We start from the raw sequence: 110,467 nt of genomic DNA on the forward strand, positions 1-110,467 counted from the left end.
GCCTCGGAGAGGACGGCCTCGACATGGGCGGCGACATCCTGCGACACGTCCGTGTCCAGCAGGCCTTCCATCCGGACACTGGGTGCGAAGCCCAGCACCGGCGCCGCCTCGCCGACCACACGCACCACCCGGGCCCGCAGCCCGGTTCCGGCGCCGCCCTCACGCGCCCGCAGACCGAAGATCGTCGACCTGATGATCTTGATCGTCTCGTCCAGGTCGTCGACCGCCCGCGCCACGCGTTCGGCGGCCTCCTGATGCTCGATGAAGCGGCCCGCGCTCTGCAGGGTCATACCGGTGGCGAACAGCCGCTGGATCGCAAGGTCGTGCAGGTCCCGGGCGATCCGGTCACGGTCCTTGAGCACCGCGATCTGCTCGGCGTCCTGGCGGCGCTCGGCCAGTTCCATCGCGATGGCGGCCTGCGCGGCAAAGGCCTGCAGAGGCACGGTCTCCGTCTCCGCGAACATCGGCTGTCCGGTTTTGCGCGCCAGCAGGACCACGCCCCGGGCACCCGTCTCAACCGTGCCGATGGGCACGGCCACCGCGGGGCCCAGTCCCTCGAAGCGCACGGGCTCCCGCGAGATCCGTTCGTCGTGAGCGGCATCCTCGCTGGTCACCGGAGCGGCCTCGGAGAACGCCAGTCCCATGAGGCTCCGGTCAAGGGGCAGCACGAGGCCGCGGTGCGCGTCGGCGTCCATCCCGACGGCGATCTCCACGGCGAGCGAGGCGGTGTCCTCCATGGGCAGTGCGACGGCCGCGAGGGCCGATCCGGTGATCTCCCCGGCCCGCTCGGCGATGAGGCGGAGGACGTCGGTGCGCGCCCGGCCGGACATCAGGTCGTGGGTGATCTCCGCGTTCGCCTGCAGCCAGCGCTCGCGCAGCCGGGACTCCTCGTACAGGCGGGCGTTGTCGATGGCGACACCGGCCGCCACCGCCAGCGTCGCCAGGACCGACTCGTCCTCCTCGTCGAACTGCACCCCGCCGCGCTTCTCGGTCAGGTACAGGTTGCCGAAGACCTGGTCGCGCACCCGGATGGGAACCCCGACGAAGGTGTTCATCGGCGGGTGGTGGGCCGGGAAGCCGTAGGACGCAGGATGCTGGCAGATCTTGGCCAGCCGCAGGGGCTCTGGGTGGCGGATGAGCTCCCCGAGGATGCCGTGGCCGTCGGGGAACGGGCCGATCCTGGCGATCTGCTCCTCGGTGACCCCGATCGTATGGAAGGCCGACAAGCGCTTTCCGTCCGGGCCGATCACGCCGAGGGCGGCGTACTCCGCGTCGACCAGCGCCGCCGCGGCCTCCACGATACTGCGCAGCGCCTGCTCCAGGTCGAGCTCCCGGCCCACCGAGAGCACGGCCTCCAGGAGGCTGTGCACCCGGTCGCGGGTTCCGCGCGCCGCGTCCAGGCGGGCCTGCAGCTCCCCCAGGAGTTCGTCCAGCCTCAGCTGCGGCAGCCGTACACGCGGCTCATGGGACTCCTCAGGGCTTCCCACCGGCGTTCCTCCAGCTCCCCATGCCATACCAACGGCCGACCACATCGGTCATGTGCCACGGTAACGGTCCAGGGCAGGGGGCGGTACGGAACGGGCCAGGTTGGCCCGGGCCCCGCCGCCGGTCAGGGGCGCGGCAGGCGGGCGGCGACGTACTCGGTCAGGTCGAGGAGCCGGTTGGTGTAACCCCACTCGTTGTCGTACCAGCCGAAGACCTTGACCAGCTCGCCGTTCGCCTGGGTCAGCGGGGCGTCCAGGACGCACGAGGCGGGGTCGCCGACGACGTCACGGGAGACGATCGGTGCGTCGGAGACCCGCAGGACGCCCTTCAGCGGGCCGTCCGCGGCCTCCCGGTATGCCGCGTTGATCTCGGCCGCGGTCACCGCCCGTTCGAGGACCATGCTCAGGTCGGTCAGCGAGCCGTCCTCCACGGGCACGCGTACGGCGATGCCGTCGAGCGTGCCGGCCAGCTCCGGCAGGACGAGGCCGACGGCCCGTGCGGCCCCGGTGCTGGTGGGGATGATGTTGACGGCGGCGCTTCGGCCGCGGCGCAGGTCCTTGTGCGGGCCGTCCAGGACCACCTGGTCGTTGGTGTAGCCGTGGATGGTGGTCATCAGGCCCTTGACGATGCCGAAGTGCTCGTCGAGCACCTTCACCATGGGGGCCACGCAGTTGGTGGTGCAGGAGGCGTTGGAGACGACGTGGTCGCTGTCGGGGTCGTAGGTGCCTTCGTTGACGCCCATCACGAGGGTGGCGTCGACGCCCTTGCCCGGCACGGACAGCAGCACCTTGCGGGCGCCCGCCCTCAGGTGCGCTCCGGCCTGCTCGCGGGTGCGGAAGCGGCCGGTGGACTCGATGACGACGTCCACGCCGTGCTCGCCCCAGGCGAGGGCGGCCGGGTCGCGTTCGGCGGTCACGGCGATGCGGTGACCGTCGACCGTGAGGGAGCTGTCGTCGTGCTCGACGGTGCGGTGCAGTCGGCCGTACGTGGAGTCGTACTCCAGGAGATGGGCCAGCGCAGCCGGTGAGGTGATGTCGTTGACCGCCACGACCTCGACCGGTGTGCCGGTGCCGCTGTCGGCCCGCTCCAGTACACAGCGCAGGTAGTTGCGTCCGATACGGCCGAAGCCGTTGATGCCCACGCGTACGCTCATGTCCGTCGCCCCTCCCGATCGTCGCCCGGCTCTGTCCGGGGTCTGCCGCCAGCCTGCTGACGGCGGGCCGGGCGGGGCTTGAGCCGGACGGTGGCGAGCGGGGGACGTTCGGCCCTGGGTTTCAGTGGCCTTGCTGCCGGAGCCGGTCCTCGGCCTGGGTGGCGATGACGGCGGCCTGGATACGCCGTTCCACGCCCAGCTTGGCCAGCAGGCGGGAGATGTGGTTCTTCACCGTCTTCTCGGCGAGGAACAGCCGCTGGCCGATCTGCCGGTTGGTGAGCCCCTCGCCGATGAGGGAGAGGATCTGCCGTTCCCGGTCGGTCAGGCCCGGTAGCGGGCCGGGTTCCTCCTCCTGCTGCTGAGCGCCGCGCAGACGGGCCATCAGCCTGGTGGTGGCGCTCGGATCGAGCAGCGACTGGCCGGCGGCGACCGTGCGCACGGCGGACACCAGGTCGGAGCCCTGGATCTGCTTGAGGACGTACCCGGACGCGCCCGCCATGATCGAGTCGAGCAGGGCCTCCTCGTCGTCGAACGAGGTCAGCATGAGGCAGGCCAGCTCCGGCAGGCGTGAGCGCAGCTCCCGGCAGACCGTCACGCCGTCGCCGTCGGGCAGCCGCACGTCGAGCACCGCCACCTGCGGGCGGAGCGCCGGAACACGGACCATGGCCTGCTCGACGGTGGAGCCCTCACCGACCACGGTGATGTCCGGCTCGTCGTCGAGGAGGTCGCGCACCCCGCGGCGTACCACTTCGTGGTCGTCCAGCAGGAAGACCCGGATGGGGCCGTCGGGGCCCGACCGCTCACCGTCCGCCATCGAATGCTCCTCGTCCTGCGCTCCGCGCCGGATCACCTGCGCCGGTTTCCGGGATATTCGCCCCTGACCACCCGAAGGACCAGGGTCGGTCGGCCCCGATCCTGCGCCGGTCCCCCTCCCCCGGTACCCGTCCGGCCCACCGTCAGACCCGCCCGCGAGGCCCCGGGGCCGACCGGACGCGGAAGCGGGGCCGAAGGGCCCTTACCCCTGGTGCGGCAGGACGGTTCCATGGACGGTCAGCAATGAGCCGCCGACCCGTACGGAAACCCGCCATGCGCCTCGACAACACCCAGCCGGTCCCCGTCGGGCCGCGCCTGAGCATCGAGCTGGACAGCGATGAAGCGCTGCGGCTGCTGGGCAGCGTGTCCGTGGGAAGGATCGTCTTCACGCGGCACGCGCTGCCGACCATCCGTCCGGTCAACCACGTCCTGGATCACGGTGACATCGTCATCCGCACCCATGAGGGCGCGGCCCTGACCTCCCGGGCGCGCGAGTCCGCCCCGTCGGGGGTGGTCGTGGCCTACGAGGCCGACACCATCGACCCGGCCACGCACCTCGGGTGGAGCGTGGTCGCCACCGGCTACGCCCAGCTGGTGACCGATCCTGAGGAGCTGGCCCGCTATCGGCGGTTGCTGCATCCGTGGGTGCATCAGACCATGGACTACGCGGTCCGTATCCGGCCCGACCTGGTCACCGGCATCCGTCTCACGGACACCTGGGCGAGCCGGCCGGACGGCGGCTGAGGCGGGCCCCGCGACCGGGACCGACGGCCCCGCCGCAGACCCCAACGGCCCTCGCCCGTGCCGCGGCTTCGCGGCCACGATGGACTAGGGCCCAGGTCGCCGCGGCGGCGCCGCGGGCCGAAGGAGCTGATCGCCATGACGACCCTGGCGGGAACACCTGACCGTCCTGTGCGGGTGAACGCGGTGCTCGACACGCCGCTGTCCCGGTGGCTGTGGCTGGTGAAGTGGATCCTGGTGATTCCGCACTACGTGGTGCTGTTCTTCCTCTGGATCGCCTTCACCCTGGTGAGCGTGGTCGCGTTCTTCAGCATCCTGTTCACCGAGCGCTATCCACGGTCCCTTTTCGACTTCAACGTGGGTGTGCTGCGCTGGAGCTGGCGGGTGGCGTACTACTCGTACGGCGCCCTGGGCACCGACCGGTATCCGCCGTTCAGCCTGGGCGAGGAACCCGGCTACCCCGCGCGTCTGGACATCGCCTACCCGGAGCGACTCTCCCGGGGCCTGGTGCTGGTGAAGTGGTGGCTGCTGGCCATCCCGCACTACATCGTCATCGGGTTCTTCCTCGGCGGCTACCACCTCGGCTGGTGGGACGGCGGACTGGTGGCCGTGCTGGCGGTGATCGCCGCTGTGACCCTGGCCTTCACCGAGAAGTACCCACGGGCCCTGTTCGACCTGATCCTCGGGCTCGACCGGTGGGTGCTGCGGGTGGCCGCCTATGCCGCCCTGATGACGGACACCTACCCGCCCTTCCGACTCGACATGGGCGGCACCGAGCCCCACGAACCCTTCGCGTCCGAGGACCTGTCGTGACCACTCTGCTGGTGGGGCGTTCCTGATCGTGCACGGGCTGTTGCACCCCGGCGTGTGGACGGCGCCGCAACAGCCCGGCACGGCGGCCCCGTTCGCGCCCGGGCACTCGTGGGTGCAGGCAGCCGCAGGCGTCCGCCGCGGCCCAGGCCTGGGCCGCGGCGCTCGTACTGGCCTGGTACGCGGCGGTGGTGTACGCCGTCGCCGGCGCCGGAGTGCTGGCGGGCACCGGTTGGTGGCCCGCGGCCGCCCTTGTCGCCGCGTCGAGCGGACTGGTGCTCAAGGCGGTCTGGTTCGACCCGCGGCTGAGCGTCGGTGTGCTGCTGGACGTGGGCGTGATCACCGCTGTGGCATGCTCGTGGCCCGCCTCGGTCCACTGACGGCCTCGGCACGCGGGCCCGGGGCGGATTCCGCGGGGGATCAGTCGTGCGGCACCACCGCGACCGGTGCGGTGGCATGCTGCAGCACCGCGTGGGCGACGGGACCGATGTGACCGCCGATCGAGGTGTGGCGTTCACTGCGGCCCACGACGACCAGGCTCGCATCGCGCGAGGCGTGTACGAGATGACGGCCGGCGCCGCCGATCGCGGCCTGGGCATGCACCTCGACGCCGGGGAACTTGTCCCGCCACGGTCGCAGCGTGTCGGTCAGCGCGTGCCGCACCTGCTCGGCCAGTTCCTCGTTGAGTCCGACGTCCATGGCCGTGCCGTAGCCGTAGGAGGTCGGCAGGCTCCAACCGTGGATGACCCGCAGGCCGCCTGCACGGCGCTGGGCCGCGTCGAACGCGAAGCCGATGAGCTCGTCGCCGGGGTTGTCCAGGTCCAGCCCAAGCAGCACATCGCGGTACCGGGTGGTGGTGGACGTGCCGCCCGAGGCGTCCGGCAGATGCTCGTCCTGGGCGCGCTCGCCGGCCCGGACGAGAACGACGGGCCGCGCGGCACGGGCCACGACGGCGAGTGAGACGGCCCCGACAAGGAACCCGGCGACCGTGCCGAGGCCCCGGGATCCGAGGGCAAGCAGGTCAGCCTCCTCTGCGGCAGCCAGGAGGGCGGCGACCGGCCGGCCCCCGGTCTGCTGAATGCCGATGTCCAGCCCGGGGTGGCGGTGTGCGAGCCGGGACCGCGCGTCGTGCAGCAGGGTCTTGGCCCACGCGTGCTGCGCGTCGATCAGGCCCGGGGCGGGAACTCCGGCGAGGGTCGGGAGCAGGCGGGACTCCTGTTCCCAGGCGTGCACCAGAGACAGCGCCGCCCCGCGTTGAACTGCCTCGCGGGCGGCCCAGTCGGCGGCGGCGAGGCTCTGCGGTGAGCCGTCGAGGCCGACGGTGATGGTGGGCATGTGCGGACCTCCTTCGGGGTTGCCCTGCCAGTTTCCGGGCGGCGCGAGTGAGGCAGGAGGGGCCTCAGGTCCCTGCCGGGGGCCGGTCGGCCCACACCCTGCGGATGCCTGACGTCCGCTCAGGAGCCGACGCTTCTCAGGCCGGGGCAGGGCGGGCCGGACCAGAGTGCCGGAGCGGCCGTGCACGATCTCGTACGCCGCGTCCAGGGCGCCGATCGCGGCCAGGCCCCCGGTACGTTCGACGAACCGGGCGTCCGCCGCGGCCCTGGGCCCCATCGAGCCGGTGCGCGAGCCGGGAAGCCGGCCCGGCGCAGCTCGGCGGGAGCGGCGTCAAGGACGGGCCGCTGCTTCGGTGTGCCGAAGTCGGCGTAGACGTTCGGCACGTCCGTGAGGATGAGCAGGAAGTCGGCCTTGAGGTCCTCGGCGAGCAGGGCGGCTGCCAGGTCCTTGTCGACGACGGCCTCGGCGCCGCTGAGGGCGCCGGTGTCCTGGTCGGCGGCGACAAGGACGCCTCTGCCGCCGGCGCAGATCACCAATGTCCCCGTCCCCGCCGGAAACGGCGTGCGCGCCAGGGGGACGGCTCTGCGAGAGCCCGTGGCCGCACGTGGGTCGTCGGCTGCGTGCCTGCGCGACGCGCAGCCGCGCGGCACGTCCCCCGTCCCGATGCGCCTGCCGCGTACCTCGCGGCGGCGGACAGGGCCGCAGGGGAGACTCCACGGCGCCGCACGGCCCCACGGTCCGGGCGGGCCATGGGGCCGGAGTTCCCCGACCCACGGGGCCATGTGGCCCCTCTTCCGCCCAACGCCCCGAAACGGCACGGAAACACGGGGGGACGACTGCTACACAGAAGGTCGCCGCCCATTCGACGCGGCGGTCTTCGCACCCCATTCCCCCGCCCGGGAGGCTCCATGCTGTCCGCAGAATCCGCCGCTGTGGTACGTGCCACCCTGCCCGCCGTGGCCGGAGCGCTCGACGAGATCACGACGCGCTTCTACGGGGCGATGTTCCGGGACCGGCCGGAACTGCTCGACGGAACGTTCAACCGCGGCAACCAGGCCAGCGGCGGCCAGCGGCGCGCACTGGCAGGCTCCATAGCCGGGTTCGCAACCGCTCTGCTGGCGGACCCGGACGCCCGGCCCGACGCCCTGCCGGCCCGGATCGCGCACAAGCACGCGGCCGTCGGGGTCACCGACGACCAGTACACGATCGTGCACAAGTACCTGTTCGCCGCCATAGCCGAGACCCTGGGCGACGCCGTCACCCCGGAGGTGGCGGCCGCCTGGGACGAGGTGTACTGGCTGATGGCCGGCGCCCTGATCGGCCGGGAGGCGCGCCTCTACCAGGACGCGGGCGTCGAGCCGGGCCGGACCTGGCGGCAGTGGACGGTCGTCGAGCGCCGCACCGAAACCGCCGACGTGGTGTCCTTCCTGCTCCGCCCGGCCGACGGCCGACCGGCGCCGCGGGCACGGGCGGGCCAGTACGTGAGCGTGCGGGTGCTCATGCCGGACGGGGTCCACCAACTGCGTCAGTACAGCCTGTCCTCGGACCCGGACAGGGAGCTGCGGCGCATCACCGTCAAGCGGGTCGCCGGCACTTCCGGCACCCCGGACGGCGAGGTCTCCCACCTGCTCCACGACCACATGCGCGAGGGAGCCGAACTGACCCTCTCCGCACCCTTCGGAGACGTGTTCCTCGACGGCCCCGCCGTCGGCACCGACCCGCTGGTGCTGGTCTCGGCGGGCATCGGCTGCACCCCCATGACTGGCATCCTGGCCCATCTCGAAGCGGGCGGCTCCACCCGCCAGGTGCTCGTCCTGCACGCCGACCGCTCCCCCGCCGACCACGCCCTGCGCACCGAGACCCGCGAGCTCGTCGAGCAACTCCCGGACGCCCGTGCGCTGTTCTGGTACGAGCGTCCCGGCGCCGAGGAGCCCGACGCCCGCGAAGGCCTCATGGACCTCTCCGGAGTCGAACTGCCCGACGGTGCCACGGTGTTCCTGTGCGGCCCGGTGCCCTTCATGCGCGACGTCCGCGCCCAGCTGCTCGGCGCCGGGATTCCGGCACGGCGCATCCGGTACGAGGTCTTCGGCCCCGACCTGTGGCTGCCCGCCGGCGCGGCCTGAACCGCACTGCGAACTTCCAGGAAAGGATCCACGATGACGAGCGACAACTCCCAGGCCGCACCCGCGGTGCGGCTGCGTTTCGACGGCCCGGTGGACCAGGAGACCCTCAGCTACGCCCGCACGAAGATCGACGCCGTCGTCGGCCGTTCCGGCCTGCCCGCGATCACCGGTGAGGTACGGATCGTGCGGGCGGCCATCCGTCATGCCGACCGCCCCTGGCTGGCCACGGCCGACCTGCACGTCGGCGGGCGGCAGGTGGTGGTCCTCGCCGAGGAGTCCACCGGCCGGGAGGTCGTGGACCTGCTCCAGGACCGGCTGCGCCGCCAGACCGACAAGGCCGCCCATGCCTGGGACGACGGCCACCGGACCGAGGCGCCACCGTGGCGCGGCGGCGGTCAGCAGTCGGCGTAGGGCCTCAGTGGGCGGTGTGCATCGTGAAGTTGCTGGTCGCGCATCTGGTGTGCGTGGGCTTCGGGTTGTTCTGGCTGCTTGCGGGCAGATGACCCCCGTCAAGATCACCGGTCAGCGGTGATCTTGACGGTTCGCCAGGACCAGCAGGGCCCTCCCGGGCGGTGGCACCAGGGATCGGCTAGGCCCCCAGCCCTGTCCGCTCGGCCCATTCGATGCGGTGGGCGAACATCCAGTCGAGGGAGTCGACGCCGTCCTTGGCCGCCTTGCGCAGGAAGCAGGGGGTGAGCAGCCGGACGACCAGCCGGGTCAGGCCACCCGCCGCCTTGTCGCTGCTCGTCTTCGCACCGTACTCGACGACCCGTTCGACGCGCTGGCGCCGCCGGTCGTGGAAGGCGGCGAGTGCGCGGTCGGTGTCCGGGATGTTGCGCAGGCAGACGGCCAGTGTGGCGGCGTCCTCGACGGCCATGGACACGCCCTGACCGGACGAGGACGCCACCGCGTGTGCCGCGTCTCCGATGATCACCATGCTGTCCCGGTGCCAGCGCGGCACGGACGGCATGTCGTACTGGTTGAACACGGGCACCAGGCCGGCGTCGGCGGTCGCGGCGACGATCCGCGCGGCCGGTGTACGGTCCGCGGCGAGCAGGGACACGAGGCGGTCGCGGGAGTGCGCAGCGAGATCGGTCCTGGTCGCCTCGTTCCGCTGCGGAACGTTTGCGAACCACCAGATCTCCCCGTCCGGCGCGACAGATATCCGAAGAACGCATGCTTCCCGAAGATCATGTTGTATGTGCCCGGCCGGACGTTCAGCTCGGCCGACAGCGCCTGGTTGGTCACGAACCCGCCCAGCCCCACGATGCCCAGGTAGCGGGCCTTCGGTGCACCCGGGTCGATGATCTGCCGGGTCCGCGAGTGGATCCCGTCGGCGCCGACCAGCACGTCCGCGTCGAGCACCGTCCCGTCCGCGAACTTTGCGCGTACCCGGCCGTCCTGGGTCATACTCGCGTCAGCCAGGCGCTTTCCATACTCGTAGGGCACACCCCTGCGCACCGCTTCGGCATTCAGGACGCGGTACAGGTCGCGCCGCTTGATGCTGTGCGTCACGGTGCCGTCGGGCAGCGCGCCACCGATCGGCATCGCGGCGATGTGCTTGTTCGTGCTGGTGGCGAACGACAGCGTGGGAGTGGGGTGGCCCGTGCCGGTCACCAGGTTGTGCGCCCCCACCAGCGAGAGCGCGGACAGCCCATTCACCGCCACGGTCAGGTAGGCGCCGATCTGCTCGGCCGCCGCTTCCGTGTGCCTTTCGCACACGATCGGCTCCATGCCGGCATTCTGCAATGCCATCGCCGTCACCGGACCGGCAATGCCGCCCCCGATGACCAGGATTCTCTTCACCATGGCGACCTCCTACGGCGCGACCAGTCGGACTGGACCGATCCCACGAATCTCAAGTATCTTGACAGTCGAGACATATTTAGCTTGATGGTCGAGGTACTTGAATGTCAAGAGAATCGCTGGAGGAACTGCGCACCCGTCTCGGGGAGGAGTCGCAGGCGTACCAGGCCGCGGTGGACGCCGTCGACGCGACCGCTGCCGCCCGCCTTGGCGTCAACCGGACCGATCTGCGCTGCCTGGAGATCCTCCTCGGGCAGGAGAGCGTGCCCCCCAGCCGGCTCAGCGCCGCACTCGGCCTCACCACCGGCAGCGTGACCGCGATGCTCGACCGCCTTGAACGCCTCGGATACCTGACCCGCACCCCCGACCCGGACGACCGTCGCAGGACACAGGTCCGCATCACCCCCTCCGCGGCACACCTGGCCCGGGAGATCTACGAGCCCATCGCCGAGGACGGCGCCACCGAAGTCGCCGCCTACACCGCCGACGAACTCGCCGCGATCCTGGACTTCCTGCACCGCGCCCGAGTCCTCCAGGAACGCCACCGCGCCCGCATCGAAGCCATGCCACCGGTTCACCACCACGGTTGACCGGGCTCACGGCGTCGGCGCCTGTCAGGAAGCCCCAGTCATCTACCTGTCTGACTGGCCGTTCAGTCCTTCCCATGTGATCAACTACGTCGCGGGCCTGGTGTGCGCGGGTTTCATGATGCTCAGGCTGGTCGCGTGGCGCATGGCTCCGGTGGAGATCGTCGAGCGGCCGTATCGGGTTCCACCTGATGGGGGGACGGTTCGGCGACTACCGCGACTGGGACGCCATCGACAGCTGGGGGTCCGGCATTGCCGACGAGCTGGCTCGCGGTTGAGGGAACTCCCGAGCCGGAGGTGCTCCACGCAGACGGAAGACATCGGCAGCCGAAGGCGAGCGGGGCGGAACGCGAATGATGAGGCCGCTGCGGATGCTGTCCTGCAGAGCGGCCCGCCCGGGGCAGTTGGCGTGTCATGACTCCGGCTCGGTGTCGATCCCGGGTGGCTCGTGGAGGGCGTTGTGCACCGTGCGGTGCGAGGCCACGGCCGGCAGAGCAGCCCTGCGCTGCGCGGAGAGCCCGGGCGGCGGCACGACCACACGTGCAGGGAGGCGACTCGGGCCGGGCGGTCGGTGGCCATGGTGAACTCTGTGCGGACGCGTAGTCCGGTCCGGGGCAGGCCGTACCGGTGGAGACAACGACCCGCGCAGAAAGCGACGCGGGTGGCCAGGGAGGCCGCGAAGAGTTCGGTGGGGATGGGAGCGGTGTCCGTACCGCCCGCCTCGACGGGCTGGTCGACCTTGAGCCGGTGTCCGCGGATGTCCAGGGTGCAGACGTCGTGGTCGTTGTGCGTGACCTCGAAACGGTGCACGTCCGCGTTGTCGTTGTGCGGCTGGTTCGTACTCGGGGACTGCGGTGCGCCGGTCCCGGCCTGGCCCTTCTCGCTGATGCACACGGTTGTCACCTTCCAGTCGACCTCGGAGGGTGCGGTGCATCCAGGGGCCGAGAGGGTGCGGCGAGGGCCGTTCGCCCCTCCTCCGGAACACCTCGGCGGTATACCCTGCCGGGTATTCATCGCGGGCTCTGACGTATGGGCCGGCCCCGGCGGTTGTGCCGAAAAACGGGACGAACGGCCCTGCCCCCGGGGCCGGACAAGGACGCAGGCTGGGAGGCGAGACGACGTAGTCGATCCCCTCGTCAGGGAGACGGGTGCCGGGCGTGAACCCCGAGGCCACAGGCGCGACCGAGGAGACGCGGGTGCTGGTCGTGGAAGACGACCGGGGCATCGCGGAGTCCCTGGTGCGTGGTCTGCGGCAGGCCGGCTACGCGGTCGACGACGTGCGGACCGGGCGGGCCGCGCTGACGGCTCCCTCCCCCGATGTGGTGCTGCTCGATCTGGGGCTGCCGGACATCGACGGGGTCGAGGTGTGCCGGCGGCTGCGGGCCCGGTCCAATGCGGCGATCATCGCCGTGACCGCCCGGGGTGAGGAGGCGGACCGTGTGGTCGCCCTGGACGAGGGGGCCGACGACTATCTGGTCAAGCCGTTCGGGCTGGCCGAACTGCTGGCGCGGATCCGGGCGGTGCTGCGCCGTCGGCGCCCGGCGCAGCCGGAGATCCTGCGGCACGGGCCGCTCACGCTCGACCTGCGCACCCGCCAGGTCTCCGTCGACGGCCGTGCGGTCGCTCTGACGCTGAAGGAGTTCTCCGTTCTGGAGTGCCTGGCCGCCGACCCCGGCCGGGTGGTGAGCCGGCGGCAGATCCTGGAGCGGGCGTGGGACGCCCACTGGTACGGGCCCACGAAGGTGCTCGACGTGCATGTCGCGGCGCTGCGCCGCAAGCTCGGGGTACCGGGGCTGATCGAGACGGTGTACGGGCACGGCTTCCGGCTCGGAGTGGCGCAGGAGTCCCAGGAGCAGCCGTGACCCGCCGGATCGCCTGGACGCTGCTGGCTCTGACCTCCGTGCTGCTGGTGCTGGCGGTCGTACCGCTGGCGGTCTCGATGACGGCGCGCGAGCGAGTCGCCTACCGCGACAACCAGCGGGCGGCCACCCGCGTGATCGCCGCGGCCTCCGAGGAACGTCTCTCGGACCACAAGCCGGCGACCGCCATGCGTCAGGAACTGGACACCGCGGCCCGGGCCGGGGACTGCGCCGCGGTGTACGACGCCTCCGCGCACCTGGTGGCCAGTACGCCCTGCACGGCGGCGCAGGGCGAGGAGGCGGCGGAGCTGGTGGGAAGGGTGCTGTCCGGGCACGAGCCGGAGCCGCCGGAAAACGAGGGCCGGCTGCTGGCCGCGGAACCGGCCGGTGAGGTGCGCCGGCCCGCGGGAGCGGTCGTCCTGGCCCGCTCCGCGGCCCCGCTGGACACCCGGATCGCCACGATCTGGGGCTGGTCCGCCGCGATCGGTGCCGCGGGACTGGCCGCCTCCGTGCTGCTCTCCTTCCGCCTCGCCCGCTGGGTCGGCCGTCCCCTCTCGACACTCGACGCAAGCGCCCGGCGGCTGGGCGAGGGCGAACTCGACGAACGGGCCGACGTCGGCGGCGGACCGCCGGAGGTAGGCCGGCTGGCCGCCACCTTCAACACCATGGCGGCCCGCACGGAAGCCCTGGTGCACGGCCACCGTGCCGTGATCGCCGATGTGTCCCACCAGCTGCGCACCCCACTGGCCGCGCTGCGGCTGCGTCTGGACGTCCTCGCCGCCGGCGCCGACGACAGCACCGCCGCCGAAGTGGCAGCCGCCCAGGAGGAGATCGCCCGGCTGTCCCGGCTGGTCGACGGGCTCCTGGCGGTCGCGCGCGCCGAACAGGCGACACCCCGCCCGACCGCCGTGCGGGTCGCCGAGGTCATGGCCGAGCGGGTGGCCGCCTGGTCGCCCGTGGCGGAGGAGCGCGGGGTGCAGCTGAGCACCGTGTCCGCGGGACCGGCACTGATCGTCGCGCTGGGCGCGGGCCACCTGGAGCAGATCCTCGACAACCTGATCGCCAACGCGGTGGAGGCCGTGCCCGCCGGCGGGAGCATCACCCTCGACCACCGCGCGGCGGGCAACGCGGCCCGGGTGCTCGTGCGGGACGACGGGCCGGGGATGACGGCCGAGGCGAAGGCGGTCGCCTTCCGCCGGTTCGGCAACCCCGAGGCCAGGGGCAGCGGCCTGGGGCTGGCCATCGTCCACCGGCTGGTCACCGCCAACGGCGGCACGGCACACCTCGAGGACACCCCGGGGGGCGGGCTGACCGTCGTACTGGATCTGCCACTGTGGCCGGAGCGCGGGCACGAGCGGGGGGTCTCGTCCAGATCCTCACCGGTGGAACGGACGGCGGATCAGGACCGGTAGATCTTTACGGGTTCTGAAGAAGACGTGAGTGAGTTCCTGAGTGCCGCCAGCACAGCCTGGAGAACACGCACCCGACGCGGGCCAGCGATTCACCAGGAGCGCTGCCATGGCACCCTCGCCCGACGACCTCCACCGGCCCCCCTTCCCGGCCGGTTCCCCGCGCTCCCGCGATCACGGCCTGCGGCGCAGCCGTCGCGTCACCCGGTGGACCGCCGTCACCGCAGTGGCCGGCGCTGTGGCTCTGGGCACCATCTTCACGCATCTGCTGCCCGGCACCTCGGCCTCCCCCGCGCCGCCGGGCCCAGCCGTGCAGCACTCCGCCGCTTCCACCGTCACCACCACGGGAAGAGGGGACGACCAGCAGCAGGGCGAGGACGGGGGCGCGGCCCCGGCAGCGCAGCCCCCCGCCCAGCCGCCGACCGCCTCCCAGGCACAGCCGCACACCACGACGGGGGCGTCATGACCACGCGCGCCCCGGCACCGGCCCAGACCGTCTTCCCCGCACTGGGCACCACGGCCGCCCTGCTCGTGACCGACCCGAGTGCCCTGCTCGTCGCGACGGCGGCCCTGCGCGCCGAGTTGACCGCCGTCGACCTCACGTGCAGCCGTTTCCGGCCCGACTCCGAACTCAGCCGCGTGAACCTGGGCGCGGGTAGCTCCATGACCGTCAGCGGATATTTCGCCGAAGCCCTCCGGGCCGCCCTGCGTGCCGCCCGGATCACCGACGGCGCCGTGGACCCGACCGTGGGCGGTGCGGTGATCGCGCTCGGCTACGACTGCACCTTCGCCTCCGTGCGCCCGGACAACGCCCCCCGGACGAGCCCGGCGCCACGCTCGTCACCGTCTCCGGCGCCGTCGGCGACCCAGGTGTCCTGGAAGTCCCGCTCGGCACCCCCCCTCACCACGGTCCTCGACCGTGCCGGAGGTCCGACGGAGCCCGTGCAGGCGATCCTGCTGGGGGGTTCGCCGGCACCTGGCTCCCGGCGGAGTATCTGCACACGACCCTCACCCGCCGCGATCTGGCCCCGCTGGGCGCCGCGCCCGGTGCGGGCGTGCTCGTCGCGCTCGCCCACCCGGCCTGCGGACTGAGCGGAACGGCGCGGATGCTCGCCTATCCGGCCGCCCACGGCGCCCGCCAGTGCGGTCCCTGCCGTTTCGGGCCTGCCCGCCGTGGCCGAGGACTTCACCGCCCTGGCCGCCGGCCGGGCCGACGCGGATCTGCTGTCCCGTCCGCACCGCCGGACCGCTCTGCTGCCGGACCGGGACGCCTGCCGCCACCCGGACGGTGCCGCCCGCCTCGCGGCCTCCGCGCTGTCCACCTTCGCCGAGGACGTCGAGCGGCACCTCACCCACGACGCCTGCCAAGCGGCCCGTCGGCCGCCCCTGATGCCCGTACCGCCTGCCACACCCCCGGAGGGATGGCGATGACCCGCACCCGGAGCCTGCGCATCGACCGCATCGCCTGTACGGGCCAGGGCCTGTGCGCGGAACTGCTGCCCGAACTGATCGACCTCGACGAATGGGGCTATCCCGTGGTCAAGGACCGGGCTGTCCCGGACCGGTTGCACACCCACGCCCGCCGGGCCGTCGGCGCCTGCCCGCTGCTGGCCCTCCGGATCGAGAACACCGAGCCGTGACACGACCGCGCAGGCACCACCCGAAGGTAGGTCAGGTCAGGGGCGATGGCTCCGGCATGGCCCTGCCGACCCGGGCGCGTACCGCCTCGGCCGTCTCCCACTGCTCGGTGTCCAGAAGGGCCAGGGCGGCGGGGAAGACTCCGTCCTGTTCCTTGAGGATGTGCTCGCGCAGCAGGTCGAGGGTCTCGATCAGCCGGTCCGGCCAGGTCGGGTCGGCCAGGTACGGTCCGTTCGCTTCGGCCAGGGCCGCCTCGATACGTCGGTGCTCGTTCTCCAGCGCGGCGATCTTCTCGGGGAAGTCGGCAGCCATCCCGGGGAACAGTCCGTGCTCCTCGACCTGGGTGTGCGGACCGAGTACGGCGGAGATCTCGCGGGCCATCTCCGCCATGTACGCGATCTTGCCGTCGCGGTGGGCGTCGCGCACCCGGCTGATGAGCGTCACGACCTTCTCGTGTTCCTGGGTCAGCTCGTCGATGGTCTCCAGCGCCTGGCAGCCGCAGTACTCACACATGCCCGTCTCCCTTTCTCGGTGGTTCCGTGTGGGTGTCAGTGCTGCGGTGCGGGCCGGCGGCGCGAGACGGCGTGGCGCACTCCGGTCTGGGTGAAGGTGAGCGCCGCGGCGGCGACCAGGGCGAGCAGGACCAGACCCGCCGCATAGGAGCCGTACGCGCCGTACAACGAGCCCATCAGCAGCGGCGGAACGAAGCCGCCCAGGCCACCTGCGGCGCCGACGACGCCAGTCACTGAACCCACCTTGTTCGCAGGGGCGAGCTGCGCGACCAGGGCGAAGACAGCGCCGCTGGCCGCGCCGAGCGCGGCGGCCATCGCCAGGAACGCGATCGTGCCGACCGGCGCCAGGGACGGCGTGAAGGACTGGACGCAGGCTCCGACGAACACCACGGTCAGCGCTGCGACCAGCACCCGCACGGGGCCGAGGCGGTCCGACAGCCAGCCGCCGATCGGGCGCATCGCCACCGCGAACAGGACGAACCCTGCCATGCGGTTCGCCGCGTCGGCCTGGGTGAGGCTGTAGCCGGTCTTGAGGTACGTGGGCAGGTAGACGGAGAAGGCGACGTAGCCGCCGAAGGCCACGGCATACAGGGCGGATGCCTGCCAGGTGATGCCGAGCCTCAGGGTGGCGGCCAGGCGCTGTGTCAGCGGCTCGGTGGGCACGGCGCGGCCGGGTGCGTCCCGCAGGACCAGAGCGGCCAGCGCGCCGTAAGCAGCAAGCACACCTGCGGTGATCAGGAACGGGTTGGCCATGCCGTGCGCGCCGACCAGCTTCACCGTGGTGAGCGCACTGATCGCGGTGCCGCCCATGCCGGCTCCGAAGATCCCGAGGGCCAGTCCGCGCCGCTCGGGCGGGAACCAGGCGCTGACGAACGGCACACCGACGGCGAACGCGGTTCCGCCGATGCCGAGGAAGAAGCCGCCGGCCACGAGGGCGGCCAGCGAGTCGTGTCCGACCAGGCCGAGGTAGAGCACGGGGGCCATGGTGGCGGCCGACACCAGCGGGAACATCACCCGCCCGCCGAACCGGTCGGTCAGGGCACCGACGGGGATCCTGCCCAGTGAACCGACCACGACCGGCACCGCCACCAGCACCGACTGCTGGAAGGAGGTCAGGGCCAGGCTGTCCTTGAGCCGGGGGCCGAGCGGGCTGAGCAGCGCCCACGCCCAGAAGTTGACGGCGAAGCCCGTGGTGGCGAGCGCCAGCATCAACCACGCCCGGCGGGTGACGGCCGCGTCTCGCGGCGGTGCCTCGTTGTGCTCCCTCGATGGCTGCAGCATGCCGCCGGTTCCTTCCGCTCGCGGTGGTGCGGCCCCGATGATCATCTCGGGGCCGCAGGCCCCTCCGACCGCACGACGCGTGCCGGTGGGCCGCTGTCACTATCCGCCGCGGTGCGCCGTGGGAACGTGGGCCAAGAGTCCTCACCGCCGGGCCCGGGGGTCCTCGTACAGGGAGTGCGGATGGGGCGGACGGCCCTGTCGGGTTCCTGCCTCGCCGACATCGGGCGCGGCGGCGCTCAGGGCGACAGATGCACCCCGTACAGGCTGCGTCCGCCCACGAGTTCGCGGCCGGTGACCAGTTCTGGCTCGATGCGGACGAAGACCTCCTCGGGCGAGGGCGCCCAGGAGCGTGGACCGGTCCGGGTCAGGCGTTCGTGCTCTTCGGGGTCGCGCACCACGGCGGCCGCCCCGGTGACGACGACACTCCAGCCGGAGTGCGCCACCGCATCGACCTCGTCGGCCTCGAAGGCGACCACCGTGCCGTCGACGGCACGGGCCAGTTCGGAGGCCGCCGAGGTGCACAGCAGCACCGCGCCGTCACCGTCGAGAGAGAAGTTGACGGGCAGCACCGCGGGCAGGGCCTGCCGGGTGTGGACGATGCGGCCGACGGGCACCTTCGCCAGGAGGCGCAGGCACTCCTGCCGTTCGAGTTCGCGGAAACCGTCGTTCGGATACATGAGCCAACCCGTCTCTCACCTGGGTGCGACGCTGGAGCGTCCGGTCCATCGTCCGTCGGGGCGGGGCGGCGGGTGAGGGTCCATCGGTCCCCGCCCGGCCGCAGAACGTCCCGCCTCACACCGTGATGCGTCGCCCGGTGATGATCAGAGGATCGATGCGCACCCACTGATCGCGCTGCCCGCCGGCCCAGGGTTCACTGCGGGCGCCCTCGGCGAGCCGACGTACCTCGTCGGGGTCCGTCACGGTCCGGGCGTGGCCCCGCACCAGCACGCTCCAGCCCCTGCTGAACGCGTCGTCGATGCGGTCGACCTCGAAGGCGACCTGACAGCCGGAAGCCTGCGACGGTGTGCTGCCGGGTGCGGTGCGGAAGACGATCGCACCCTCTATGACGCTGTAGTTCACGGGCACGACGACGGGCCCGGACACCGTGGGCACCGCGATCCGCCCCACCCCGTGCGCGGAGAGCAGGGCCCGGCACTCAGGGACGCTCAGCGACGTGAAGTCGGGGCTGCGGGAGGCCTGCCCCAGGCCGCTCGGCAGTTCGGTGTCGCCGCCGGTGAGGTCCCGCACGGTGGTCTGAAGGACCTGGGACAGCCGGAGCAGGATGCCAGGGCCCGGTGCGGCACCCGGGTGCTCCTCGAGGTACTGGAGGTAGCCCGGCGCCATCCCGGCGCGGGTGGCCGTCTCCCCCCGGCTCAGTCCGAGTTCCGCGCGCCGTGCGGCGAGACGACGCCCGAGATCGCCCAGCGCATGTCCCTCGGCCGTCCGAGACGGTGCCTTTTCCGCCATGGCCCCTCACTCCCTCTCGCCCCGCCGAACCACACCCGACGCCCGAATTGATCCGTAGATCCAGCATGTCCGGATCGAGTGGGGCGCACTTGGGCCGGTCGGCCCTGACCGCCGGGCCGGACGGGACCGCCTCCGAGGCGGCGGTCAGGTGTAGACGATCCGGCCGCCGGCCATGTGATCGCAGAACTCGCCGACGGTGACGACGCCCTGGACCTGCCCGGTGCAGGGAGGCGTCGAGAGTGCGTACGCCGTCGGCTTCGGGATGGTCGGGGAGCCCCTCGGATACCAGACCCCTCACCGACCGGACACTCGCCGGTCCCGCTCCATGGCCTGGTCGCGGTAGTACGTGCGCCAGATCAACCGGTGCACCCTCGTCCAGCGCGGTACGGATCGCACGCCGGGGATGAAGGGCGCGAGCATCAGGCACAGGCTGAGCAGGGCCATCAGACCCCAGATCAGGGCGTCGGCGTTGCCCGAGGACTTGAAGGGGTCGATCTGGTACCAGAAGGTGTACAGCCACAGCCACGCCTGGCCCGGGAAGTTCCCGGTCTCGTTCATCATCCCCCACTGGTCGCCGCCGAGGTGCTCGGCACGAGCCAGGGACTCCAGGTAGGAACCGTCGGAGAGGAAGAGCAGCGGACGGGTGTAGTCGGTCTGGTAGAACCTGCCCTCCGCCTGAAGTTCCCCGTCCAGCGCACCGCTACGGGCCAGACCGAGCAGGCGCGAGGCAAGGACGGGTACCGGACCGTAGTCACCCTTCGCGGGGGCGCCGCGGCCGGCCTTGGCCAGGGCGTCGGAATAGGCCCTGGTCCACGCCTGCTGCCGGGCGGCCGGGGCGGCGGCCCAGGTGGCGAGGGCCGCGGTGACGGCGGGCGGTTCCGGGGCATCGCGCAGCGGGCGGAGCACGAAGTCGTTCGTGGTGTCCACCGGGATGCGAACCCCCGCGGCACTCTGCAGGCCGACCGGGCCGAGCTTCTGCGCCGCGCCCGGCGTGTGGTTGTACGGCGGCCCGTACCCGGCCGTTCCGCTGGTGCCACCGAGTTCGGACACCGCGGTCGCCGTGAAGTCGGCGCCGTCTGCCCGCGACCAGGAGGCCAGCGTCACCGGCTTGACGTCGGGCGACGAGAAGACGGCTGCCAGGCCCACGGTGAGCAGCACGACCACGACCAGCGCGATCGTGAACTCCTTGACCAGGTCATATGACCTGGTGGGGAAGGCGGCCGGGTCCGGCACGGCGGTCTTCCGGGGGCGTCGGCTCACCGCGCTGCCTCCCGCGTGGTCGCGTCCGCGGGATCGATGGTGGCGGCGTCGATCGGCGGTACGATCCCCCGCCACCGGACCAGCAGGATGTGCCAGATCGCCAGCAAGCCGAGGACCAAAGGCAGCAGGACGATGTGCCACATCAGCATCTGGCCGAAGTCCAGCACGTTGAAGAACGCGCCGATTCCGACCGAGTTGAGCCCGTCCTTGGCCTGCCCGGCGATCCACTGCGAATCGAAGTTCTGCTGGACCAGGTAGCCGGTGAAGGCAGCACCGATCGAGGTGAAGAAGCACACGGCGCCGGTGACCCAGGTCAGCGCCCGCCGACCGCGCCAGGCAGCCATGAAGAACTTGCCCCACAGGTGGATGACCATGAAGAACATGAACAGCTCGACACTCCACAGGTGCAGGCCGTTCACGTACTTGCCGGCCCCCGAGACGTGCCACCACGCAGGACCTTTCAGGGCCAGCACCCCGCCCGTGAGCAGGACGACGATCAGCGCGGCCACGGTGAGCACGCCGAAGACGTAGATCCATGAGGCCATGTACGCCGGCTGGGTGTCCGGCAGCAGTTTTTCCGGTGGCAGCGCCCGCACCACCCGCCGCCGGACTGCTCCTGTCCAGCCTCCGCCGGCCCCGCCCATCCCGCTCATCGCCGGCCCCGCCCCCGGGGGAAGGGCAGGAGCAGGGCCGCCATGAAGACGACCAGCATCAGCCCGATGATCACGAGGTTGGCGACGGACAGCTGCACCACACCCCAGTGCACATAGCGCCCGGCGCCATTGAGATCGATGGGCGCGGCGAACAGACGTGCGCCAGGGTAGAAGTAGGGGAGTGCTGTCATGGCGTGACCCCTCTCAAAGTCCGGGAGCAACTTGACCCCCTGTAAGACCCTCGGTCTCCCGGCCCGCCCGGTCCATCGGCCGAACGAGTCAATCCGCACCGAAGGTCCAAGAGCTTGAAGTCGCTGGTCGACCGGCCGGTGGCCCGCAACCCGTGCCTCCGGGCGGACCCGATCCCCGGGCATCCGCAGCCGACGCTCACCCCGAAGCTGTTCACCCAGCGGCCGAATGGAATACCGAACGACTCGGTTCTGTTTTATCGCTCGGAAACCGGGCGCATCTCCGTCGCACGGCTCCGTCCCGGAAGGACTGATCCTCATGCGTTACGCCGTCCTCGGCACCGGCATCGTCGGCCGGACCATCGCCGCCAAGCTCGCCTCCCTCGGGCACGAGGTCGTCGTCGGCACCCGCGACCCGCAGTCGACCCTCGCCCGCACGCACCCGGACTCCATGGGCAACCCGCCGTTCTCCACCTGGCACGCCGACCATCCCGGCGTAGCGCTCGAAACCTTCGCCGAGGCCGCCGCCTTCGGCGAGGCCGTGGTCAACACCACCGCCGGCGTCGCCGCCCTCGACGCCCTTCAGGCGGCGGGCGGTGCCAACCTGGCGGGCAAGGTGCTCATCGACGTCGCCAACCCGCTGGACTTCTCCGCCGGGATGCCTCCCATCCTGAACCCGGTCAACACCGACAGCCTCGGCGAACAGATCCAGCGCGCCTTCCCCGGGGCCAAGGTCGTCAAGACCCTCAACACCATGAACTGCTTCGTCATGGTCGATCCCGGCCGCGTTGCCGGAGCGCACAACGTCTTCGTCTCCGGCGCGGACAGCGGCGCCAAGAAGCAGGTCACCGAACTGCTCGTGTCCTTCGGCTGGTCCGAGCAGAACGTCATCGACCTCGGCGGCATCGACACCGCCCGGGGTACCGAGATGCTGCTGCCGATCTGGCTGCGCCTGATGGGCACACTCGGGCACGCCGACTTCAACTTCCACATCCAGGGCGCCCGCTAGTGAGTCCACCCCAGCACGGGCGAAGACGGATCGGCGAACCGAACGGGGCGGTTCGCTTCGCCTACGCTGCGGGCATGCGCGCGCCGAAGACCAGCAAAACGGCCGGACGACCCCGCTCGGCCGAGAAGGACGAGGCGATCCTGGCCGCGGCCCTGGAACTGCTGGCCACACAGGGCTACGTCCGCATGACGCTGGACCAGGTGGCGACCGCGGCGAACGTCAGCAAGTCCACCATCCATCTGCGATGGAAGACCAAGGCGGACCTGCTGACCGCGGCGCTCGCCGCGCTGCGGATGGCCGACGCCCCGCCGCCGTCGGGTGACGTGCGCAGCGATCTGGTGGCCATCCTGAAGGACTTCGCCGCCACCGTCGAGCGCGTCAACGGCATGGCACTGATCGGCACCTGCCTGGCCGAGCAGGCTCACACCCCCGACCTGCTCGCTCTGCTGCGTGAGCGCACGGTCCTGCCCCGCCGGGCGTTGTTGCGCGAGGCGCTCGAGAGCGCGCAGCAGGCCGGTCAGGTGCGTGCCGATGCCGACGTGGAGGCGGCGGTCTCGGCGCTCCTCGGCCCCTTCTACGCGGACTACATGGCCGGCCGCGGCGGCCACCCCGAGTGGGCGGAGCAGGCCGTGGGCCTGGTCCTGACCGCGCTCACCCCCGTGCGGCAGTGACCCATCGAGTGACGCGGAGGCCCTGCCGAGCACCTCGCGGCTCTTGACTGGGCACAAAAAGGCGCCGTGGCCTTCTCCCCCGGCCGGGGCGGCGAGCGCTTCGCCTCCTCCGGCAGGAGCCTGACCCCGGTGGCCACGCCCTGAACGCCGTACGCCACTCCAGCCGCCGACGGCGACGGGCGCGCCCCGCATTTCTGATCGAATCGGCTGGGTGCAGCGGAGGCCTCGCTTGCAGCCGCTCCGGCCTGGGGAGACGATCGGAGAGCGGGTGTCCTCCCGCTCCCATACCACTGAGGCATGTGATGGGTCCCACATCACACTCCGGTGAAGGCGGTCGCCCGGATCCCACCATGGGGGCGGTGACCCCCACCGGTGATCCGGTACTCGCCGCACGGTTCAGTGTACCGGCGGTCCCGAAGACGTTCGTGCGCAGATCCCGGCTCTCGGAGCAGCTGGACGTGGGGGTCCGGGGCCCGCTGACCCTGGTCGACGGGCCTGCCGGAGCGGGCAAGACCCTGCTGGTCGCCGACTGGGTCACGGCAGGGGATCTGCCGGGGCCCGCCGCCTGGCTGACGGTGGAGCCGGAGGACAGCGGTCCCGGCGTCTTCTGGACGTATGTGCTGCAGGCTCTGCTGCACCACGGGATCGCTCTGCCCGACCACATCGGAAGCCCGGCACGCCCCGGCAAGGTGGACCACTCGCTGCTGACGCGCCTGGCGGCCTGGATGGACGGGCGGGATGTGCCGGTGATCATCGTCCTGGACGACTTCGACGGGGCGTCCGCTTCCGCCGAGGTCGCCGATGAGCTGCAGTTCGTGCTCCGCCATGCGGGCGACGGCCTGCGCCTGGTGATCATCTGCCGTGCGGAACCGCTGCTGCCGCTGCACCGCTATCGGGCCGCCGGCGAGCTGGTCGACATCCGCAGCGCCGATCTGGCGTTCCGTTCCGAGGAGACCGCGGCCCTGGTCGATCGCCACGGGCTGCCCTTGTCGGCCGACGTCGCGCGTCTGCTGACCGAGCGCATGGGCGGCTGGGCGGCCGGAGTGCGGCTGTCCGCCTTGGCGGCCGAACGTGCCGATGATCCGGAGGACTTCCTGAGGGACTTCGAGGCCGGTCAGAGCACTCTCGCCGACTTCCTGCTGGCCGAAGTGCTCCGCGCCCACCCGGCGGAGACCCAGGACCTGCTGCTGCGCACCAGTATCGTCGAGGAGACCCATCCGGAATTGGCCAATGCACTGACCGGGCGGAACGACGCGGAAGCCATTCTGGCGGAGCTCCAGCGCTCGAACGCGTTCGTCGAGCCCATCGGGCATTCCTGGTACCGGCTGCACCCGCTCTTCGCCGAGATCCTGCGGGCACACCTGCGCGTCCGGCACCCCGGCCTCGAGCCGGAGCTGCACCGCAGGGCAGCGAAGTGGCTGAGCGGGGCGGGCCTGCTCGGCGAGGCCCTGCCGCACGCAGCGGACGCGGGCGACTGGGACCTGGCCGCCACCGAGTTCATCGACGATCTGGCGATCGGCCGGATGCTCACCGGCCTGGACGCCGAGCGCCTGGACGGTCTCTTCGCCGCGATGACACCGGATGCCTCCGGGCCCGCCACCGATCTGGTGCGGGCCGCGCGCGAACTGACCCGCCACGACGTCGAGCGCGGTTTCGCGTATCTGCATGACGCGGAGCAGAAGCTGCCCGACGACCCGCGCGATGCAGCGGCGGCGCAATTCAGCTGTGCCGTCCTGCGGGTGCTCGCCGCCCGGGTGGCGGGCTCTGCGGACATGGCCGAGACGGCGGCCGAGACGGCGGCGGAAGCCGCGCGGGCGCTGCCCGCCGACCGGCTGGAGCAGCGTCCGGAGCTGACGGCCCTCATGCTCACCGACCTCGGGTCGGCCCAGCTGTGGGCGGGCCGCTTCGATGCCGCTCGTTCGACGCTGTCCGCTGCCGCCCGGGCCGCCGAGGGGCCGGCGACGGCCTTCCCCCGGCATGAAGCGCTCGGCCGGCTGGGACTGATCGACTATCTGCACGGCTGGCCCGGGCACGCCGAGTCGCACGCCAGGGCGGCGATCTCCGAGGCTGAGCACTCCGGTCTGCCCACGTCCGCGCGAACGGGGGTGGCCCAGCTCGTACTGGCGGCCGTCGCCATCGACCGGGGCGACCTCGTGGCGGCGCGCGACCACCTCGACCAGGCCGCCGCCTCGTCCGCCGCGTCCCGCGACCCGATCGTCGCCGTCGAACTCGTACTCCTGCGTTCCCGGATGCGGCTGATGGAGGGGGATCCTCAGGGGGCGCTCCAAGACCTCGACGCGATGGCGGAAAAGCCGCTGGCCTCTGCGGCCCCTTCCCCGTGGGTGAGCGACCGCATCGCGATGGCCCGGGCCGCCGTACGGCTGGCCGAGGACGACCCCCGGGCCGCGGCACAGGTCTTCGAGGACCAGCCGCCGAACACCCCGGAGGGCCTGGTGGCCGAGGCCCGGGCGCACCTGGCCGCAGGTTCCGGCGAACGGGCACTGGGCATCCTCGACGCGCTCTCCGACGACCCGGGCCGCGGACCGGCCGTCACGGCCTGGGCATTGCTGGCCAGGGCACAGGCCGTCGACGCGCTGGGCGATGCCGCCACCGCGGAGAGCCTGGTCGGGCGGGCCCTCGCGGTCTCCCGCCCGCATCAGCTGAGGCGGCCTTTCCTGGAGGCCGGGCCGTGGCTCGGGCGTCTGCTGAGCCGCCGGCCCGCGCTCACGCGGGGACATGACTGGCTGGTCGACGCACCGGAGGGGCGCTCCCCCGCCCAGCGTCCGAAGCAGAAGTCCGTGGTCCCTTCCCGGGAGCCCCTCAGCGAGCGCGAGCTGGATGTGCTGGAGCGGGTGGCACAGTTGATGTCCACGGAGGAGGTCGCTGCTGATCTGCATCTGTCGGTCAACACGGTCAAGACGCACCTGAAGAGCATCTACCGCAAGCTTGCCGTGAGCCGCCGCGGTGAGGCGGTCCGGCAGGCCCGGGAACTGGGTCTGCTGTGAGACCTGGACCCGCCGACCGGACATCACCCGTTCACCTGCCCGGGGTGATGTCCCGCCTTCCCCGCAGCCGCAGCATGGGGGCATAGAGACACGAAGGACCGGACGACGTCGAGAGAAGCCTGCTCATGCGTTATGAGATCCGCGTCGAGGGGCAGATGTCGGACACGCTGACTGCGGCGTTCCCCGAGTTGGACTGCACCGTCGCAACTCGCCAGACAGTGCTTTTCGGCGAGGTCACCGACGAGGCCCATCTGTACGGCCTGTTGGCGCGGTTCCAGTCGCTCGGTCTGCACGTGGTGGAGATGCGCCGGCTCCCGGCGTGAGGGACCGGCACAGCGGCAGCAGCACCCCGTACGCACGGCCCAAGGGCCGGCCCCTCTCCGAGTTCCGTCGGAACTCGGAGAGGGGCCGGCCCTTGGGCCGTCACGTGCTTGGGCTGTCACGTGCCGAGCAGCCGCGCCTTGGCAGCGGCGAACTCCGCGTCCGTCAGCACTCCATGGTCACGCAGCTCTCCGAGCCGCGCGAGTTCGTCGAGCAGCGCGCTACCCGCGGACGGCTGGGGGGCAGTGGGCGCGGTCGGTGCAACAGGTGCGGCGGTCTGCTGCGCCTGGAGCTGGTCGATGGCGGCCTGCTGGTCCGCTTCGTGCTGCTGGGCGTGCGCCGCCCGGCGCCCCGCGGCGTATGCGGTGCCGCCGACCAGAGCGCCGCGCAGCAAGGGGCGGCGTCGTCCGAGAGGCATGGTCCTGTCCTTTCTGTTCCGCTGTTGTACCGGTCCGCGATGGAACCGTCACGTCGGTGTCTGCGCGATGGCCGTGCCGCTCAGTTCGGCCTCCACCTCGGCGATCTGCTCATGGGGGATGCGCACCGTGGCCAGCAGGCGGCCGTTGTGACGGCGGACCTCCTCGGCGGCCTCGCGTGCCCATACGTTCTCCACCAGCAGGGCGAGGACTGAGGTGTCGGGATCCATCACCATGGCGATCTCGTTGACATCGTCGAGGCCGACCATCCCGAGGGTGCGGCGCGCGGCGATGTCGGCGGCCACGTCGCCCAGGTTCGCGATGTCCGACAACTCGGTCCTGCCGATGCGCCCGTCCGGACCCTTCGTCACCACCAGCGCATCGAGGATGCGGACGTCCTCGCGGCGTTCGACCTCCTGCAGCGCTGCCAGGAAGGAGTCGGGAGGCTGGCCGGCCGGGAACGAAAGAATGATCAGGTCGATCGGTCCGAGAATGCTCATGCCGGGGCTCCGTTCTTCCTCGGGCTCGGTGCTGTGTGCGGTCAGTGCGAGGCGAGGATCTTCGCCTTGGCCTGCGCGTACTCGGTGTCGGTGATGTCGCCGTGGTCGTGCAGTCCGGCGAGCCTGGCCAACTCGTCCGTGCTGGTCCGCGCGGCCGTGGGGGTCTCGGCGGCGGCTTCCCGGACGTAGGAGCGGAAGGCCTGGTCCTGCCTCTGCATCTGGCGCCGGTCGCGTTCGCCCATGCTGCGCCCGCGGGCGATCAGGTAGACGAAGACGCCGAGGTACGGCAGCACGCAGACGAACAGCGTCCAGCCCGCCTTGCCCCACCCGCTCATGCTGTCGTCCCGGAAGATGTCCCCGATGACCCGGAAGAGCAGGACGAACCACAGGATCCACAGGAAGAACCAGAGCATGGTCATGAACGCGTTGAGGAGGGGGTAGTCCACGCTTGCCAGGGGGTAGTCCACAGTTGCCTCCACGGGTCGGCCGCCGTGCTGCCGCGGCGGTACCAGGGCCTTACCTGCTCCACGCTGCGCCCGCCGGCCTGCGGGCACATCACCCGGCGCGGGTGGGGTGCGGCGGGCGTCCGTGGCAGCGCGCCCATTTGCGCCCGCCTCCGCAGGGGCAGGGGGCGTTGTGGGGCCGCCGGTCGTCGGCGGCCGCGTACTGCCGCATGATCAGAGCGGGCGGCAGGTTCTCGCGGAGAAGTGCCGCCATGGTGCGCATCGGCAGGTCGACGTGGTGGAAGAACTCCTTGAACCCGGGGCACAGATGGTTGAGGCCCGGCTCCCCGTCCGGCGTCACGTCGAAGCGGTCCTTGGGGCAGCCGCCGTGACAGGCGAACCGCACGCCGCACTCGCGGCAGTAGCGCGGCAGGCCGTCCCGTTTGTGCCGGCCGAACTCCTGCTGCTCCGGCGAGTCCACCAGCTCCAGCAGATGCCGCTGCCCGATGTTGCCGAGCAGGTGGCGCGGTTCGACGAAGTGGTCGCAGGAGTAGACGTCCCCGTTGTGCTCCAGGGCGAGCGCGCGGCCGCAGGTCTCGGAGTGCACGCACAACGACGGTGGAGCGCCGTACCAGTTGGCCAGCGCCACGTCGAACATCTGGACGTAGACGGTGCCGACGTCGCGCCGCACCCAGTCCTCGAAGACGTCGATGAGGAAGCGGCCGTACTGCTCCCCCGTGACGGAGCGCCGGGTGACCTGGTCGCCCTCCTGCAGGTACAGAGGCCGGTCCTTAGAGCGGGCTCCCCAGCCCGCGTCGGCGGCCGGGAGGTCCTGCGCGGTGGTGCGCTCCACGATCGGGATGAACTGGATGTGGGCGGCACCGCATTCGTCGCGCAGGAAGGCGTACACGTCGCGGCCGTGGCCGGCGTTGGCGTCGTGGAGTGTCGTGAGGGCGTTCCACTCGACGCCTTCGTCGCGCAGACGGGCCAGGCCGCGCATCACCCGGTCGAAGGTCGGCTTGCCCCCCTTGTCGACGCGGTACGCGTCGTGCATCGCGCGCGGCCCGTCGATGGACAACCCGACAAGGAAGCCGTTGTCGCGGAAGAAGCGCGCCCACTCGGCGTCGATCAGCGTGCCGTTGGTCTGGACGGTGTTGACGATGCGCTGCCCCGGGCGGGCGTAGCGGCGTTCGTACTCCAGCGAGCGGCGGAAGAAGTCGAGCCCCATGAGCGTGGGTTCGCCGCCCTGCCAGGCCACCGTGACCTCCGGTGCCGGGCCGTGCGCCTCGATCAGCTGGCGGATGTACTCCTGCAGCAGTTCGTCGGCCATCCGGAACCTGCTGCCCTCGTAGAGCAGCTCCTTGGACAGGAAGAAGCAGTACGTGCAGTCCAGATTGCAGATCGCCCCCGCCGGTTTGGCCAGCAGGTGAAACGGCGGGCGCCGCGGCGCGGGGTCGCGGCGCCGCACGGTGGGTTCGGGCAGCCATACCGTGCTCATGGCCCCAGGCTGGTGCCGCGGCGCGGCAGCGGGGTCACCCGTGGCGGGTGAGGTTGCCGCTCAGCCCGTGAGGACCTTCTTCTTGGCATGCTCGTACTCTGCGTCCGTGATGGCACCCCTGTCGTGCAACGCCGCCAGCGTGCCCAGCTGGTCCGCCTTGGCGCCCTGGGGCTTCGGCCCGGCGGCGGTTTCCTGGACGTAGGAGCGGAACGCCTGTTCCTGGGCCCGGGCCCGGCGCATCTCGCGTTCGCCCATCCCGCGCCCGCGGGCGATCAGATAGACGAGGACGCCGAGGTACGGCAGCGCACACACCAGCAGCGTCCAGCCGGCCTTGCCCCAGCCGCTGAGCGTGTCGTCGCGGAACACGTCGCCGATCACGCGGAACAGCAGCATGAACCAGAGGATCCACAGGAAGAACCAGAGCATGGTCAGGAACACGTCGAGCAGGGGATAGTCCATGGTTGCCTCCGCACGCCGATGGCCGCGACGACGACTGCACGACCCGTGAGGGCTTGCGCATCACACGGTGCGCCGGGCCTCTCCCCTGCGGCATCACCCCGGACGGGTGGGCCACGGGCCTCGGCGAAGTCTCAGGAGGCATCGTGCGGTTGGGGTGGAGGCGTGCGCTCCGCGGCCTGGGTGGCGCGGCCGCCGGCCGCGAGGAGGGCGAGGAGTGCCAGCACGGCGAGCAGGACGAGGCAGAGCAGCACGATCGTGAGCGCTGTGGGGTGGTTCCAGAGCGCGAAGACCAGGGCCACGATCAGCAGCGCGGCCAGTGCGATCCACCGGCGGTACGTCTGCGCCCACACGCCCACCTTTCCGGTGCGGACCTCGTGCGCGTACGCCCAGGTGGCAGCGGAATCCGCGGTGCGTTCGGAGGTGCTGCGGATCGCCATCGGTAGCCGTCCGGGGCCGATCAGATAGGCGCCGAGCGCGATCACGACGCCGAGCACGATCGCCGTGCGCAGGCTGACCCGCAGGAAGTGCAGCAGGGTGTCGAAGACGGCGGCCGCGGCCGATTTCGACTGCACCTGGTGCGGCAGGTGGTCGAGGTAGTAGTGGCGCGCGACGACGAGGACGATGGCCACCACCAGGCAGGCGAAGGCCGCACCCAGTGCCGTTCGGGCCAGGGCGCGCCTTCTCCGGCGGGCCAGGAACACCCCGGCGGCGCCGATCAGGACGACGAGGACGGGAAACCAGTTGCCGATCACATCCAGCGCATGTGCGCCCTTGCGCATCTTGGCGAGCTGGTCGGACTGGAACAGCACCAGCTGCTTGTTGACGTCGGGGATCTTCGCCGCCGGGGACAGACCCGCGGCGACCAACTGCTGTTTCAACTGGTCGACGGCGGTTCCGACGTCCAGGGTGACCGTGCCGTCGCTGACGCCCACGGCGCCGCGGCCCTGCCCGGTGAGCGCGTGCACCACGGCGTTGTGGGCCCTTCGGTTGGCGTTCGTCCACACTGTGGCGAAGGCGTCGCTGTGGACGATACGCGTGGCGATCTTCGTCACCGCGCTGTTGGCGGCGGAGTCGATCTGCGGCCCCAGCCCCCGTACTGCGGCTGTGGCCCGTGGCGGCAGGCCCTGGGAGTGCAGCCAGCCGGCGAGTTCGGCGGCGGCCTTGTTGCCGTCGACTCGAACGTCCGCCGCCTTGGAGATCCGGTTGACGGCCGCGTCCTGGATCGCCGGGTCGGTGGCCAGCGGGGAGACCGTGGACACATAGCGGTCGGTGTCGAGGACAAGGTCGTGAACCCACACCGTGAGCAGTGCGACGGGGACGAGGATGCAGGTCAGCACGATCAGTACGGCGGAGGCCGTCGCGCGGACAATCCTCCCGGGCGGCGGGCTCATGCGGACTCCAGGTTCTCCGGCGGCGTTCTTCTCGCTCCTCTCCATTGCCGCCGTACACACGGCACACCGCACATCTGGCAGGCCCGTACGGGTGAGTGTCCGCACAGATGGCCCGTCTCCGGACCAGTGCGTCGGTATCGATCACGTCCGTGCCGTGTCCGCGGCATGACGGGCGCGTCGGCCGGCTGAGCGCAACGCCAACGCCACGGCGACCTCCGCGACACCGAGCAGCACCAGCCAGAGGCCGAGCAGCCGGGCGAGCGCTACGGCCGACTCGGCCGGGTAGCCGAGCACGACGACGCCGGCGACGACACCGAGGATTCCGACGCCGAACGTGAGGCCGCGGTGTGCCCGGCCATGGTCCGCGATCGCGATGTACACGGTCACCAGCCCCGACAGCAGCCAGAACACCCCGACGACCAGGGACAGCGCGGCGATGGTCTGCAGCGGATGGCGCAGGCACACCACCCCGACCAGTACGGAACCGAAGGCCAGCAGGACCCGCATCAGCCGGCTGCCGCTCTCCCGGTAGGAACGGGAAAAGGCGGACACGAACGAGAAGACGCCCCCGAGCAGGAAGTGCAGGCCGATCACGACGCCCAGCACATGCAGGGTCTCCTGCGGCCAGACGAGCACGATGACGCCCGGGACCAGGGTCGCCAAAGCCCAGCCGAGAGCCCACAGCCATGCGTCTGAGATGTCCGCCAGGATGTCCTGGGCGTCGGCCGGTGCGGGTGTGGGCGTTGGTGTCGAGGTCATGGTGTCGCCTCCGCCGTCGAGTGTGGGACGGCCGCCGGGCCCCGTGATCACCCGCGCCGGGTGAGGGCGCCTCACATTCGCTGATCGGTGACGTCGTCGCGCCGCACCACGCACAGTGCCCAGATGATGAACCCGAACATCGCGATCAGCGTCAGCGACCACATCGGGTAGTACGGGACGGACAGGAAGTTGGCGATGATCAGCAGCGAGGCTATGGCCACACCCCCGACCCTGGCCCAGGTCGCCGTCGTGAACAGGCCGAGGCTCACGATCACCGAGACCGCGCCGAGGGCCACGTGGATCCAGCCCCAGCTGGTCAGGTCGAACTTGAAGACGTAGTTGGGGGTGTTGACGAAGACGTCGTCCTTGGCGATCGCCATGATGCCGCGGAAGATGTCGAGGACACCGGCGATCATCAGCATCACCGCGGCGAACACGGTAAGGCCGGCAGCCGCGGCCATCGTGCGGGGCGCATGGCGATGAGGAGTAACGGTGCTGGCCATGGCCGGCCTCCATTCCTCACGGGGGCTGCTGCTCGCAGCCGTTCACCACGAGCCTCCACCTGGGCGGACCGCTGCGTGATCACCCGGGGAGGGTGAGGTCGGCCCGCCTCCTCCCTGCTGTGCTGGGCGTGCACGCCCAGCACGAGGAGGCCGAGATGGCTGCTGAGTTCCGCGGGAGGATCGCCCAGGACATCCGGGACTCGGTGCCCGACTGGGAGCCGTACCGGGAGCCGCAGGCACCGGACGGCACACCCAATGTCCTCTACATCGTCTGGGACGACGTGGGCTTCGGGACCTTCGACTTCTTCGGCGGCCTGGTGAGGGCTCCGGCGATGCGCCGCGTCGCGGACGCGGGGGTGCGCTTCACGAACTTCCACACCACCGCCCTGTGCTCGCCGACGCGGTCCTGCCTGATGACCGGCCGCAACGCCACCAGCAACGGCATGGCCTGCGTCACCGAGGTCACCAACGGCTTCCCCAACAGCAACGGGCGCATCCCGATGGAGAACGCCAACCTCGCCGAGGTGCTGGTGGAGCGCGGCTGGAACACCTACTGCGTCGGCAAGTGGCACCTGTGCCCGTCGGAGGAGGCGAACATGGCCTCCTCGAAGCGCCACTGGCCGCTCTCCCGCGGCTTCGAGAGGTTCTACGGCTTCCTCGGCGGCGAAAGCGACCAGTACTACCCGGACCTGGTGTACGACAACCACCCGTATGAGGTGAAGCAGACCCCGGACCAGGGCTACCACCTGTCGAAGGACCTGGCCGACCGGGCGATCGAGTTCATCCGCGACGCGAAGGTCATCGCGCCGGACAAACCGTGGTTCACCTATCTGTGCCCCGGCGCCGGGCACGCCCCGCACCATGTACCGCGCGAGTGGGCCGACAGGTACCGGGGCGTGTTCGACGACGGCTACGAGGTCTACCGCGAACTGACCCTGCGGCGGGAGATCGAACTGGGGGTCATGCCCGAGGGCACCGAGCTCACCCCGATCAACCCGCACGGCGAGCCGTATGCGCTCGGGCCCGGCGGGACGCCGTGGCCGGCCGGCGAGTTCGTCCGCCCCTGGCAGACCCTGAACGAGGACGAGCAGCGCCTGTTCGCCCGCATGGCCGAGGTCTTCGCCGGTTTCATCTCCTACACCGACGCCCAACTCGGCCGTGTACTGGACTACTTGGCGGAGTCGGGGCAGCTCGACAACACCATCACGGTGGTGGTGTCGGACAACGGAGCAAGCGGTGAGGGCGGCCCGAACGGCTCCCTGAACGAGAACAACTTCTTCAACGGCGTGCCCGACGACATGGCGCACAACCTGCGGCACCTGGACGACCTGGGCAGCCCCAGGACCTACAACCACTACCCGACCGGGTGGGCCTGGGCCTTCGACACGCCCTTCAAGTACTGGAAGCGGTGGGCCTCCTACGAGGGCGGCGTCGCGGACCCGATGTTCCTGTCCTGGCCGGCCGGTATCCGGGCCGCGGGCGGCATACGGCACCAGTACGCGCATGCCATCGACATCGTGCCGACCCTGTACGACCTGCTGGGCGTCGAGCCGCCCGAGACGGTCAAGGGCTTCCGGCAGTCCCCGCTGCACGGCGCGAGTCTGCGCGGCGTCCTGGAGGACCCCGGGGCACCCGACCCCCGGGACACCCAGTTCTACGTCATGCTGGGCACCCGCGGCGTCTGGCACGACGGCTGGCACGCCTCGGCCCTGCATCCGCCGGCGCCGTCCGGCTGGAGCAGCTTCGACGACGACGTGTGGGAGCTGTACCACCTGCGGGAGGACCGCTCCGAGGCCCGCGACCTCGCCGCAGAACAACCGCAGAAGGTGGAGGAACTCAAGCGGCTGTGGACGCAGGAGGCCGAACGCCACAACGGGCTGCCGCTCGACGACCGGACGGCGATCGAGATCTTCAGCACGCCACGGCCGCAGCTCTCCCAGCCCCGCGACCAGTACGTGTACTACCCCGACTGCGCCGACGTGCCCGAGTCGGTGGCGGTCAACATCCGCGGCCGGTCCTACACCCTTGCCGCCCACGTCCGTCTCGACACCCCTGAGGCCCGCGGTGTGCTGTTCGCGCAGGGCGGCAGGTTCGGCGGACACAGCATGTATCTCCTCGACGGACGGCTGCACTACGTCTACCACTGGCTGGGCCGGATGGAGCAGAAGGTCGCCTCACCCGGCCGGGTGCCGGTGGGCGACCACGTTCTGTCCGCCGCCTTCCGCGCCGACGACCGCAAGGACAACGGCCTCACGGTCGGGACCCTGACCCTGCACGTCGACGACCGTGAGGCGGGGGCGATCCGGATCAGGACCCAGCCCGGCATGTTCGCCTGCGACGGCGAGGGTCTGTGCGTGGGCCGCGACAGCGGCCAGGCCGTCTCCGCCGACTACGACCCGCCCTTCCACTTCCTGGGCGGCACGATCCGCCACGTGCTGGTCGACGTCAGCGGTCAGCCCTTCGCCGACCTGGAGAAGGAGGCCACCGGCGCGTTCATGCGCGACTAGCGGGCAGGGGCGGTGCGACTGCCGGAAGGAGGGCCGCACGATGAGCAGCGGCGCCTGGACCGTGGTGGCGGTGGCGGGCGTCACCGCCACCTACGCCCTCGGCTCGCGTCGGCTGTCGGCCACGCCGGTCTCCTCGGCGATCGTGTTCACCGGATGCGGCATCCTCATCGGTCCCGCCGTCCTCGACATCGTCGGCCTCGAACACCACGCGGCGCCCCTGACGGCCCTGCTGGAAGCCGCCCTGACCCTGGTGCTGTTCACGGACGCCATGACCGTCCGGCGGCGCGATCTGGCTACGGGCGGCTTCCTGCCCGGTCGGCTGCTGGGCATCGGCCTCCCGCTGAGCATCGCCGCGGGCTGGCTGCTGGCCTGGCCGCTGTTGCCGGGGCTGACCGCAGGGGAGCTGGCCCTGGTGGGCGCGATCCTCGCCCCCACCGATGCCGCGCTGGGCAAGAGCGCCATGTCCGATCGCCGGGTGCCTGCGCTGGTCCGCGAGGGTCTCAATGTGGAGAGCGGCCTCAACGACGGAATGGTACTCCCGTTCTTCGTCGTCTTTCTCGCGGCCATCCCCGGCACGTCCTACGCGCACGAGGGCGTGGCGGGCGCCTTCTGGCGGGCCCTGCTCCTCAGCAGCACCCTGGGCCTGCTGGTCGGCGGCTGCGGCGGGTGGCTGCTGCAGGCGGCCCGGGCCCGCGGCTGGGTCACCCGGGAGTGGCGGCAGATCCTCGTCCTCGCCGTCGCCGCGGTCTCCTACGGGCTGGCTGTGATCACCGACGGCAGCGGCTTCATCGCCGCCTGGGTGGCCGGGTTCGCCTTCGGATACGCCCTTCGGCGCTTCCCCGCCGCCGCGGACGACGAGCGGGAGAGCCCGGACCGCACATCCGAGTTCGCCGAGTATCTCGGGGGGCTGCTGGCGTCGGTCAGCCTGATGCTCTTCGGCGCTGTGCTGCTGGGACCGGCGCTGCAGCACCTGACCTGGAAGATCGTGCTCTATGCCGTGCTCAGCCTGACCGTCGTGCGAATGCTCCCCGTGCTCCTGTCGTTGATCGGCAGCGGACTGCGGCCGCCGACGGTCGGCTACATCGGGTGGTTCGGGCCGCGGGGTCTTGCCTCCATCGTGCTGTCGCTGCTGGTGGTGGAGGAGCACGTACCCGGGACCGAAACGCTCGGCCGGGTGTTCGCCGCGACCGTTGCGCTCAGCGTCCTGCTCCACGGTGTCTCGGCCCCTGGCCTCGCCGAGCGGTACGGCCGCTGGTTCCGGAGTGCAGCCGCTGCCGGGCGTCCATTGCGGGAGGGGGCCACGGTGCCGGAGAGCCCGGCGCCGGCCGGGGCCGGCCCTACGAGGTGAGGTCGGTCCTCGCCGTCACGTGTCCGGCGGCCACGGCATCGGCCAGCGCCCGGTGATCGCGCTCGTTCTGATCGGCGTAGGCCCGCGCGAACCGGGCCAGCGCGCGGTCGAAGCTGTCGCCGCGACCGAGATAGGCGCCGATGGCGACCGGATCGCCGGACCGTGCATGGGCGCGTGCCAGCGAGGCGCCGCACATGCGGCCGAAGAGCGCCAGTGTCGCAGGATCCATGGTCTCGGGCCGGGCGATGCCCTTCCAGTCCCGCAACTGCCGTACGTAGAAGTCGCGTTCGCGACCGTCGATCCCCGTCATGTGCTTCCAGCCGAGGAAGATGTCACTGGCGGCCTGCATCAGCCGCTGCCCGGCCACCACCCGCTCGCCCTGGTTCTCGTAGGCGCTCGCACCGCTGTACGGGGCGAGAACCGAGTCGGCCGCCTCCTTGGCCTGCAGCAGCAGTGGATCCTCGTCGTCGCGGCCCAGCAGCAGAATGATCCAGCAGCGGGTGCCGACGCTGCCGACGCCGACCACCTTGCGCGCCATGTCGACCACGTGGAACCGGCCCAGGAGGTGCCGGCGCTCCGACGACAGGGTCCGCGCGTAGTCCGCGACCAGGGCGCGCAGAGTGTCCTCCAGCCCGTGCTGTTCGGTACCGGACAGCAGCTCGTCGAGCGGTGTGATGAGCGGGGGGTCGGAGATGATCCGGGGTATGCCGTCGACCAGCCGGGTCAGCTTCCCGGCGGCCTGCCGGCCGGTCCGTGTACGGGCCTTGGCCGATGCCGTGTCGACCCTCCGGCGGTCGCTGCGGCTCAGCCGCTCGGACAGGATCGCCTCCACCTGGGCGACGTCGTCGCGGGCGTACCAGACATCGAGGGTGCGCATCCCCGCGAACTCCCGCATCCGCTCACGGTAGGCCCGGACGCTCTCGCGCACGATCATCGCGCAGTCGCCGGCCGGGAACGCGTTGGCGCGACCGGCGATCACCAGGCTCGCGGCGAGCCGTTTGACGTCCCACTCGAAGGGGCCCGGCAGGGTCTCGTCGAAGTCGTTGATGTCGAAGACCAGATGCCGCTCCGGCGAGGCGAGCAGCCGGAAGTTCAGCAGATGGGCGTCGCCGCACAGTTGTACCATGAGCCCGGTGTGCGGGGACGCGCCCAGGTCGGACGCCATGATCGCCGCCGCGCCGCGGTAGAAGCGGAACGGTGATTCGAGCATCCGGCCGTACCGGACCGGGACCAGTTCCGGGACCCGGGTGGCGGACTGCCGCTCGATGATGTCGACGGGATCGGGCCGCTTGGCGTCCGGCTCGAAAGCCGCATGGGCAGTGCGCGGCAGGGAAGCCCGCGCCGCCTTGCCCAGCGCCGCCCGCTCGGAGGACGTAACGCTCTCGTGCATCGTGACCATGACCGTCCCTCCTTTCTCACATCGTCTCGGCTCGGTGCCCGCCTGGGATCACCCCGGACAGGTGATGTGCAGCCGCGGGCACGGGCGATGTGATGCCTCTGTGCGCAGCACCGAGGACCCGGCCCGGACGGCCGGCACGACCGGTCGCCGCTCCGAGACCGCTCAGAAGTGGACGGCTCGTGCCGCGCTGCTGGTCGCCACCACCGCGGTCGTGCTTCTGCTGGCGGCGGCCGGGGCCAAGAGCGTTGTCCTGCTGCTCGTCGGTCTGGCGGGACTCGCTGTCACGGCGGCCGCGGTGTGGTGGGCCCTCACCCATCACGGCCTGCTCCGGGTGTCCGCCGTGACCCTGGCCGCAGTGGTGCCCCTCGCCGTGCTGCTGTACTACGCCGCGGTGGACCTGCTGTGGGCCGCCCTGGCTGCGCTCGCCCTGTGGGCCGTGGCGATGCTGACCGGACGAGCCGCCCTCGGTGCGGTCACGCGTCCCGCCCGGCCACGCCACCAGCGGACCGCACCGCCCCGAGCACCGTTCCTCATCATGAACCCCCGCTCCGGTGGCGGAAAGGTCGGCAGGTTCCACCTCGCGGAGCGGGCCCGGGCGCTCGGTGCCGAGGTTGCCGTACTCGACCCCGCTCACCCGCAGGACGTCGCCGAACTGGCCCGCCGGGCCGTGGCCGAGGGCGCGGACCTGCTGGGAGTCGCCGGAGGGGACGGCACCCAGGCGCTGGTCGCCGGGGTGGCCGCAGAGCACGACGTGCCGTTCGTGGTGATCTCGGCCGGCACCCGCAACCACTTCGCCATGGACCTCGGCCTGGACCGGGCCGACCCCTCGACAGGCCTCGACGCCCTCACCGACGGAGTCGAGCTCCGCATCGACCTCGGCTTCGTCTCCGACCGCGTCTTCGTCAACAACGCGTCCTTCGGTGTGTACGCACAGGTCGTACAGAGCGACGCCTACCGTGACGACAAGGCGCGCACTATCCTCCAGCAGCTCCCGGAGCTGCTGACCCACCGGTCCGGGCCGCGGCTGACCGTCCGCGCCGCCCATGTGCTGGTGGACACTCCGCAGGCGGTGCTGGTCAGCAACAACCCCTACCAGGTGGGGGATGCCGCCGGCCTCGGCCGCCGCGCGCGGCTGGACTCCGGCGTCCTCGGCGTGCTCGGCGTCAACGTGGACAGCGCGGCCCAGGCGGTGGGCCTGCTGCGCGGCCGGCACGCCCGCGGACTCACCTCGCTCACCGCGGACGAGGTGGTCGTCGACGCCGATGCCCCGGAGATCGCTGTCGGCGTCGACGGCGAGGCCCTCCTGCTGCCCACCCCCGTCACCTGCCGCATCGCGCCCGGCGCGCTCCGCGTACGAGTACCCCGCGGCCTGCCGGCGGCGCCCCGAGCGAATCCGCCGACGGACTGGCGGGCGCTGCGCCGGCTGGCCTTCGCACGCCGTGCTGGGGCCGCGGCGGGCTGACCGCGGCGGCCCACCGAGGGGGAGCGCCTATCGGTGAGGCAGCTGCGCGTCCAGCACCGCGTGCGGGGCACGACGCGGGGTGGCGGGGCCCTCCGGGCCGTGGCCGAGCCGGATCAGCATCTGTGCGTGACCGGTGTGGTGAGGGTCCGGGCTGAGAGTGCTGCGCAGATCGGGCCATTCCATCGGCTGGTGCAGCAGCGATGCACGCAGTCCCAGGGCGGTGGCCACCAGCAGCACGTGTTCGAGTGCCTCCCCCGCGCGCAGCCAGTCGGTGCGACGGTCGTGCTCGGTCCTGAGCAGGGCGATGGCCGGGGCGGACCCGAAGTCCTGGGCGGGCAGCCGCCCGGGGTGGCGCGCGGCGGTGAAGTCCCGCATGGGGATGCGTTCGCGGGCATCCTGCGGGCCCAGTACGGTCTGCGGGAGGCCGGTGTCGAACGGGCCGTGCGGGTCCCGGTGCACCCAGCGGCGGCTCTCCGCGCCGCGCTCGGCGTCGGCGCGGTTGCGCCGCTCGGCCTCCGCGGTCACCCGCAGCAGACGTGCCGTCTCGGCGGCTTCGGGGAAGATCAGTGTGGCGCCTTCCGCCTGGGCGGCCTCGGCGAGTTCGGCGCGCGCCTGTGGCGGCAGGGGCCTGGCGGAGAACGGGAAGCGGCTGCTGTGCCTGCGCCAGATGGCAGGGTAGAGGTCATCGCGGTGTTCCCTGCCGTGCCGGCCGCTTGATCCGATGGGCCGGACGACGGCGAGCAGGCGGGGGTCGTCGGGCCGGGGCAGCAGTCGTACGGCGGGTGACCAGCCGAAATGGGACACCGCGACGCGGAGGTTGAAGACGGACGCGCCCACCGAGAGATGCAGCGCGCGGCCGGCCGGATCGGCATGCCGCAGGCTGCGCTCCGGATCCGCGCGCACCTCGAAGGCGACGGTGTCGGGGTCCAGCCCGAAGCGCCAGGGCTGCGTGTTGAAGAACGACGGCGCGGCCACCGCGGCCGCCACACAGGCTTCCAGGGTCTCAGCGTCGAGAGGCACGGATCGCATGGTGCCCTCCTCCCGCACGGGTGTCGGAGCAGGTACGGATGTCCTTCGAGAGTGGCTGCGCGCCGGCGTCCGGGTGAGGGGCCGATGGTCCCTGGCTGATGGCCGGTCAGGCCACCGATGGCGACCATGGCGACGGCTGCGCTGAACGGCCCGTCCAGGTGGCGGACTTGGTCCCGGTCGGCCCCACAGTTCCCTCTGTCCGGCCCATGCCGCGGCGCTCGCCCGGCTGTCACCTTGCTCGAAAACGACGACGAGGAGGTGCGGACCGATGCGTACCGGCAGGGGAATGAAGCGGTGGCTGTGGCGGTGGCGGGCCAACCCGCTGCGCAGGCGCGAGGACGTGTTCGAGGCCTGGCTGGTGCTGGCCCTCTGGGCGCTCGTGGCAGTGGGCGGAACGCTCGCCGGCGTGCTGACGGCCCGGGCCGCGGACGATGTCTTCATGCAGCAGCACGCGGAGCGAACCCCCGTGTGGGCCGTGCTCCTCACGGACACCCCATCTACGGAGGTGAAGGGCTACCAGGCGTCTGCGCGGGTCCGCTGGACCGGAGCGGACGGATCCACGCACACCGGCAAGAGCCTGGTGGCCGGTGCGCTCAGGGCCGGATCCACGACAGTGCTCTGGACGGACACACGGGGGAACGTCACCACCCGGCCGCCGAGCCGCACCGACGCGGCAGTCGAAGCGGGGCTTCTGGGAGCCGCGTCGGCGCTCTCCGTGACCGGCATCGCGTTCGGGGCCGCGGGCACCGCGCGCTGGTGGCTCGACCGGCGGCGCATCGACGGGTGGGGCAGGGAGTGGGCCCTGGTCGGCCCGCGCTGGGGGCACAAGACGGGCTGACGGCGGACCGCGCAGGTGCCGGCGGGCCAGTCGCGCCGAGGGAGCGCGCCGGGACAGGCCGCACACATGAAGTGCACTGCCCTGGCACGGATACTGCCGACAGTGGCTGCCGATCTGTTCGCCGAGCGGACCTGACGCCTTGCCCGTGACGACGGCGAGGGGTCGGCGCCCGGTACGGGATCAGGACCGCACGCGTGACTGACCAGGAGGAACCCGTGAAGGTGTTGATCAACGTCTCCTGGTTTGGTGCGGCCGCAGGTCAGGCCATGCTGAGGGCTCGTTGGTCAGCAAGCTCCCAGCATGAGTCAGGAGACGTGCGCGTTGGCGGCCCAACTCATCCGCGAGATGCGCAGCTGCTTCAAGCTCTGCGCCTGTTCCCGCCAGAAACTGATGCCCCCACCCGTACGCCATTCGCTACCGCGATGCAACAGGTCGCCAGCGCGGGAGACGGGGTAATCGACACAGCAGTCCGCGATCGAGCGGCTGACCAAGGTCTACAACGAGAAGATCAACACCTCGCGCCAACAGGCGGACCTCAAACGCGAGATCGGGAAGCAATGGGGTGCTCACGCAGGTCATCACGGTGATCGTCGCGGGGAGACCGTCCGTCGCTCGGCGTCGGGTCGTCTTCCCGGATTTCCTGCACACTGCGTGCTCGTCCCCCTGCCCTGCTGTCTTACGTCCCCGGGCGGGGCGTGATGGAACAGGAGACGGCGGCCAGGAGCAAGAGCTGCCACCACCGCGGTCCCCGGTCGGCCAAAAATTCTCCTCGCGGACGCGACGGTTTTCCCGCCTCCCGCTGGTCTTGATTTGTGACCGAACCCGACCAGCACTGTGGAGCCCCCATGTCAGATCACACCCGGACCGCCGTCGTCACCGGTGCCGGCCGCGGCTTCGGGCGCGCGATCGCCGCCGCGCTCGTCGCCCAAGGCACCCGCGTCATCGGCCTCGCCCGTAATGAGCCCGAACTGCGGGCCGTCCGCGACGAACTCGGCGAAGGCTTCACGCCCCTCGCCGCTGACGCCACCGACGAAGCGCTCGCCGCGAAAGTGATCCGCGCCCACCGTCCTGGCCTGCTCGTCCTCAATGCCGGGGCCGTGCCGCACGTGGCGCCCGTGCAGGAGCAGACGTGGGAAACCTTCAGCCGCAACTGGGAGGTCGACACCCGTCACGTCTTCGCCTGGACCGGCGCGGCCCTGCGCGAGCCGCTGGCCCCGGGCAGTGTGGTCATCTCGATGTCCAGCGGCGCCGCGCTCGGCGGCTCCCCGCTCAGTGGCGGGTACGCCAGCGCCAAGGCCGCCGTCCGGTACCTGCGGCAGTACGGCGCCGAGGAGTCCGAGCGGGCCGGGCTGGGCGTCCGGTTCGTCACGGTGCTGCCGGACATGACCCCGGTCGGCGGGGTGGGCGACACCGGGGTCATGGGCTACGCCGCGCGCCTGGGCGTCGACCGGGAGACCTTCATCGCGGGGCGGCAGCCGATGCTCACCCTGGAGCAGGTCGGCAAAGCCGTCGTGGAACTCGCCGGGAACCCGGACACCGGCCCGGAGTACCGGCTCGGCGGCGCCGGGCTGAGTCCGATCAGCCGAGCCTGAGCCCGATCAGCCGAGCCACCGCGCGCCTACGGTGGCCCCGCCGCACCCCGAGGAGGATCCGCGATGCCGACGAACGCCGAATTCACCGCCCTGGCCGAGCCGTTCCGGCCGGAGCTGCTCACGCACTGCTACCGGATCCTCGGGTCGATCCACGATGCCGAGGACCTGGTCCAGGAGACCTATCTGCGGGCGTGGCGGGGGTTCGACGGCTTCGAGGGCCGGTCCTCGGTGCGGCGGTGGCTGTACAAGATCGCCACCATGGCCTGCCTCACGGCCCTGGAGACCCGCTCCCGGCGCCCGCTGCCGTCGGGCCTGGGCACACCCTCGGACGACCATCGGGTGGCGGTGGCTCCGCGCGAGCCGTCCGTCCCGTGGCTCCAGCCGGCGCCCGACGCCGCCCTGCTCGGCACCGGCGACCCGGCGGCGATCGTCGCCGCGCGGACGAGCGTGCGCCTCGCCTTCGTCGCCGCGCTCCAGTACCTGTCCGCCCGCCAGCGTGCCGTACTGACCCTGCGCGACGTGCTCGGATTCCGGACGGCCGAGGTGGCCGAGGTCCTGGACACGACCACCGCGGCCGTGGACAGCGCGCTCCGCCGCGCCAGGGCCCGGCTGGCCGAGGCCGGACCGGTCGTAAACGACCTGGCCGAGCCGGACGAAGAGACCCGGCGAGGTCTGCTCGACGATTACGTGGACGCCTTCATCCGGGCCGACCCCGACGCGCTGGTGCACCTGCTGCGGGCCGACGTCGAAATGGAAATGCCGCCGACCCCGACCTGGTTCACCGGCCGCCGGGCCGTCCTCGGCTTCCTGTCCACCCGCGTCCTGCGCCCCAACCTGTGGCGGATGACCCCCACCCACGCCAACGGCCAGTCCGCCCTCATCGTCCACCACCACGTGGGCGAAGGCCGCTACGAGCCCTACGGGATCCACGTCCTGACCCTGCTCGGAGACCGCATCGCCCGGATCACGGCCTTCAACGATCCGACCCTGGTCCCCATCTTCGTCCCCGATCGCATCGCCCGCCCCCTCGAAACCGGCTGAGGGACTCCGTCGGGGATCTTGGGTTTCTTTGATCACTGTCCCTGGCGCCACCAGCGTGGCCTGGGGAGTTCGTGGTCGTCGAGGTACTGCTGGAACGCCGTCGGTGGGCGAGACAGGTAGGGCGCGCCAAGAACTGATCGTCCGACAGGCGGACGGCCAATTGCGATGCTCAGAGTGGCTTCCCAATGGAGAAGTCAAGCTGCGTCGGGGTCGGAGTTCCGTGATCAGTCGAACCAGACCACGAGTCGCACCTGTTCTGGTCCATGCAGCTCGGCAAGCGTCCGCATCACGTCCCAGACCGGGGCCCAGTGGGTCCCCGGCCCCGCGACCTTGCTACGGCTGAGCGCGCCGGACCCATCGGGCTCGTCCCAGTTGGCAGCTGCCAACTCGGCCCAGCTGATCCACGTTGTTCCGTGTGCGTCCTGCGGCCCGCCCCACGCGTTGAACGCGGCCCGCAGCCCGTCCGAGGCATCCTCCGGCAGGCCCCGGCCCTCGGCCAGCGGCTGGAATCCGAAAGAGTTGCGGACGCCGAAGAGGCAGGCGAGTGCGTCATAGGCATTGCCGGCGTTGAGGAGGAAGAGGTCGATGGCGGCGTGCCATACCGCGTCCTCGTCGTCCTCGCCCCAGATCCGGGCCAGGGGTCTGCACTCGATCGTCCCGCTCACTTCGGTGGACATGCCTGCAGTCTGCCGAGAACGGACAAGGCTCGTCGCCTCGATTTCGATGCAGAACCTAACCGGTGGGCTGGGGTGGGGTGAGTTCGTAGAGGCGCCGGTCCCGGATCAGGGCCCACAGGACGTTGACTCTGCGGCGGGCGAGGGCGATCACGGCCTGGGTATGGCGTTTGCCCTCAGCGTGCTTGCGGTCGTAAAACGTCCGGGAGCTGGGGTCGTAGCGGACGCTCATCAGGGCGGACATGTAGAAGACTCGCTGGAGACCCCGGTGATAGTGACGTGGCCGGTGCAGGTTGCCGTTCCGCTTCCCGGAATCGTGCGGCGCCACAACCCGTCCGGCACCAACCGCTCAACGATCCCTGCCACGACCGGCAGCTTACCCAGCCAAATGAGATGACGTCTAAGTAGGTGTATTCCTTCCTCAACGCGGCAGATCAGATCCGTCGTGAGGCATCTGGGGCAGGAGTGGCCGTTTCGTGAAAGCGTCTCGGTAACGGCGTCAACGGACGGCGTTGCATTCATGGATGTGCGAGTGTGCCGGAAGGGCTGCTGGCAGACGGGCTTTCTACGTCATGCCCCTGGCCGTCCGCGTGGCGCGCGGGCGACAATCGCCCGCATGATCGAGTCTTCCGGTGGCCCGTCCACCTTCCGTGATCTGTCCGCCCTCGTTGCCTGTCCCCGCGTCAACTCCCTTGCCCTGTCCGTCGATGGCACGCGTCTCGTCGCCGCCGTGCAGTCGCTGTCCGGAGACGGAACGCGATTCGTGTCCGGCCTGTGGGAGATCGATCCGACCGGGAAACGCGACGCGCTGCGGCTGACCCGGTCCGACAAGGGTGAGTCGGGACCGGTGTTCGGTCCGGACGGGACGCTGTACTTCCTGTCCGGCCGCGCCACCGCGGACAGCGACGAGGACGAGGGAGCCGCGCTGTGGGCGCTGCCGCCGCGCGGGGAGGCCGTTGTCGTGGCCGGGCACCCGGGCGGGATTGCCGCGGTCACCGTCGCCCGGGACTCCGGCGCGCTGTGCCACACCGCGGGGCTGCTGCCGGGTGCCACCGACGCCGAGGCGCATGGCAAGCTGCGCGCGGCGCGAAAGGACGCGAAGGTCACCGCGATCTTGTATGAGGCCGGGCCGACCCGTGCCTGGGACCACGACCTCGGCCCGGCGGAGCCGCACACCTTCGTCCGTGCCGGTGTTGACGCGGAGCCGGTCCTCGCCGGCGGGCAGGGGATCGGTCTGGAGGATCCGGGGGACGCGGCGTTGTCGCCGGACGGCACACGGGTCGCGTACCGCCGGTTCGTGCCCGGGCGGGTTCCGGACGAGCATCGCACCGCCGTGGTGGTGGCCGACGCGGTGAGCGGTGAGGAGATCCACGTCGTCGGTGATCTGGAGCACCTCTACGAGGCGCCGCGGTTCACACACGACGGCTCGGCCGTGGTGTGCCGCCGGATGCGCTGCCCGACATACAACGACCCCTTGGAGACAACTCTCGTCCGGATCGACCTGGCCGACGGCGCGGTGCAGGATCTGCTGCCCGGGTTCGACAACTGGCCCGGTGGCGTGGCCTGTTCACCGGTGGACGACACGCTCTTCTTCACGGCCGACGAGCAGGGGCATGCGCCCGTCTTCCGGCGCGACTCGGACGGTGGCGTCACACGTCTCACCGCCTCGGGTGCGTACGGCTCGCTGACCGTGGCCCCCGACGGGCGCATGCTCTACGCCCTGCGCCACGCGGTCGACGCGCCGCCGACGCCCGTCCGGATCGACGCCGATGTCGCCGACCAGACTCCGGACGAGCTGCCTGCCCCAGGTGGCGTCGGGGAGCTGCCCGGCACGCTCACCGAGGTGCACGCGGAGGGGGACGACGGGTTCGTGCTGCGCGGCTGGCTCGTGCTGCCCCAGGGCGCGTCCGCCGAGCGTCCCGCTCCGCTGCTCGTCGCCGTCCACGGCGGACCGCAGTCCAGCTGGAACGGCTGGACCTGGCGGTGGAACCCGTGGCCGTTCGCCGCACGCGGCTATGCGGTGCTGCTGCCGGATCCGGCCCTGTCGACCGGCTACGGGCAGATCAACCACCGGCGCGGCTGGGGGCAGTGGGGCGGGCGCCCCTACACGGATGTGATCGCGCTGACCGATGCGACCGAGGCCCGCAACGACATCGATGCCTCCCGTACGGCACTCGCCGGCGGCTCGTACGGCGGATACATGGCGAACCGGGTCGCCACCAGCACGGACCGGTTCAAGGCGATCATCAGCCATGCAGGGCTGTGGGACCTGCGGATGTTCCAGGGCGACACCGATGCCCCCTGGTACTTCCAGCGGATCTTCGGCGACCCGCTGACGCGCCCCGAACGGTACGAGGCCGACTCGCCACACCTGGACGTCGCGAAGATCCGCACCCCGATGCTGGTCATCCACGGCGCGAAGGACTACCGCGTGCCCGTCGGGCAAGGCGCCACGCTCTTCCAGGAACTGCAGCGGCACCACGTCCCCGCGAAGTACCTCTACTTCCCGGACGAGAACCACTGGATCCTCAAGCCGAACCACGCGCGCCTGTGGTACGAGACATTCCTCAACTTCCTCGACCACCACGTCCTCGGCACCGAATGGCAGCAGCCCGGCCTGCTGTGACTCGGCCGGGCCCGCCAGCCATCGCTCAGTAGGCTTTTGTGCACGCGGAAGCTCCTGGCAGGACGACTTGGACTCGACACCCACCCGTCTACCAGGAGCTTCTCTACATCTGCGCACCGCCCGCATCATCAACAGCCGTGCTCAGCGGACAGGTTGAAAAACGCTCGGTGATGTCGTGGAGCAGAGCGAAGTGCCGGTTCTCGCTCCACTGCTGTTCCACGAACTGGATCTCGTGAGCCGTGCCCTCCTTGCTGAGGGTCATCGGTCCGGGTGATTCGTTACGACGCAACGCGAGAATGTAGCGACGGCCGTACCGGAAAGCGCGCCACTCGCGAGCGTTCCGTCCAGGCGAGGTTCACGGCGAGCGTGGCCGTCAGAAGCTCCTGCCGGAACGTCACAAAGTCCTCGCCACTGTGGCACTCGCGCAGGTCCTTGATGAATCCGACCAGCCGCTCACCGTTCTCCCGGCGGAACGGGTGCTCGAAATTCGACCCGAATTCGACTCATGACGTGGCATTCATGAACACCCCGCGCTGCCACTTCCTGTGATCGCATGGCGTCGAGGGCGATGCCGGACGGCGTCGCCGTCCTTGGTGTGCTTGCTGCGTGGACCACGTTCCCGACGCTGCCCGCTCCTTCCTGCGGCAGTGACACTCTGAGCGCGCGTGCAGGCACGGACTCTTCCTTTCACCCTTGCCAGGAGTGCCTCGTACCCGTGCTTCCCCCGCACGGAGTGCCGGGCGCCCTGGCTCTTCGGACATCGACGGCCACCATCGGCACCGGTGCGCCCCATCTGCTGCGATCGCAGTAGACGCAAGTGTCTGCGAACGGCCAACGACGAGAGACCGCAGAAATGTGAGCGTGGGGGTGGGCCGTGATCGCCGGCCCGACCCCATGGCATTCCCCTGGAAAGGCCCGTCGATGTCCCCTCTCGCCCGCTGGTGCCACCGGCACCGGCTCGCCGTCGTCCTGGCCTGGGTGGGCCTGCTGCTCGCCCTCGGCGCCGGAGTCGGCGCGGCCGGTAACGACTTCGGCAACAGCCCGACCTCGCAGAACACCGACTCGGCCAAGGCGACGGCCCTGCTGCAGCAGGCATCGAACAGCGCGGCGGGCAAGAGCGGCCGGGTCGTCTGGCAGCTGACGGGCGGCAAGGTCACCGAACCCGTGGCCGAGCGGGCGATGACGGAGGCGCTGGAGCACATCGCCGACGCGCCGGGGGTCGCCGCGGTGACCAGTCCCTTTGTGCCCGAGGGCAAGGGGCAGGTCAGCAAGGACGGCAGGACGGCCTACGCCACGGTCGCGTTCGATCGGAACGTCGCCGACGCCCAGATCGACCACGTGAAGGAACTCGCGACCGCTCCGGAGCCGGGCGACCTGCACATCGCGCTCAACGGGCAGGCGTTCACCGTGAACCCGCAGCCGAACGCGGTCGCCGACGCCATGGGCATCGTCCTCGCCTTCATCGTGCTGCTGTTCGTCTTCCGGGCGGTGTGGGTGGCGGCCCTGCCCATCATCACGGCGGTCGTCGGCGTCGGTACCTCCGCGGTCACGGTGATCCTGCTCAGCCATGTCATCACGCTCTCCGACACCACTCTGACCCTCGGCTCGCTGATCGGCCTGGGCGTGGGCATCGACTACGCCCTGTTCATCGTCAACCGGCACCGCGCCAACCTGATGGCGGGCATGGGCGTCGCCGAGTCGACCGCCAAGGCCCTCAACACCTCGGGCCGGGCCGTGGTGTTCGCCGGCCTCACCGTCGTCGTGGCGCTGCTCGGCATGCTCACCCTCAATGTCGGCATCATCAACGGGATGGCCATCGGCGCGGCCGTCACCGTCGTCCTGACAGTGCTGGCCGCCATCACCTTGCTGCCGGCGCTGCTCGGGATGATCGGTCCGCGGGTCCTCAGCCGCAACGAGCGCCGGGAGGCGGCCGGGCAGGCGGGGAAACGGTCGTCCGGCCGGGCCGGTCTGTGGGGCCGGTGGGCCGCTCGGGTCCAGGCCCGGCCCAAGGCCCTGGGTCTGGTCGCCCTGGCCGTGCTGACGGCGCTCGCCTTCCCCACGCTCGCACTGCGTCTGGGCGCGTCCGACGACGGCAACCTGCCCACGACCTCGACGAACCGTCAGGCGTACGACATGATCGCGGACGGTTTCGGACCCGGCTTCAACGGGCCGCTCGTCCTCGCCGTGCAGGCCCCCACCGCCGCCGACAGGGTCGCCGAGGCAAAGCTGGCCACCGCTCTCGAGCACGTGGACGGCGTCGCCGGTGCCACGGCCGCGCCCCTGAAGGACGGACAGACGGTCGGCGTGATCTCCGTCGTCCCGACGACCTCCCCCCAGTCGGAAGCCACCTCCGACCTGATCCACCACCTGCGCGACAACGTCATCCCCGAGGCTGAGCAGGGCACGACGATGAAGGTCTACGTGGGCGGCGTCACCGCGAGCAACGACGACTTCGCGTCGGTCTTGATGAGCAAACTCCCGGTGTTCGTGCTCGTGATCGCGGTGCTCGGCTTCCTGCTGCTGACCGTCGCATTCCGCAGTCTGCTCATCCCCGCTGTCGGCGCGGTCCTCAACATCCTCAGCATCGGGGTGGCCTTCGGAGCGATCGTCGTCGTCTTCCAGTACGGCTTCGGCGCGGGGCTCCTCGGGCTGGGCGCCGCTGGACCGATCGAGTCGTTCGTGCCCATCCTGGTCGTCGGCATCATGTTCGGCCTGTCCATGGACTACCAGGTCTTCCTGGTCAGCCGGATGCGCGAGGAATGGACGCACACCGGGGACAGCCGGCGCGCGGTCCGGGTCGGGCAGGCCGAGACCGGCAAGGTGATCGCCGTGGCCGCCACCATCATGGTCTGCGTCTTCGGTTCCTTCGTCTTCGGCGGCATGCGGGTGATCTCCGAGTTCGGGGTCAGCCTCGCGGTGGCTGTCGCCGTGGACGCCCTGCTGATCCGCATGGTCGTCGTCCCCGCGCTCATGCACCTGTGCGGACGGGCCAACTGGTGGCTGCCCCGCCGACTGGACAAGGCACTGCCCCGCGTGTCCGTGGAAGGCCCGGCGGATGAGCCGGCACTGCCACGGCAGCAGCCGGTGCGGGAGCCACAGAGCGCTGAAGTGATCTGACGCGACATCACCATGTGACACCGTCCCCAGCGCGGGCCGGCCGGTCGTACCGGTCTACCGCCGGCCCGCGCTGCTTAGAGTGAGAGAATGGATGTGAGGATGGTGTGGCGGCAGTGGCTTGCCCGTCATGACCGGGTCAGAGACGCGCTCCCGGCGGTGCCACTGATCGTGATCTCCATGGCGGCGACCGCCGTCGGCAAGTCCGCATGGCACGAGCCCCGTTGGGGCGAGGTGGTGTGGACGGCTCTGTCCTGCGTCCCCCTGGCCGTCCGAAGCCGCTGGCCGCTGCAGATCGCCCTTTTCACGCTGGCGGGCGACCTCACGCTGATGGCCGTCGCCTCGCACATGTCCCCGGCCCCGGCCGCGAGTCTGGTCGCCCTGTACACGCTCGCCCTGCTCGGCGACCGGCGCACCGCGTGGGCCGTCGGCCTCGCCGCCGCCGTGGCGATCACGGGCGTCTACGCCGCGACCCACTCGGATTCCGTGGTGGCAGGGGCCAGCCTGCTGCGGTTCGACTTCGCGGTCGCCGCCACCGCGCTGGGCCGCACCGTCCGCAGCCGCCGCGAGCACCTCGCGGAAGCCAGGGCACGCGCGGAACGAGCCGAGCGCATGCAGGAGGAGGAGGCCCGGCGCAGGGTCACCGCGGAACGTGTCCGCATCGCACGCGACCTGCACGACGTCGTCGCCCACCACCTCACCCTGGTCAACGCCCAGGCGGGGGTGGCGCACCATCTCATGCGCGCCAACCCCGACCAGGCGTACGAGGCGTTGGCCCACATCAAGGAGAACAGCCGCGCGGCACTGGACGAACTGCGGGCCACCGTCGGCCTGCTGCGGCAGCCCGACGACGGACCCGGCACACGGGCCCCCATTCCTCGCCTGGCCGATCTCGACAACCTCGCCGAAGGCTTCCGTGCGAGCGGGCTTTCCGTGCGGGTGGCCCGCAGTGGAACTCCCTCACCGGTGGCGCCCTCCACCGAGCTCACGGCCTACCGCATCGTCCAGGAAGCCCTCACCAACACCCACAAGCACGCGTCCACGACCCGGGCGGCCGTGGTCCTGGACTACGGTGCGCATTCGCTCCGGGTCACCGTGACGGACGACGGACGCCCCGACGCGCCCAAGGGCGCGGGCACCGGCCACGGCCTGATAGGCATGCACGAGCGGGCGAGCGCCATCGGCGGGACTCTCACCGCCGGCCCTCGGCCGGAAGGCGGCTTCCAGGTCGTCGCCGAACTGCCGCTCTCGCTCGCCCCCGCAGCCGCCTGACACACCCTGAGGGAAGGCCACCCATGACCGTTCGCGTCGTACTCGCCGACGACCAGGCCCTGCTCCGGGGCACTTTCCGGCTGCTCATCGACGCGCAGCCGGACATGGAGGTCGTCGCGGAGGCCTCCAACGGGCGGGAGGCGGCACAACTGGCCAGATCCGAGCGCGCCGACGTCGTGGTGATGGACATCCGGATGCCCGAGGTCGACGGCATCGAGGCCACCCGGCTGATCGGTCAGGACGAGGACATGGCGGGAGTCAAGGTCCTCGTCCTGACCACCTTCGAGGAGGACGAGTTGGTCATCGAGGCGCTGCGCGCCGGAGCGAGCGGCTTTCTCGGCAAGGGCGTCGAACCGGCCCAACTGCTCGACGCCGTACGCCTCGTCGCCGCGGACGAGGCGCTCCTGTCGCCCGCGGCCACCAAGGGCCTCATCGCCCGCGTCCTCGCACAGCCCTCCTCCAGCGACCTCGTCGACCCCCGCCGGCTGGCCACGCTGACTCCCAGGGAGCGCGAGGTGATGAGCCTGGTGGCTACCGGCCTGTCCAACGACGAGATCGCTGAGCGCCTCTTCGTCACCCCGGTCACCGTCAAGACCCACGCCAACCGGGCCATGGCCAAGCTGGGCGCCCGCGACCGCGCCCAGCTCGTCGTCATCGCCTACGAGACCGGTCTGGTGCGGGCCGGAGAGCGACAGGACTGAGTCGTCCCGCCCAAGCCCAGGCTCGCCTGGGCAGCGGAAACGGCCGGGGTTTGCGGCAACGTGGTCAGCCTTGGCGGTCAGTTCGACTGCCTGATGCAGCGGATCGGGAAGGTTCGGGTCTCGTTGAGGGAGAGGCGAGGGCTGGGAGTCGCTGAAGGCGTCAGCCACCTCCCGAGCCGTCCGCGGATGTGGCTGCTTCATTCCCGTGGTGGCGATTCCCTTGACGAGGCAGCACTTGCCGACGAGAACGTCTCGCCGCGCGGCGAGGGGGTTGCACAACTCGGCTGCTCTCCGGCCCGCGATGGTTACCTGCGGTCCGTGCGGGGGCCCGCCCCGGCTCGTCGGACTCTCGGGCGGGCTGCGGCGGCTCTTACAGGGCCGCGGGAACATGCCCACGCGGCCGTGTCCCGGCCGGTCAAGCCGGGCCACGGGGGCGCCCGTTCGGCGAACGTCCGCTGTCTGAGAGCGCGGTGCACCGGCCCCGTTCTACCGGGTCACGGGGCCTGGGGCTGGGGTCCTCGCTGGCCCGTCGATTCACGCAGCACGAGACGGTGGTTGAGGTCGAGGTGGAATTCTCGCTCCGCCTCCTGGCGGATGCGGGCGAGTTCCCGTCTGAACGGCTACCGGCTCGACGTCTACGGCAACTCCACCACCGACGGAGGGATCGTCGACGCCTGGCCCGCCCGAAGCACACCATTCCTGTATACAGCATGTGGTGAGGAATCCACAGCAGGGGAACACGGAAGCGCCCGCTCGCCTGCAGCACTCGCGGCGTGAATCAGCCCGTGAGGTCCACCTGGACGTCCCGCCCGAGCGTCAGGTCCTGGCTGGTCAGGCTGTCGATGAGCGCCTGGCGCGTCTGCGCCAGGTGGTGTCGGCCAGCCGCCTCCGCCGCCTGGGCGTCCCCCCGCGTGATCGCCTTCAGCATCGCGCGGTGCTCATCGAGGGAGGTGAGCATGCGACGCGGCCGGCTGTGGGAGAGGTGCCGCAGCCGTACGGTCTGGCTGCGCAGGTCGCGGATCGTGCGGGCGAGATAGGGGTTCCGGCACGCGGCGATGACCGCCTGGTCGAAGCCCTCGGTCACCTCGTAGAACTTCGTGTACGACCGGACCTGCGCGGCGGCGTCCAGCGCGCGGAAGGACTCGTCGAACTCCTCCAGCCGCTTGAGCAGGTCATGGAACGGCACGAGTACGCGCTCGTCGGCCGCACCCGCTGTCGCGACCGACGCGGCCGCCTGCGGCTCCAACAGCATCCGGAACTCGAAGAGAGCGTGCACCCCGCCGAGCGAGATAGGGGCCACCCGGGCCACCTCACCCGGCACGAAGTCAACGAGCCCGTCCCTGGCGAGCCGACGGATGGCCTCCCGTACCGGCGTGCGCGAGGCGCCGAGCTCCTCCCCCAGCTGGACCTCGCTCAGCTTGGCCCCCGGCCGCAGCCGCAGCGACTCGATGTCCTCCTTCAGCCGCTCGTAGACCGCTTCGCTCTTGCCCGTCGCCCGACCCTGCATCTCCCCGCCGCCTCCTCGTACACCATCCTGTATACACCCTGGCGGCCCCGACTCGGCTCCTCGGCACGGCGATCGCGGCTGGCTGCACAAACGCCCCGGCGGCCTCGGCGATCGCCGTAGCGCAGGCTGTCGATCACAGGTTCCGGCCCGCCCTCGCGTTCCGTACGCCACTGAAGCCGGTGAGCTCTCTCGATGCGCCCAGCAGACAGGCCCTACGGCGTACACGTGACCTTCACCGCCGCAAGGTCGATACTGCCGACAGCAGTGCTCCAGCCGCGACACGACCGACACGCCGCCGCCACCTGACAACCCATCACCGAAGTCAGCATTGAGTCAGCATCAGTAACGTCGGCACCCGCCACCGACCGCCAGGATCGCCAACCAGTCAAACCCGCACTGACCTGCCAAAACAAAGGTCATGGGCTCATCTGTCAGTCTCACAAGGAGGTACCCATGAAGATGTTGATCAATGTGCCGGAGAGTGTGGTCGCGGACGCCCTGAGGGGCATGGCTGCCGCCCACCCCGAGCTGACCGTCGACGTGGAGAACCGGGTGATCGTGCGGCGGGACGCGCCGGTCGCCGGAAAGGTCGCCCTGATCTCCGGGGGCGGCTCGGGGCACGAGCCGCTGCACGGCGGGTTCGTGGGTCCCGGCATGCTGTCGGCGGCCTGCCCGGGCGAGGTGTTCACCTCGCCGGTTCCCGATCAGATGGCGCGCGCCGCGGCGGCCGTGGACAGCGGGGCGGGTGTGCTGTTCATCGTGAAGAACTACACCGGCGACGTGCTGAACTTCGACATGGCGGCCGAGCTCGCCGAGGACGAGGGCATCCGGGTTGCCAAGGTGCTGGTCAACGATGACGTGGCGGTCACCGACAGCCTCTACACGGCCGGGCGGCGCGGAGTCGGCGGCACGCTGTTCGTGGAGAAGATCGCAGGCGCGGCGGCGGACGAGGGGCAGCCGCTGGAGCGGGTGGAGGCGATCGGCCGGCAGGTCAACGAGAACTCCCGCAGCTTCGGCGTCGCGCTCAGCGCCTGCACCACGCCCGCCAAGGGCAGCCCCACCTTCGATCTGCCGTCCGGTGAGCTGGAGTTGGGCATCGGCATCCACGGCGAGCCCGGCCGGCAGCGGCGGGCGATGATGACCTCGGGTGAGATCGCAGAGTTCGCCGTCCACGCGATCCTGGAGGACATGCCGCCGCGCAACCCGGTCCTCGTCCTGGTCAACGGCATGGGTGCGACGCCGTTGCTGGAGCTGTACGGGTTCAACGCCGAGGTGCAGCGGGTGCTCACCGAGCGCGGTGTCACGGTCGCCCGAACGCTGGTGGGCAACTACGTCACCTCGCTCGACATGGCCGGTGCGTCGGTCACCCTGTGCCAGATCGACGAGGAACTGCTGCGGCTGTGGGACGCGCCGGTGAAGACACCGGGGCTGCGCTGGGGTATGTAGACCGGCGGGCCGAGGTGTCAACGTACCTACCACGCAAGGAGATCCAGTGCTCGACGCCGACTTCTTCCGCCGTTGGATGGCGGCGACCTCCGCGTCCGTGGACCGCGAGGCGGAACGGCTCACCGCCCTCGACTCGCCCATCGGGGACGCCGACCACGGCAGCAATCTGCAGCGCGGGTTCCGGGCCGTGACCGCGACGCTGGAGAAGGAGGCGCCGGACACGCCCGGTGCGGTGCTGACGCTGGCCGGGCGGCAGCTGATCTCGACGGTCGGGGGTGCTTCGGGGCCCCTGTACGGCACGCTGCTGCGCCGTACGGGCAAGGCGCTGGGGGACGCCGGTGAGGTCAGCGAGGCACAGTTCGCCGAGGCGCTGCGGGCCGGGGTGGACGCGGTCATGACACTGGGCGGCGCCGCGCCGGGCGACAAGACCATGATCGACGCGCTGGTGCCTGCCGTGGACGCGCTCGACGAGGGCGGTTTCGCCGCGGCCCGCACCGCAGCCGAAGAGGGCGCCCTCGCGACGACACCGTTGCAGGCCCGCAAGGGGCGGGCCAGCTATCTCGGGGAGCGCAGCATCGGCCACCAGGATCCCGGTGCCACCTCGTCGGCGCTGCTCGTGGCGGCTCTCGCGGAGGCCGCCGGTGAGTGACGGGAAGCAGGTCGGGATCGTGCTGGTCTCCCACAGCGCCGAAGTGGCCTCCTCGGTGGCCGAGTTGGCGAGGGGGCTGGCGGGCGGCGGGGTGTCGGTGCCCATCGCCCCGGCGGGCGGCACCGAGGGCGGCGAGCTCGGCACGAGTTCGGAGCTGATCGCGGCCGCGGCCGCGTCCGTGGACCGGGGCGCCGGGGTGGCCGTGCTCACCGACCTCGGCAGTGCCGTGCTCACGGTGAAGGCGCTGCTGGCCGAGGGCGACGAACTCCCCTACAACACACGGCTGGTGGACGCCCCGTTCGTGGAGGGAGCGGTGGCGGCGGTGGTCACGGCGGCGACGGGCGCCGACCTCGCGGCGGTGGAGGCGGCGGCCGCGGAGGCGTACACCTACCGGAAGGTCTGAAGGCACCTCAGGGTCCGGGGAAGACCCTTACCCGAGTCCCTCCGCTCACCCGAGTCCCTCCGCGGCGACGGTGAGGGCCGAGCGCATGGTTGCCGTCAGCTCGGCCCCAGCCGTCGCGCGGTCGGGCTCCGCGCCTGCGGTGCGCCAGGCGTAGTGCTCGACGGCCGCGCGCAGGGCCGCGTTGAACATGGCTGCCCGGATCGTGGGCCGCAGCTGAGAGCGGCCGCCGCGATCGCGTTCCTCGCCCCGGACGCGGCGAGCGACGTGAACGGCGTGATCCTGCCGGTGCACAACAGGTGGGCGGCCGTCTGACGACGCCCCGGGCGGCTATCCGCCGCGCACGAACTGCTGCGCCAGCCGCCGTCCCACCGCGACGGCGGCGGCATGGCTCTCGATCGGCTTGACCTGCGAGTACTTGAAGACGATGTAGGTGACCCCCGATGCCGTGCCGCCGCCGCTCGGGCCAGGGGGGATGCCGAGGCCCTTGGCGGTGGCGTAGGACGCCTCGCCGATGACGCCCTCCGGGCCGATGTCACCCACGACCGCGTACTGCACGCGGCCCCGGTACACGACGGCGGCGACCGACCCGCCGCGCACGCCGTCGTCGAGGGGGTCCCAGACGCGGCTCGCGGCGGGCACGACGATGTACGGGAGGCGTTCGGCGCTCAGGTAGCGCCCGTCCGACTGCTGGTAGGCGGTGGCCTCGGAGAACGACGAATCGTTGCGACGGTTGCAGCGCGGTCCGGGCTGTCCGTCGCAGTCGATGTCCATGTCGGCCTTCCAGAAGACGGCGCGCCGGGTGCCGCACACCTCGATCGCCGCCGGTGTGCCGGCGTCGCTGCGGAAGCGGCCGCGGGAGACCCGGGTGCAGTCACGCACCCTGGCCAGCAGATCGGCGGCGCGGACGTCGCCCTCGCGCCAGACCACCGGCTCCACCCGGCCGCGGGCCGCGGCGTCGGACAGCATCGGCGGGGCGAGTAAAGCGGCACCGGCCACGGCCAGGGTCAGCGACTGGACACGCACCATGAGGAGCCCTTTCCCGAAGGGGCACTGACGGGCAGTCAGCCCGGTCCGGCGCCGTAGCGATCATTGGGCCACCGTAGGCGGACCGGACGGCGCACAGCCCCAGGCAGGTCACGGCGTGGCGTGTCTTCGGACGTCCGGCGGGTGGCCGGGCCGCCGGAGCCCCTGTCGGCTCCGGCGGCCCGGCCACCCGGGTCCGGCGCGGGAACAGCGACGACAGCGGCCCGCACCACCGGCCTGAACTCCCCAACGCTCAGCGAGAGTTCAGCCGTGAGGAGCTTCAGCATACGTAACCCCGGCGGGGGTCTTTCGTAACTCCGGCCAGCGGTCTCACGCAACTCGGGCGGGCGGTCCCCGACATCGCCGCCAGTGCCGTCGAACCGCACCCCGCCCCCTTGATGCGATCACATCACTCAGGCCATATTGGTCCGGACCATTGCCGCCGTGTCGTCCGGGGAGGCGGAGCCGTGCGTCGCGCCACCGTGCTCGTGTACCGATCCCTCGCGCTCTGTGCCGCACTGGCCCTGCTCGGCTCCTGCGGTGGGAGCGGCGCCGGGGGCGAGGAGGACGGGCTGCCGTCGGCGCCCGAGGGAGTGGCCGCGGCGGCCGGCAGTGCGACCAGCGTGCACGTGATGTGGAACGCGGTGTCCGCGAACCCCCGCGTCGGCGTCTACGAGGTGTATCGCGGCACCACGAAGGTCGAGGAGGTACCCGGCTCGGAGCACATGGTGGACGTCATCAGGCTCAGGCCGTCCACCTCGTACGTCTTCACCGTCCGGGCGCGGAACACCGAGTGCCGGCTCGGGCCGCCCGGCCGCCAGGTGCGCGCGACGACTCCGGCGGCCGTGGCGGCGGACGACACGGCCCCTACCCGCCCGGAACATGTGCGCGGCCGAGCAGTCGGCAGCAGGGCCGTCGAGCTGTCCTGGTCCGCGTCGAGGGACGACCGGGCCGTGGTGTCGTACGACGTCTACCAGGGCACCGCGGAGATCCACAGTACGGTCGCAGCACAGACGGCGACCGTCGTCACCGGGCTGCGGCCGGGCACCCGTTACGCCTTCACCATCCGGGCCCGCGACGCCGCCGACAACCTCTCGCCTCCCGGCGCCACCGTCCGTCTCCGCACCCCGGGCTCCGACGACGGACGGAACACGGCGCCCACCGCCTTCCGTGCGACGAGTCACCGCGCCGGCGGGGCGTACTACCTCGACCTTCGCTGGATCCCGCCGCGCAGCGACGGCCTGGTCACGGAGTACCAGATCCGCCTCGACGGCCGGGCGGCCACCTCCCTGGTGTACGGCGGGGACGCGCCGCGCGGCCGGGCGTCGTACTCCTTCTACGTCGGCCGGGACGCCGGCGTGAGCCACCGCGTGCGGATCCGGGCCAGGCTGCCCGACGGCACCTGGGGCGGCTTCTCGGTGGAGCGCACGGTGACGACCGGAGCGGTCGGCGACTGAGGGCCATCACGGCCCCGCGGCATGGGCCGGACGGAGGAATCCATCACCTGCCCGGAGGCGGTCCGCATGCGGGGCGGCCCGTGGGGACGTTGGCTGCCCCTGAGGCAGCACGGACCTTTCCCGACCTTCGGCGGCGCAAGGGATGTACCGCCAACCGTGCCGTCGGAGGGCAGTCCCATGCGCAACTCTCAGCCAGTCGTTCGCTCCGCACTGACCGCGGCGGCCGCCGCGCTCCCGCTCGCCCTGGCCGCCGTACCGGCCGCGGCGCAGGGGGCGGGAATCTCGGTGAGTACCAGCGGGTCCACTGTTTCGGTGACCACGAGCGTGTGCTCCACGCGCGGCACCAACGGTGCGTTGGGCACCGCTTCGCTGCTCCACAGCAGCCAGTCGCCCCGTCAGATGCCGCTGTCGGGCACCGCCGCCCTGCAGTCGGCGGCCTGGTCGAACGTGAGCCCCGGCACCTTCACCGTGACGGTCGTCTGCGCGACCGGCGCCACCGCGGGCACCCAGTCCGTCGTCGTCTCAGGCTCCACCACTCCTACCGCGACCCCCACCACCACCCCGGCCTCCACCATCTCGGCCACCACCAAGCCCTCGCCCTCGCTCGGCGTCAGGGGCGGGGTCGGTGGCGCCGTCCAGGACTACGGCCCGCTGACGCTCGGGGTGGGCGCCGCCCTGGTGGGCACGGGCGTCATCGCGACGGGCTGGTACCTGCGTCGGCGTGCCAGGCCGAACCGGCTCTGACGGCGGACGCACGCACGAGCCGCAGAGCTCACGCCGGTTCGGAACCGGGCAGCTCGGCGAACTCCTCCAGCGCGTGCGTGAGCCACTGCGTCCAGAAGGTCTCCAGGTCGATGCCGGCTCGCAGCACCAGGTGCCGCAGCCGGTCCTGGGGAGCGTCCCGGCCGGGCGGGAAGTCGCGCTTCTCGATCTCCTGGTACTCGGCCAACTGCAGCCGGTGCAGGTCGAGATGGCGGCGCAGGTCGTCCGCCAGACCCGCGGTGCCCACCACGGCCGCCGCGCGCAACCGCAGCAGCAACACATCGCGGTGCGGTTTGGGGTCCTGGGACGCGGCGGTCCAGCGGGCCAGTTCGGCGCTGCCCGCGGGCAGGACTTCATAGCTCTTCTTCTGCCCGCGGGCCGGCTGCTCGGCCGGCAGCGCCCGGATGTGGCCGTCCGCCTCCAGCCTTCCCAGCTCGCGATAGATCTGCTGATGGGTCGCCGACCAGAAGTAGCCGATCGACTTGTCGAACCGGCGGGTCAGCTCCAGCCCCGAGGACGGCTTTTCGAGCAGGGCGGTGAGGATCGCGTGCGGGAGTGACATGGAGTCATCCTAGGGACGGCCGCGCGGCCTGCTAGAGGGCCGCCGCCAGCTCCGTGCCCTGCTTGATGGCACGCTTGGCGTCCAGTTCGGCGGCCACGTCGGCACCGCCGATCAGGTGCGCGCCGACACCGGCGGCGACCAGCTCCTCGTACAGGCCGCGGCGCGGTTCCTGTCCGGTGCACAGCACGATGGTGTCGACGGGCAGGACGGTGCTCTCCTCGCCGACGGTGACGTGCAGTCCGGCGTCGTCGATGCGGTCGTAGCGGACGCCCGGCACCATGGTGACGCCGCGGTGCTTGAGCTCGGCGCGGTGGATCCAGCCGGTGGTCCTGCCCAGGCCCGCGCCGACCTTGCTGGACTTGCGCTGCAGGAGGTGGACCGTGCGCGGCGGGGCGGGACGCTCGGGGACGGCGAGTCCGCCCGGCGCCTGGTAGTCCATGTCGACACCCCACTGGCGGAAGTACGTCTCCGGGTCCTCGCTCGCCTTGTCACCGCCGTCGGTCAGGAACTCGGCGACATCGAAGCCGATGCCGCCCGCGCCGAGGATCGCCACGCGGTCGCCCACGGTCACGTTGTCGCGCAGCACGTCGAGGTAGCCGACGACGCTCGGGTGGTCGACACCCGGGATGTCGGGGGTTCGCGGGGTGACGCCGGTGGCGACGACGACCTCGTCGTAGCCCGCCAAGTCCCCTGCTTCCACAAGCGTGTTGAGGCGTACCTCCACGCCGTGCGCGTCGAGCTGGTGGCGGAAGTAGCGCAGGGTCTCGTCGAACTCCTGCTTGCCGGGGACCTTGCGGGCGACGTTGAGCTGGCCCCCGACCTCGCTCGCGGCGTCGAACAGTGTCACGTCGTGGCCGCGTTCGGCGGCCGACACGGCGCAGGCGAGCCCGGCAGGTCCGGCGCCGACGACGGCGACGCGCTTGCGCAGCCGGGTCGGGGACAGGACCAGCTCGGTCTCGTGGCAGGCGCGCGGGTTGACCAGGCAAGAGGTGATCTTGAGGCTGAAGGTGTGGTCGAGGCAGGCCTGGTTGCAGCCGATGCAGGTGTTGATGGCCTCCGGCTCACCCTCGGCGGCCTTGTTGACGAAATCGGGGTCGGCGAGCATCGGGCGGGCCATGGAGACCATGTCCGCGTGACCCGAGGCGAGCAACTCCTCGGCCAGCTCGGGGGTGTTGATGCGGTTGGTGGTCACGAGCGGCACCGAGACCTCGCCCATGAGCTTCTTGGTGACCCAGGCGTAGGCGCCGCGCGGCACGGAGGTCGCGATGGTCGGGATGCGGGCCTCGTGCCAGCCGATTCCGGTGTTGATGATCGTCGCACCGGCCTCCTCCACGGCCTTGGCGAGGGTGATCACCTCGTCGAGGGTGGAGCCGCCGGGGACCAGGTCCAGCATCGACAGCCGGTAGATGATGATGAAGTCCTCGCCGACGGCCTCGCGCACCCGCCGCACGATCTCGACGGGGAAACGCATGCGGTTCTCGTAGGAGCCGCCCCAGCGGTCGGTGCGCTGGTTGGTCTGGGCAGCGATGAACTCGTTGATGAGGTAGCCCTCGGAGCCCATGATCTCGACACCGTCGTAGCCGGCCTGCCGCGCGAGGCGGGCGGCGCGGGCGTAGTCGTCGACGGTCCGCTCGACGTCGGCGTCGGTGAGCTCGCGGGGCGGGAACGGGCTGATCGGCGCCTGCAGGGGGCTCGGGGCGACCAGGTCCTGGTGGTAGGCGTACCGGCCGAAGTGCAGAATCTGCATGGCGATCCGGCCGCCCTCGCGGTGCACGGCCTCGGTGATCCCCCGGTGCTGCTCGGCCTCCGCGTCGGTGGTGAGCTTGGCACCGCCCTCGTACGGCCGTCCCTCGTCGTTGGGCGCGATGCCGCCGGTGACGATGAGACCCACTCCCCCGCGCGCACGGGCGGCATAGAACTCCGCCATCCGCTCGAAGCCGCGCTCGGCCTCCTCCAGTCCGACGTGCATGGAGCCCATGAGTACGCGGTTGGGCAGCGTGGTGAAGCCCAGGTCGAGCGGGTTCAGCAGGTGCGGGTAACGGCTCATCGGGCCCCTCCGTGCGCAGTATGGTGCCTCTGTTGTAGAGGACCCCGCCCCCTTTTTGCAACTAGTTGCAAAAACAGAGAGGGGTGACACCGACCACCCCGGGGCACAGTGGCCTCATGAGCCCCGAAGACACCGAGGTGATCGAGCTCGCGCAGGAGCTGATCCGCCGCCCGAGCCGGGCCGGGATCGACGACTACGAGCCCGTCCTCGCCGTCCTCCAGGACTGGCTCGACGCCCGCGACCTGCCATGTCGGCGCCTCTACGACGACGCGGGCCGACCGATCGCCTTGCTGGTGGAGGTCGCGGGCGGCCGGCCGGGGCCGTGGTGGGCACTGGATGCCTGCGTGGACACCGCCCCGTACGGCGACGAGGACGCCTGGTCGTTTCGGCCGGACTGCGGGGACGTCGTGGACGGGTGGCTGCGGGGGCGGGGAGCAGCCGACTCCAAGTTGGCGGCCGCGATGTTCTGCCGGATCGCGGCCGAGCTGCGCGCCGGTGCGGACGACCTGCACGGCGGGCTCGCGGTGCTGCTGGACGCCGACGAGCACACCGGCGGGTTCGGCGGGGCCCGGGCCTATCTCGCGGACGCGGACGCGGTGCGCCCGGCGGGGGCGATGATCGGTTATCCCGGCCCGGACGAGGTGGTGGTCGGCGGGCGGGGGCTGTGGCGGGCCACGATCGCGGTGCGCGCGGAGTCGGGACACTCCGGGTCGAGGCGCGCGGCGCTCGGCGCCGTCTCCCGGGCGGCGCGGCTGGTACGACTGCTGGAGGAGGCCGAACTCCCGGGCGCCGAAGGCGGGTTCCCACTGCCGCCGAAACTGACGGTGACCTCCTGCCACGGCGGCGAGGGCTTCTCCGTGATTCCCGGCCTGTGCGAGCTGGGCGTCGACATCCGCACCACCCCGATCTTCGACGCCCGCGCGGCGGAGAACCTGGTCCGCACGGCGGCGGCCGAACTCGACCGGCGGCTGCCCGGCCCGGCCCCGACCGCGATCACCCAGGTGGCCTGCTGGCCGGCGTACCGCCTGGCAGAGGACGAGCAGCCCGCCGCCGCACTGCTGGAGGCCGCCGCCGGAGAGGGCCTCACGGTCCGACCGAAGACCGCGGGTCCCTCGAACATCGGCAACCTACTCGCAGCCCAGGGCATCCCGGCCACAGCGGGCTTCGGCGTGCGCTACGAGGGGCTGCACGGCGTGGACGAACGCGCCTGCCTGGCGGACCTGCCCACAATCCACACCGTCTACATGCAGGCCCTGCTGCGCCTCCTGGCGCCCTGAAGGGACGCGGGGAACTGCGCGACCGGCCACGACGGCGCCGCAGCCGATCGTCAACCCATCCCGCCGAACCCAGCGGAGCGCTTCCTCAGCGGGTTTCGAGCCGCACATGCAACTCCCGCTCCTGATCCCCGGAGGCCGAGGAAAGGTCCCGCACCGCGAACAGCGAGTCCAGCGTGGTGCGCAACCGCTCGATGGCCCAGTAGCCACCCTGCGCATCGGCCTCCACGGAGGACGAGAGCCGCGCGGGAGGTGGGCACTCATGCGCATCGGTCACCTCGAACGTACCGAGCCACACCATCGGCCGGCTCTCATGGAGCTGCTGCGGCACCTCCTCGGGCCCCCGGTCGGACTCGAAGCACGCACACAGGGTGTCGAACACGATCCGGGCGTCCTCCTTGCTGCATCCGCTGATCTCGAGGGATACGGGCTCCTCGTGCGGTCGCACACGGTCCATCGTGATCGCTCCTCTCGTGGCGGTGGCGCGGCGCCACGGGTTCCCCGCGAACCACGCCACATCCCCAGAAAAGCACCACAGCACGGACCGGACCAGCGAGAGGGTCAGCTCCGTGTGAAGCGGTACGTCTTGCTGTCCGTCAGAACGCAGAAGCCCGGCGACACGACGATCACGCGCAGGGTGCCGTCGCGGCGGTCGTAGTCGATGCCCTCGACCTCGAAGGTGCCCGAGCAGGAGCTGCGCAGCGGGAGCTGCCGCAGGGCGGTGACATGGCCGGAGACGTCCGACGTGCCGTTCGGCCGGGCGGACAGGTCGACCTGGAGGAGCGGCTTGGTGACGCCGAACAGCGTGCCCGCCGGGTCGTCGGAGGAGCACAGCAACGTGGTCGGGCCGGAGAAGTCGCAGCCCTGTACGTCGCGTACGGCGTGGTCCAGGTTGACGGTGGAGGCCTGCGGGAGGTTCGCCGAGGGCGAGGTGCTCGCGTTGACGCCCGGGGTCGGGAACACCAGGAAGCGGCTCATGGTGCCGTACTCGCCGGCCAGCATCCACTGTCCGTCGGGCGAGATCGCGACCCAGGAGTTGTTGAGTGCCTCGCCGGAGCTGAGCGTGTGGACGTACTCCGACCAGGCGCCGCCCGGTGCCTGTACACGGAACATCTTCGCGTTGCCCGAGTCCGCCTGGTAGGGCTCGACGTAGTAGCCGTTGTAGGAGGCGTCGGGGTCGCCGACGTGGTTCCAGCCGCGGCTGGAGACACCGGCGGGGATCGTGCCGATGCCGGTGTACCGGTTGGGGCTGTCGGCCGGGACCTCGACGGAGGCCAGGCCCTGGCTCTCGGTCAGCGGATCGGCGCGGTCCGAGCCCACTTCCGTCCAGGCGTCGGCCGCCGAGGCGGGCGGAGCGGCGGACAGGACGGCGGCGGCCGCAAGGGCGAGGGTGGCGGTGAGGGCCGCGTGACAACGTTGCCGGGCGCGCAGGGGCATGGGGGGCTCCTCGATGGGGGCGGGCGTGCTCGGCGGACAGTCTGGCCCGGTGATGTAGGCATGTACAGACCAAATCGGTAACGGGGGCTGTCGGCTCGGTGACGTTCCGTACCGGGTACTGTCGTCACGGCTCCGGGGGACGGCGCCCACCGTGTTGAGGGATGGTGGAGGTGGGCGACGGGGTCGTCACAGGGACGGTTGAGCGCGGTAGAACTTGGGGAGTCGGCACGGGGGACGGCGTGCCGCGCGAGCGGGCGAAGGCGGTGCGTGGAATGAGTGCACCTGGGTTTCCGGTGGCCGAGGGCGAGGGGTCGGTACGGCCGAGCGGGCTGCTCGACGTGCTGGGGGTGGCCTCGGTGGTCCTGGACGCCGAGGGACACATCGTGCTGTGGAGCCCGCAGGCCGAGGAGCTGTTCGGCTATCCGGCGCAGGAGGCCCTCGGGGAGTACGCGGCCCGGATCATGGTGCACGAGCAGCATCTCGACCTGGTGGTCAAACTGTTCGCCGATGTCATGGTCACCGGTCAGAGCTGGGCCGGGGCCTTCCCCATACGGCGCAAGGACGGCAGCACGCGCCTGGTGGAGTTCCGCAACATGCGGCTGCTGGACGACCACGGCGACGTCTACGCGCTGGGGCTGTGCGCCGACCGGTCGACCGTACGGCGGCTGGAGCGGGACGTGGCGCTGTCCACCCGGATGATCGCGCAGTCCCCCATCGGGCTGGCCGTCCTGGACACCGATCTGCGGTACGTGTCGGTCAATCCGGCCCTCGAGCGGCTCAACGGGATCTCCGCGGAGGACCACATCGGCCGGTCGATCGGTGACGTCCTGCCGCATCTCGACGTCGCGGCCATCGAGGGCGCGGCACGTCATGTGCTGGAGACAGGGCATCCCCTCGTCGACCAGAAGGCGACCGGCCGGACCCCGGCCGAACCGGACGAGGAGCGCGCCTGGTCGCTCTCCCTGTACCGGCTGGAGGACGCCGTCGGGACCGTGCTGGGCGTGGCCGGTTCGGTCGTGGACATCACCGAGCAGCACCGGGCGAGCGTCGAGGCGGAGGCCGCGCGCCGGCGACTACAGGTCATCGCGGACGCCTCCGCCCGTATCGGCACGACCCTGGAGCTGGACCGCACCGCCCGCGAACTGGCCGACGTCGCCGTCCCCGAGCTCGCCGACATCGCCGCCGTGGACCTGCTGGAGGCCGTGGTGGCGGGCAGACGCAGCAGCCTCGGCCCCGAGGAGCCGGCGGTGATCCGGGCCCTCGCCGTGCAGGCGGACGGTGCTCCCGAGGCGCTGCGGGCGGCCGACCCGCCCGGGCGGGTGACCCGGTACGGCCCCGACCGCCTGGTCACCGAGTGCGTACGCACCGCCCGGCCGGTGATGGTGCCGCAGGTCGAGGCCGCGGACCTGCCGCGCATAGCGCGCTCGCCCGAGGCGGCGGAGCTGCTGGCCGACGCGGGCGTCCACTCGTACCTGGCGGTGCCGCTGATCGCCCGCGGTGAGGTGCTCGGCGCCCTCGACCTCAAGCGCACGCACAACCCGCGGCCGTTCAGCGAGGACGACCTGTTGCTCGCCCGCGAGCTGGCGTCCCGCGCGGCCGTGCAGATCGACAACGCCCGCTGGTACCAGAACGCCCGCGACACCGCCCTCACCCTGCAGCGCAGCCTGCTGCCCAGCCACCCGCCGGTGACCGGCGGCCTCGAGGTCGCCTCCCGCTACCAGCCCGCGGGAGCCACCAGCGAGGTCGGCGGCGACTGGTTCGACGTGATTCCGCTGGACGGCGGCAAGACGGCGCTGGTGGTGGGCGATGTGATGGGCAGCGGCATCAACGCGGCGGCGACCATGGGGCGGCTGCGCACCGCGACCAACACCCTGGCTTCCCTGGACCTGGATCCGGCCCGGCTCCTGGAACACCTCGACAAGATCACCGAGGGCCTGGACCACTCGATCGCCACCTGCGTGTACGCCGTGCACGACCCGCGGTTGCGTCAGTGCCGGATAGCCAACGCCGGGCATCTGCCGCCGGCCCGGCTGCGGCCCGGGCATCCCCCGGAGCTGCTGGAACTGCCCACGGGCGTACCGCTGGGCGTGGGCGGGGTCGCCTTCTCCACCACGACGGTCGACCTGGAGCCCGGCGACCGCCTGGTGTTCTACACCGACGGACTGGTCGAGACCCGGCAGCATCCCCTCGACGAGCGCCTGGACGCCCTCTTGTCCCTCCTCGAAGGCCCCGACCGCCCACTGGAGGAGGTCTGCGACCTCCTGCTGCGCACCCTGCACCAGCCCGACAACTCCGACGACGTGGCGCTCCTCATCGCGCGGGTGCAGAAGCCGAGCTGATCGTCGGTACGGCTGGGCGGGGCTCTCACAGCAACTGATTACGGGTTCCTTATCGTCCGCATTCGACAATCACAGCAAGGCATGGCACGCAGATGCCGCCTGCCGTGGCCGATGGGAGCGAGCCGTGATGCACGAGCCGGACCAGGAACCCAGCGCCGGTGGCGAGCCGCCCGACGGGCGCTTCGAGCCGACGGCGGACATGGAAGTGATGACAGGGCCGGGCGGCCCGGAGCGCGAGCCGGCACGGTGGCGGCGCCGGTCCCGCCGGGCGCGTGCCGTGGCCGCGGCGGCCACGGTCGCCGTACTGGCCATCGGCGGCACGGTCGCCTACGCCGCCACCTCGGGCGGCTCCGGCCAGGGCGCCATGCCCTCGGCGTCCGGATCCGCATCGCCGTCGCCCCGCGGCCCCGGCGGCCGGCACGGTGTGGGCCCGTGGTTCGGTTTCGGGTTCGGCAGCCTGGGTGTGCACGGCGAGACCACGGTCAAGGACCAGGACACGGGCAAGTGGGTCGTACGGATCTGGCAGCGCGGCACCGTCGAGAAGGTCGACGGCGACCAGGTCACGGTCAAGAGCGACGACGGCGCCCGGTGGGCATGGACCGTGAACTCCGACACCACCGTCTTCCGGGACGGTACGAAGGGTTCGGGCGCCGGCGACCTCAAGAAGGGTGAGACGGCCCTCCTCGCCGGCACCCGCTCCGACAACGGCACCCGGACCGCGACCCGCGCGGTCTCCGGCACCTTCGACCACAACGGGCCCGGCGACCGGCACGGCAGGTTCCCGGGCAAGGGCAACAGGGACTGGCGCCACCACGCGCCGTCGCCGAGCCCGTCGGGCAGCGGCGCGACGACCTGACGCATCGGTAACCTGCGTCATCATGATGCGTTCTTGGAACTTGTCGCTTGTGCTGGTGCTCTGCGGCTCAGCCGCTGCGACTGTGCCGCTCCTCAGTGGCAGCCCGGTCGTCGCAGTAGCCCTCCTGCTGGTGTTCGTGGTGCTCGCAGGCGTGCACTCGCCGCTGGTCTTCCCCAAGTCGATCGATGCGCTGGAGGCGGAACGGCGCAGCGCGATCGACGGCCGACCGGTCGTCTTCTGGCGCTCGGGCTGCGCGTACTGTCTGCGCCTGCGTATCCGACTGGGCCGCAGCGCCCGTGAGTTGTACTGGGTCGACATCTGGCGTGACCCGGCGGGTGCGGCGAGGGTGAGGGCGGCCAACGACGGCAACGAGACCGTACCGACCGTCGTGGTGGCAGGTAGGCCGCATGTCAACCCCGATCCGGAGTGGGTGCGTGAACAGCTCTCGCCCTCCGCGTGATCGGGAGCGGTCTCCGGCCGACGAAGGCGAGTTCAAGGACGGACTCCGATCACGACATTGGCGTACAGCTCCTCGGAGGCCGTCAGACGTACCGTCAGTCCGCTTTTGGTGAAGGCTTCGACGGCCGCGTCGGTCTGCCGTTCGCTCGTCTCGACGAGGAGGCAGCCGCCAGGGGCGAGCCAGCGGGGCGCTTCGGCGGCGACGCGGCGCAGGACGTCGAGTCCGTCCGCGCCGCCGTCGAGCGCGACCAGCGGTTCGTGGTCGCGGGCCTCCGTGGGCAGCAGGCCGACCTCGCCGGTGGGGACGTAGGGCACATTGGCTGCGAGGATGTCGACACGGCCGCGCAGATGGCCCGGCAGCGCCGCGAACAGGTCGCCCTCGTGGACCCGGCCGCCGACGGCGCCGACATTGCGACGGGCGCACCGCACGGCAGCGGGATCGATGTCGGCGGCGTGCAACTGGACGTGGCCGAGGGCGGTGGCCAGGGCCACGCCGACGGCACCCGAACCGCAGCACAGGTCGACCACGACGGACGCGTCCGGGACCTGGGCGAGAGCCTGTTCGACGAGGAACTCGGTGCGGCGGCGGGGCACGAACACGCCGGGTTCCACCGCGATGCGCAGACCGCGGAACTCGGCCCAGCCGACGACGAGTTCGAGGGGCAGGCCGGTGACCCGGCGGTCGACCATGGCGGCCAGTTCCTCCGGCGTACGGGCCGCGGCCAGGATCAACTCCGCCTCGTCCTCGGCGAAGACACAGCCGGCGGCACGCAGCACGGCGACGACGGACTCACGCGTGGAGGGCGATGGCAGGGAGGAAGGCGAAGGAGACAAGGGAGGCATGAAAGCCGAGAGCCTTTCGGTAAGTCGAAGGGCGCTCTCGCGGTCACCTACTGCCGGCGACCCGCGTCGACTCGAGGCGTGAGCACCCGACCTGACACAGCGGTAATGGGTCTCACCTCCTCGGTCTTCGGTGGCCGGGAGATTCCACGGCCGGACGCCCACATTACCGCAAGGCGTCAGACGCCGACCGTCTCCTCGGCCTCTTCCTCCGCTTCCTCCTCGGCTGCCGCCTCGGACTTCTGCGCCTCGGCCACATGGACGGGTGCGGTGGCGCTCACGGGCGCCTCGGCCCTGCCCCGCGCCCGCTCGTACGCGGCGGCGATCGCCGTGACGGCGAGGCCCAGCAGCAGCCACGCGGCCAGCGTCCATACGTTGCGGGAGAGGCCGTCGCTGTGGAAGTACAGGAGGCTGCGGGCGCCCTCGACGAATCCGGCGCCGTTCCAGAAGGCGTGCAGCGTACCGAAGAAGCCGTTCTGCAGGTCGGGGCGGAACAGACCGCCGGAGCTGGTGAAGTTGAGCATGACGAACAGCACCATCATGGCGAGGGTGGTCCAGCGCTTGAGGAAGGTGTGCAGGCCGACGCCGACGAAGAGGATGCCCGCGGAGTAGAGCCAGGCCATCCCCCACAGGCTCGCGAGGTCGTGGTGGGCGAGGTGGAAGACGGGCCCGGCGAGCAGCGCGCCGATGCCGCTGACGACGGCGGAGACGCCGAGTGCCAGCAGGGCACGCAGCCGCATGGGCAGACCGGCACCGGCGGCGCCGAGGGCGGCGACGGAGGCATAGGAGCCGATGCTCAGCGCGATCAGCAGGAAGAACAGGCCCTGCCCGGTGGGATCGTCGTCGACCGGGGCGGCCACGTCGGTGACCTTGAGTACGGCGCCCTGCTCCGCGGCGACGGGCGTGAAGACCTTCTCGACGGCCGTGGCGTCCATGTCGGAGGCGGCGCTGGCGACCACCAGCTCCGGCGTCTTGGCGCTGGGCACGTAGGCGCCCGTGATGTCACGGGAGTCGAGCAGGCCGACGGCCTCCGAGCGGGTGGCGACGGTGCGGACGTCGAGCCTGTCCCCCGCCTTGTCCTTGACGGTCTGCGCGAACACCTTCACCTGCGGGCCGGAGCCGACGACGGCGACGGGCAGATGGTGGGGCTCCGGGGTCACGAACGCCCCCATGTAGGCGAACCCCATGCCGATGCACATCAGCAGCGGGGTGATCAGGTGCGTGATCACATGGCGCAGGGCCGGAGACCTCATCGCTCACAACCTCCAAATGGTTGGCTTATACAACTCTAACTTCAAGTTGTACTATACAACCAAGTGGGATGGGGTGGTATTCCGTGATGAACGAGGGAGGCCCGATGGAAGCAGACGAAGCCGTGGAGACGATCCAGCACGAGATGACGGTCTTCGCCCGCCGCGCCCGTGCCTCGGCCGGCCGTATGCACCCCGAGCTGTCGCTGGTCTCGTACACGCTGCTCGGGCATCTGGAGGAGAGGGGCGGCTGCCGGGCCACCGACCTGGCGGCGCACTACGCCCTGGACAAGTCCACGGTCAGCCGTCAGGTGGCCGCCCTGGAGCGGGCCCGGCTCGTCGAGCGGCGCCTGGACCCGGACGACCACCGCGTCCAGGTCCTGCACCTGACCGAGGCCGGGCGCCGGATCCTCGCCCAGGTCACCGACAGCCGCCGGGCGGCCTTCCGGGAGCGGCTGGAGGACTGGCCGGCGGAGGACCTGCGGCGGTTCGCCGGCTATCTCGTGCGCTACAACGCGTGGGCGCCCCCCGACGACGAAGCCTAGGATGCCGCCAACTCCCGTTCGCCCGTGAGGGGTTCGGGAGCCCGGGCCGCCAGGAACGCGGTGGTGCGGCGCAGCCGGAAGCCGAGGGACTCATAGAGGCGGATGGCGTTGGTGTTGCCCGCGCCGGTATGCAGGAACGGGGTCTCACCGCGCGCCCGGATGCCGTGGGCCACGGCGAGGATCAGCCGGGTCGCGAGGCCCTCGCCGCGGAAGGCGGGGTCGGTGCACACGGCGCTGATCTCGGTCCAGCCCGGCGGGTGCAGCCGCTCCCCCGCCATCGCTATCAGCGCGCCGCCCCGGCGTATGCCGAGGTAGGTGCCGAGCTCGATGGTGCGGGGCAGGAAGGGGCCGGGCCGGGTGCGTTCGACCAGGTCGAGCATCTCGGGCACGTCGGCGGCGCCGAGACGGACGGCCTCCGGGTCCGGTGCGGCGGCGATGCCGTCGTCGACGAGCTGCACGCCGTCCACATGGAAGGTGACCTCCCAGCCGGCAGGGAGCGCGCCGCAGTAGCCGGCGAGCGGCACCTCCGCCCCGGGGCCCGCCAGCGCCGCGAGGTCGGCCCAGTCGTCGGGGCCGGGCTCGTCGGGCAGCGCGAGCCACGGCGACACGCCCTCGGGGTAGCGCAGCACCCGGCCGCGCCGCTCCGCGAAGTGCGCGTGCGGGCCGGTGAGCGAGGCGAGGGCGGGGTTGTCCAGGACGTGGCTCATCGCGCGACCTCGATGACGATCTTGCCGCGGGCGTGGCCCTCCTCGACGGTGCGCAGCGCCTCACCGGCACGCTCCAGCGGGAAGGTCCGCGTCACGTGCGGGTCCAGGTCGCCGCGCACCACGAGGTCGGCCACGGCCGTGAGCCGGTCGGAGGTGCGCACCCGGGCGACGCGGGCGCCGCCCAGTTTCTCCACGACCTCGGGCGGGGCGCCGGCCGTGATCAGCTTGGTCCGGTCGGTGAGCAGCGTCGCCGCCTCCTCCAGGACGTCGCCGCCCACCAGGTCGTACACGCCGTCGACACCGCCCGGTACGCGCCCGGTCCAGCCCGGGCCGGACGCCACGTGCTCCGCGCCCAGCGATGCGATGAAGTCCTGCTTGGCCTCGCTCGCGAGCCCCACGACCCGCAGGCCCAGCGCGCGGGCGATCTGCACTGCCGCGACACCGACCCCGCCGCCCGCGCCGGTCACCAGGACGGTGGCTCCGGCCGGCAGGTCCAGCTGGCGGATTCCGTCGTACGCCGTCACGGCCGAGACAGGCAAGGTGGCGGCGTCGGTGAAGGAGAGCGCGTCGGGCTTGTGCGCGATCAGGTCGACCGACAGCAGCGCGTACTCGGAGTACCCGCCGACGACGGGCCGGCCGAACACGGCGTCCCCGAGGGCGAACCCCTCGACTCCCTCACCGGCCTCCTCCACGACGCCGGAGACCTCGCTGCCGAAGTAGGCGGGGAAGTCATGCCCGCCGCTCTCGCCGGCGCGGCGGTAGCCGGTGCGCTGCTTCCAGTCGACGGGGTTCACTCCCGCGGCACGCACCGCGACGAGCACCTGGCCGGGGCCGGGGTTCGGCCGGTCCACGTCCACGAGGGCCTCGGCCTCCGGTCCGCTGTAGCGCGTGAAGACGTACGCCTTGGGCATCTGCTCCCACTCTCCTTCGCTGCCGTCTGGCTCACCGGTTGTACGGGGCACCGGTTCCGGCACCACTCGCCAAGGAGGATCGGCGGCCGGCTATTCCCGGGGTGCCGGAGTCTTCATACGGCCTTAATGATCGCGGGCAGGCCCGGGGCCGGGGCACGCCTGACGAGCACGTACGGTTGACCGCGTAAGCAATCACTTCCGTCCCGCTGGATCCGCATGAACGTCACCCGAGGCTTCACCGGGCGCGCCCGCGTCGACAACCCGGGCCTGCCACCCGGACAGTACGACGCCGGCGACGACTGGCCCGTCCTGTCCGCCGAGGTCACCCCCGAACTTGCGCCCGCCGACTGGACCTTCCGGCTCGACGGGCTGGTGGAACGGCCGCGCACCTGGGACTGGGAGCAGGCGCACGCGTTGCCGGGGTCGGCGTACGAGGGCGACATCCACTGCGTGACGAGCTGGTCGAAGTTCGGGATGCGGTTCGGGGGCGTGTCCCTGGACACCTTCCTCGAAGTGGTGCGCCCACATGAGTCAGCCACCCACGCGGTCGCCTACTCGCACACCGGCTACACCACGAACCTCCCCCTCGCGGACCTGACGGGCGGGCGGGCCTGGATCGCCTGGGAGTGCGACGGGCGGCCCCTTGCCCCCGAGCACGGCGGGCCCGCCCGGCTGCTGGTGCCGCACCTGTACTTCTGGAAGAGCGCCAAGTGGATCGCGGGCCTGACGCTCCTCGACCACGACGAGCCGGGCTTCTGGGAGCAGAACGGCTACCACGCGCGCGGCAACCCCTGGCAGGAACAGCGGTACTCCGGTGACTGAGCAACTGACGCAACGGTCCACCTCCACCGGGTTCACTCCCCCGACCCGCTTCGCGGTGCCCGGCCGGATCGCCGTGAGCAACCGGGCGGCCTCGGTCTGGCAGACCGCCACACTCACCGAGATCCGCCGCGAGACCCCGCACGCGGCCACCTTCCGGTTCGCGGTGCCCGACTGGGAGGGGCATCTGCCCGGCCAGCACCTGATGCTGCGGCTGACCGCTCAGGACGGCTATGTGGCCCAGCGCCACTATTCGATCGCGTCCGCGCCCGACGACCCGGGGCACATCGAGCTGACCCTGGACCATGTGGAGGGCGGCGAGGTCTCGGGCTGGTTCCACACCGTGGCCGAGCCGGGTGACCAGGTCGCATTGCGCGGCCCGCTCAGCGGCTTCTTCGCCTGGCCGGGCGACCGGCCCGCACTGCTGGTCGGAGCCGGCTCCGGCGTCGTACCGCTGATGTCGATGGTGCGGCACCACCGCGCGCGCGGCCTGGCTGTGCCGCTGCGGCTGCTGGTGTCCGCGCGCAGTCCCGAAGAGCTCATCTACGCGCGCGAGTTCGGGGCGGAGACGAGGCCCCTGTTCACGCGGCGCGCACCACAGGGTGTGCCGGTGGGACGTATGGCGGCCGCACATGTGGCGCCGCTCCTGGACGAGCAGCCTCCGGGTGGGTGGGAGGCCTATGTGTGCGGTTCGAACGCCTTCGCCGAGCACGCCTCGCGGCTGCTCGTCGAGGCGGGGCAGCCCGTGGACCGGATCCGGATCGAACGCTTCGGCTGATCGCAGGACCGTACCGCGCGCCGTACCGCAATGAGCGATCTCCTGCGTGCTGGGTACCCGATGTCCCTGGGCACTCGCGCGCATACGCGGTGCGGAGGGACAATACGGACCGAAGACGATACGGCCCCTCCGGCTCCGGTGACGGCGAGGAGGTCGACATGCGAACCCGGGTGCGCGGCTGGCGCTGGCGGCGCAATCCGCTGCGGCGTCGGTCGGACATGGTCGAGGCGTGGACGGCGCTGGTCGTCTCGGTCCTGTTGTTCGTGGGCGCGCCGCTGGCGGGGGCGCTCGCAGGCTGGTGGGCCCATGACGAGGCGCGGGCCTTGGCGGTGGCACAGGGCGCCGCACGTCACCGCGTGCGGGCCGAGGTCGTCGGCAGGACACCCGACAGGCTGCCCTCGGTGCAGGGCGGCCGGGACCACTCGTACCGGGCGGAGGTGCGCTGGACGGACCCCGCGACCGGCACGCACACCGTGAACGCACTCGTCCCGGCGGGCACCCGGCACGGCGACACCGTGGCCGTCTGGTTCGACGCCCGGGGCAGGGCCGTTCCCCCGCCGCCGGGCGAGGCCCAGATCTGGCAGCACACCGTGACCATCGGCACCTGCGCCACGGGCGGCGCGGTCGCCGTGGTGCTCCTGGCGAATGCCGTGGTGCGTCGCGTGTCCACCGGCCACCGGCTGGGCGAGTGGGAGCGCGAGTGGGCACGGACCGAGCCGGAGTGGACCCGGCGTCGGGCGTGACGCACACGGGCCGGTCAGGCGGAGAGCCAGTCGACGTAGCGGGTGGGCGCGAGCTGCGCCTCCTTGTCGGTGAGGACGTCGCCCTTGACGGCGGCGAACATGCCGGCGGTGGGGTCGGTGACGACGGTGCGACGGTCGCCCTTGTGGGACAGGGTGATCCGGCCCAGCTCGTCCAGGGTGAAGATCTCGGGGCCGCCGATGTTGCGCATGCCGTTCAACGGGGCACCCACGGCGACCTCCGCCACCGCGGCGGCCACGTCCTTGGCGGCGATCGGCTGGATGGGGGTGGCGGGCAGCCGGACGGTGTCGCCGTCCGCGGTCCACGACAGGACGGCGTCCATGAACTCCATGAACTGGGTCGCCCGGACGATCGAGTAGGGGATCGGCCCGGCCGCGAGGATGGTCTCCTGGAGGGCCTTGGCGCGGTAGTAGTCCAGCTCCGGCACCAGGTCCGTGCCGACGATCGAGAGGATGACGAAGTGGCCGACCCCGCCCTTCTGGGCCGCGGCCACCAGGTTGTCCATCGAGGTCTGGAAGAAGGCCGGGGAGGCGTCGTCGAAGGTCGGGGAATTCGTCAGGTTGACCACGACGTCGGCTCCCGCCACGGCCTCGTCCAGCCCCCGGCCACTGATGACGTCGACTCCGGTGGACTGCGAGTGAGGTACCGCCTCGTGCCCGGCGGCGTTGAGGTTCTTGACGACCTGTGACCCGATCAGCCCGGTACCGCCGATGACTGCGAACTTCATGACATGCCTTTCGTCGGGGTTTTCCATGCGATGTGATCTATGCCCCACCTTGTCGGTGCGGCCAGGGGTGGTGCCTCGATCGGCGGAGAGCGGGCGGGTTCAGCAGCCGTCGACGAACGTGACCGTCTCGTCGAGCGGCGCCCGGCCCGTACGGGCACAGTCCACCGTGGCGTCCTCGAACCCGATCGACAAGCCGCAGAAGAGGACAAGCCCGTCCGGCGGCGACAGGATCTCGGCGACGGTCCTGCGATACACCGACCAGGCCATCTGGGGGCAGCTGTGCAGCCCTTCGGCGCGCAGCAACAGCATGACGGTCTGCAGATACATGCCGACGTCGGCCCATTGCGCCGCCCCCATGCCTCGGTCGATGTAGCAGAACAGGGCCGCGGGCGCGCCGAAACACTCCCAGTTCGCGGCCGCCGCCCGCTGACGCGCCTCCCAGTCCTCGCGCGAGATGCCGAGTGCTCCGTAGCGCTGTTCCCCGAAGGCGGATCGGCGCTCGCGGTACGGGGACTTCAGTGCGGGCGGGTACATCTCGTACTCCCGCTCGTCCCAGGGGTCGCCCGCGGCCACGCGCTCACCGGCGCGCTTCTTGAGTTCCGCCAGCGGCCCGCCGGTCAGCACATAGGCATGCCACGGCTGCATGTTCGATCCGGACGGTGACCAAGCGGCGGCGCACAGCACGCGCTCCAGCACCTCCCTCGGGACGTGCCGGTCGGTGAATCCGCGTACCGCCCGCCGGCTCGTGACCGCCTCGTAGACGTTCAAGATCGACTGCCTCCTGGCTGCTCAGCGCGTTCATCCTCGTTGCATGGGAGATAGTATCACTCGATACCATCTCCCATGTAACTATCGCTGGGCCTGAAAACGCCCGGCCGGCCGTCAGGCGCGGCAGCGCAGCATCTCAAGTGGGGGGCAGCTACGAAGTCCGCCCAGAAGTCGGCGCCGAAGGCGCGCACACCGGCGTCGGACACGTCCACCGGGACCCAGATCGGCTCGCCGAATCCCGCCGCCCGCAGACAGTGCTCGTAGACCTCGCGGCGCGGGGCGGTGGCGATGATCTCGATCGGCGGGTCGAGCAGCGCCGTCACCCGGAAGCGAGGTCCGGTCTCGGTCTCCTCGCCGGTCGCCTCGCAGAGAAAGCCGTACTTCTCCAGGGACGGCCCGTCGGAGACGAAGTCGGGTGACTGCATGAGCGCGAAGAACTCTGCGCCGGGCTTCAGGCTCCGGTGCACGTTGCGGCACATCCGTTCCATGGCGGCGACGTCCTGCGCGTAGTTGAGCATCTGAACCGCTGTGGCGATGTCGAACCGGCGCTCCAGAGGCCGCAGTTCGGACACGTCGCCCACCTCGTAGCGCACGCCGGGCGGATCGCACGCCTCCAACTCCCGTGCCACGGCGACCATTTCACCGGAGATGTCGATTCCGAGTACGTCCGTGGCGCCGCGCCGCCTGAACTCCCTGCTGTAGAAGCCGGTACCGGAGGCAGGGCCGAGGATCGACTTGCCGCGCACGTCTTAGACCATGTCCAGAATGCCGGGTACCTCCGCGTACTGCGTCAGCGGCAGGGACTTGAGAGGTGGCCGCCGTCAGGCGGGCTCCCACAGCTCGATCCGGTTGCCCTCAGGATCGGTGACCCAGCCGAATCGGCCGACACCCTCCATGTCCTGCGTTTCCTCGGCCACGTCCGCTCCCCTGGCGCGGAGTTGCGCGAGCATCGCATCCAGGTCCCGGACCCGGAAGTCGAGCATGGTCCGCTGGGCGCGGGACCCGAAGTAGTCGGTCTCGGACTGGAACGTCGCGAACACCGTCGGTCCGGCTTCCTGACGCCACAGGCCGTGCTCGTCGGCGTCGAGACCCAGGCAGTCGCGGTACCACGCGCTCAGGCCCGCCGGGTCCGCGGCCCGCATGAGATATCCACCGATTCCCAGCACCCGTTCCATGCCGCCATCCTGCCAGGACGGCGATCGGACGGGCCGGAACCGCGCCCTCGCAAGCTTCGTCCCGCCGCCGCGACGGCGGGAGCCTGCTACGACCCGTCGCCCTCGGGATGCGCAAAACGGGTCAGCAGATCCTTGAGCAACTCGGGCTCACCGGGCCCCAGTTCGGCGACCAGCCGCTGAGCGGGCCGATCAGCCGCCACATGGACTGCGTCGAAAAGTTCGAGACCTTCCGGCGTGATCGCCACCGCCCGCGCCCGCCGGTCCCCCGGAACCGCCTTGCGTACGGCCAGCCCCTTGCCCTCCAGGTCGTCCACGACCCGCATGATTCCCGCCTTGTCCGACCCCGTTGCCACCGCCAGGTCCCGCTGCATGGTGGGTCCTTGGTCGACCAGCACGATCAGCACGGCGAAATGCCGCAGTTCGATGCCGAAGGGCCGAAGCGCCTCCGACATGACCGCCGCCGCGCGCCAGTGCGCCCGGCGCAGCAGCAGGCCGAGCGCGAACGGCGATTCGTCCCCCGGGCGGTCGGTCGCACGCGAGGCGACGGTGGTGTCGTGAGGAACGTCGGCAGCCATGAGGCCAGATTACAGCCATTCACTCATTCGAAACGATCTCATTTGAAACCAAATGCGCCGGCGCGAACGCGGGAACCCGCCGACTACGCCTCCTGCTGCATCCTCCGTGCGATCCGCGCGTGATCGCGCAGGGCCTCCCCCAGTCCGGGCAGCACCGGCTCACCTCGGTCGACGAGCACTCGGCCCCCGACCACCGTCGTCCAGGCGCGGGCGGGCCCGCAGCGCAGCCACGCCTCGACGGGGTCGCTCAGCGCCCCCGCGAGGGCGACCTCGTGGAGGTCCCAGACGACCAGGTCGGCGCAGCCGCCCGGGCGCAGATGCCCCAGCTCGTCGGCGCGGCCGAGGCAGCGGGCGGAGCCGCGGGTGGCGATGTCGAGGGCGTCGCGTGCGGTCATCGCGCCGGGTCCGCCGCGGTAGCGGCCCAGCAGCAGGGCGCCGCGCGTCTCCATCCAGAGGGAGGCGTGGTCCGTGGAGGCGGAGCCGTCGCAGCCGATGCCGACGGGCAGGCCGAGTTCTCGCATCTCCCTGACGCGCGCGGTGCCGCCGCCGATGAGCATGTTGGAGCTGGGGCAGTGCGCGACGCCGACGCCCGCTGCCGCGAGCCGGCCGAGCTCGTCGTCATTGGCGTAGATGCAGTGGGCGACCCAGGTGCGGTCGCTCATCCAGCCGCAGTCCTCGAAGTGCTCCACGGGCCGGCAGCCGTAGGTCTCCAGGCAGTAGGTGTCCTCGTCGTGGTCCTCGGCGAGATGGGTGTGCAGGCGTACGTCGTGGCGCTCGGCGAGTTCGGCGGTCGCCGTCATGACCTCCTCGGTCACCGAGAACGGCGAGCAGGGCGCGAGCGCGACACGGATCAGGGCGCCCGGCGTCGGGTCGTGGTGGGCCTTGATCAGCCGCTCGCTGTCGGCGAGCACCTCGTCGACGGTCTGGGTGACGTTCCTCGGCGGCAGCCCCCCGTCCTCGACGGAGCGGGTCATGGAGCCACGGGTCGCATGGAAGCGGAAACCGATGTCGCGCGCGGCGCGGATCTCGGCGTCGACGAGGTACGGGCGGGGGTGGACGTAGAGGTGGTCGGAGGACGTGGTGCAGCCGCCCATCAGCAGCTCGGCCATGCCGACGTCCGCCGACACGTAGGCGGCCTCTTCGTCCAGGGCGGCCCACAGGGGGTAGAGGGTGGTCAGCCAGTCGAAGAGGGTGCCGTTGACAGCGGGGGCGTAGGAGCGGGTGAGGTTCTGGTAGATGTGGTGGTGCGTGTTGACCAGGCCGGGGGTGACCAGGCGTCCGGCCGCCGAGACGGTCGTAGGGGCCGCGGGCTCGGTCCCGGCAGCGCCCACCGCGGTGACCCGACCACCGGTGACGGCCACCCAGCCGCCGGGGATCTCGCGGTCCCCGTCGACGACCAGCAGTCCGGCATCCTTGACCAGCAGATCCACGGCCGACGTCATGGCGCCCATCGTAGACAGGTACGGCCGGAAAGCCCTGGCGAGCCGTCCGACCACCCACGTACGGTGTGATCATCCGCAAGGTCCCTTCGTAACTGTTCCTTCGCAAAGGCGGTCCTACATGGCCCTGTTCGACCTCCCCCTCGACGAACTCCGCGAGTACCGCAGCGCGTCCGTCGAGCCCGAGGACTTCGACGCGTTCTGGTCCAAGACCCTGCAGGAGGCCCGTGCGCACGACCTGGACGCCCGTTTCGAGCCGGTCGACACGGGCCTGACGACGGTCGACGTGTACGACGTGACGTTCGCGGGGTTCGGCGGCCACCCGGTGAAGGGCTGGCTGACGCTGCCCGCGGCGGTCGAGGAGCCGATACCGCTGGTCGTGGAGTTCATCGGATACGGCGGCGGGCGCGGCCTGCCGCACGAGCACCTGCTGTGGGCGTCCACCGGCCGGGCGCACTTCGTGATGGACACCCGTGGGCAGGGCAGCGGCTGGGGCGGAGGCGGCGGTACCGCGGACCCGGTGGGCGGCGCGCCGGCCTACCCCGGTTTCATGACCCGAGGCATCGACGCGCCCGAGAACTACTACTACCGGCGGGTGTTCACGGACGCGGTGCGTGCCGTCGAGGCGGCCCGCTCGCACCCCCTGACGGATGCGGCACGCACGGTCGCGCTCGGCGGCAGCCAGGGCGGCGGCATCACCATCGCGGTGGGCGGCCTTGTCCCGGACCTGACCGCGATCGCCCCGGACGTGCCGTTCCTGTGCGACTACCCGCGCGCCGCGACGGTGACGGACCGGCACCCCTACCGTGAGATCGGCCTGTTCCTCAAGACCCACCGCGGCCGCACCGAGGACGCCCTGCGCACCCTGTCCTACTTCGACGGCGTCCACTTCGCCTCCCGCGGCCGCGCCGCCGCCCTGTTCTCAGCGGCTCTTGAGGACCAGACCTGCCCGCCCTCGACCGTCTTCGCCGCGTTCAACGCCTGGGGGCACGAGGACAAGGCGATCGAGGTGTACGACTTCAACGACCATGAGGGCGGCGGCCCTTACCAGGAGGCGGCCAAGCTGAAGTGGCTGCGGTCGTACGTCTGAGGGTCCCGCCACCCTTCCCTCCAGCCCGACCAGTCGGTATGTTCGGGTGCCCGGGCCGGTGTCGCGGCCCGGGCTTCCGGCGGACGGCGGAGGACCCCATGGCGGAGCACGAGCCCGAGGTGCACGGTTACTGCGACGAGCGGTTCGCCGCGGTGCGGACGGCACTGGAGGAGAACTTCCGGGACCGGGCCGAGCTCGGCGCCGCGGTGACCGTCACCGTCGGCGGCACGACCGTCGTGGATCTGTGGGGTGGGTGGGCCGACGCGGCACGCACCCGCCCCTGGGAGCGCGACACGCTGGTCAATGTGTGGTCGACGACCAAGGGGCCGATCGCGCTGTGCGCGCACATCCTCGCCGACCGGGGGCTGCTGGACTTCGACGCGCCGGTGGCCGCGTACTGGCCCGAGTTCGCCGCGGCCGGCAAGGACAAGGTCCTCGTACGACATCTGCTGTCGCACCGGGCGGGGCTGTCCGGGCCGCGTGAGCCGCATTCGCTGGAGCAGCTCTACGACTGGGAGTTGACCACGCAGCGGCTCGCGGCGATGCAGCCCTGGTGGGAGCCGGGTACGCGGTCCGGCTATCACGCGTTCACCTACGGCTTCCTGGTCGGTGAGGTCGTACGGCGCGTCTCGGGGCTGCTGCCGGGGGCCTTTCTGGCGCGGGAGGTGACCGGGCCGCTGGCGATCGACTTCACCGTCGGGCTGCCGGAGAAGGAGGCAGGGCGGGCGGCCGAGCTGGTGCATCCGCCGGCCGCGTCGAGCAGCGAACAGACCGCGGTCTACAGCCAGTTGGGGCCGGAGGCGCTCGCCGCGCTGGCCAATCCGCTGGTGGGCGCGAGTGAGGCCAACACGCCGGAATGGCGGGCCGCCGAGATCCCGGCCGCGAACGGGCACGGTACCGCGCGGGCGGTCGCCGCGCTCTACGGGATCTTCGCGGGCCGGGGGTCCCACGACGGCCACCGCGTGCTGTCCGCCGAGGCGGCCGAGCGGGTGCGTGAGGGGCAGGGCAGCTGCCGGGACCTGGTGCTCGGCGCCGGGCTCGGGCATGAGACGGAGATCGGGCTGGGGCTGTGGCTGAGCGGCCCGAACGGCTCGTACGGCCCCAACCCGCGGGCTTTCGGACACGACGGCTTCGGCGGGTCCTGCGGGCTGGCCGACCCGGAGGCGGGGGTGGCGATGGGGTACGTGATGAACCGGATGGGGCCTCATATCGCGGACGACCCCCGAAAGACGGCCCTCATCGAGGCCGTGTACAGGGCGCTGTGAACGGCGCTCGGCGCGGACCGGTTTCGGCCGAACCACCGGGCCGGTCTTCCCTGGTGGTTTAGACCAATGCTAGACCTGGTGGCGCAATGAGCCCGCACGGCTACGTTCCGTCACCACAGGAGGCGCGGCATGGCCCGCACCACCCCGCCCGACCCTCCCCTCGCCGAAGGCGGACACCGAGGGGAGCCGCTGTACTGGCTCGTCGCGACGCAGCTGCTCGGCGAGCTGCGCGACGGCACCGTCCCGCCCGGTGAACGGCTACCGGGCGAACGGCAGCTGGCCGGGCACTTCGGCGTGAGCAGGGAGACCGTCCGGCAGGCGCTGGAGGTGCTGCGCCGGGACGGTCTGGTCGCCACCGACCGGCGGGGCAGCCACGCCACGCTGCCCGGCCTGCCGGTGGAGACGGTGTCCTCGCTGACCTTCCCGGTCGGCGCCCGGGTCGCGGACCCGTGCGCCGTCGACCGGGCCACGGTCGCCTGGGAGACTCCCCCGCCCGAGCACGCAGAGGCCCTGGGGCTCGCCCCGCGCTCGCAGACCCTCGTGCACCGCTACGAGTCGGCCGGCGCCGACGGCCGCGGACGCCGTACGGCCGTGACGTCGTTCTCCGCCGTGGCGCTCTCCGAGGTCGAGGAGCTGGCGCGCTACCGCGACCGCGCCGACGGCACCGCCTCGGCGCAGCTGCGCCGCGCCTACGACTGGATGCGCAGGGCGGGCCTGACCCTGCACCACCGGGACTCCATCACCCCGCTCTCGGACGCGCCCTCGGTGCGGGTCAGGCGGCGCGTGCACGACCAGTACGCGCGGCCGTTGGAGATCACCGACCTGGTGGTGGACGCCCAACCGGACGCCCTGGTCTACGAGTTCACGCTGCCCGCCGCGGGGTGACCACGCCCCGGGCGCCGAAAGTACAGCCGTACGACGGAGCCCGAGGGGTCCAGCCGGTCGGTGACCAGGTCGCTCAACTGCCGCACGAGCCACATGCCGTGCCCGCTCACGGCTACCGGCTCGGGCGGCAGATGACCGGGAAGGGGCGGGTGCGGCGGCACGGTGTGCGCGCCGCTGTCGGAGACCTCGCAGATCACATGGTCGCGGTCGCTGGGCAGCCGTACGACACCGTGTCCGCCGCCGTGGCGGACGGCGTTGACGACGGTCTCGTGCACGGTCGTCAGCAAGTCGTACGTCCGCTGCTCGGGCAGGCCCAGGCGGCGGGCGTACGCGGTGAGGGCGCGGCGGACGACGGCTGCGCGGCCGCGAGTGAAGGGGATGCCGGCTGCCGCGGCGGGCAGTCGCGCCGGGGCGAGCTCGTCGCACTCGGCGCCGAATTCGGCCGGGTCCGTGCAGTCGGCCGCCGTGCCGGGTTCGTGGACGAGTTCGGGGTGGGTGCGGGTGACGCTGCGGGCGACGGTCTCCGGGAGCACCCGGGTGCCGTACGGGCACAGGAACCAGTGGGCGGAGCCGGCGAAGGCGACGTTGACGAGGGATTCGTAGCGCATCCATTCCCGGGTCTCGAAGTCGGTGCGGCCCTCCCCGACCGGTTCGCCGACGACGCGGACGCGGCGGTTCGGCTCCTGCCGGGTGCGGTAGGGGTGGTAGCGGCGCAGCGTGCGCGACGGGTGGTCGTACCAGTCGTGGGCGTCGAAGCACTCGACGGGGCGGAAGCGGCTGCCGAGTGATTCTGCGAGCAACGTGATCTCGCAGGCGCTCACCACCACGACGGTGTCGCCCGCGTGCAGCCCGTCGCGGACGAAGGCGGCCGCCGTGTCACGGAACTGACCGTCCGAGGCGTGGCGCAGCGCCTGGTGGACGAAGCCGGTCACGGTCCTTCCCCTTCCTGTCCTTCCGGTGCGATGTGCAGACCAGGCACCCGGTCCCAGCCGGTCACCCGCATCACCCGCTGGACGTGCGGGGCGACTCCGGACAGTTCGAGGGTGCCGCCCGCCGCGTACAGGCCGAGCGCCGTGAACGCGAGCAGGCGCAGCGCGCCGACGTCGATGAAACGCAGCTCGTGCAGGTCGAGATGGATGCGGGCGCCGTCCGCGGCGCGTGCCCGGGCGCGGGCCGTCTCGGTGTGCAGGGCGCGGGCGACGGCCGTGACGTTGGTGTCGTCGACCTCCCCGGCGAGGGCGAGGCCGGGGGGTGCGAAGGTGCGGGTGATGGCGAGGACGTCGTCGCGCCACACGGCGTCGGCGCCGACCCGGCCGTGGTGCAGCCCGGCGAGCGGACCGAGTTCCGTCTCGTCGAAGATCCGGCGGTCGTACTGGCAGATGCCGAGGACGGGCAACGAGGAGAAGACGGGGCCGAGCAGCAGCTCGCTGTCGTGCAGCGTCTTGAGTTCCTTGCCGGCCTGGGCGCGCAGGACCTCCGTGCACACGCGCAGGCCGAGGAAGCCGTCGCCGACGGCGCTGCGGGTTTCGCGGCGGATCACCTCGTCCAGGTCCCACAGCCCCTCGGGGCCTGCGAGATGGGGGTCGACGCGCAGCCGGCCGGCCGCGAGTTCCTCGTCGACCCGGCAGCCGTGTGCCTCCAGGAAGGACAGGGCGACGCCCGCTGGGATGCCGGCGGGCGGCAGCAGGAGTCCGCGCTGCCCGCTGGCCAGGCCGTCCAGCAGGAACGCGACGAGGACGGTCTCCCGTTCCTCGTCCGTGTCGTAGCCGAGGAGCAGGTGGTCTCCCTGGCGCATCTGCCCCACGGTTTTCAAGGGGGGTGTGACGGCCATGCCCGTACCTCCCTCGGTGGACGGACCGCTTCCACGCTACGCCGGAAGCAGTCCTGCCGTGAGGGGTTATCGTGTCCGCCATCGGTTCCGGGTGAGGGGGGACGATGGCGGCCTCTGTGCAGGGCGGCAGGATCGGCAACCTTCCCGCCGAGGCGAACGCGTTCGTCGGCCGCCGGCTCGAACTCGCCGAAATCGCGGGGCTGTTGGGGGCCGAGCGGCTGGTGACGCTGACGGGGCCGGGGGGTGTGGGCAAGTCCCGCCTTGCGCTGCGGGCCGCGCATGCCGCGAGGGCCGGGTTCCCGGGCGGGGCGTGGCTGGTGGAGCTGTCGGAGCTCCGGGATCCGGATCTGCTGACGAACACGGTGGCGCAGGCGACCCGGCTGACCGAGCAGACGCTGCGGCCACTGCTGCAGGCGGTCTGCGAACACCTCTCGGGGGCGCCCGTACTGCTCGTACTCGACACCTGTGAGCACGTCCTGGACGAATGCGCCCGGATCGCACAGGAATTGCTCGCGAGCGTTCCGGAGTTGCGCATTCTGGCCACCAGCCGGCAGCCGCTGGGCGTGCCGGGCGAGCATCTGCTGACGGTGGCGCCGCTGCCGCTGGGGGAACGCGACGACGCGGTGGCGCTGTTCACGGCCCGGGCGGCGGCCGCGGTGCCGTCGTTCGCGCTGACCGATGCCAACCGGGCGCATGTGGCCGCGGTCTGCGCCCGTCTCGACGGGATCCCGCTGGCGCTGGAACTGGCCGCCGTACGGCTGCGCGGCTTCTCCCTGCACCGTCTCCTGGAGGGCCTGGACTCCCGCTTCGACCTGCTTGTCTCGCCCGCCCGGCCGCGTCTTGCCCGGCACCAGACGCTGCGCACCGCGATCGGCTGGAGCCATGAGCTGTGCACGCCGCTGGAAAGGCTGCTGTGGGCGCGGCTCTCGGTTTTCACGGGCGGCTGGGACGTGGAGGCGGCTGAATTCGTGTGCCACGGCGGCCCCCTGGACGCGGAGGAGATCCTCGCCCTGCTCGCCTCGCTCACCGAGAAGTCCATCGTCACCCGCGACGACGAGGGGGCGGCGGTGCGCTACCGGATGCTGGACACGGTCCGCTCGTTCGGCGCCGAGTGGCTGACCGGGCTGGGCGAGGCGGAGGCGGTGCGCAGCCGCCACCGGGACTACTTCCGCTGGATCGCCCGACAGGGCGAGGCGGAGTGGCTCGGGCCCGGCCAGCGGATGTGGGCGGAACGGCTGACCGCGGAGCACGCCAATCTGCGCCTGGCGATCGAGGAGTGCATGACCGCGCGCGAGCCGGAGACGGCACTCGAACTCACCGGCACCCTCTGGTTCTTCTGGTTCGCCTGCGGGTTCGCCGAGGAGGGCCGCACCTACCTGGAGCGGGCGCTGCGCCGTGCCCGCGCGGGCGGTGGGCCCGAGCACACCCTGGCGGTCTGGGCGCACCGGCTGGTCACCGTCGTCGCGGACGACCTGGAGGCGGCCGAGTCGGTGAGCGCCGCCTATGTGTGGCTGGCCGAGGAGCGGCGACTGCCGGTGCCCGCCCTGCCGTTGACCGGGGCGAGCCTGGCCGTGCGGGGCGAGTCGGCGCGGTCGGCGGTGCTGTACGGAAGCGTCCGGCAGGCGCCTGCCGGGGACGGCGGCGCCGAGTTCTTCCAGCTGCTGACACTCGCCGTGCAGGCATATCTGCTGGCCGGCCAGGCCGCGTTCGAACGGTGCGCGGCGGTCGCGGAGCGGCTGCGTGCCGAGTGCGCCAAGCGCGGAGAGCTGTGGATGGGGGCCTGGGGCGACTTCTTCGTCTCGCTCGCCGGGATCGGTCTCGGCCACCCGGACGAGGCGGTGCTCCCGGCGCGCGAGGCACTGGCCGCCAAGTGGCGGGTCCACGACCGGATCGGCGCGGCGGCGGTCACCGACCTGCTGGTGGTCGCGCAGGCCTCGCGGGGCGAGGAGGAGCTCGCCGCCCGTCTCCTGGGCATCAGCCGGCGCCTGTGGCACGCGGCAGGCCTGCCGCAGCTCGGCAGGCCCGACCTGTCGGTCTTCCACCGCGAGTACGAGCGCCGGCTGCGCGCCGCGCTGGGGGACGCCTGTTTCACCGAAGCGGTGCGCAAGGGGCGGGAGCTGGGACCGGACGCGGCGCTCGCGCTGGCACTGGGCGATACGGCGGACGCGCCCGGCCCTTGACCCGGTTCTCCTCACGTCCGTCAGGAACGGCCGGCGACGCCCCTGAGAGGGACACCCTGCCCCCCCCCGAAGCAGTACGCGAAGAGCGCGGGTAGAGGCGCCGGACGCGGCGACACCGGGCGACCCGGCCGACGTGAGCGGCCCATGACCCAGCCCCCTCCCGTCCCTCAGGAACGGACAGCCACCACCATCCGTACGCGCGGGCTGCCGTCGCTGCGTCGCCCGAACTCCGGCAGCTCCTGGAGGCCCACGCGGAAGCCGGCCCACTCCAGCTCGCGTCGCACGTCCCCGAGGCGGAAGGTCCGGTAGTACATGACGAACGGCGGCCGCCACAGGGCGTTGCGCACCCGCATGGCCGCGTCGAAGCCGAGCAGCATCCAGAACGCGGGGGACGTGGACCTCGGCGGGGCCAGGAGGGGGAAGGCGAAGCGGCCGCCCGGCCGCAGCACTGTGTGGACCTGGGCGAACAGGCCCGGCAGTTCTCCGGGCAGGAAGTGCCCGAACGCCCCGAAGCTGACCGCCAGGTCGAAGGCGCCGGGTGCGAACGGGAGCGCGCGGGCATCCCCCCGCACCCAGGACACCGTCGGCCCGGCCGACCGTACGCCCTGGCGGGCCACTGCGAGCATGCCCCCGCTGAAGTCGATGCCCGTGACGCTCCGACGACACACCCTGGCCAGCACGTCGGCTCCGGCTCCGGTGCCGCAGCACAGGTCGAGCCCCGCATCGAAGGGCCCCGTCCGCGCCAGCGCCGAGGCGACGGCGTCGAGCACCGCGCCGGGGGTCCGGAAGGGGGTGCGGTCGAACTTCGGGGCGAGCAGGTCGTAGCCGTGCTCGACGGACGACAGCGCCTGGACGGCGAGCTCGCGCAGACTGGGACCTTCGGGGCTGAACATCAGCGCCAGCTTAGGGGACGCGTCGCTGGACACACCCCCGGCGGCTGATTATTCTCATCAGCACTTACTCAACTAGTTCACTATGGGGTGATCCGATGCGCGCGTTCCGCGAGGCGGTCGAGGCCGGCGACATGGACGCCGTCGAGGCGCTGCTGGCGGAGGACGTCGTCTTCACCAGCCCTGTGGTCTTCAAGCCCTACCCGGGCAAGGCGATCACGGCGGCGATCCTGCGCGCGGTCTCGAAGGTCTTCGAGGACTTCCGCTACGAGCGCGAGCTCGCGGGGGCCGACGGCCGCGACCACGCACTGGTGTTCACGGCACGGGTGGGCGACCGCGAGCTGAGCGGCTGCGACTTCATCCATGTCGACGAGGAGGGACTGATCGACGAACTGACCGTCATGGTGCGCCCGTTGTCCGGTGCGCAGGCCCTGGCGGCGGCCATGGGCGCTCAGTTCGACCGGATCGCGAAGGAGGCGGAGGCGCGGTCCTGACAGCTCGGCTGGCACGGGCCGGCCGGAACCCCGGGGCCCGACGCGGCCAGGTTCCGGCCGGTGCGTCGAGGTCGGGCGACGGCCAGGGTGATCGCCCCCGTGTACGACTTCCCGGCGGTGATGGCCATCTCCGTGCCGCGACGGTCATCGTCACCGACTTGCCGCGCGGTGCCCCCACGGCGGCGTCGGAAGCGAGGGCCGGCGCGGTCAGGTACGACGTGCCGGTGACCGTCCACTTCGAGCCGCTGTTCAGCTTGACGATGGCGCCGTTGTCGACGGCGGCCTGCGCGCTGTTGGTGACGATACCCAACTGGTAGAAGGTGGTCGAGTCGATGCTGGAGACCCGGGGGTCGACAACCCGGGCATCCCGATGCGGGCGTGCCTCGGCGAGGTCGAACTCGCCGGCTGGGACCGGGCGTTCGCGCTGAACACGACTGGCGCCCTGCTCGGCATCCAGGCCCTGGCCCCACTGATGCCGGCCGGCTCGTCCATCGTCGACGTCGGCTCGGTCGCCGCCCTGACCGCCCATCACGCGGTCGCGTACACGACCAGCAAGTGGGTCCTGCACGGCTTGTCGAAGGTCGCGGCGCTGGAGCCGGCCCCGCGCGGCATCCGTACGAACGTGATCCACCCGGGCTATGTCGAGACCCCGCTGATGGCCTCCGCGAACCCGGCGTTCGTGCAGGCGCACGTCTCGATGACGCCCCAGGGCCGCGCCGGCACCCCCGACGAGGTGGCTCCGCTGGTGGTCTGTCTGCTGTCCGACGAGACGTCGTACGTCAACGCTGCGGAGATCACGGTCGACGGCGGGACGAAGGCGATCACGAACGCGCTCGACGCGTAGTCAGGGGAGGCCGACGGTCAGGGTGCCGGTGGGCAGCGAGGGGGCCGGCCAATGGGGCTCGGAGCGCCAGTCCCGCCAGTCCGCGGCAGCGGCGAAGGGGCCCGTTCTCTCCTCGATCATGGCCGTTGCTTCGTCGCGGGCCCTCTCGACCGCCCGGTGATCGGCCTCGCTCACCACTCCCAGCCGACGGCCATGGGCGTACTCGTCCTCGTCCTTCCATCTCCACTGTGAGAGGTCGGGGTCGATCACCAGGTCCAGGAGGAGGTCGAAGGTGTCGAAACCGATGGCTGTACGGCGCATCGGCTGCTGGAAGTTGACGTACCAGTGCGCCAACCGGTGGCCGTCGGAGGGGTCGTAGAAGGCGTGCACGCTGAACCAGAGCTCCGGTGGGACCCACTGGAGATGGGCCGTGTTCCGCCACGACCAGGGGTCGAGTCGCCAGTTCCCGTCGGCCAGGTTCGGCATGGCCCGGGCCCGCGCGGTCTCGTCGCCCGTCAGCAGCCACTCGATCCAGGTCGTCGGCGCCAGCATTTCCGCCCCGGGCCGGCCTGCGAGGACGAGCGCTTCGGTTCCGTCCTCGACGACTCGAAGGGCGTGTGCACTCCACACCTTGTCGCGGTACACATCACGTCGAACCGCAGTCCCTCCCGGCCTCAGCGACCCCATGGCCCACCTCCCGACACCACAACGCCTCGCTTCGGTGCGAAGGTTCCACGGGGTTTCGCGGCGAGCCAGGGTGATCACGACCGCACTCGGCGCCGCGTGATCCCGGCGGTCGGCGCGGGCTGCGTCCTGCGCCTGCGCGGCCTGCGCAGCAACACCAGCGCGCAGGTCAGCCCGGCCGCCGCAAGGACGGCACATGCCGTGAACGCGGACCGGTAGCCCTCGGTCAGGGCCGCGAGCCGTTCCGGGCCGCCACCGTGGGAGAGGGCGACGGAGGTGACGACGGCGACTCCGAAGGCGCCGCCGATCTGGAAGGCCGCGGTGTTGATCCCGGAGGCCACCCCGGACTCCCGCTCCCCCACTCCGGTCAGCGCGGCGATGGAACCGGCCACCGCGCAGGCGCCGAGTCCCGGCCCGAAGAGCAGCAGCCCGGGCAGCAGGTCGCGGACGAAGCCGCCGTCCACGGGCACCCCGGCCAGCAGCATGCTGCCCGCACCGACCAGGGCGAGTCCGCCGACGGCGACCGGGCGGGCGCCGAGGCGGGTGACCAGGGCCTGCCCGCCGTAGGAGCCGACGACGGCGCCGACCGGCATCACGACGTTGGCGAGGCCGAACTGCAGCGGCGAATAACCGAGGACGCCCTGTCCGTACTGGGACAGCGTGTACGACATCCCGAAGGCGCAGGCGCCGAGCAGGAAGACGACCAGGTTGCCGCCGCTGACGGTCCGCGTACGCAGCAGGCGCAGGGGGACGAGGGGTGCCGTGGACCGGGCCTCGACACGGATGAAGATCACGGCGAGCAGCACGGCCGCGGCCAGCAGGCCGGTCGTGCGCGCCGACAGCCATCCGGCACGGGGCGCCTCGACGACGGCGTACACACAGGCGACGAGCGCCGCGGTGGCCGTGAGTGCGCCGGCCGGGTCGTAGGCGCGGGAGTGTGCCCCGGTGCGGCTCTCGCGCAGCAGGAGGGGACTCAGGGCCAGCAGGAGCAGCGCCACGGGGACGTTGAGGAAGAAGACCCATTCCCAGCCCAGTACGTCGGTGAGCGGTCCGCCGATCAGCAGGGCTGCGGTGGCGCCGAAGCCGCCGCTGCCGGACCAGATGGCCAGCGCCTTGTTGCGGTCGTGGCCCTCCTCGAAGGTGTCCACCAGCAGGGAGAGTGCGCTGGGCGCCATGACGGCGGCCGACACGCCCTGGACGGCGCGTGCCGCAATCAGCACTCCAGCACTCCAGGCGCATCCGCACAGCAGTGAGGACAGCCCGAACAGCAGCGTTCCGGTCATGAAGACGCGGCGGCGGCCGAGCAGGTCGGCGGTGCGGCCGCCGAGGAGCAGCAGCCCGCCGAAGGTGAGCAGATAGGCGCTCATCACCCACTGGGCGCCGTCCGCGGACAGGCCGAGGCCGCGGGTGATCGACGGCAGTGCGAGCAGGACGATCTGAGCGTCGAGGATCACCATGAACCCGGCGACGCAGAGCAGGGCGAGGGCGTACCAGCGGCGGGCGTTGCCGGCGATCACGGTCAGCCTCCCAGGCGCAGGGCCGCCAGCCACACGTCGGGCGCGTTGTGGGCGTCGGTGGTCGGGCGCGCCCGCCGCAGTGCGGCGAGGAGCCGGGGGAGCCTGCCGGGGCGAGGGGCGTGAGCGGTCATCGGGGCCTCCGGTGTCGCGGGGTTGTCTCACCCCACCGACGAACGGCCCCTACACGGTTCGACACTCCGCGAGCCGCTTCTCCAGAAACCTCCGCTCCGCTTCGTTCTCCACCAGCTCCAGCGCCCGCTCGTACGCCGTGGCGGCTTCCGCCGTACGTCCGCTGCGGCGCAGCAGGTCGGCGCGGGTGGCGGGCAGCAGGTGGTAGCCGTCCAGGTCGCCCTCGCGTTCCAGTTCGGCGACCATGGCGAGTCCCGCGTCGGGGCCCGCCGACATGCCGACGGCCACGGCGCGGTTGAGGCGGACCACGGCGGAGGGCACGAAGCGGGCCAACTCGCCGTACAGCCCTGCGATATCGGCCCAGTCGGTGTCCTCGGCCGTGGCGGCGGTGGCGTGGCAGGCGGCGATGGCGGCCTGGATCTGGTAGGGGCCGGGACTGCCGCGGCGCAGTGCCGTCTCCAGCAGGGTGGCGCCCTCGTCGATCTCGACGCGGTCCCAGGCGGCGCGGTCCTGCTCCTCCAGGGTCACCAGCTCGCCGCCCGCGTCCACGCGCGTGTGCCTGCGGGCGTCGTGCAGCAGCAGGAGGGCGAGCAGGCCCAGCGTCTCGGGCTCGTCGGGCATCAGGCGGGCCAGCACGCGCGCGAGGCGGATGGCTTCGGCGCACAGGTTGGTCCGGACGAGGTCGGCGCCGGAGGTGGCCGCGTAGCCCTCGTTGAACAGGAGGTAGACGACGCCGAGTACGCCCGTGGTGCGTTCGGGCAGGAGGTGCGCGGGCGGCACCCGGTAGGGGATGCCGGCGTTGCGGATCTTCTTCTTGGCGCGCACCAGGCGCTGCGCCATGGTCGCCTCGGGGACCAGGAAGGCGCGGGCGATCTCCGGTGTGGTCAGTCCCGCGAGGGTGCGCAGGGTCAGGGCGACCCGCGCCTCGATGGGCAGGGCGGGGTGGCAGCAGGTGAAGATCAGCCGCAGCCGGTCGTCCTGGACACCGCTGTCGTCCCCTTCGTACTCCGGGTCGTGCGGTCCCTCGTCCCGCGCCAGCACAGCCGCCTCCCGCAGTTTCGCCGCTCCCACCGCCTCCCGGCGCAGTACGTCGAGGGCGCGGTTGCGGGCGGTCGTGGTCAGCCATGCCCCGGGGCGGCGCGGCACTCCGTCGCGCCGCCACCGGTCCAGGGCCTGGGCGAAGGCGTCCTGCGCGCACTCCTCGGCGAGGTCCCAGTCGCCGGTCACCCGGATCAGGGTGGCGACGACCTGGCCCCACTCCTCACGGAAGGCGGCGGCGACGGCCTCCTCGGCATCGGGCACGTTCACTCCCGGACCGGCCGCACTTCGACGGTGCCGCCGTCGAGGGCGGCGGAGTGCCTGGCGGCGAGGGCGATGGCCTCGTCGAGGTCGTCGGCCACCACGAGGTCCACGCCCGCGATGTACTCCTCGGTGCGGGCGAACGGCCCGTCGGCGAGGAGGACTTCGTCGCCGGCGACGCGCACGGTGGTGGCGTCGGCGGGCGGACGCAGCCGGGCGCTGACCCGCGGGGTGGCGGGCTCCTCATCGTCCGCCGGGGCGCAGACGAACAGCACGTACTTCACGGCCTGTCCTTCGCCGGGTGGGCGTCCGGGACGGGCGAGACGTGCTCATGGGTGATCAGCCAGCGCAGGCCGGCGTTGCGGTAGCCGGTGGTCACCCGCAGCACGTCGTCCAGGTGGGTGCCGTCCGTGCGGGTGGCCCGTGTCCGGACGAGGGCGTGGGCGAACGCGATGCTCTCGTCGGCGTGGATCCGCAGTTCCAGGACCTCGCGGGTCACGGGCCCGGTGACGGTGGCGAACCCGTCCTCCACCGCCTTGCGGAAGGCATCGAGGCCCTGCCGCTCCCCGCCATCGGCGAGGTGGAAGATCTCGACGTCCGGCGCGTAGCAGGCCAGGATCCGCTCCACGTCGCGCTCCCGGGCGGCCTCGGTCAGCTCGGCGTCGAGCCGGCGGACCGACGTCTCCTCGTCCTCCTCGTCCCACATGGGCCAGAACGGGCGTACCTCCATGGCCCCGATGGTGGCCACCGGGTGCCTGGCGGCGGCCTCGACGGCCTCCTCCAGGCTGTCGCACTCCAGGACGTCGAATCCGGCGACGTACTCCTTGGTCTCCGCGAACGGGCCGTCGGTGCGCAGCACCTCACCGCCGCGCACCCGCACCGTGACCGCCTCGGAGGGCAGGGCCAGCCGGTGGCCGTGCAGCCGGACGCTGCGGTCGCCGAGCTCCTCCACCCAGGGTTCGACGGGTGCCATGCCCGAGGCGTCGGCGGTGTCGTCGCCGCAGACGAGCAGCATGTACTTCATGGGTCCTCCCGGTCGTCATGAGCTTCCTACACCCCACCGACGAACGGGGACCCCCGCAATCGACACACCGGTGAGCCGTCCCCTGGACGGGCTCACTCAGGGGTGTCGGTCTCCCGGACGAGTTCGATCGCCCGGCCGAGGGTGGCGAGCCGGTCGTCCAGGGTCTCACCGGCCGGACAGAGACGTACGGTGTCCACGCCCGCGTCCCGCCACACCCGCAGCCGCGCGCGGACCATGGACTCGGTGCCGATCAGTGTCGTACCGAGCACCATCTCGTCGGTGACCAGGCCGGCCGCACCGTCCCGGTCGCCCGCCTGCCACCGCTCGCGCACCTCGGCGGCCACCTCCGCCCGGCCCCGGCGGCGGTAGGCATGGTTGTAGGAGTTGGTCGACGCCGAGCCCATTCCGCCGAGGCTGAAGGCCAGTTCCTTCTACCACGACACCCCACTCCACCTCGCCGCTCTCTCCGGCCATGCTGCGGCTCACCGGCAAGATCGCCGACGGCCGGCTCGGCACCATCTTCGTGCCCGACTGCCGTCGAGCACCCTGCGCACGATCCCCGCGGTCTCCCGCACACGGGTCAGCCGCCGGGCGAACGCGACCCCGTGCAGAGCCCCAGGCCTACGCCACCCGGCAGATGGCGAGGCCGAGTTTCTCGGCCTCGCCGACGAAGTCGGCCCGCTGCGAGCAGTGTTCACCGCCGGAGGCCTCGATGGTGGTCGCGCTACGCATCAACGGGCCTCCGCCAGCCTCTTGATGTGCTCCAGGGTGACGGTCATGTTGTGCTCGAACTCCCGCATCCGTACGAACACGATCTTCTGTTCCTTCTCCGGCATCCGGTCGATCGCCACGGACAGACCCGAGCGGCCCGGGCCCATCTGCATCCACTGCGACAGCTCGGTGCCACCGCCTCCCGTATGCAGCCGGAAGCGCCAGACGGCCGAGGGCTCGGCGGGATCCTGCACCGCCCAGGCGAAGACCCGCCCCGGCTCGTACTCGATGACGTACGAGGTGGTGGCCCATTCGCCGAACGCCGGGTGCTTGCTGCGGCCGAGGAACCGGGCGCCGACCGCCGGCCCGGTGGCGCCGTCGAGCCACTCGACCGAACGGAGTTCCTCGCTCATGCCCGGCATCAGGCCGATGTCGCAGACCAACGCCCACACCCGCTCCGGCGGGGCGTCGATCCAGGTCCGGACCTCGACGGTGGGTTTGTCCGTGTAGTGCGCGCCCGTCCACTTCACACCGGTCAGCCTCCTCGCCATCAAGGGGTCTGACCATCAGAGTCGCTTTGTAGGACCTCATGATGTCAAGGGGGCCGCGGCGCCCCACGGGTGCCACGGGAGCACCGTCATGCCGCGCCGAACCGGCGCTGGATGTCCGGCCGCTGCCGCAGCCGCTCCGGGTACCCGGGGCCCATCCGCATGGAGGTGTCCTCGGCCCTCAGCGGCTCGCGGCTCGCGGCTCGCGGCACTCGGCACCCGGCACCCGGCACCCGGCACCCGGCGCAGACCACCTCGGCCTCGGTGTCATGGCCGCATGCGCCGTGGTGGAACACGACGGGGGCGCCCGCCTCCCCCGCCGGCCACCGGTCGCCCCACCGGGACATCGCGGCGAGCACACCGAAGTAGTCCCGCCCCTTCTCGGTCAACACTTAGTCGAGGCGAAGGGGTGCCTCCTGGTAGGGCCGCTGGTCCAGCAGCCCCTCGGCCCCCAGGAGACGCAGCCGGTCGGCCGGCGTGTCGCGGACGATGCCCAACCCCTTCTGGACTCGTCGAAACGGCGGATTCCGCAGAAGGCCTCGCGCAGCACGAGGGGCGCCCACGCGCCACCCACCAGGTCCATGGTCCTGGCTATCGAGCATGGCCAGTTCGAGAACGACGTCCGTTTCATCCCGTCCCGACAGCCAGTCTCACCATGAGACCTACGACTTCAGCGCTCAACTCCATTGCCCTGCTTGAGCGTTGCCCCTTGCCGGGGGCTCGCGTCGGATCGATCAGCAGTGGGCGGTCGTGGTGAGACGGCGCAGCGCGGCTTGGGCGGGTGGTCCCCAGGTGCGCTTGCCACCAGGGCGGCCACGGACGCCGGCCTCTCCGATGAGGATGCCGCTGAGGGCTCTCAGTACGGCCCAGCCGCGGGCGCGGCGCCGTGTCGCGGCGTCCGGGGCCGGACGGTAGGCGCCGTGGAAGCGGTCGGCGGCTCCGTCCGGCAGCAGGATCCAGCAGGCGGCGAGGTCGCAGGCCGGGTCCCCGGAACAGAGGTCGCCGAAGTCGATCACTCCGCAGAATGCGCCGTCCGCGGTGAGGACGTTGGCCGGATGCAGATCTCCGTGGAGCCACAGCGACGGGCCCGCCCACTCGGGCGCGGCAACGGCGTCCTCCCAGACCGCGCGGACGGCGTCCGGCTCCGGGAGCAACCCAAGCTCGGTGGCCGCGGCGAGCTGCTCGGCGAAGGAATCGGCACAGTCGGCCAGCGGCCCCCCGCGGCCACGGCCCGCGGGCGCTCCATCGGGAGCGGGCCGGTGCAGAGCGGTCAGGAAGGCGGCCAGGGCGTCGGCCGCCTCCGCGGCGCGCGTGGCAGGGGCGCGGTCGGCGGGCGAGCCCGGCACCCAGGTGGTGACGATCCATGGCCGCGGAAACCGTTCGGAGGGCTCGCCGAGCCGCTGCGGAACGGGGACCTGCAGCGGAAGGTGCGGGGCGAGGGAGGGCAGCCAGGCGTGCTCCTTGCGCAGCAGCGCATCCGCGGACTGCGTCGCCCAGGGCAACCGGACGGCGAGGTCGTCGCCGAGCCGCCACAACTGGTTGTCCCAGCCGCGCGCGCCGAGCCGCACAGGACGATCGGCCAGGTCCGGGTGCTGATCGTGCAGCAGGTGCCGGACGAGTTCCGCGGTGATCTCGATCTCGGTTCGGGTCATGCCGAGTCACGGTAGCCGCACTGCGACCCGCCGCTTGCGGCACTCCGCCCGACTCCCGCCCCCTCCAAGGTGATTGCTGACGCTCAGGACCGCAGAGGCCGGGGTCCACGACCCCGGCCTCTGCGCACCCCCACCGCTACGCCGACGCCGTCCGCGCCGTCGGCTCGCCCGCGCCCACCGCCGCGCGTGCGGTGTTCCTGCGGACCAGCAGGAGCGTGACCAGGGCGCCCAGCAGGGAGGCGCAGCCGCAGATCATCACGCCGACCGCCATGCCGTGGCCGAGGGCGGTCCGGGCGGCGGCCCCGGCGCTGTTGCTGCCGGCATTGACGACTGCGAGGGGGCCGCCGGCGGCCTCCATGCCGGCGTCGGCGCCCCGGAGCTTGCCGACCGGGACCGAGGAGGCGGCGCTCATCGCGACGGTGCCGATCACGGCGGGCCCGAGGGCCTGACCGAACTCGCGGACCAGGCTGGTGGCGCCGCCGGCCATGCCGGTCATGCTGATCGGCATGGCGTTCACGGCCGCGGAGGTCAGCGAGGAGACGAGGCAGATGAAACCGACCGAGGAGTAGCACCGGGCCGATGAAGGCGGCCAGGCGGTGGTGGTGGGCCAGTCGACCCATGATCGCCCAAGTCCCTTGTCCCGTGCCCGCCGAAGTGCGGTGGTGGCAGCGTAGGTAGGGGCCAGTGCCGGAACGAGAAACAGGTCAGTGAAATGCCATCGGGGGTTCGTACGGCTGGTATGCGGGGCGGACGGAACTCAGTCGACGTCGAGGATCGCCTTCCCGCGCAGACTGCGGCTGCTGAGCGCCTCCACGGCATCCCCGATCTTGCCCCAGGGGCCGCGCCAGCCGACCGGAACGCGCGGTTTCCCGGCGGCGACCAGGGCCGGCAGCCGCCCCAACTGGGCCTGCCGGTCGGTGAGTCCGCCGCCGTTGTACACCGACACGATCGTCTTCGGCGCCGGGCTGCCGAGCGTGGACCCGACGGGCAGCACGGCCTCTCGCCCGGAGGCCCAGCCGATGCTCTGGACACTTCCACCGGACGCCAACAGGCCGTACGCAGCGGCCAGTTGGTCACCGCCGGCGGTGTCGATGACCACGTCGACGGGCCCGGTCGCCTCACCGACCCCGCCCACCACCTCGTCGGCCCCGAGCTCGGCGACGCACCGCCGCCCGTCCTGCGAACCGGCCACCGCGACGACCTCCGCCCCGCTGAGCCCCGCGAGCCGCACCGCGAACCCGCCCACCCCGCGCGGGGCCCCGGTCACCAGCACTCGGCGGCCCAGCAGCGCCCCCGCCTGGTCGAGCGCCCGCAGCGCGGTGTCCGCGGCGACCGGTAGCGCGGCCGACTCGCCGAGGTCGACGCCGTCCGGAACGACGGCGACATCGGCCACATCCATGGTCCGCAGCGCCCCGAAACCGCCGCCCGCCGCGAAGCCCACGACCCGGCTGCCCACCGCCGGCCCGGTGCCGTCCGCGGCGGCACCCACGACCACACCGGCCGCATCGAAGCCGATCACCGCGCCCGGGGCCGCCTGCTGCGCGCACCACAGCTCGGCCGCGTTCAACGACGTGTGCCGGACCTCGACGAGGACCTGGCCCGGCGCGGGCCGCGGATCAGGGGCATCCCCCAGGCGCAGCCGTCCGGGTGCCTCGGGATCCACGATCAGTGCGCGCATGGCTTGCCCTTCTCGTCGTCGGACACTCGTCCCACGCCAGCTGTGAACGAACCGGGGTTCTTCCCGCCTGTGCCCGGGCGGCACCGGCTGCATGTCGTCGAGTTCCACCGGAAGCATGGAATACGGGAGGCCATCAGGGCGTTGGCTGCTGTGGGACGGTTCCTCGCCACCCGCTGGACGGTTTGACGCCGTACAGGGTGTGGTACGTTCCTGTCAGCACTTGTGTACGCCCCTGTCGAGGGCGCCGGTGCTTTTCCCCTTCAGTTCGCCGTGTCGCCCGCCGTTCCCGGTCGGCGTACCGGCTTTCCAGCACCGCTTCGTGACCGGCACGGCTGTGCCGTACCCGAGGTGTTGTTCCTGCCGCCGAAGGCGCTCTGTCCGCCTCCGTTCCGCGGCATCCCCCCTTCCTTCCGCATATCTCATGCCATCCGTCCTCGAAAGGACCGACCACCATGACCACCACTCTCGAACACCCCCCTGCCCAGCAGGAGCCCACGACCCAGGTCGCCACCGGTGTCCTCGACATCGACGCGAGCGGGAAGGGGCACCTGCGCGCCGTGAACCTGCTGGCCTCGCCGTCCGACGTCTCGGTCTCCGCCGCACTGATCCGCCGTCACGCCCTGCGCAAGGGCGACTTCGTCGAGGGCGTACGCGACGGCCGGCGCGCCCTGACCGAGGTCGTACGGGTCGACGGGCGCACCCCCGGCGAACTGCGCGGCCGCTGTCACTTCCGCGAGCTCACGCCGCTGCACCCGCGCGACCGGCTCCGCCTTGAACACCCGGCGGCCGGCCTGACCGGGCGCGTCGCCGACCTGATCGCGCCCGTCGGCAAGGGCCAGCGCGGGCTGCTCGTGGCCCCGCCCAAAACCGGCAAGACCGTGCTGCTCCAGCAGATCGCGGCCGCCGTCGCCGGCAACCACCCCGAGTGCCGGCTGATGGTGGTGCTGCTGGACGAGCGCCCCGAGGAAGTCACCGACATGCGGCGTTCCGTGCGCGGCGAGGTGTACGCCTCGACCTTCGACCGGCCGGCCAAGCAGCACATCGCGCTCGCCGACCTCGTCGTCGAACGGGCCAAGCGGCTCGTCGAGGACGGCGAGGACGTCGTCATCCTGCTCGACTCGCTGACCCGGCTGTGCCGGGCTCACAACAACGCGGCCGCCGCCGGTGGCCGCACCCTGACCGGCGGCGTCGACGCGACCGCGCTGCTCGGGCCCAAGCGGTTCTTCGGCGCCGCCCGGCTGGCCGAGGAGGGCGGCTCGCTCACGATCCTCGCCACCGCTCTGGTCGAGACCGGCTCCCGCGCCGACGACTACTTCTTCGAGGAGCTCAAGAGCACCGGCAACATGGAGCTCCGCCTCAGCCGCGACCTCGCCGCCCGCCGCGTCTTCCCGGCCGTCGACATCAACCCGTCCGGCACCCGCCGCGAGGAACTCCTGCTGCCTCCGGCCGAGTTGACCGCGGTACGCGGCCTGCGCCGCGTGCTGCAGGCCCGCGACGGCCAGGGCGCCCTGGAAACCCTGCTGGAGCGCATGCGGGACACCCCCGACAACGCGACGTTCCTGCGCCGCATCCAGCCGACGCTGCCCGCCGACTGACAGGACCCGAGCGCCTCTTGCACGAACACGTGCGCTCTGCGGTCGGCCGGCATCCCGGGCAGCGACTGCAACGCGAACCGGAGTGCCATGCGTGAGGGTCTCGGAGGCATGGACGGCGCGGGTGCCCCGGCGGCGGTCGCGCGTCGCAGGGCGCGTTCGGCCTGGGTGTCTGTGTGCGGCAGGTCGGACGTGGCCGTGGGTGCGCCGAAGCCGAGAACCCATCCGACGTCGGCCGCTTGGGCGGGGACGCTGGCCCGGCGTCGGGGTCGCTCGGAACCAGTGCCTTCGACCGGGTGCCGTCCATGTGCACGTGCAGCGTGCCCAACAGGAATCCCAGGGCGGCCAGTTGAGCGGGGTCACCGTCGATCTTCGATGCCGGCGCGGGCAGGTGCCGACCGTGCATCACTCTGGTGAGCAGAGCCGGCAGAACGGTCGCCGTTCCGTCACCTGTCGGTGCACGACCGTGGGCGCCGTGGTGGCTGCCTGCGCCAGGGCCAGCAGGTGGAGATCGCTCGCCTGATCCCTGGTGGACCCGGCCGCATGATGAGCGGCTGCGGCCGCCGGACGCCCGTCCCGTTGGAACATACGGATGGTGAGATCGCAGAGCAGGCGTGAACCTCCGGGTGCACGGGGGGCGACACCGAAGCCGGGCGCGGCGACACCGGCCGCGACGAGATGCCGTACGTAGGTGTCGACGCCGTCCGCGTCGGCGGGAGCCGTATGCCCGCCGTGACTAGAGGTTCGCCGCCCGGCAGGCCGTGGAGACCGGACGGTTCCCGGGTCGCGCTGTTCGCAGGTGAGACGCTGAACAGACCTGTCGGGCGGCGGCGAAGCCCGGGGCGGGGCGCACGTGTGGACGGCCGCTGTCCCGGGAGGGATGCCGGGCGGACCGGGGTCAGTGGTGTGACGGGGCCTGGGCGGGTTCCTCCGGTCGCGGCGGGGCGGAGGCGGTGCGCTGGGCCACGATGCGGGGGACGCTCGGGGTGGTGCGGACGGCGAGCGCGGTCAGCGGGACCAGGGTGAGGGCGGCGGCGACGGTGCCGACCAGGGGCGGGCCGGTGAGGCCGAGCGGGGAGTCCAGGGCCGTTCCGGCGAACCAGGATCCGGCGGCGACGCCGACGTTGAAGGCGGAGGTGCTCATCGCGGAGGCAAGAGTGGGAGCGTCTCCGGCGAAACGGACGGCCAGCGCCGTGACCACGGGGTTCACCGTGAACCCGGTCAGGCCCATGAGGAAGACCAGGGCCGTGGCCGTCAGCGCGTCGGTCGACAGCGGGATCAGCAGGAGCAGCACCACGGCGGTGGCGGCAGCGGCGGTGATGGTCGTGGTCATCGGGCGCCGGTCGCCCAGCCGGCCGCCGGTGGTGGTGCCGCCCAACGCGCCGATGCCGAACGCGATGAGGACGAGCGGTACGGCGCTTTCCGGTATGCCGGCGCGGTCGGTCAGCAGCGGGGTGATGTAGCTGTACGTCGCCAGGACGCCGCCCATGATCAGCATGGCGGCGCCGAGCGCCAGCCACAGCCGGCCCTGGCGCAATGCGGCGAACTCGGCACGCAGGGAGACGGCCGCATGCTGTTCCCGCGCGGGGATGAAACGGCCGATGAAGACGGCGGCGAGTGCGGAGAGGGCGGCCAGGGCCCAGAACGGGCCGCGCCAGCCGACGTACTGGCCGACGAAGGAACCGATGGGTACACCGACGACGTTGGCGAGGGTCAGGCCGCCGATCATCACGCCCGTGGCCCGGGTCGACTTCTCCGGTCCCGCCGCGGCGGTGGCGACGACGAATCCGACGGACCAGAACGCGCCGGTGGCCAGCGCGGTGACGGCGCGGGCGACGAGGACCACGGTGAAGGAGGTGCTGAGGGCCGCGACGACATGTCCGAGGCTGAAGACCGACAGCGCCAGGATCAGTGTGTGGCGCCGGGGCAGGCGCAGGGTGGCCATGGCCATGGTCGGCGATCCGATGATCATGCCGAGGGCGAAGGCGGTGATGAGCAGACCGCCCTGGGAGACACTCACCCCGAGGTCACCGGACAGCTCCGGCAGCAGTCCGGCGATGACGAACTCCGTGGTGCCCATCAGGAACGTACCGGCGGCCAGCACCCGGACGACGAAGGGCAGCCTGCCGGAGGCGGCCTCGGACGTGGACGACATGGGTGTGGTCTCTCCTTGCGGGAAAAGGGCTGGTGGGGGCAGCCGTCGGAGCGGACTGTGGTCGACTGTCCGCGCTTCGTTCCAGGCTGCTCGCTCTTCAGGCTCGCAGGCGGGTCCGGGCTCGAAAAGCGGAGAGAACCATCCGGGGAGAGCTGCATCCTGGGAGGAAACTCTCCCCCCTTGCTGGGGCGCGATCGGTGTCATGCTGGGCACCATGACCGAGCACACCCCCCTCAATGAGCTGGGAGAATTCCTCAAGAAACGGCGTTCGGAGCTGAGCCCGCGCACGGCCGGACTGCCGGAGACGGGCGGGCCCCGCCGGGTCGCCGGGCTGCGCCGTGAGGAGGTCGCCCAGCTCGCGTCGATCAGCACCGACTACTACACCCGACTCGAACAGGGCCGTATGCAGGCATCCGCTCCGGTGCTCGAGACGCTCGCCCGCGTCCTCCACCTGGACGCCGACGAGCGGGGCTATCTCTTCCAGCTCGCGGGCAGGACCACCGTCCGCACCCGGCGCCGCGGCAGACAGCAGGTCCAGCCGCAACTGCAGCGCGTCCTGGACGACCTCACCGCCACCCCGGCCATCGTGCAAGGGCGGCGCGGGGACATCCTGGCCTGGAACGCGCTGGCCGCCGCTCTGGTCATCGATTTCTCCCGTATCCCGGAGAAACAGCGCAACTACCCGCGGATCCAGTTCACCGAACCGGCGATGCGCACCCTGTACGCCGACTGGGAGACCTCGGCGCAGATCTCTGTGGCGCAGCTGCGGATGGAGGCCGCCAAGTACCCGGAAGACCCGCGTCTGATCGAGCTGGTCGGTGAACTGTCCACGCGCGACGAGCAGTTCGCCAAGTGGTGGGGAGACCACAAGGTCGCCGCCCGTACCGTGGGCACGAAGACCCTCAACCATCCGGTCGTCGGCGAACTCGTCCTGGACTGGGACACCTACACCGCCAACACCGATCCCGACCAGCACCTGACGGTGTGGACCGCCGTCCCCGGCTCCGCCACCCACGACCGGCTGCGCATCCTCGCCTCCTGGGCCGCCGACCAGGACCTGTCCCCCTCCTCGGCCCTCGGCTGACCCGGTTGGGCACCGGTCACACCCTCTTCGCAGAGGAGGAGACCGATCCCGTTCGTCCTGGCGCCCGCCAGCGTGGGCGGCATCAGCGATGCAGCGCACAAGACCTCCCGCGACCGCGCGAGGGACATCCTCCGGGGCGTCGTTCCGCCGCCGGCTGCCACGGCCGGCTGAAGCGTCACCGGCCACTCCGCGATGCCACCCGCACGTACGCATCCGTCCTCGATCCGCACCGGATACACGGGGACAGGCCGTGTCGCAGGCGGGTCGAGGGGGTCTCCGGTACGCAGGTCGAAGCGGGATCCGTGCAGCCAGCACTCGACCGTGCAGCCGTCCACCTCGCCCTCCGAGAGCGAAACGGCGCTGTGCGAGCACACGTCGTGGATCGCGAACACCTGCTGCTCGGTCAGCACGAGGAAGACGGCAACGGCCTCCACCTCGAACCGTCGAGGCACGCCCCCCGTCAGTTCGTCGAACTTGCGGAGGTACGTACTGCCGCTGTCGGGCATCGCTCTCCTCGGATACACCCATGACACCGTGGCGGGCCGGACTGATCGCCAACGCCAACGCCAGCGGGACGGGCCGGGCCCGGGACCCTCCCCCGGTCCGAACCGGACCCGGCAGATGGACCTACGATGCCGTCACGCATGCCCACCGCCGCGGCGGGTACGCCCCCTCCCGTACGGGGCGTCGCGAAAGCGGCTGACGAGCAAGGAGTTTCGGAAGTGATTCGAAAGCTGCAGGCGGTCGCGCTGGACTGTGCCGATGCGGTACGGCTCGCGGAGTTCTACGCGGATCTGCTCGGCGGGCGGGTGGTCGCGGATCCGGAGGAGCCGGACTGGGTCGAGGTGCACGGGTTCGAGGGGACGCCGCTGGCCTGCCAGCGGGTCGACGGCTACCGGGCACCCGACTGGCCCGGCCAGGAGCACCCGCAGCAAATCCACCTGGACTTCGACGTGGACGACCTCGACGGGGAGGAGAAGCGGGCGCTCGCCCTCGGCGCGACCGTGCTGGAGCGGACGGACCAGCTCCGCCCGGGGGCCAACTGGCGGATCTACGCGGATCCGGCCGGCCATCCCTTCTGCCTCTGTCTCCACTGAGTCCACCGGGCCGCCACCGCAGTCACCGAGGCGCGGCGTCAGCAGGTCTTTTGCTGGTTCGCCACCGGCCCGCCCGGGTCGGACAGCAAGCTTGCATGCTGAGAGGCGGCAAGGTCGGGCTGGGGCCTGCTGCCGTCCTCCCACGGCAGGGGCTACGGCACCGACGTGGTCGCGGTGCTGTGCCATTACGGCTTCGTCGTGCGCGGCCCGCAACGGTTGCAGATCGAGACGCTGTCGGACAACGACGCGATGCTGCGCTCCGCCGAGCGCAACGGCTTCGTCCGCGAGGGCGTCCTGCGCTCCTCGGCCTGGGTGATGGGTTGGTTCCTGGACGAGGTGCTGCCCGGGCTTCTCGCCCAGGGCTGGAAGCCCGGCCGGAAGAGCTGGCGCACCGTCGACGGGGTCCGTTGCAGGTGGTCGCGCCACTCGCTCACCAGCCGTAATGCCCGGGGCGCCGAACAGAAAGATCGGCCCCGCGAGGCCACCTGCACACTCCCCAGGAAAATCGGTGGGGCGGTGATGTCGAGAACCCGTGCCGGGCTCCGTCCCCGGGGTGAACGCGACCAGAATGGGTCGCACCACCACTGAGGAGAAGTCTCATGGCCAAGTACCTGCTCCTGAAGCACTACCGCGGCGCCCCGGCCGCGTTCAACGACGTGCCCATGGACCAGTGGACGCCGGAGGAGATCTCGGCGCATGTGCAGTACATGAACGACTTCGCGGCCCGGCTGGAGAAGAGCGGGGAGTTCGTCGGCGGTCAGGCGCTCGCCCCCGAGGGAGCGTGGGTCCGCTACGACGGTGAGGGTCGCCCGCCGGTCACCGACGGCCCGTTCGCGGAGACCAAGGACCTCATCGCCGGGTGGATGATCATCGACGTCGACAGCTACGAGCGCGCGGTCGAGCTGGCCGGGGAGCTGTCGGCCGCCCCTGGAGCGGGCGGCAAGCCGATCCACGAGTGGCTGGAGCTGCGCCCGTTCCTGACCGCGTCGCCCAGCGCCACCGAGTGCCATTGATGGACGAGGCCCGGCTGAGGAGCCTTACGCCCGGCGTGCTCACCGTCCTCGTCCGCCGCGGAGCCGACTTCGCGGCGGCCGAGGACGCCGTGCAGGACGCGCTCATCGAGGCGGTCCGGGTCTGGCCGGCCGACCCGCCGCGGGATGCGAAGGGCTGGCTGATCACCGTGGCCTGGCGCAGGTTCCTCGACGCGAGGCGGTCGGACGACGCCCGCCGCCGGCGTGAGGACCGCCTCGAAGAGGAGCCGGCGCCCGGTCCCGCGCCCGCCGTGGACGACACGCTCCAGCTCTACTTCCTGTGCGCCCATCCGTCGCTGACGCCGTCGTCCGCCGTCGCGCTCACGCTGCGCGCCGTCGGCGGGCTGACCACCCGCCAGATCGCCCAGGCCTATCTGGTGCCCGAGGCGACCATGGCGCAGCGGATCAGCCGGGCCAAGCGCACCCTGGCCGATGTGCGGTTCGACCAGCCCGGCGATGTCGCCACCGTGCTGCGCGTCCTCTACCTGGTCTTCAACGAGGGCTACTCGGGCGAGGTGGATCTCGCCGCGGAGGCCATCCGGCTCACCCGGCAGCTCACGGCCCAGGTCGACCACCCCGAGGTGGCGGGACTGCTCGCGCTCATGCTGCTCCACCACGCCCGGCGCGCCGCCCGGACCGCACCCGACGGCAGCCTGGTGCCGCTCGCCGAGCAGGACCGCATGCGGTGGGACACGAGGCTGATCGCCGAGGGGGTGGCCATTCTGCAGGCCGCCCTCGCCCGCGACCGGCTGGGCCAGTACCAGGCCCAGGCCGCCGTCGCGGCCCTCCACGCCGACGCGCCCACCGCCGAGGAGACCGACTGGGTGCAGATCGTCGAGTGGTACGACGAGCTCACGCGCCTGACCGACAGCCCCGTCGTCCGCCTCAACCGGGCGGTGGCCGTCGGCGAGGCCGACGGGCCACGCGCCGGCCTGGCGGCACTCGCGGAACTGGACGACACACTGCCCCGCCACACCGCGGTGGCCGCCTACCTCCACGAACGCGACGGCGACCTGGCGACGGCGGCACGCCTGTACGCCGAAGCAGCCCACAAAGCGCCCAACCTCGCCGAACGCGACCATCTGACCCGCCAGGCCGCCCGCCTCAACACCCGCCGACGACACTGACACGGGTCGCTGCCGGCATACACCGGAGCGCTCGCCGCGGCGCCGTGGCCCAACCCTCACGGACAGCCCCGACCGCCCGGTCCGCGCCCTCCGTCCCTTGCCGGTCGCCGGGATCCACGGCTTCTGGTCGAACCCGAGTGGTGGGGACGGTGCGGTCGGTCGGCGTATAGGCGGCGGGCTGCGACGTCGGCTGCTGCTCGGGCATCCGCGGTCTGCGGCTCCACGGCGCGTGTGCGAGGGTTTCAGCCAGAGCGGCGCGGTACCGGCCCTCAGCGCCGGTACCGGCCATGCGTCGCCTCACCTCCCTGGATTCAGCGCGTCGCAGTCCCGAAGTCAGCGGCCGGCGGGGTACGCCGGGCGGTCTCGGCCGACCGTCAACGGGGCCGGGCGGTAGGGGACATACGCCGCCCCGTCCAGACCGAGTGACGTGGCGGACCACTGGAGCGCTGCCGGGGGCGCGGCGTCGTCCCAACGGCCGGTGCCGACTCGGTGTTCGAGAGCGTGCAGCGCGGCCACGGTCTCGGCGGTGGTGAACGTGCAGTGGCCCTGCCGCTCGACGTACGCCTGCCTCAGCAGCGCGCCGTCGCCGGAGGCACGTACGCGGGCTGCGAAGCGGTTCTCCTGCTGCACCGGGACCAGGTTGTCGGCGGTCGTGTGCACGTCGAGCAAGGGCACCTCAAGTCCCTGGCCCGCGGAGGACGTTCGCTGCGCGGTGCCGACGGCGGCGGGATCGGCGGTGATCCTGGCGCCCGCGGTCAGCGTACGCAGGTCGGCACGCAGGTCGAGGCCGGCTCCCCGGTAGAGGGCGCGGACCTGGGACGCGTGTTCCGAACCGGCCAGCAGACCGGCGTAATCCACGCCGTGGTTCCAGGAGTTGTTGCCGCCCACGGACTGCTCGACGGCGTACCGGCCGCCCTCGACGAACGAGAGGATGCCCTGCGCGAACCAGTCGTACTGCTGCTCCTCCTGGCCCGCCCAGTCCGTCGCGGCGGGCCGGTCCTTTCCGGGCGACCAGGCGGGCAGGTTGAGGAAAGCGGCGGCCAGCGCGATCCGGGCCCGGCCCTGCGGGGTGGACTGCGCTGCGGTGACCGCCTTGGTGAGCAGGTCGGCGGTGGCGGACGCCTCGGCCGAGGTGCCGAACCGTACGAGTTTCACGTCCTGGCCGGGCAGCAGGAGGCGGGCGATGGTGTACTCGGCGTCCAGCTGGTAGTTGTCCAGATCCGTGCCGCCCGCGACCAGACCGCACTGGCCGAGCGCGCCGTCGATGCGCCCGCCGCCGTCGCGGGCGAGCTGTGCGTTGACGAGTCCGCCCATGGACTGGCCTACGGCCAGGGTGCGGTGGGGGGTTCCGATCTTCGCGGTGACGGCGCCGAGCGTGGCGAACTGGTCGCGTTCGGCGCTGTTCAGGGCCCACATCGAGCCATGGGGGTCGTACGACGAGCCGGCCATCGCGTAGCCCTCGGCGAGCAGCTCGGTGCGTACGGCGTCGGTCGGGGCGTCCCTGGCGACGGTGGGACCGAAGCCGTGGCTGAACAGCAGCAGGGTGCCGTTCCAGCGCGCGGGTACGTCCGCGATCCAGGTGGCGCCGTCGGAGAGGGTTCCGGTGAGGTGGGTGGTGGCCGGGGTGTCCGCCTGGGCGGCCGGTGAGGGGAGGGTGGTGAGCGCCGTGGAGGCCAGCGTGGCCAGGGCGGTCAGGGCGATACGCAGACGGGTGCGGGGGATGCGCGTACGGGTCTTGACAGGCATGGTGCGGCTCCTTGTGGCGGATGCGGGCGTGCGGGGGCGGGCAGGAGCAGATGCTCAGTGCACTGAGCGAACGCGTCGAGGAATGTAGGGCCCTTTTGTTGCTGCCGTCAAGGGAATGCACAACTTCCGGCCTGCCCCACAGTGGTCAGTCGCGGCGGGTGCCGGGGCCGCGCCGGGAGGAGGTCTCCGTACCGGCAGCCACCAGCACCGACTACCACACCCGGGTCGAGCAGGGCCGCCTTCAGCCGTCCGTCCCGCTGCTGAGCGAGCTCGTGCGGGTGCTCCGCCTGAGCGAGGACCAGCGCGCCCATCTCTTCGAACTCGCGGCGAAGAGCGTGCCGCACCGCGGCAGTGACCGACGGCAGGTGCATCCGCAGCTGCAACGCATGCTCGACGATCTCACCAACACCCTCGCGTTCGTGATCGGCCGCCGTACCGAGGTCGTGGGCTGGAGCCGTCCGGCCACGGCCCTGTTCGCCGACTTCGGGAGGTTCCCGGAGCCGGAGCGGCTCTACCTCCGCCTGCTGATCACCGAGCCCGCCGTGCGCCGGCTGTACGCGGACTGTGAGGAGGTCACCCGGCCGGCCATCGCGCAGCTGCGCATGGAGAGCGCCCGCCATCCCGACGACCCGCGGCTTGCCGCCCTGGTCGATGAACTCTCCGTGCGGGACGGGCAGTTCCGCCAGTGGTGGGCCGCCCACGACGTGGCGCTGCGGACGACGGCAACCAAACGGCTGCACCATACCGTCGTCGTTGAACGCACCCTCGACTGGCACACGCTGACCTGCGCCACCGCCACCGCCACCGCCACCGACACCGCCCAGCACATCATCGTGTGGACCGCCCGACCGAACACCCCCTCCAATGACGGCCACCCCCTCCCATGACGGCCTGCGTCTCCTGGTGTCCTGGGCCGCGGACCAGAACCTGATGGCGTCCGGGAGCGCCACGTAGGGATCTCCGCACCCGGCGCGGTACCGAGTCGTCGATGCGGCGTTCGTCGCGCAGGCGAACGACGGTGACGCGTTTGTGGGCGACGAGAGCGAGGCGGAGCGCGCTGGAGTCTTGGTCACGGAGCACGACGGGGTCATCGTCCGCGGCCCTGTTGCGGCGTTTCCTCCCCCGAGGGACGTGTCGCGGGGGAACCGGGCCCAGCCCGCCGGCGCCCTTTCCCCACCGCGACTTCATCGTCTATGTGACCTCGCGTGTCATCCTCGTGGCCCCTGGTCGGCCAGGGGCTGCCGGCCGGTCCGCTGACGGCACGCGCCCGGTGTGACGGAAGGTGAGACCGCGTGGACGGCCCAGCATGGCTCCGATCGGCTGCGAGAAAGGTGAGAAAGGGGGGAGAATTTCTGCCGAGGATGATTCCCTCCCCGGATGTTTTTCTCCGCTTTTCGCGCACGGCCCCGCGTGTGAGGCTCGCATTCGAGCCGCTGTTCAGTCCTCCTGGCTGCGGCGCCTGAACCTCTCGCAGTGAAGGAAAGACCACCATGCGCGGAGCAGTGATCCACGCCCCCGGCGACGTGCGCTTCGAGACTCTGGACGACCCGAGGATCAGCAGGCCCACCGACGCGATCATCCGTACGGTCGCCACCTGCGTCTGCGGATCAGACCTGTGGCCCTACCGCGGCGCGGAGCCGATCGGCGACCCGCACCCGATGGGGCACGAGTACGTCGGCATCGTGGAGGAGGTCGGCAGCGAGGTCACCAACGTCAAGCCGGGCCAGTTCGTGGTCGGCTCGTTCGCCACCTCGGACAACACCTGCGCGAACTGTCTGGCCGGCTGGCAGTCCAACTGTCTGCACCGGGAGTTCATGAGCACCTGCCAGGCGGACTACGTCCGCATCCCCAACGCCCACGGCACCCTGGTCGCCACCGCCGAGCTCCCGTCCAACGATCTGGTGCCCGGCCTGCTCGCCGTGTCCGACGTGATGGGCACCGGCTGGTACGCCGCCCTCGCCGCCGAGGTCAAGCCCGGTTCCACCGCTGTGGTCGTCGGCGACGGCGCGGTCGGCCTGTGCGGTGTCATCGCCGCGAAGGAACTCGGCGCGGAGCGGATCATCGCGATGAGCCGGCACGAGTCGCGTCAGAAGCTCGCCGTGGAGTTCGGCGCCACCGACATCGTCGGCGAGCGCGGCGAGGAGGGCATCGCCCGTGTCAAGGACCTCACCGGCGGCATCGGCGCCGACAGCGTGCTGGAGTGCGTCGGCACCGCGCAGTCCATGCGGCAGGCCCTGCACTCCGCGCGCCCCGGTGGCAACGTGGGCTTCGTCGGCGTCCCGCACGAGGTCGCGGTCGACGGCCAGGAGTTGTTCTTCTCCCACGTGGGTCTGCGCGGCGGTCCCGCACCCGTACGCCGCTACCTGCCCGACCTGATCGAGCGGGTCCTGTCGGGCCGGATCGACCCGGGCAGGGTCTTCGACCTCACGCTGCCCCTGGACCAGGTCGCCGAGGGCTACAAGGCGATGGACGAGCGCCGCGCCATCAAGGCCCTGCTCAAGCCCTGACCGTCGACCCGCCGCCGGGTCGCACACCAAGCTGCGTTCAACCGTTCGGTTGAACGCAGCTTCCCTCTCTCTACGACAAGTTCAAGGACCCGCAGGGCGTGTGGGTGGCCATGGGAGCGATCGCCTTCGGCTCCCTGTACAGCGCTGCGACGACCGGCTCGGGCGTGCAGCTCACCCCGCGCGATCTGGTCGATCGACCCGAAGTGGAAGGGC

109 protein-coding genes and 6 pseudogenes (1 of these 115 running past the window's edge) are annotated in these 110,467 nt (G+C 71.6%); 53 read left to right on the forward strand and 62 right to left on the reverse strand.

The features are described 5' to 3' along the window. The 3 genes from LJ657_RS14130 to LJ657_RS14140 form a co-directional block, all read right to left on the reverse strand. Positions 1–1,487 carry the 5' portion of a GAF domain-containing sensor histidine kinase gene (locus LJ657_RS14130; protein WP_232648931.1) on the reverse strand. The gene continues 241 nt to the left of window position 1, outside the view, so 1,487 of the gene's 1,728 nt are visible here — the first part of the coding sequence; its start codon is at positions 1,485–1,487; its stop codon lies off the left edge, out of view. 122 nt (positions 1,488–1,609) lie between these two features. Further along, positions 1,610–2,638, reverse strand: coding sequence for a type I glyceraldehyde-3-phosphate dehydrogenase (gap, locus tag LJ657_RS14135; RefSeq protein WP_232648932.1), 1,029 nt, complete (start codon positions 2,636–2,638; stop codon positions 1,610–1,612). Between the two features lie 121 nt (positions 2,639–2,759). Continuing rightward, entirely contained in the window at positions 2,760–3,452 is a 693-nt protein-coding gene (locus LJ657_RS14140) for a response regulator (protein WP_232648933.1), read from the reverse strand. Between the two features lie 242 nt (positions 3,453–3,694). Between LJ657_RS14140 and LJ657_RS14145 the strand changes: the two genes are divergently transcribed. The 3 genes from LJ657_RS14145 (at position 3,695) to LJ657_RS14155 (ending at position 5,382) form a co-directional block, all read left to right on the forward strand. Then, positions 3,695–4,195 (forward strand): pyridoxamine 5'-phosphate oxidase family protein, encoded by a 501-nt coding sequence (locus LJ657_RS14145; protein WP_372487916.1) that lies wholly within the window; start codon positions 3,695–3,697, stop codon positions 4,193–4,195. Between the two features lie 135 nt (positions 4,196–4,330). Then, positions 4,331–5,005, forward strand: a complete 675-nt coding sequence (locus LJ657_RS14150) for a DUF4389 domain-containing protein (protein ID WP_232648934.1) — start codon at positions 4,331–4,333, stop codon at positions 5,003–5,005. A 188-nt stretch (positions 5,006–5,193) separates the two neighbouring features. Next, positions 5,194–5,382: a hypothetical protein gene (locus LJ657_RS14155; RefSeq protein ID WP_232648935.1), complete on the forward strand. Its 189-nt coding sequence runs from the start codon at positions 5,194–5,196 to the stop codon at positions 5,380–5,382. A gap of 40 nt (positions 5,383–5,422) precedes the next feature. Here LJ657_RS14155 and LJ657_RS14160 read toward each other — a convergent pair whose 3' ends face one another. Next, a complete protein-coding gene (locus tag LJ657_RS14160) occupies positions 5,423–6,337 on the reverse strand; it encodes a universal stress protein (RefSeq protein ID WP_232649231.1) in 915 nt (304 codons plus the stop codon). Positions 6,338–6,484: 147 nt separating this feature from the next. Then, positions 6,485–6,978: pseudogene (locus tag LJ657_RS14165) on the reverse strand (amino acid kinase family protein); the annotation flags it as partial. Between the two features lie 267 nt (positions 6,979–7,245). Here LJ657_RS14165 and LJ657_RS14170 point away from each other — a divergent pair. Continuing rightward, positions 7,246–8,460, forward strand: coding sequence for a globin domain-containing protein (locus tag LJ657_RS14170; RefSeq protein WP_232648936.1), 1,215 nt, complete (start codon positions 7,246–7,248; stop codon positions 8,458–8,460). Positions 8,461–8,493: 33 nt separating this feature from the next. Beyond that, positions 8,494–8,871: a hypothetical protein gene (locus LJ657_RS14175; protein WP_232648937.1), complete on the forward strand. Its 378-nt coding sequence runs from the start codon at positions 8,494–8,496 to the stop codon at positions 8,869–8,871. 178 nt (positions 8,872–9,049) lie between these two features. On the opposite strand, the gene LJ657_RS14180 is transcribed toward LJ657_RS14175, so the two are convergent. Both LJ657_RS14180 and LJ657_RS14185 read right to left on the reverse strand, forming a co-directional pair. Next, entirely contained in the window at positions 9,050–9,397 is a 348-nt protein-coding gene (locus tag LJ657_RS14180; protein WP_232648938.1) for an FAD-dependent monooxygenase, read from the reverse strand. Further along, the gene (locus LJ657_RS14185; RefSeq protein WP_232648939.1) at positions 9,391–10,266 is read right to left on the reverse strand and encodes an FAD-dependent oxidoreductase; all 876 of its coding nucleotides are present in this window, start codon (positions 10,264–10,266) and stop codon (positions 9,391–9,393) included. The genes LJ657_RS14180 and LJ657_RS14185 overlap by 7 nt, the downstream gene beginning before the upstream one ends. Before the next feature lie 104 nt (positions 10,267–10,370). Between LJ657_RS14185 and LJ657_RS14190 the strand changes: the two genes are divergently transcribed. The 7 genes from LJ657_RS14190 (at position 10,371) to LJ657_RS14220 (ending at position 15,761) form a co-directional block, all read left to right on the forward strand. Next, the gene (locus tag LJ657_RS14190) at positions 10,371–10,856 is read left to right on the forward strand and encodes a MarR family winged helix-turn-helix transcriptional regulator (protein WP_232648940.1); all 486 of its coding nucleotides are present in this window, start codon (positions 10,371–10,373) and stop codon (positions 10,854–10,856) included. Positions 10,857–12,010: 1,154 nt separating this feature from the next. Beyond that, positions 12,011–12,715, forward strand: a complete 705-nt coding sequence (locus LJ657_RS14195; protein ID WP_232648941.1) for a response regulator transcription factor — start codon at positions 12,011–12,013, stop codon at positions 12,713–12,715. Next, positions 12,712–14,124, forward strand: coding sequence for a sensor histidine kinase (locus LJ657_RS14200; RefSeq protein WP_232648942.1), 1,413 nt, complete (start codon positions 12,712–12,714; stop codon positions 14,122–14,124). The genes LJ657_RS14195 and LJ657_RS14200 overlap by 4 nt, the downstream gene beginning before the upstream one ends. 106 nt (positions 14,125–14,230) lie before the next feature. After that, the gene (locus tag LJ657_RS14205) at positions 14,231–14,587 is read left to right on the forward strand and encodes a hypothetical protein (protein WP_232648943.1); all 357 of its coding nucleotides are present in this window, start codon (positions 14,231–14,233) and stop codon (positions 14,585–14,587) included. Then, entirely contained in the window at positions 14,584–15,213 is a 630-nt protein-coding gene (locus LJ657_RS14210) for an FAD:protein FMN transferase (RefSeq protein WP_232648944.1), read from the forward strand. Before LJ657_RS14205 ends, LJ657_RS14210 begins: the two co-directional genes overlap by 4 nt. A gap of 81 nt (positions 15,214–15,294) precedes the next feature. Beyond that, the gene (locus LJ657_RS14215; protein WP_232648945.1) at positions 15,295–15,552 is read left to right on the forward strand and encodes an NADH-ubiquinone oxidoreductase-F iron-sulfur binding region domain-containing protein; all 258 of its coding nucleotides are present in this window, start codon (positions 15,295–15,297) and stop codon (positions 15,550–15,552) included. After that, a complete protein-coding gene (locus LJ657_RS14220) occupies positions 15,549–15,761 on the forward strand; it encodes a ferredoxin (RefSeq protein WP_232648946.1) in 213 nt (70 codons plus the stop codon). Before LJ657_RS14215 ends, LJ657_RS14220 begins: the two co-directional genes overlap by 4 nt. Before the next feature lie 31 nt (positions 15,762–15,792). Here LJ657_RS14220 and LJ657_RS14225 read toward each other — a convergent pair whose 3' ends face one another. The 7 genes from LJ657_RS14225 to LJ657_RS14255 all read right to left on the reverse strand — a co-directional run bounded on the left by LJ657_RS14225 (position 15,793) and on the right by LJ657_RS14255 (position 21,123). Further along, positions 15,793–16,272: a hemerythrin domain-containing protein gene (locus LJ657_RS14225; protein ID WP_232648947.1), complete on the reverse strand. Its 480-nt coding sequence runs from the start codon at positions 16,270–16,272 to the stop codon at positions 15,793–15,795. A gap of 35 nt (positions 16,273–16,307) precedes the next feature. Next, the gene (locus LJ657_RS14230) at positions 16,308–17,552 is read right to left on the reverse strand and encodes an MFS transporter (RefSeq protein WP_232648948.1); all 1,245 of its coding nucleotides are present in this window, start codon (positions 17,550–17,552) and stop codon (positions 16,308–16,310) included. 236 nt (positions 17,553–17,788) lie between these two features. Then, the gene (locus LJ657_RS14235) at positions 17,789–18,229 is read right to left on the reverse strand and encodes a pyridoxamine 5'-phosphate oxidase family protein (protein ID WP_232648949.1); all 441 of its coding nucleotides are present in this window, start codon (positions 18,227–18,229) and stop codon (positions 17,789–17,791) included. Positions 18,230–18,344: 115 nt separating this feature from the next. Then, a complete protein-coding gene (locus LJ657_RS14240; RefSeq protein WP_232648950.1) occupies positions 18,345–19,019 on the reverse strand; it encodes a helix-turn-helix domain-containing protein in 675 nt (224 codons plus the stop codon). Positions 19,020–19,313: 294 nt separating this feature from the next. After that, positions 19,314–20,279, reverse strand: coding sequence for a hypothetical protein (locus tag LJ657_RS14245; protein WP_232648951.1), 966 nt, complete (start codon positions 20,277–20,279; stop codon positions 19,314–19,316). After that, a complete protein-coding gene (locus tag LJ657_RS14250; RefSeq protein ID WP_232648952.1) occupies positions 20,276–20,932 on the reverse strand; it encodes a cytochrome b N-terminal domain-containing protein in 657 nt (218 codons plus the stop codon). Before LJ657_RS14250 ends, LJ657_RS14245 begins: the two co-directional genes overlap by 4 nt. Continuing rightward, a complete protein-coding gene (locus tag LJ657_RS14255; RefSeq protein WP_232648953.1) occupies positions 20,929–21,123 on the reverse strand; it encodes a hypothetical protein in 195 nt (64 codons plus the stop codon). The genes LJ657_RS14250 and LJ657_RS14255 overlap by 4 nt, the downstream gene beginning before the upstream one ends. A 316-nt stretch (positions 21,124–21,439) precedes the next feature. Between LJ657_RS14255 and LJ657_RS14260 the strand changes: the two genes are divergently transcribed. From LJ657_RS14260 to LJ657_RS14275, 4 genes are all read left to right on the forward strand, one after another. Next, positions 21,440–22,129: an NADPH-dependent F420 reductase gene (locus tag LJ657_RS14260; RefSeq protein ID WP_232648954.1), complete on the forward strand. Its 690-nt coding sequence runs from the start codon at positions 21,440–21,442 to the stop codon at positions 22,127–22,129. A gap of 74 nt (positions 22,130–22,203) precedes the next feature. Then, positions 22,204–22,800 (forward strand): TetR-like C-terminal domain-containing protein, encoded by a 597-nt coding sequence (locus LJ657_RS14265; protein ID WP_232648955.1) that lies wholly within the window; start codon positions 22,204–22,206, stop codon positions 22,798–22,800. A 350-nt stretch (positions 22,801–23,150) separates the two neighbouring features. Next, complete coding sequence (locus tag LJ657_RS14270) at positions 23,151–25,805, forward strand: winged helix-turn-helix domain-containing protein (protein ID WP_232648956.1); 2,655 nt, start codon at positions 23,151–23,153, stop codon at positions 25,803–25,805. 125 nt (positions 25,806–25,930) lie between these two features. After that, on the forward strand, positions 25,931–26,128 hold the full coding sequence (locus LJ657_RS14275) for a DUF8691 family protein (protein ID WP_232648957.1): 198 nt from the start codon (positions 25,931–25,933) through the stop codon (positions 26,126–26,128). Positions 26,129–26,244: 116 nt separating this feature from the next. Here the strand turns inward: LJ657_RS14275 and LJ657_RS14280 are convergent, their stop codons facing one another. From LJ657_RS14280 to LJ657_RS14315, 8 genes are all read right to left on the reverse strand, one after another. Beyond that, positions 26,245–26,544, reverse strand: a complete 300-nt coding sequence (locus LJ657_RS14280; RefSeq protein ID WP_232648958.1) for an SHOCT domain-containing protein — start codon at positions 26,542–26,544, stop codon at positions 26,245–26,247. A 48-nt stretch (positions 26,545–26,592) separates the two neighbouring features. Continuing rightward, entirely contained in the window at positions 26,593–27,042 is a 450-nt protein-coding gene (locus LJ657_RS14285; RefSeq protein ID WP_232648959.1) for a DUF6325 family protein, read from the reverse strand. A 41-nt stretch (positions 27,043–27,083) separates the two neighbouring features. Continuing rightward, the gene (locus LJ657_RS14290) at positions 27,084–27,461 is read right to left on the reverse strand and encodes an SHOCT domain-containing protein (RefSeq protein ID WP_232649232.1); all 378 of its coding nucleotides are present in this window, start codon (positions 27,459–27,461) and stop codon (positions 27,084–27,086) included. Between the two features lie 136 nt (positions 27,462–27,597). After that, a complete protein-coding gene (locus LJ657_RS14295; protein ID WP_232648960.1) occupies positions 27,598–28,983 on the reverse strand; it encodes an anaerobic sulfatase maturase in 1,386 nt (461 codons plus the stop codon). Positions 28,984–29,043: 60 nt separating this feature from the next. After that, positions 29,044–29,442 carry an SHOCT domain-containing protein gene (locus tag LJ657_RS14300; protein ID WP_232648961.1) on the reverse strand — a complete coding sequence of 133 codons (399 nt, stop codon included), beginning with the start codon at positions 29,440–29,442 and terminating at the stop codon, positions 29,044–29,046. Between the two features lie 131 nt (positions 29,443–29,573). Next, on the reverse strand, positions 29,574–30,833 hold the full coding sequence (locus LJ657_RS14305) for a hypothetical protein (RefSeq protein WP_232648962.1): 1,260 nt from the start codon (positions 30,831–30,833) through the stop codon (positions 29,574–29,576). 141 nt (positions 30,834–30,974) lie between these two features. After that, positions 30,975–31,592, reverse strand: a complete 618-nt coding sequence (locus LJ657_RS14310) for an HdeD family acid-resistance protein (protein WP_232648963.1) — start codon at positions 31,590–31,592, stop codon at positions 30,975–30,977. 71 nt (positions 31,593–31,663) lie between these two features. Continuing rightward, entirely contained in the window at positions 31,664–32,095 is a 432-nt protein-coding gene (locus LJ657_RS14315) for a DUF7144 family membrane protein (RefSeq protein WP_232648964.1), read from the reverse strand. Between the two features lie 155 nt (positions 32,096–32,250). Between LJ657_RS14315 and LJ657_RS14320 the strand changes: the two genes are divergently transcribed. Then, positions 32,251–34,602, forward strand: coding sequence for an arylsulfatase (locus tag LJ657_RS14320; RefSeq protein ID WP_232648965.1), 2,352 nt, complete (start codon positions 32,251–32,253; stop codon positions 34,600–34,602). 40 nt (positions 34,603–34,642) lie between these two features. Continuing rightward, complete coding sequence (locus LJ657_RS14325; protein WP_232648966.1) at positions 34,643–35,950, forward strand: cation:proton antiporter; 1,308 nt, start codon at positions 34,643–34,645, stop codon at positions 35,948–35,950. Here the strand turns inward: LJ657_RS14325 and LJ657_RS14330 are convergent. Then, a complete protein-coding gene (locus LJ657_RS14330; protein WP_232648967.1) occupies positions 35,940–37,349 on the reverse strand; it encodes a DUF2252 domain-containing protein in 1,410 nt (469 codons plus the stop codon). The two genes, LJ657_RS14325 and LJ657_RS14330, sit on opposite strands and share 11 nt — an antisense overlap. 100 nt (positions 37,350–37,449) lie before the next feature. Here LJ657_RS14330 and LJ657_RS14335 point away from each other — a divergent pair, with 100 nt between their 5' ends. After that, positions 37,450–38,811 (forward strand): diacylglycerol/lipid kinase family protein, encoded by a 1,362-nt coding sequence (locus tag LJ657_RS14335; RefSeq protein WP_232648968.1) that lies wholly within the window; start codon positions 37,450–37,452, stop codon positions 38,809–38,811. Between the two features lie 27 nt (positions 38,812–38,838). On the opposite strand, the gene LJ657_RS14340 is transcribed toward LJ657_RS14335, so the two are convergent. Next, entirely contained in the window at positions 38,839–39,840 is a 1,002-nt protein-coding gene (locus LJ657_RS14340; protein WP_232648969.1) for an Acg family FMN-binding oxidoreductase, read from the reverse strand. A gap of 268 nt (positions 39,841–40,108) precedes the next feature. Here LJ657_RS14340 and LJ657_RS14345 point away from each other — a divergent pair, with 268 nt between their 5' ends. The 3 genes from LJ657_RS14345 (at position 40,109) to LJ657_RS14355 (ending at position 43,311) form a co-directional block, all read left to right on the forward strand. Continuing rightward, a complete protein-coding gene (locus LJ657_RS14345) occupies positions 40,109–40,678 on the forward strand; it encodes an Rv1733c family protein (RefSeq protein ID WP_232648970.1) in 570 nt (189 codons plus the stop codon). A gap of 845 nt (positions 40,679–41,523) precedes the next feature. Next, positions 41,524–42,270, forward strand: a complete 747-nt coding sequence (locus tag LJ657_RS14350; RefSeq protein WP_232648971.1) for an SDR family oxidoreductase — start codon at positions 41,524–41,526, stop codon at positions 42,268–42,270. A gap of 63 nt (positions 42,271–42,333) precedes the next feature. Further along, positions 42,334–43,311, forward strand: a complete 978-nt coding sequence (locus LJ657_RS14355; protein ID WP_232648972.1) for an RNA polymerase subunit sigma-70 — start codon at positions 42,334–42,336, stop codon at positions 43,309–43,311. Between the two features lie 224 nt (positions 43,312–43,535). On the opposite strand, the gene LJ657_RS14360 is transcribed toward LJ657_RS14355, so the two are convergent. Together LJ657_RS14360 and LJ657_RS14365 are read right to left on the reverse strand one after the other, a co-directional pair. Further along, a complete protein-coding gene (locus LJ657_RS14360; protein ID WP_232648973.1) occupies positions 43,536–43,988 on the reverse strand; it encodes a hypothetical protein in 453 nt (150 codons plus the stop codon). Positions 43,989–44,043: 55 nt separating this feature from the next. Further along, positions 44,044–44,316, reverse strand: a pseudogene (locus tag LJ657_RS14365) (transposase); the annotation flags it as partial. A gap of 285 nt (positions 44,317–44,601) precedes the next feature. Here LJ657_RS14365 and LJ657_RS14370 point away from each other — a divergent pair. Further along, a complete protein-coding gene (locus tag LJ657_RS14370) occupies positions 44,602–46,611 on the forward strand; it encodes a S9 family peptidase (protein WP_232648974.1) in 2,010 nt (669 codons plus the stop codon). Positions 46,612–46,714: 103 nt separating this feature from the next. On the opposite strand, the gene LJ657_RS14375 is transcribed toward LJ657_RS14370, so the two are convergent. Further along, positions 46,715–46,873, reverse strand: coding sequence for a hypothetical protein (locus LJ657_RS14375; protein WP_232648975.1), 159 nt, complete (start codon positions 46,871–46,873; stop codon positions 46,715–46,717). 659 nt (positions 46,874–47,532) lie between these two features. Between LJ657_RS14375 and LJ657_RS14380 the strand changes: the two genes are divergently transcribed. The 3 genes from LJ657_RS14380 (at position 47,533) to LJ657_RS14390 (ending at position 51,698) form a co-directional block, all read left to right on the forward strand. After that, a complete protein-coding gene (locus LJ657_RS14380; RefSeq protein WP_232648976.1) occupies positions 47,533–49,728 on the forward strand; it encodes an MMPL family transporter in 2,196 nt (731 codons plus the stop codon). A gap of 87 nt (positions 49,729–49,815) precedes the next feature. Continuing rightward, positions 49,816–50,997, forward strand: coding sequence for a sensor histidine kinase (locus tag LJ657_RS14385; RefSeq protein WP_232648977.1), 1,182 nt, complete (start codon positions 49,816–49,818; stop codon positions 50,995–50,997). A 23-nt stretch (positions 50,998–51,020) separates the two neighbouring features. Beyond that, the gene (locus LJ657_RS14390; protein WP_232648978.1) at positions 51,021–51,698 is read left to right on the forward strand and encodes a response regulator; all 678 of its coding nucleotides are present in this window, start codon (positions 51,021–51,023) and stop codon (positions 51,696–51,698) included. A gap of 778 nt (positions 51,699–52,476) precedes the next feature. On the opposite strand, the gene LJ657_RS14395 is transcribed toward LJ657_RS14390, so the two are convergent. Beyond that, the gene (locus LJ657_RS14395; RefSeq protein ID WP_232648979.1) at positions 52,477–53,205 is read right to left on the reverse strand and encodes a GntR family transcriptional regulator; all 729 of its coding nucleotides are present in this window, start codon (positions 53,203–53,205) and stop codon (positions 52,477–52,479) included. A gap of 453 nt (positions 53,206–53,658) precedes the next feature. Here LJ657_RS14395 and dhaK point away from each other — a divergent pair, with 453 nt between their 5' ends. From dhaK to LJ657_RS14410, 3 genes are read left to right on the forward strand one after another with little or no spacing between them, the layout of a single operon-like run. Beyond that, on the forward strand, positions 53,659–54,651 hold the full coding sequence (dhaK, locus tag LJ657_RS14400; RefSeq protein ID WP_232648980.1) for a dihydroxyacetone kinase subunit DhaK: 993 nt from the start codon (positions 53,659–53,661) through the stop codon (positions 54,649–54,651). Positions 54,652–54,697: 46 nt separating this feature from the next. After that, positions 54,698–55,300: a dihydroxyacetone kinase subunit DhaL gene (gene dhaL / locus LJ657_RS14405; RefSeq protein ID WP_232648981.1), complete on the forward strand. Its 603-nt coding sequence runs from the start codon at positions 54,698–54,700 to the stop codon at positions 55,298–55,300. Beyond that, on the forward strand, positions 55,293–55,703 hold the full coding sequence (locus LJ657_RS14410; RefSeq protein WP_232648982.1) for a PTS-dependent dihydroxyacetone kinase phosphotransferase subunit DhaM: 411 nt from the start codon (positions 55,293–55,295) through the stop codon (positions 55,701–55,703). The genes dhaL and LJ657_RS14410 overlap by 8 nt, the downstream gene beginning before the upstream one ends. A 45-nt stretch (positions 55,704–55,748) precedes the next feature. On the opposite strand, the gene LJ657_RS14415 is transcribed toward LJ657_RS14410, so the two are convergent. Together LJ657_RS14415 and LJ657_RS14420 are read right to left on the reverse strand one after the other, a co-directional pair. Next, positions 55,749–55,892, reverse strand: a complete 144-nt coding sequence (locus tag LJ657_RS14415) for a hypothetical protein (protein WP_232648983.1) — start codon at positions 55,890–55,892, stop codon at positions 55,749–55,751. A gap of 138 nt (positions 55,893–56,030) precedes the next feature. Further along, the gene (locus LJ657_RS14420) at positions 56,031–56,726 is read right to left on the reverse strand and encodes a glycoside hydrolase family 75 protein (RefSeq protein WP_232649233.1); all 696 of its coding nucleotides are present in this window, start codon (positions 56,724–56,726) and stop codon (positions 56,031–56,033) included. Positions 56,727–57,193: 467 nt separating this feature from the next. On the opposite strand from LJ657_RS14420, the gene LJ657_RS14425 reads away from it, so the two are divergent. Then, a complete protein-coding gene (locus LJ657_RS14425) occupies positions 57,194–58,183 on the forward strand; it encodes a fibronectin type III domain-containing protein (protein ID WP_232648984.1) in 990 nt (329 codons plus the stop codon). Between the two features lie 177 nt (positions 58,184–58,360). Next, complete coding sequence (locus LJ657_RS14430) at positions 58,361–58,927, forward strand: hypothetical protein (protein WP_232648985.1); 567 nt, start codon at positions 58,361–58,363, stop codon at positions 58,925–58,927. A gap of 28 nt (positions 58,928–58,955) precedes the next feature. On the opposite strand, the gene LJ657_RS14435 is transcribed toward LJ657_RS14430, so the two are convergent. Continuing rightward, entirely contained in the window at positions 58,956–59,507 is a 552-nt protein-coding gene (locus LJ657_RS14435) for a PadR family transcriptional regulator (protein WP_232648986.1), read from the reverse strand. Positions 59,508–59,538: 31 nt separating this feature from the next. Continuing rightward, the gene (locus LJ657_RS14440) at positions 59,539–61,554 is read right to left on the reverse strand and encodes an NADPH-dependent 2,4-dienoyl-CoA reductase (RefSeq protein ID WP_232648987.1); all 2,016 of its coding nucleotides are present in this window, start codon (positions 61,552–61,554) and stop codon (positions 59,539–59,541) included. 116 nt (positions 61,555–61,670) lie between these two features. On the opposite strand from LJ657_RS14440, the gene LJ657_RS14445 reads away from it, so the two are divergent. Continuing rightward, positions 61,671–62,831 carry a M20 family metallopeptidase gene (locus LJ657_RS14445; RefSeq protein ID WP_232648988.1) on the forward strand — a complete coding sequence of 387 codons (1,161 nt, stop codon included), beginning with the start codon at positions 61,671–61,673 and terminating at the stop codon, positions 62,829–62,831. Positions 62,832–62,916: 85 nt separating this feature from the next. Here LJ657_RS14445 and LJ657_RS14450 read toward each other — a convergent pair whose 3' ends face one another. Beyond that, the gene (locus tag LJ657_RS14450; RefSeq protein ID WP_232648989.1) at positions 62,917–63,285 is read right to left on the reverse strand and encodes a hypothetical protein; all 369 of its coding nucleotides are present in this window, start codon (positions 63,283–63,285) and stop codon (positions 62,917–62,919) included. Between the two features lie 104 nt (positions 63,286–63,389). Further along, positions 63,390–64,265, reverse strand: a complete 876-nt coding sequence (locus LJ657_RS14455) for a hypothetical protein (RefSeq protein WP_232648990.1) — start codon at positions 64,263–64,265, stop codon at positions 63,390–63,392. 272 nt (positions 64,266–64,537) lie between these two features. Between LJ657_RS14455 and LJ657_RS14460 the strand changes: the two genes are divergently transcribed. From LJ657_RS14460 to LJ657_RS14470, 3 genes are all read left to right on the forward strand, one after another. Beyond that, complete coding sequence (locus tag LJ657_RS14460) at positions 64,538–66,604, forward strand: SpoIIE family protein phosphatase (protein ID WP_232648991.1); 2,067 nt, start codon at positions 64,538–64,540, stop codon at positions 66,602–66,604. Positions 66,605–66,731: 127 nt separating this feature from the next. Then, positions 66,732–67,460 carry a hypothetical protein gene (locus LJ657_RS14465; protein WP_232648992.1) on the forward strand — a complete coding sequence of 243 codons (729 nt, stop codon included), beginning with the start codon at positions 66,732–66,734 and terminating at the stop codon, positions 67,458–67,460. Between the two features lie 22 nt (positions 67,461–67,482). Next, positions 67,483–67,920, forward strand: coding sequence for a glutaredoxin domain-containing protein (locus tag LJ657_RS14470; RefSeq protein WP_232648993.1), 438 nt, complete (start codon positions 67,483–67,485; stop codon positions 67,918–67,920). 32 nt (positions 67,921–67,952) lie between these two features. Here the strand turns inward: LJ657_RS14470 and LJ657_RS14475 are convergent, their stop codons facing one another. Together LJ657_RS14475 and LJ657_RS14480 are read right to left on the reverse strand one after the other, a co-directional pair. Beyond that, positions 67,953–68,762: a putative protein N(5)-glutamine methyltransferase gene (locus LJ657_RS14475; protein WP_232648994.1), complete on the reverse strand. Its 810-nt coding sequence runs from the start codon at positions 68,760–68,762 to the stop codon at positions 67,953–67,955. 176 nt (positions 68,763–68,938) lie between these two features. Then, on the reverse strand, positions 68,939–70,012 hold the full coding sequence (locus LJ657_RS14480) for a YhgE/Pip domain-containing protein (RefSeq protein ID WP_232648995.1): 1,074 nt from the start codon (positions 70,010–70,012) through the stop codon (positions 68,939–68,941). Positions 70,013–70,116: 104 nt separating this feature from the next. Between LJ657_RS14480 and LJ657_RS14485 the strand changes: the two genes are divergently transcribed. Beyond that, positions 70,117–70,554, forward strand: coding sequence for a MarR family winged helix-turn-helix transcriptional regulator (locus tag LJ657_RS14485; RefSeq protein ID WP_232648996.1), 438 nt, complete (start codon positions 70,117–70,119; stop codon positions 70,552–70,554). On the opposite strand, the gene LJ657_RS14490 is transcribed toward LJ657_RS14485, so the two are convergent. Continuing rightward, positions 70,551–71,261, reverse strand: coding sequence for a GNAT family N-acetyltransferase (locus LJ657_RS14490; RefSeq protein WP_232648997.1), 711 nt, complete (start codon positions 71,259–71,261; stop codon positions 70,551–70,553). The two genes, LJ657_RS14485 and LJ657_RS14490, sit on opposite strands and share 4 nt — an antisense overlap. Further along, a complete protein-coding gene (locus LJ657_RS14495) occupies positions 71,258–72,172 on the reverse strand; it encodes an NADP-dependent oxidoreductase (RefSeq protein WP_232648998.1) in 915 nt (304 codons plus the stop codon). Before LJ657_RS14495 ends, LJ657_RS14490 begins: the two co-directional genes overlap by 4 nt. 216 nt (positions 72,173–72,388) lie before the next feature. Between LJ657_RS14495 and LJ657_RS14500 the strand changes: the two genes are divergently transcribed. The 3 genes from LJ657_RS14500 to LJ657_RS14510 all read left to right on the forward strand — a co-directional run bounded on the left by LJ657_RS14500 (position 72,389) and on the right by LJ657_RS14510 (position 74,512). Continuing rightward, complete coding sequence (locus LJ657_RS14500; RefSeq protein ID WP_232648999.1) at positions 72,389–72,994, forward strand: sulfite oxidase-like oxidoreductase; 606 nt, start codon at positions 72,389–72,391, stop codon at positions 72,992–72,994. Further along, positions 72,987–73,769 (forward strand): ferredoxin reductase, encoded by a 783-nt coding sequence (locus LJ657_RS14505; RefSeq protein ID WP_232649000.1) that lies wholly within the window; start codon positions 72,987–72,989, stop codon positions 73,767–73,769. Before LJ657_RS14500 ends, LJ657_RS14505 begins: the two co-directional genes overlap by 8 nt. 158 nt (positions 73,770–73,927) lie before the next feature. Next, positions 73,928–74,512, forward strand: a complete 585-nt coding sequence (locus tag LJ657_RS14510) for an Rv1733c family protein (protein WP_232649001.1) — start codon at positions 73,928–73,930, stop codon at positions 74,510–74,512. Between the two features lie 14 nt (positions 74,513–74,526). Here LJ657_RS14510 and LJ657_RS14515 read toward each other — a convergent pair whose 3' ends face one another. The 6 genes from LJ657_RS14515 to LJ657_RS14540 all read right to left on the reverse strand — a co-directional run bounded on the left by LJ657_RS14515 (position 74,527) and on the right by LJ657_RS14540 (position 79,218). After that, the gene (locus tag LJ657_RS14515) at positions 74,527–75,258 is read right to left on the reverse strand and encodes an SDR family oxidoreductase (RefSeq protein ID WP_232649002.1); all 732 of its coding nucleotides are present in this window, start codon (positions 75,256–75,258) and stop codon (positions 74,527–74,529) included. 99 nt (positions 75,259–75,357) lie between these two features. Then, on the reverse strand, positions 75,358–76,026 hold the full coding sequence (locus tag LJ657_RS14520; RefSeq protein WP_232649003.1) for a nitroreductase: 669 nt from the start codon (positions 76,024–76,026) through the stop codon (positions 75,358–75,360). A gap of 56 nt (positions 76,027–76,082) precedes the next feature. Beyond that, positions 76,083–76,772, reverse strand: a complete 690-nt coding sequence (locus LJ657_RS14525) for a class I SAM-dependent methyltransferase (RefSeq protein ID WP_308117032.1) — start codon at positions 76,770–76,772, stop codon at positions 76,083–76,085. Positions 76,773–76,847: 75 nt separating this feature from the next. Continuing rightward, positions 76,848–77,201 (reverse strand): VOC family protein, encoded by a 354-nt coding sequence (locus LJ657_RS14530; protein WP_232649004.1) that lies wholly within the window; start codon positions 77,199–77,201, stop codon positions 76,848–76,850. A gap of 86 nt (positions 77,202–77,287) precedes the next feature. Further along, on the reverse strand, positions 77,288–77,776 hold the full coding sequence (locus LJ657_RS14535) for a MarR family winged helix-turn-helix transcriptional regulator (RefSeq protein WP_232649005.1): 489 nt from the start codon (positions 77,774–77,776) through the stop codon (positions 77,288–77,290). Between the two features lie 83 nt (positions 77,777–77,859). After that, positions 77,860–79,218 (reverse strand): 8-oxoguanine deaminase, encoded by a 1,359-nt coding sequence (locus LJ657_RS14540; RefSeq protein WP_232649006.1) that lies wholly within the window; start codon positions 79,216–79,218, stop codon positions 77,860–77,862. A gap of 118 nt (positions 79,219–79,336) precedes the next feature. On the opposite strand from LJ657_RS14540, the gene LJ657_RS14545 reads away from it, so the two are divergent. From LJ657_RS14545 to LJ657_RS14555, 3 genes are all read left to right on the forward strand, one after another. After that, on the forward strand, positions 79,337–80,305 hold the full coding sequence (locus LJ657_RS14545; protein WP_232649007.1) for an acetylxylan esterase: 969 nt from the start codon (positions 79,337–79,339) through the stop codon (positions 80,303–80,305). Between the two features lie 98 nt (positions 80,306–80,403). Beyond that, on the forward strand, positions 80,404–81,570 hold the full coding sequence (locus LJ657_RS14550) for a serine hydrolase domain-containing protein (protein ID WP_232649008.1): 1,167 nt from the start codon (positions 80,404–80,406) through the stop codon (positions 81,568–81,570). Between the two features lie 129 nt (positions 81,571–81,699). After that, positions 81,700–82,455, forward strand: coding sequence for a GntR family transcriptional regulator (locus tag LJ657_RS14555; protein WP_232649009.1), 756 nt, complete (start codon positions 81,700–81,702; stop codon positions 82,453–82,455). Here LJ657_RS14555 and LJ657_RS14560 read toward each other — a convergent pair. Beyond that, positions 82,425–83,387, reverse strand: a complete 963-nt coding sequence (locus LJ657_RS14560; RefSeq protein ID WP_232649010.1) for an anti-sigma factor RsbA family regulatory protein — start codon at positions 83,385–83,387, stop codon at positions 82,425–82,427. The two genes, LJ657_RS14555 and LJ657_RS14560, sit on opposite strands and share 31 nt — an antisense overlap. Next, the gene (locus LJ657_RS14565) at positions 83,384–84,286 is read right to left on the reverse strand and encodes an MEDS domain-containing protein (protein WP_232649011.1); all 903 of its coding nucleotides are present in this window, start codon (positions 84,284–84,286) and stop codon (positions 83,384–83,386) included. The genes LJ657_RS14560 and LJ657_RS14565 overlap by 4 nt, the downstream gene beginning before the upstream one ends. A gap of 104 nt (positions 84,287–84,390) precedes the next feature. Here LJ657_RS14565 and LJ657_RS14570 point away from each other — a divergent pair, with 104 nt between their 5' ends. Then, a complete protein-coding gene (locus LJ657_RS14570) occupies positions 84,391–86,466 on the forward strand; it encodes an ATP-binding protein (RefSeq protein WP_232649012.1) in 2,076 nt (691 codons plus the stop codon). A 167-nt stretch (positions 86,467–86,633) separates the two neighbouring features. On the opposite strand, the gene LJ657_RS14575 is transcribed toward LJ657_RS14570, so the two are convergent. Further along, positions 86,634–87,359, reverse strand: coding sequence for a class I SAM-dependent methyltransferase (locus tag LJ657_RS14575; protein ID WP_232649013.1), 726 nt, complete (start codon positions 87,357–87,359; stop codon positions 86,634–86,636). Positions 87,360–87,454: 95 nt separating this feature from the next. On the opposite strand from LJ657_RS14575, the gene LJ657_RS14580 reads away from it, so the two are divergent. Continuing rightward, entirely contained in the window at positions 87,455–87,850 is a 396-nt protein-coding gene (locus LJ657_RS14580; RefSeq protein WP_232649014.1) for a nuclear transport factor 2 family protein, read from the forward strand. Between the two features lie 349 nt (positions 87,851–88,199). Continuing rightward, a pseudogene (locus LJ657_RS14585) lies at positions 88,200–88,694 on the forward strand (SDR family NAD(P)-dependent oxidoreductase); the annotation flags it as partial. Here LJ657_RS14585 and LJ657_RS14590 read toward each other — a convergent pair. The 12 genes and pseudogenes from LJ657_RS14590 to LJ657_RS14645 form a co-directional block, all read right to left on the reverse strand. After that, a complete protein-coding gene (locus tag LJ657_RS14590) occupies positions 88,695–89,303 on the reverse strand; it encodes a ribonuclease FAU-1 family protein (protein WP_308117033.1) in 609 nt (202 codons plus the stop codon). 131 nt (positions 89,304–89,434) lie between these two features. After that, positions 89,435–90,874 carry an MFS transporter gene (locus tag LJ657_RS14595; protein ID WP_232649016.1) on the reverse strand — a complete coding sequence of 480 codons (1,440 nt, stop codon included), beginning with the start codon at positions 90,872–90,874 and terminating at the stop codon, positions 89,435–89,437. Between the two features lie 2 nt (positions 90,875–90,876). Beyond that, on the reverse strand, positions 90,877–91,005 hold the full coding sequence (locus tag LJ657_RS48080) for a hypothetical protein (protein WP_269786471.1): 129 nt from the start codon (positions 91,003–91,005) through the stop codon (positions 90,877–90,879). 49 nt (positions 91,006–91,054) lie between these two features. After that, positions 91,055–92,311, reverse strand: coding sequence for an RNA polymerase sigma factor (locus LJ657_RS14600; protein WP_232649017.1), 1,257 nt, complete (start codon positions 92,309–92,311; stop codon positions 91,055–91,057). Further along, on the reverse strand, positions 92,308–92,586 hold the full coding sequence (locus LJ657_RS14605) for a YciI family protein (protein ID WP_232649018.1): 279 nt from the start codon (positions 92,584–92,586) through the stop codon (positions 92,308–92,310). The genes LJ657_RS14600 and LJ657_RS14605 overlap by 4 nt, the downstream gene beginning before the upstream one ends. Continuing rightward, entirely contained in the window at positions 92,583–93,326 is a 744-nt protein-coding gene (locus tag LJ657_RS14610; protein ID WP_232649019.1) for an SgcJ/EcaC family oxidoreductase, read from the reverse strand. The genes LJ657_RS14605 and LJ657_RS14610 overlap by 4 nt, the downstream gene beginning before the upstream one ends. A 92-nt stretch (positions 93,327–93,418) precedes the next feature. Next, positions 93,419–93,757, reverse strand: a pseudogene (locus tag LJ657_RS14615) (LLM class flavin-dependent oxidoreductase); the annotation flags it as partial. A 300-nt stretch (positions 93,758–94,057) separates the two neighbouring features. After that, positions 94,058–94,567: an SRPBCC family protein gene (locus LJ657_RS14625; RefSeq protein ID WP_232649020.1), complete on the reverse strand. Its 510-nt coding sequence runs from the start codon at positions 94,565–94,567 to the stop codon at positions 94,058–94,060. Positions 94,568–94,674: 107 nt separating this feature from the next. Next, positions 94,675–94,977 carry a helix-turn-helix domain-containing protein gene (locus LJ657_RS14630; RefSeq protein ID WP_232649021.1) on the reverse strand — a complete coding sequence of 101 codons (303 nt, stop codon included), beginning with the start codon at positions 94,975–94,977 and terminating at the stop codon, positions 94,675–94,677. A gap of 342 nt (positions 94,978–95,319) precedes the next feature. Next, positions 95,320–96,237, reverse strand: a complete 918-nt coding sequence (locus LJ657_RS14635) for an aminoglycoside phosphotransferase family protein (RefSeq protein WP_232649022.1) — start codon at positions 96,235–96,237, stop codon at positions 95,320–95,322. Positions 96,238–96,373: 136 nt separating this feature from the next. Continuing rightward, a complete protein-coding gene (locus LJ657_RS14640; RefSeq protein ID WP_232649023.1) occupies positions 96,374–96,745 on the reverse strand; it encodes a hypothetical protein in 372 nt (123 codons plus the stop codon). A gap of 249 nt (positions 96,746–96,994) precedes the next feature. Continuing rightward, positions 96,995–97,915, reverse strand: a complete 921-nt coding sequence (locus LJ657_RS14645) for a zinc-binding dehydrogenase (protein WP_232649024.1) — start codon at positions 97,913–97,915, stop codon at positions 96,995–96,997. Between the two features lie 452 nt (positions 97,916–98,367). On the opposite strand from LJ657_RS14645, the gene rho reads away from it, so the two are divergent. Continuing rightward, positions 98,368–99,510, forward strand: a complete 1,143-nt coding sequence (gene rho, locus LJ657_RS14650) for a transcription termination factor Rho (protein ID WP_232649025.1) — start codon at positions 98,368–98,370, stop codon at positions 99,508–99,510. A gap of 895 nt (positions 99,511–100,405) precedes the next feature. On the opposite strand, the gene LJ657_RS14655 is transcribed toward rho, so the two are convergent. After that, entirely contained in the window at positions 100,406–101,662 is a 1,257-nt protein-coding gene (locus LJ657_RS14655) for an MFS transporter (protein WP_232649026.1), read from the reverse strand. A gap of 202 nt (positions 101,663–101,864) precedes the next feature. On the opposite strand from LJ657_RS14655, the gene LJ657_RS14660 reads away from it, so the two are divergent. Continuing rightward, positions 101,865–102,746: a helix-turn-helix domain-containing protein gene (locus tag LJ657_RS14660; protein ID WP_232649027.1), complete on the forward strand. Its 882-nt coding sequence runs from the start codon at positions 101,865–101,867 to the stop codon at positions 102,744–102,746. A gap of 218 nt (positions 102,747–102,964) precedes the next feature. On the opposite strand, the pseudogene LJ657_RS14665 reads toward LJ657_RS14660, so the two are convergent. Next, positions 102,965–103,252, reverse strand: a pseudogene (locus LJ657_RS14665) (non-heme iron oxygenase ferredoxin subunit); the annotation flags it as partial. Positions 103,253–103,468: 216 nt separating this feature from the next. Between LJ657_RS14665 and LJ657_RS14670 the strand changes: the two are divergent. The 4 genes and pseudogenes from LJ657_RS14670 (at position 103,469) to LJ657_RS14685 (ending at position 106,001) form a co-directional block, all read left to right on the forward strand. Further along, complete coding sequence (locus tag LJ657_RS14670) at positions 103,469–103,843, forward strand: VOC family protein (protein WP_232649028.1); 375 nt, start codon at positions 103,469–103,471, stop codon at positions 103,841–103,843. Between the two features lie 105 nt (positions 103,844–103,948). Then, a pseudogene (locus LJ657_RS14675) lies at positions 103,949–104,224 on the forward strand (GNAT family N-acetyltransferase); the annotation flags it as partial. A gap of 218 nt (positions 104,225–104,442) precedes the next feature. Continuing rightward, the gene (locus LJ657_RS14680; RefSeq protein WP_232649029.1) at positions 104,443–104,856 is read left to right on the forward strand and encodes a YciI family protein; all 414 of its coding nucleotides are present in this window, start codon (positions 104,443–104,445) and stop codon (positions 104,854–104,856) included. After that, positions 104,856–106,001, forward strand: a complete 1,146-nt coding sequence (locus tag LJ657_RS14685; protein WP_232649030.1) for an RNA polymerase sigma factor — start codon at positions 104,856–104,858, stop codon at positions 105,999–106,001. The genes LJ657_RS14680 and LJ657_RS14685 overlap by 1 nt, the downstream gene beginning before the upstream one ends. A gap of 333 nt (positions 106,002–106,334) precedes the next feature. On the opposite strand, the gene LJ657_RS14690 is transcribed toward LJ657_RS14685, so the two are convergent. Then, positions 106,335–107,747 carry an alpha/beta hydrolase gene (locus tag LJ657_RS14690; protein WP_232649031.1) on the reverse strand — a complete coding sequence of 471 codons (1,413 nt, stop codon included), beginning with the start codon at positions 107,745–107,747 and terminating at the stop codon, positions 106,335–106,337. 158 nt (positions 107,748–107,905) lie between these two features. Here LJ657_RS14690 and LJ657_RS14695 point away from each other — a divergent pair, with 158 nt between their 5' ends. Beyond that, positions 107,906–108,634, forward strand: a complete 729-nt coding sequence (locus LJ657_RS14695) for an MmyB family transcriptional regulator (RefSeq protein ID WP_308117034.1) — start codon at positions 107,906–107,908, stop codon at positions 108,632–108,634. Between the two features lie 603 nt (positions 108,635–109,237). Continuing rightward, a complete protein-coding gene (locus tag LJ657_RS14700) occupies positions 109,238–110,254 on the forward strand; it encodes a zinc-dependent alcohol dehydrogenase family protein (RefSeq protein ID WP_232649032.1) in 1,017 nt (338 codons plus the stop codon). The last annotated feature ends 213 nt before the right edge of the window (positions 110,255–110,467 follow it).

This window comes from Streptomyces guryensis (genome assembly GCF_021261325.1).
GTDB lineage: Bacteria > Actinomycetota > Actinomycetes > Streptomycetales > Streptomycetaceae > Streptomyces > Streptomyces guryensis.

Bases quoted from the DNA above. Each gene is read 5' to 3' on its own strand.
- gap (WP_232648932.1), bottom strand. From the start codon at position 2,638: ATGAGCGTACGCGTGGGCATCAACGGCTTCGGCCGTATCGGACGCAAC.
- LJ657_RS14140 (WP_232648933.1), bottom strand. From the start codon at position 3,452: ATGGCGGACGGTGAGCGGTCGGGCCCCGACGGCCCCATCCGGGTCTTC.
- LJ657_RS14145 (WP_372487916.1), top strand. From the start codon at position 3,695: ATGAGCCGCCGACCCGTACGGAAACCCGCCATGCGCCTCGACAACACC.
- LJ657_RS14150 (WP_232648934.1), top strand. From the start codon at position 4,331: ATGACGACCCTGGCGGGAACACCTGACCGTCCTGTGCGGGTGAACGCG.
- LJ657_RS14160 (WP_232649231.1), bottom strand. From the start codon at position 6,337: ATGCCCACCATCACCGTCGGCCTCGACGGCTCACCGCAGAGCCTCGCC.
- LJ657_RS14170 (WP_232648936.1), top strand. From the start codon at position 7,246: ATGCTGTCCGCAGAATCCGCCGCTGTGGTACGTGCCACCCTGCCCGCC.
- LJ657_RS14175 (WP_232648937.1), top strand. From the start codon at position 8,494: ATGACGAGCGACAACTCCCAGGCCGCACCCGCGGTGCGGCTGCGTTTC.
- LJ657_RS14180 (WP_232648938.1), bottom strand. From the start codon at position 9,397: ATGGTGATCATCGGAGACGCGGCACACGCGGTGGCGTCCTCGTCCGGT.
- LJ657_RS14190 (WP_232648940.1), top strand. From the start codon at position 10,371: ATGTCAAGAGAATCGCTGGAGGAACTGCGCACCCGTCTCGGGGAGGAG.
- LJ657_RS14205 (WP_232648943.1), top strand. From the start codon at position 14,231: ATGGCACCCTCGCCCGACGACCTCCACCGGCCCCCCTTCCCGGCCGGT.
- LJ657_RS14210 (WP_232648944.1), top strand. From the start codon at position 14,584: ATGACCACGCGCGCCCCGGCACCGGCCCAGACCGTCTTCCCCGCACTG.
- LJ657_RS14220 (WP_232648946.1), top strand. From the start codon at position 15,549: ATGACCCGCACCCGGAGCCTGCGCATCGACCGCATCGCCTGTACGGGC.
- LJ657_RS14225 (WP_232648947.1), bottom strand. From the start codon at position 16,272: ATGTGTGAGTACTGCGGCTGCCAGGCGCTGGAGACCATCGACGAGCTG.
- LJ657_RS14230 (WP_232648948.1), bottom strand. From the start codon at position 17,552: ATGCTGCAGCCATCGAGGGAGCACAACGAGGCACCGCCGCGAGACGCG.
- LJ657_RS14235 (WP_232648949.1), bottom strand. From the start codon at position 18,229: ATGTATCCGAACGACGGTTTCCGCGAACTCGAACGGCAGGAGTGCCTG.
- LJ657_RS14240 (WP_232648950.1), bottom strand. From the start codon at position 19,019: ATGGCGGAAAAGGCACCGTCTCGGACGGCCGAGGGACATGCGCTGGGC.
- LJ657_RS14250 (WP_232648952.1), bottom strand. From the start codon at position 20,932: ATGAGCGGGATGGGCGGGGCCGGCGGAGGCTGGACAGGAGCAGTCCGG.
- LJ657_RS14255 (WP_232648953.1), bottom strand. From the start codon at position 21,123: ATGACAGCACTCCCCTACTTCTACCCTGGCGCACGTCTGTTCGCCGCG.
- LJ657_RS14260 (WP_232648954.1), top strand. From the start codon at position 21,440: ATGCGTTACGCCGTCCTCGGCACCGGCATCGTCGGCCGGACCATCGCC.
- LJ657_RS14265 (WP_232648955.1), top strand. From the start codon at position 22,204: ATGCGCGCGCCGAAGACCAGCAAAACGGCCGGACGACCCCGCTCGGCC.
- LJ657_RS14270 (WP_232648956.1), top strand. From the start codon at position 23,151: ATGGGGGCGGTGACCCCCACCGGTGATCCGGTACTCGCCGCACGGTTC.
- LJ657_RS14275 (WP_232648957.1), top strand. From the start codon at position 25,931: ATGCGTTATGAGATCCGCGTCGAGGGGCAGATGTCGGACACGCTGACT.
- LJ657_RS14280 (WP_232648958.1), bottom strand. From the start codon at position 26,544: ATGCCTCTCGGACGACGCCGCCCCTTGCTGCGCGGCGCTCTGGTCGGC.
- LJ657_RS14285 (WP_232648959.1), bottom strand. From the start codon at position 27,042: ATGAGCATTCTCGGACCGATCGACCTGATCATTCTTTCGTTCCCGGCC.
- LJ657_RS14290 (WP_232649232.1), bottom strand. From the start codon at position 27,461: ATGACCATGCTCTGGTTCTTCCTGTGGATCCTGTGGTTCGTCCTGCTC.
- LJ657_RS14295 (WP_232648960.1), bottom strand. From the start codon at position 28,983: ATGAGCACGGTATGGCTGCCCGAACCCACCGTGCGGCGCCGCGACCCC.
- LJ657_RS14300 (WP_232648961.1), bottom strand. From the start codon at position 29,442: ATGGACTATCCCCTGCTCGACGTGTTCCTGACCATGCTCTGGTTCTTC.
- LJ657_RS14305 (WP_232648962.1), bottom strand. From the start codon at position 30,833: ATGAGCCCGCCGCCCGGGAGGATTGTCCGCGCGACGGCCTCCGCCGTA.
- LJ657_RS14310 (WP_232648963.1), bottom strand. From the start codon at position 31,592: ATGACCTCGACACCAACGCCCACACCCGCACCGGCCGACGCCCAGGAC.
- LJ657_RS14315 (WP_232648964.1), bottom strand. From the start codon at position 32,095: ATGGCCAGCACCGTTACTCCTCATCGCCATGCGCCCCGCACGATGGCC.
- LJ657_RS14320 (WP_232648965.1), top strand. From the start codon at position 32,251: ATGGCTGCTGAGTTCCGCGGGAGGATCGCCCAGGACATCCGGGACTCG.
- LJ657_RS14325 (WP_232648966.1), top strand. From the start codon at position 34,643: ATGAGCAGCGGCGCCTGGACCGTGGTGGCGGTGGCGGGCGTCACCGCC.
- LJ657_RS14330 (WP_232648967.1), bottom strand. From the start codon at position 37,349: ATGGTCACGATGCACGAGAGCGTTACGTCCTCCGAGCGGGCGGCGCTG.
- LJ657_RS14340 (WP_232648969.1), bottom strand. From the start codon at position 39,840: ATGCGATCCGTGCCTCTCGACGCTGAGACCCTGGAAGCCTGTGTGGCG.
- LJ657_RS14345 (WP_232648970.1), top strand. From the start codon at position 40,109: ATGCGTACCGGCAGGGGAATGAAGCGGTGGCTGTGGCGGTGGCGGGCC.
- LJ657_RS14350 (WP_232648971.1), top strand. From the start codon at position 41,524: ATGTCAGATCACACCCGGACCGCCGTCGTCACCGGTGCCGGCCGCGGC.
- LJ657_RS14355 (WP_232648972.1), top strand. From the start codon at position 42,334: ATGCCGACGAACGCCGAATTCACCGCCCTGGCCGAGCCGTTCCGGCCG.
- LJ657_RS14360 (WP_232648973.1), bottom strand. From the start codon at position 43,988: ATGTCCACCGAAGTGAGCGGGACGATCGAGTGCAGACCCCTGGCCCGG.
- LJ657_RS14370 (WP_232648974.1), top strand. From the start codon at position 44,602: ATGATCGAGTCTTCCGGTGGCCCGTCCACCTTCCGTGATCTGTCCGCC.
- LJ657_RS14375 (WP_232648975.1), bottom strand. From the start codon at position 46,873: ATGACCCTCAGCAAGGAGGGCACGGCTCACGAGATCCAGTTCGTGGAA.
- LJ657_RS14380 (WP_232648976.1), top strand. From the start codon at position 47,533: ATGTCCCCTCTCGCCCGCTGGTGCCACCGGCACCGGCTCGCCGTCGTC.
- LJ657_RS14385 (WP_232648977.1), top strand. From the start codon at position 49,816: ATGGATGTGAGGATGGTGTGGCGGCAGTGGCTTGCCCGTCATGACCGG.
- LJ657_RS14390 (WP_232648978.1), top strand. From the start codon at position 51,021: ATGACCGTTCGCGTCGTACTCGCCGACGACCAGGCCCTGCTCCGGGGC.
- LJ657_RS14395 (WP_232648979.1), bottom strand. From the start codon at position 53,205: ATGCAGGGTCGGGCGACGGGCAAGAGCGAAGCGGTCTACGAGCGGCTG.
- dhaK (WP_232648980.1), top strand. From the start codon at position 53,659: ATGAAGATGTTGATCAATGTGCCGGAGAGTGTGGTCGCGGACGCCCTG.
- LJ657_RS14415 (WP_232648983.1), bottom strand. From the start codon at position 55,892: ATGTTCAACGCGGCCCTGCGCGCGGCCGTCGAGCACTACGCCTGGCGC.
- LJ657_RS14430 (WP_232648985.1), top strand. From the start codon at position 58,361: ATGCGCAACTCTCAGCCAGTCGTTCGCTCCGCACTGACCGCGGCGGCC.
- LJ657_RS14435 (WP_232648986.1), bottom strand. From the start codon at position 59,507: ATGTCACTCCCGCACGCGATCCTCACCGCCCTGCTCGAAAAGCCGTCC.
- LJ657_RS14440 (WP_232648987.1), bottom strand. From the start codon at position 61,554: ATGAGCCGTTACCCGCACCTGCTGAACCCGCTCGACCTGGGCTTCACC.
- LJ657_RS14445 (WP_232648988.1), top strand. From the start codon at position 61,671: ATGAGCCCCGAAGACACCGAGGTGATCGAGCTCGCGCAGGAGCTGATC.
- LJ657_RS14450 (WP_232648989.1), bottom strand. From the start codon at position 63,285: ATGGACCGTGTGCGACCGCACGAGGAGCCCGTATCCCTCGAGATCAGC.
- LJ657_RS14455 (WP_232648990.1), bottom strand. From the start codon at position 64,265: ATGCCCCTGCGCGCCCGGCAACGTTGTCACGCGGCCCTCACCGCCACC.
- LJ657_RS14460 (WP_232648991.1), top strand. From the start codon at position 64,538: ATGAGTGCACCTGGGTTTCCGGTGGCCGAGGGCGAGGGGTCGGTACGG.
- LJ657_RS14465 (WP_232648992.1), top strand. From the start codon at position 66,732: ATGCACGAGCCGGACCAGGAACCCAGCGCCGGTGGCGAGCCGCCCGAC.
- LJ657_RS14470 (WP_232648993.1), top strand. From the start codon at position 67,483: ATGATGCGTTCTTGGAACTTGTCGCTTGTGCTGGTGCTCTGCGGCTCA.
- LJ657_RS14475 (WP_232648994.1), bottom strand. From the start codon at position 68,762: ATGCCTCCCTTGTCTCCTTCGCCTTCCTCCCTGCCATCGCCCTCCACG.
- LJ657_RS14480 (WP_232648995.1), bottom strand. From the start codon at position 70,012: ATGAGGTCTCCGGCCCTGCGCCATGTGATCACGCACCTGATCACCCCG.
- LJ657_RS14485 (WP_232648996.1), top strand. From the start codon at position 70,117: ATGGAAGCAGACGAAGCCGTGGAGACGATCCAGCACGAGATGACGGTC.
- LJ657_RS14490 (WP_232648997.1), bottom strand. From the start codon at position 71,261: ATGAGCCACGTCCTGGACAACCCCGCCCTCGCCTCGCTCACCGGCCCG.
- LJ657_RS14495 (WP_232648998.1), bottom strand. From the start codon at position 72,172: ATGCCCAAGGCGTACGTCTTCACGCGCTACAGCGGACCGGAGGCCGAG.
- LJ657_RS14500 (WP_232648999.1), top strand. From the start codon at position 72,389: ATGAACGTCACCCGAGGCTTCACCGGGCGCGCCCGCGTCGACAACCCG.
- LJ657_RS14510 (WP_232649001.1), top strand. From the start codon at position 73,928: ATGCGAACCCGGGTGCGCGGCTGGCGCTGGCGGCGCAATCCGCTGCGG.
- LJ657_RS14515 (WP_232649002.1), bottom strand. From the start codon at position 75,258: ATGAAGTTCGCAGTCATCGGCGGTACCGGGCTGATCGGGTCACAGGTC.
- LJ657_RS14530 (WP_232649004.1), bottom strand. From the start codon at position 77,201: ATGGAACGGGTGCTGGGAATCGGTGGATATCTCATGCGGGCCGCGGAC.
- LJ657_RS14535 (WP_232649005.1), bottom strand. From the start codon at position 77,776: ATGGCTGCCGACGTTCCTCACGACACCACCGTCGCCTCGCGTGCGACC.
- LJ657_RS14540 (WP_232649006.1), bottom strand. From the start codon at position 79,218: ATGACGTCGGCCGTGGATCTGCTGGTCAAGGATGCCGGACTGCTGGTC.
- LJ657_RS14545 (WP_232649007.1), top strand. From the start codon at position 79,337: ATGGCCCTGTTCGACCTCCCCCTCGACGAACTCCGCGAGTACCGCAGC.
- LJ657_RS14550 (WP_232649008.1), top strand. From the start codon at position 80,404: ATGGCGGAGCACGAGCCCGAGGTGCACGGTTACTGCGACGAGCGGTTC.
- LJ657_RS14555 (WP_232649009.1), top strand. From the start codon at position 81,700: ATGGCCCGCACCACCCCGCCCGACCCTCCCCTCGCCGAAGGCGGACAC.
- LJ657_RS14565 (WP_232649011.1), bottom strand. From the start codon at position 84,286: ATGGCCGTCACACCCCCCTTGAAAACCGTGGGGCAGATGCGCCAGGGA.
- LJ657_RS14570 (WP_232649012.1), top strand. From the start codon at position 84,391: ATGGCGGCCTCTGTGCAGGGCGGCAGGATCGGCAACCTTCCCGCCGAG.
- LJ657_RS14575 (WP_232649013.1), bottom strand. From the start codon at position 87,359: ATGTTCAGCCCCGAAGGTCCCAGTCTGCGCGAGCTCGCCGTCCAGGCG.
- LJ657_RS14580 (WP_232649014.1), top strand. From the start codon at position 87,455: ATGCGCGCGTTCCGCGAGGCGGTCGAGGCCGGCGACATGGACGCCGTC.
- LJ657_RS48080 (WP_269786471.1), bottom strand. From the start codon at position 91,005: ATGACCGCTCACGCCCCTCGCCCCGGCAGGCTCCCCCGGCTCCTCGCC.
- LJ657_RS14610 (WP_232649019.1), bottom strand. From the start codon at position 93,326: ATGAAGTACATGCTGCTCGTCTGCGGCGACGACACCGCCGACGCCTCG.
- LJ657_RS14635 (WP_232649022.1), bottom strand. From the start codon at position 96,237: ATGACCCGAACCGAGATCGAGATCACCGCGGAACTCGTCCGGCACCTG.
- LJ657_RS14640 (WP_232649023.1), bottom strand. From the start codon at position 96,745: ATGCCGATCAGCATGACCGGCATGGCCGGCGGCGCCACCAGCCTGGTC.
- LJ657_RS14645 (WP_232649024.1), bottom strand. From the start codon at position 97,915: ATGCGCGCACTGATCGTGGATCCCGAGGCACCCGGACGGCTGCGCCTG.
- rho (WP_232649025.1), top strand. From the start codon at position 98,368: ATGACCACCACTCTCGAACACCCCCCTGCCCAGCAGGAGCCCACGACC.
- LJ657_RS14655 (WP_232649026.1), bottom strand. From the start codon at position 101,662: ATGTCGTCCACGTCCGAGGCCGCCTCCGGCAGGCTGCCCTTCGTCGTC.
- LJ657_RS14660 (WP_232649027.1), top strand. From the start codon at position 101,865: ATGCTGGGCACCATGACCGAGCACACCCCCCTCAATGAGCTGGGAGAA.
- LJ657_RS14680 (WP_232649029.1), top strand. From the start codon at position 104,443: ATGGCCAAGTACCTGCTCCTGAAGCACTACCGCGGCGCCCCGGCCGCG.
- LJ657_RS14685 (WP_232649030.1), top strand. From the start codon at position 104,856: ATGGACGAGGCCCGGCTGAGGAGCCTTACGCCCGGCGTGCTCACCGTC.
- LJ657_RS14690 (WP_232649031.1), bottom strand. From the start codon at position 107,747: ATGCCTGTCAAGACCCGTACGCGCATCCCCCGCACCCGTCTGCGTATC.
- LJ657_RS14700 (WP_232649032.1), top strand. From the start codon at position 109,238: ATGCGCGGAGCAGTGATCCACGCCCCCGGCGACGTGCGCTTCGAGACT.